The sequence below is a fragment of the Stenotrophomonas sp. GW821-FHT09E08 genome, from assembly GCF_059416125.1.
In genome coordinates this window covers 1-105,028 of sequence record NZ_JBWKOO010000017.1, presented here as the reverse complement: position 1 = coordinate 105,028, position 105,028 = coordinate 1, and the positions used below count along the sequence as shown (strand labels likewise).

General features: G+C 65.8%; 109 protein-coding genes and 2 tRNA genes. 62 read left to right on the top strand and 49 right to left on the bottom strand.

Annotation, left to right across the window (positions count from 1 at the left end; all coding sequences use genetic code 11):
- The first annotated feature begins 304 nt into the window (after positions 1 to 304).
- From AC07M7_RS18410 to AC07M7_RS18390, 5 genes are all read left to right on the top strand, one after another.
- Complete coding sequence (locus tag AC07M7_RS18410; protein ID WP_012510282.1) at positions 305 to 697, top strand: PTS sugar transporter subunit IIA; 393 nt, start codon at positions 305 to 307, stop codon at positions 695 to 697.
- Positions 690 to 959, top strand: a complete 270-nt coding sequence (locus AC07M7_RS18405) for an HPr family phosphocarrier protein (protein ID WP_046983647.1) — start codon at positions 690 to 692, stop codon at positions 957 to 959. Before AC07M7_RS18410 ends, AC07M7_RS18405 begins: the two co-directional genes overlap by 8 nt.
- 2 nt (positions 960 to 961) lie before the next feature.
- A complete protein-coding gene (gene ptsP, locus AC07M7_RS18400) occupies positions 962 to 2,731 on the top strand; it encodes a phosphoenolpyruvate--protein phosphotransferase (protein ID WP_046983646.1) in 1,770 nt (589 codons plus the stop codon).
- Positions 2,732 to 2,918: 187 nt separating this feature from the next.
- Positions 2,919 to 4,280, top strand: a complete 1,362-nt coding sequence (gene mgtE / locus AC07M7_RS18395; RefSeq protein WP_046983645.1) for a magnesium transporter — start codon at positions 2,919 to 2,921, stop codon at positions 4,278 to 4,280.
- A gap of 61 nt (positions 4,281 to 4,341) precedes the next feature.
- On the top strand, positions 4,342 to 4,608 hold the full coding sequence (locus AC07M7_RS18390) for a hypothetical protein (protein WP_495208008.1): 267 nt from the start codon (positions 4,342 to 4,344) through the stop codon (positions 4,606 to 4,608).
- Between the two features lie 15 nt (positions 4,609 to 4,623).
- On the opposite strand, the gene AC07M7_RS18385 is transcribed toward AC07M7_RS18390, so the two are convergent.
- Positions 4,624 to 5,493, bottom strand: a complete 870-nt coding sequence (locus AC07M7_RS18385) for a hypothetical protein (protein WP_253078939.1) — start codon at positions 5,491 to 5,493, stop codon at positions 4,624 to 4,626.
- A gap of 182 nt (positions 5,494 to 5,675) precedes the next feature.
- On the opposite strand from AC07M7_RS18385, the gene AC07M7_RS18380 reads away from it, so the two are divergent.
- Positions 5,676 to 6,473, top strand: coding sequence for a carboxylesterase family protein (locus tag AC07M7_RS18380; protein ID WP_495208007.1), 798 nt, complete (start codon positions 5,676 to 5,678; stop codon positions 6,471 to 6,473).
- Positions 6,474 to 6,575: 102 nt separating this feature from the next.
- Here the strand turns inward: AC07M7_RS18380 and AC07M7_RS18375 are convergent, their stop codons facing one another.
- The 4 genes from AC07M7_RS18375 to AC07M7_RS18360 form a co-directional block, all read right to left on the bottom strand.
- The gene (locus AC07M7_RS18375) at positions 6,576 to 7,067 is read right to left on the bottom strand and encodes an REP-associated tyrosine transposase (RefSeq protein ID WP_495208006.1); all 492 of its coding nucleotides are present in this window, start codon (positions 7,065 to 7,067) and stop codon (positions 6,576 to 6,578) included.
- A gap of 169 nt (positions 7,068 to 7,236) precedes the next feature.
- The gene (locus tag AC07M7_RS18370; protein ID WP_004147181.1) at positions 7,237 to 8,187 is read right to left on the bottom strand and encodes an aspartate carbamoyltransferase catalytic subunit; all 951 of its coding nucleotides are present in this window, start codon (positions 8,185 to 8,187) and stop codon (positions 7,237 to 7,239) included.
- Between the two features lie 15 nt (positions 8,188 to 8,202).
- Complete coding sequence (gene ruvX, locus AC07M7_RS18365) at positions 8,203 to 8,697, bottom strand: Holliday junction resolvase RuvX (RefSeq protein ID WP_046983641.1); 495 nt, start codon at positions 8,695 to 8,697, stop codon at positions 8,203 to 8,205.
- On the bottom strand, positions 8,690 to 9,256 hold the full coding sequence (locus AC07M7_RS18360) for a YqgE/AlgH family protein (RefSeq protein ID WP_046983640.1): 567 nt from the start codon (positions 9,254 to 9,256) through the stop codon (positions 8,690 to 8,692). Before AC07M7_RS18360 ends, ruvX begins: the two co-directional genes overlap by 8 nt.
- Before the next feature lie 91 nt (positions 9,257 to 9,347).
- Here AC07M7_RS18360 and AC07M7_RS18355 point away from each other — a divergent pair, with 91 nt between their 5' ends.
- A complete protein-coding gene (locus AC07M7_RS18355; RefSeq protein WP_495208005.1) occupies positions 9,348 to 11,135 on the top strand; it encodes a DUF4153 domain-containing protein in 1,788 nt (595 codons plus the stop codon).
- Entirely contained in the window at positions 11,132 to 11,674 is a 543-nt protein-coding gene (locus AC07M7_RS18350; protein WP_426354163.1) for a DNA-3-methyladenine glycosylase I, read from the top strand. The genes AC07M7_RS18355 and AC07M7_RS18350 overlap by 4 nt, the downstream gene beginning before the upstream one ends.
- A gap of 73 nt (positions 11,675 to 11,747) precedes the next feature.
- On the opposite strand, the gene AC07M7_RS18345 is transcribed toward AC07M7_RS18350, so the two are convergent.
- The 3 genes from AC07M7_RS18345 to AC07M7_RS18335 form a co-directional block, all read right to left on the bottom strand.
- Positions 11,748 to 12,455, bottom strand: coding sequence for a YitT family protein (locus tag AC07M7_RS18345; protein WP_012510275.1), 708 nt, complete (start codon positions 12,453 to 12,455; stop codon positions 11,748 to 11,750).
- Between the two features lie 93 nt (positions 12,456 to 12,548).
- Positions 12,549 to 12,998: a GNAT family N-acetyltransferase gene (locus AC07M7_RS18340; RefSeq protein ID WP_253078944.1), complete on the bottom strand. Its 450-nt coding sequence runs from the start codon at positions 12,996 to 12,998 to the stop codon at positions 12,549 to 12,551.
- 96 nt (positions 12,999 to 13,094) lie between these two features.
- Positions 13,095 to 13,304 (bottom strand): DUF4287 domain-containing protein, encoded by a 210-nt coding sequence (locus tag AC07M7_RS18335; RefSeq protein WP_088481050.1) that lies wholly within the window; start codon positions 13,302 to 13,304, stop codon positions 13,095 to 13,097.
- Between the two features lie 93 nt (positions 13,305 to 13,397).
- Here AC07M7_RS18335 and AC07M7_RS18330 point away from each other — a divergent pair, with 93 nt between their 5' ends.
- A complete protein-coding gene (locus tag AC07M7_RS18330; protein ID WP_495208004.1) occupies positions 13,398 to 14,297 on the top strand; it encodes a LysR family transcriptional regulator in 900 nt (299 codons plus the stop codon).
- Between the two features lie 71 nt (positions 14,298 to 14,368).
- Here AC07M7_RS18330 and AC07M7_RS18325 read toward each other — a convergent pair whose 3' ends face one another.
- The 4 genes from AC07M7_RS18325 to AC07M7_RS18310 all read right to left on the bottom strand — a co-directional run bounded on the left by AC07M7_RS18325 (position 14,369) and on the right by AC07M7_RS18310 (position 18,491).
- The gene (locus AC07M7_RS18325) at positions 14,369 to 15,352 is read right to left on the bottom strand and encodes an aldo/keto reductase (protein ID WP_495208003.1); all 984 of its coding nucleotides are present in this window, start codon (positions 15,350 to 15,352) and stop codon (positions 14,369 to 14,371) included.
- 110 nt (positions 15,353 to 15,462) lie between these two features.
- Entirely contained in the window at positions 15,463 to 16,140 is a 678-nt protein-coding gene (locus AC07M7_RS18320) for a hypothetical protein (protein ID WP_169050812.1), read from the bottom strand.
- A gap of 86 nt (positions 16,141 to 16,226) precedes the next feature.
- Entirely contained in the window at positions 16,227 to 17,369 is a 1,143-nt protein-coding gene (locus tag AC07M7_RS18315; RefSeq protein WP_005408369.1) for a PilT/PilU family type 4a pilus ATPase, read from the bottom strand.
- A gap of 84 nt (positions 17,370 to 17,453) precedes the next feature.
- The gene (locus tag AC07M7_RS18310) at positions 17,454 to 18,491 is read right to left on the bottom strand and encodes a type IV pilus twitching motility protein PilT (protein ID WP_004147099.1); all 1,038 of its coding nucleotides are present in this window, start codon (positions 18,489 to 18,491) and stop codon (positions 17,454 to 17,456) included.
- A gap of 87 nt (positions 18,492 to 18,578) precedes the next feature.
- On the opposite strand from AC07M7_RS18310, the gene AC07M7_RS18305 reads away from it, so the two are divergent.
- Together AC07M7_RS18305 and proC are read left to right on the top strand one after the other, a co-directional pair.
- A complete protein-coding gene (locus AC07M7_RS18305; protein WP_495208002.1) occupies positions 18,579 to 19,256 on the top strand; it encodes a YggS family pyridoxal phosphate-dependent enzyme in 678 nt (225 codons plus the stop codon).
- Between the two features lie 18 nt (positions 19,257 to 19,274).
- Positions 19,275 to 20,096: a pyrroline-5-carboxylate reductase gene (gene proC, locus AC07M7_RS18300; RefSeq protein WP_426354178.1), complete on the top strand. Its 822-nt coding sequence runs from the start codon at positions 19,275 to 19,277 to the stop codon at positions 20,094 to 20,096.
- 46 nt (positions 20,097 to 20,142) lie between these two features.
- Here proC and AC07M7_RS18295 read toward each other — a convergent pair whose 3' ends face one another.
- Positions 20,143 to 21,018, bottom strand: a complete 876-nt coding sequence (locus AC07M7_RS18295) for a LysR family transcriptional regulator (RefSeq protein WP_046982745.1) — start codon at positions 21,016 to 21,018, stop codon at positions 20,143 to 20,145.
- A gap of 99 nt (positions 21,019 to 21,117) precedes the next feature.
- Here AC07M7_RS18295 and AC07M7_RS18290 point away from each other — a divergent pair, with 99 nt between their 5' ends.
- Entirely contained in the window at positions 21,118 to 21,720 is a 603-nt protein-coding gene (locus AC07M7_RS18290) for a short chain dehydrogenase (protein WP_337302106.1), read from the top strand.
- 50 nt (positions 21,721 to 21,770) lie between these two features.
- Here the strand turns inward: AC07M7_RS18290 and soxR are convergent, their stop codons facing one another.
- Complete coding sequence (gene soxR, locus AC07M7_RS18285) at positions 21,771 to 22,205, bottom strand: redox-sensitive transcriptional activator SoxR (protein WP_046982747.1); 435 nt, start codon at positions 22,203 to 22,205, stop codon at positions 21,771 to 21,773.
- Positions 22,206 to 22,234: 29 nt separating this feature from the next.
- On the opposite strand from soxR, the gene AC07M7_RS18280 reads away from it, so the two are divergent.
- Entirely contained in the window at positions 22,235 to 23,656 is a 1,422-nt protein-coding gene (locus tag AC07M7_RS18280) for an MFS transporter (RefSeq protein ID WP_495208001.1), read from the top strand.
- A 46-nt stretch (positions 23,657 to 23,702) separates the two neighbouring features.
- Here the strand turns inward: AC07M7_RS18280 and AC07M7_RS18275 are convergent, their stop codons facing one another.
- Both AC07M7_RS18275 and AC07M7_RS18270 read right to left on the bottom strand, forming a co-directional pair.
- A complete protein-coding gene (locus AC07M7_RS18275; RefSeq protein ID WP_046982749.1) occupies positions 23,703 to 25,736 on the bottom strand; it encodes a hypothetical protein in 2,034 nt (677 codons plus the stop codon).
- Positions 25,736 to 26,710, bottom strand: a complete 975-nt coding sequence (locus AC07M7_RS18270) for an Lnb N-terminal periplasmic domain-containing protein (protein ID WP_495208010.1) — start codon at positions 26,708 to 26,710, stop codon at positions 25,736 to 25,738. Before AC07M7_RS18270 ends, AC07M7_RS18275 begins: the two co-directional genes overlap by 1 nt.
- A gap of 171 nt (positions 26,711 to 26,881) precedes the next feature.
- On the opposite strand from AC07M7_RS18270, the gene AC07M7_RS18265 reads away from it, so the two are divergent.
- Positions 26,882 to 27,286, top strand: coding sequence for a GFA family protein (locus AC07M7_RS18265; RefSeq protein WP_495208000.1), 405 nt, complete (start codon positions 26,882 to 26,884; stop codon positions 27,284 to 27,286).
- 270 nt (positions 27,287 to 27,556) lie between these two features.
- Here the strand turns inward: AC07M7_RS18265 and AC07M7_RS18260 are convergent, their stop codons facing one another.
- Together AC07M7_RS18260 and AC07M7_RS18255 are read right to left on the bottom strand one after the other, a co-directional pair.
- The gene (locus tag AC07M7_RS18260; protein WP_495207999.1) at positions 27,557 to 30,658 is read right to left on the bottom strand and encodes an efflux RND transporter permease subunit; all 3,102 of its coding nucleotides are present in this window, start codon (positions 30,656 to 30,658) and stop codon (positions 27,557 to 27,559) included.
- A gap of 4 nt (positions 30,659 to 30,662) precedes the next feature.
- A complete protein-coding gene (locus tag AC07M7_RS18255) occupies positions 30,663 to 31,841 on the bottom strand; it encodes an efflux RND transporter periplasmic adaptor subunit (protein WP_495207998.1) in 1,179 nt (392 codons plus the stop codon).
- Positions 31,842 to 31,993: 152 nt separating this feature from the next.
- On the opposite strand from AC07M7_RS18255, the gene AC07M7_RS18250 reads away from it, so the two are divergent.
- From AC07M7_RS18250 to AC07M7_RS18240, 3 genes are all read left to right on the top strand, one after another.
- Entirely contained in the window at positions 31,994 to 32,677 is a 684-nt protein-coding gene (locus AC07M7_RS18250; RefSeq protein WP_046982754.1) for a response regulator transcription factor, read from the top strand.
- Entirely contained in the window at positions 32,655 to 34,043 is a 1,389-nt protein-coding gene (locus tag AC07M7_RS18245) for a sensor histidine kinase (RefSeq protein WP_495207997.1), read from the top strand. Before AC07M7_RS18250 ends, AC07M7_RS18245 begins: the two co-directional genes overlap by 23 nt.
- 98 nt (positions 34,044 to 34,141) lie before the next feature.
- Entirely contained in the window at positions 34,142 to 36,232 is a 2,091-nt protein-coding gene (locus AC07M7_RS18240) for a TonB-dependent siderophore receptor (protein ID WP_495207996.1), read from the top strand.
- Positions 36,233 to 36,374: 142 nt separating this feature from the next.
- On the opposite strand, the gene AC07M7_RS18235 is transcribed toward AC07M7_RS18240, so the two are convergent.
- The 3 genes from AC07M7_RS18235 to AC07M7_RS18225 all read right to left on the bottom strand — a co-directional run bounded on the left by AC07M7_RS18235 (position 36,375) and on the right by AC07M7_RS18225 (position 39,195).
- A complete protein-coding gene (locus tag AC07M7_RS18235; RefSeq protein ID WP_495207995.1) occupies positions 36,375 to 37,253 on the bottom strand; it encodes a LysR family transcriptional regulator in 879 nt (292 codons plus the stop codon).
- 38 nt (positions 37,254 to 37,291) lie between these two features.
- Positions 37,292 to 38,173 carry an SDR family NAD(P)-dependent oxidoreductase gene (locus AC07M7_RS18230; RefSeq protein ID WP_495207994.1) on the bottom strand — a complete coding sequence of 294 codons (882 nt, stop codon included), beginning with the start codon at positions 38,171 to 38,173 and terminating at the stop codon, positions 37,292 to 37,294.
- Between the two features lie 158 nt (positions 38,174 to 38,331).
- Positions 38,332 to 39,195, bottom strand: coding sequence for an EamA family transporter (locus AC07M7_RS18225; protein ID WP_046982759.1), 864 nt, complete (start codon positions 39,193 to 39,195; stop codon positions 38,332 to 38,334).
- A gap of 131 nt (positions 39,196 to 39,326) precedes the next feature.
- On the opposite strand from AC07M7_RS18225, the gene AC07M7_RS18220 reads away from it, so the two are divergent.
- Both AC07M7_RS18220 and AC07M7_RS18215 read left to right on the top strand, forming a co-directional pair.
- Positions 39,327 to 40,706, top strand: a complete 1,380-nt coding sequence (locus tag AC07M7_RS18220; RefSeq protein WP_495207993.1) for an aminotransferase-like domain-containing protein — start codon at positions 39,327 to 39,329, stop codon at positions 40,704 to 40,706.
- Between the two features lie 98 nt (positions 40,707 to 40,804).
- The gene (locus tag AC07M7_RS18215) at positions 40,805 to 41,479 is read left to right on the top strand and encodes a class I SAM-dependent methyltransferase (protein WP_495207992.1); all 675 of its coding nucleotides are present in this window, start codon (positions 40,805 to 40,807) and stop codon (positions 41,477 to 41,479) included.
- A 3-nt stretch (positions 41,480 to 41,482) separates the two neighbouring features.
- On the opposite strand, the gene smqnr is transcribed toward AC07M7_RS18215, so the two are convergent.
- A complete protein-coding gene (smqnr, locus tag AC07M7_RS18210) occupies positions 41,483 to 42,130 on the bottom strand; it encodes a SmQnr family pentapeptide repeat protein (RefSeq protein ID WP_136638911.1) in 648 nt (215 codons plus the stop codon).
- Between the two features lie 160 nt (positions 42,131 to 42,290).
- Here smqnr and AC07M7_RS18205 point away from each other — a divergent pair, with 160 nt between their 5' ends.
- A complete protein-coding gene (locus AC07M7_RS18205; RefSeq protein WP_428709570.1) occupies positions 42,291 to 43,067 on the top strand; it encodes a DeoR/GlpR family DNA-binding transcription regulator in 777 nt (258 codons plus the stop codon).
- 11 nt (positions 43,068 to 43,078) lie between these two features.
- Positions 43,079 to 44,212: an MFS transporter gene (locus AC07M7_RS18200; protein WP_495207991.1), complete on the top strand. Its 1,134-nt coding sequence runs from the start codon at positions 43,079 to 43,081 to the stop codon at positions 44,210 to 44,212.
- Positions 44,213 to 44,221: 9 nt separating this feature from the next.
- Here AC07M7_RS18200 and AC07M7_RS18195 read toward each other — a convergent pair whose 3' ends face one another.
- From AC07M7_RS18195 to AC07M7_RS18175, 5 genes are all read right to left on the bottom strand, one after another.
- Complete coding sequence (locus tag AC07M7_RS18195) at positions 44,222 to 45,718, bottom strand: PepSY domain-containing protein (protein ID WP_495207990.1); 1,497 nt, start codon at positions 45,716 to 45,718, stop codon at positions 44,222 to 44,224.
- An 11-nt stretch (positions 45,719 to 45,729) separates the two neighbouring features.
- Positions 45,730 to 47,868 (bottom strand): TonB-dependent receptor, encoded by a 2,139-nt coding sequence (locus AC07M7_RS18190; RefSeq protein ID WP_495207989.1) that lies wholly within the window; start codon positions 47,866 to 47,868, stop codon positions 45,730 to 45,732.
- 119 nt (positions 47,869 to 47,987) lie between these two features.
- On the bottom strand, positions 47,988 to 48,383 hold the full coding sequence (locus AC07M7_RS18185) for a DUF2946 family protein (protein WP_046982766.1): 396 nt from the start codon (positions 48,381 to 48,383) through the stop codon (positions 47,988 to 47,990).
- Between the two features lie 216 nt (positions 48,384 to 48,599).
- Positions 48,600 to 48,854, bottom strand: coding sequence for a hypothetical protein (locus AC07M7_RS18180; protein ID WP_046982767.1), 255 nt, complete (start codon positions 48,852 to 48,854; stop codon positions 48,600 to 48,602).
- 11 nt (positions 48,855 to 48,865) lie between these two features.
- Positions 48,866 to 49,090: a hypothetical protein gene (locus AC07M7_RS18175; RefSeq protein ID WP_495207988.1), complete on the bottom strand. Its 225-nt coding sequence runs from the start codon at positions 49,088 to 49,090 to the stop codon at positions 48,866 to 48,868.
- Between the two features lie 490 nt (positions 49,091 to 49,580).
- On the opposite strand from AC07M7_RS18175, the gene AC07M7_RS18170 reads away from it, so the two are divergent.
- The 25 genes from AC07M7_RS18170 (at position 49,581) to AC07M7_RS18050 (ending at position 68,377) form a co-directional block, all read left to right on the top strand.
- The gene (locus AC07M7_RS18170) at positions 49,581 to 51,917 is read left to right on the top strand and encodes a VapE domain-containing protein (RefSeq protein ID WP_495207987.1); all 2,337 of its coding nucleotides are present in this window, start codon (positions 49,581 to 49,583) and stop codon (positions 51,915 to 51,917) included.
- Positions 51,917 to 52,192: a hypothetical protein gene (locus tag AC07M7_RS18165; RefSeq protein ID WP_253078969.1), complete on the top strand. Its 276-nt coding sequence runs from the start codon at positions 51,917 to 51,919 to the stop codon at positions 52,190 to 52,192. Before AC07M7_RS18170 ends, AC07M7_RS18165 begins: the two co-directional genes overlap by 1 nt.
- Positions 52,193 to 52,265: 73 nt before the next feature.
- Positions 52,266 to 52,493, top strand: coding sequence for a hypothetical protein (locus AC07M7_RS18160; protein WP_046982771.1), 228 nt, complete (start codon positions 52,266 to 52,268; stop codon positions 52,491 to 52,493).
- A gap of 42 nt (positions 52,494 to 52,535) precedes the next feature.
- Positions 52,536 to 53,174, top strand: a complete 639-nt coding sequence (locus AC07M7_RS18155; protein WP_495207986.1) for a deoxynucleotide monophosphate kinase family protein — start codon at positions 52,536 to 52,538, stop codon at positions 53,172 to 53,174.
- A 168-nt stretch (positions 53,175 to 53,342) separates the two neighbouring features.
- Positions 53,343 to 53,726, top strand: a complete 384-nt coding sequence (locus AC07M7_RS18150) for a hypothetical protein (RefSeq protein WP_253078972.1) — start codon at positions 53,343 to 53,345, stop codon at positions 53,724 to 53,726.
- A gap of 92 nt (positions 53,727 to 53,818) precedes the next feature.
- Positions 53,819 to 53,986 carry a hypothetical protein gene (locus AC07M7_RS18145; RefSeq protein WP_495207985.1) on the top strand — a complete coding sequence of 56 codons (168 nt, stop codon included), beginning with the start codon at positions 53,819 to 53,821 and terminating at the stop codon, positions 53,984 to 53,986.
- A gap of 96 nt (positions 53,987 to 54,082) precedes the next feature.
- Positions 54,083 to 54,511, top strand: coding sequence for a Mor transcription activator family protein (locus tag AC07M7_RS18140; protein WP_478474841.1), 429 nt, complete (start codon positions 54,083 to 54,085; stop codon positions 54,509 to 54,511).
- Positions 54,508 to 54,858, top strand: a complete 351-nt coding sequence (locus AC07M7_RS18135) for a hypothetical protein (protein ID WP_046982774.1) — start codon at positions 54,508 to 54,510, stop codon at positions 54,856 to 54,858. Before AC07M7_RS18140 ends, AC07M7_RS18135 begins: the two co-directional genes overlap by 4 nt.
- The gene (locus AC07M7_RS18130; RefSeq protein WP_253078975.1) at positions 54,855 to 55,340 is read left to right on the top strand and encodes a glycoside hydrolase family 24 protein; all 486 of its coding nucleotides are present in this window, start codon (positions 54,855 to 54,857) and stop codon (positions 55,338 to 55,340) included. Before AC07M7_RS18135 ends, AC07M7_RS18130 begins: the two co-directional genes overlap by 4 nt.
- Entirely contained in the window at positions 55,340 to 55,711 is a 372-nt protein-coding gene (locus AC07M7_RS18125; RefSeq protein ID WP_337302113.1) for a hypothetical protein, read from the top strand. The genes AC07M7_RS18130 and AC07M7_RS18125 overlap by 1 nt, the downstream gene beginning before the upstream one ends.
- A complete protein-coding gene (locus tag AC07M7_RS18120) occupies positions 55,656 to 55,976 on the top strand; it encodes a hypothetical protein (RefSeq protein ID WP_495207984.1) in 321 nt (106 codons plus the stop codon). Before AC07M7_RS18125 ends, AC07M7_RS18120 begins: the two co-directional genes overlap by 56 nt.
- A gap of 73 nt (positions 55,977 to 56,049) precedes the next feature.
- Positions 56,050 to 56,604: a hypothetical protein gene (locus tag AC07M7_RS18115; RefSeq protein ID WP_495207983.1), complete on the top strand. Its 555-nt coding sequence runs from the start codon at positions 56,050 to 56,052 to the stop codon at positions 56,602 to 56,604.
- Positions 56,601 to 57,191 (top strand): phage baseplate assembly protein V, encoded by a 591-nt coding sequence (locus AC07M7_RS18110; RefSeq protein ID WP_337302115.1) that lies wholly within the window; start codon positions 56,601 to 56,603, stop codon positions 57,189 to 57,191. The genes AC07M7_RS18115 and AC07M7_RS18110 overlap by 4 nt, the downstream gene beginning before the upstream one ends.
- Positions 57,192 to 57,243: 52 nt before the next feature.
- The gene (locus tag AC07M7_RS18105) at positions 57,244 to 57,582 is read left to right on the top strand and encodes a GPW/gp25 family protein (RefSeq protein WP_046982780.1); all 339 of its coding nucleotides are present in this window, start codon (positions 57,244 to 57,246) and stop codon (positions 57,580 to 57,582) included.
- A 2-nt stretch (positions 57,583 to 57,584) separates the two neighbouring features.
- Entirely contained in the window at positions 57,585 to 58,481 is an 897-nt protein-coding gene (locus AC07M7_RS18100; RefSeq protein ID WP_046982781.1) for a baseplate assembly protein, read from the top strand.
- On the top strand, positions 58,474 to 59,775 hold the full coding sequence (locus tag AC07M7_RS18095; RefSeq protein ID WP_495207982.1) for a phage tail protein I: 1,302 nt from the start codon (positions 58,474 to 58,476) through the stop codon (positions 59,773 to 59,775). The genes AC07M7_RS18100 and AC07M7_RS18095 overlap by 8 nt, the downstream gene beginning before the upstream one ends.
- Positions 59,776 to 59,782: 7 nt before the next feature.
- A complete protein-coding gene (locus tag AC07M7_RS18090; protein WP_495207981.1) occupies positions 59,783 to 61,300 on the top strand; it encodes a tail fiber protein in 1,518 nt (505 codons plus the stop codon).
- Positions 61,301 to 61,304: 4 nt separating this feature from the next.
- Positions 61,305 to 61,889, top strand: coding sequence for a hypothetical protein (locus tag AC07M7_RS18085; RefSeq protein WP_495207980.1), 585 nt, complete (start codon positions 61,305 to 61,307; stop codon positions 61,887 to 61,889).
- Positions 61,890 to 61,996: 107 nt separating this feature from the next.
- Positions 61,997 to 63,196 carry a phage tail sheath C-terminal domain-containing protein gene (locus tag AC07M7_RS18080; RefSeq protein ID WP_046982785.1) on the top strand — a complete coding sequence of 400 codons (1,200 nt, stop codon included), beginning with the start codon at positions 61,997 to 61,999 and terminating at the stop codon, positions 63,194 to 63,196.
- Between the two features lie 2 nt (positions 63,197 to 63,198).
- Positions 63,199 to 63,702: a phage major tail tube protein gene (locus tag AC07M7_RS18075; RefSeq protein ID WP_046982786.1), complete on the top strand. Its 504-nt coding sequence runs from the start codon at positions 63,199 to 63,201 to the stop codon at positions 63,700 to 63,702.
- An 80-nt stretch (positions 63,703 to 63,782) separates the two neighbouring features.
- Positions 63,783 to 64,073: a phage tail assembly protein gene (locus tag AC07M7_RS18070; protein WP_106467222.1), complete on the top strand. Its 291-nt coding sequence runs from the start codon at positions 63,783 to 63,785 to the stop codon at positions 64,071 to 64,073.
- 120 nt (positions 64,074 to 64,193) lie between these two features.
- Positions 64,194 to 66,644: a phage tail tape measure protein gene (locus tag AC07M7_RS18065; protein WP_046982788.1), complete on the top strand. Its 2,451-nt coding sequence runs from the start codon at positions 64,194 to 64,196 to the stop codon at positions 66,642 to 66,644.
- 2 nt (positions 66,645 to 66,646) lie between these two features.
- The gene (locus tag AC07M7_RS18060) at positions 66,647 to 67,114 is read left to right on the top strand and encodes a phage tail protein (protein WP_046982789.1); all 468 of its coding nucleotides are present in this window, start codon (positions 66,647 to 66,649) and stop codon (positions 67,112 to 67,114) included.
- Positions 67,098 to 67,313: a tail protein X gene (locus tag AC07M7_RS18055; protein ID WP_046982790.1), complete on the top strand. Its 216-nt coding sequence runs from the start codon at positions 67,098 to 67,100 to the stop codon at positions 67,311 to 67,313. The genes AC07M7_RS18060 and AC07M7_RS18055 overlap by 17 nt, the downstream gene beginning before the upstream one ends.
- On the top strand, positions 67,304 to 68,377 hold the full coding sequence (locus AC07M7_RS18050; RefSeq protein ID WP_136638928.1) for a phage late control D family protein: 1,074 nt from the start codon (positions 67,304 to 67,306) through the stop codon (positions 68,375 to 68,377). The genes AC07M7_RS18055 and AC07M7_RS18050 overlap by 10 nt, the downstream gene beginning before the upstream one ends.
- 29 nt (positions 68,378 to 68,406) lie before the next feature.
- Here AC07M7_RS18050 and AC07M7_RS18045 read toward each other — a convergent pair whose 3' ends face one another.
- The gene (locus AC07M7_RS18045; RefSeq protein WP_495207979.1) at positions 68,407 to 68,787 is read right to left on the bottom strand and encodes a tautomerase family protein; all 381 of its coding nucleotides are present in this window, start codon (positions 68,785 to 68,787) and stop codon (positions 68,407 to 68,409) included.
- Between the two features lie 139 nt (positions 68,788 to 68,926).
- On the opposite strand from AC07M7_RS18045, the gene AC07M7_RS18040 reads away from it, so the two are divergent.
- The gene (locus tag AC07M7_RS18040; RefSeq protein WP_495207978.1) at positions 68,927 to 69,361 is read left to right on the top strand and encodes a hypothetical protein; all 435 of its coding nucleotides are present in this window, start codon (positions 68,927 to 68,929) and stop codon (positions 69,359 to 69,361) included.
- 40 nt (positions 69,362 to 69,401) lie between these two features.
- On the top strand, positions 69,402 to 69,644 hold the full coding sequence (locus tag AC07M7_RS18035) for a hypothetical protein (RefSeq protein WP_495207977.1): 243 nt from the start codon (positions 69,402 to 69,404) through the stop codon (positions 69,642 to 69,644).
- 136 nt (positions 69,645 to 69,780) lie between these two features.
- On the opposite strand, the gene AC07M7_RS18030 is transcribed toward AC07M7_RS18035, so the two are convergent.
- The 15 genes from AC07M7_RS18030 to AC07M7_RS17960 form a co-directional block, all read right to left on the bottom strand.
- Complete coding sequence (locus AC07M7_RS18030) at positions 69,781 to 70,779, bottom strand: YecA family protein (RefSeq protein WP_495207976.1); 999 nt, start codon at positions 70,777 to 70,779, stop codon at positions 69,781 to 69,783.
- A gap of 114 nt (positions 70,780 to 70,893) precedes the next feature.
- A tRNA-Val gene (locus AC07M7_RS18025) sits at positions 70,894 to 70,968 on the bottom strand.
- Positions 70,969 to 71,080: 112 nt separating this feature from the next.
- On the bottom strand, positions 71,081 to 71,434 hold the full coding sequence (locus AC07M7_RS18020) for a PilZ domain-containing protein (protein ID WP_046982794.1): 354 nt from the start codon (positions 71,432 to 71,434) through the stop codon (positions 71,081 to 71,083).
- Positions 71,431 to 72,387, bottom strand: coding sequence for a DNA polymerase III subunit delta' (locus AC07M7_RS18015; protein ID WP_136638931.1), 957 nt, complete (start codon positions 72,385 to 72,387; stop codon positions 71,431 to 71,433). The genes AC07M7_RS18020 and AC07M7_RS18015 overlap by 4 nt, the downstream gene beginning before the upstream one ends.
- The gene (gene tmk / locus AC07M7_RS18010) at positions 72,384 to 73,049 is read right to left on the bottom strand and encodes a dTMP kinase (protein ID WP_005408317.1); all 666 of its coding nucleotides are present in this window, start codon (positions 73,047 to 73,049) and stop codon (positions 72,384 to 72,386) included. Before tmk ends, AC07M7_RS18015 begins: the two co-directional genes overlap by 4 nt.
- Positions 73,046 to 74,107, bottom strand: a complete 1,062-nt coding sequence (gene mltG, locus AC07M7_RS18005; RefSeq protein ID WP_495207975.1) for an endolytic transglycosylase MltG — start codon at positions 74,105 to 74,107, stop codon at positions 73,046 to 73,048. Before mltG ends, tmk begins: the two co-directional genes overlap by 4 nt.
- A gap of 159 nt (positions 74,108 to 74,266) precedes the next feature.
- A complete protein-coding gene (locus AC07M7_RS18000; protein WP_337302122.1) occupies positions 74,267 to 75,631 on the bottom strand; it encodes an aminodeoxychorismate synthase component I in 1,365 nt (454 codons plus the stop codon).
- A 92-nt stretch (positions 75,632 to 75,723) separates the two neighbouring features.
- The gene (fabF, locus tag AC07M7_RS17995) at positions 75,724 to 76,986 is read right to left on the bottom strand and encodes a beta-ketoacyl-ACP synthase II (RefSeq protein WP_495207974.1); all 1,263 of its coding nucleotides are present in this window, start codon (positions 76,984 to 76,986) and stop codon (positions 75,724 to 75,726) included.
- A gap of 143 nt (positions 76,987 to 77,129) precedes the next feature.
- Entirely contained in the window at positions 77,130 to 77,369 is a 240-nt protein-coding gene (gene acpP / locus AC07M7_RS17990) for an acyl carrier protein (protein ID WP_012510218.1), read from the bottom strand.
- 152 nt (positions 77,370 to 77,521) lie between these two features.
- Positions 77,522 to 78,265 (bottom strand): 3-oxoacyl-ACP reductase FabG, encoded by a 744-nt coding sequence (fabG, locus tag AC07M7_RS17985; protein WP_004146899.1) that lies wholly within the window; start codon positions 78,263 to 78,265, stop codon positions 77,522 to 77,524.
- 82 nt (positions 78,266 to 78,347) lie between these two features.
- Entirely contained in the window at positions 78,348 to 79,292 is a 945-nt protein-coding gene (gene fabD / locus AC07M7_RS17980) for an ACP S-malonyltransferase (protein ID WP_136638933.1), read from the bottom strand.
- 168 nt (positions 79,293 to 79,460) lie between these two features.
- On the bottom strand, positions 79,461 to 80,243 hold the full coding sequence (locus tag AC07M7_RS17975; protein ID WP_495207973.1) for a BUD32 family EKC/KEOPS complex subunit: 783 nt from the start codon (positions 80,241 to 80,243) through the stop codon (positions 79,461 to 79,463).
- A 76-nt stretch (positions 80,244 to 80,319) separates the two neighbouring features.
- The gene (locus AC07M7_RS17970; protein ID WP_046982800.1) at positions 80,320 to 81,297 is read right to left on the bottom strand and encodes a beta-ketoacyl-ACP synthase III; all 978 of its coding nucleotides are present in this window, start codon (positions 81,295 to 81,297) and stop codon (positions 80,320 to 80,322) included.
- 91 nt (positions 81,298 to 81,388) lie between these two features.
- Positions 81,389 to 81,583: a 50S ribosomal protein L32 gene (rpmF, locus tag AC07M7_RS17965; RefSeq protein ID WP_004154640.1), complete on the bottom strand. Its 195-nt coding sequence runs from the start codon at positions 81,581 to 81,583 to the stop codon at positions 81,389 to 81,391.
- 108 nt (positions 81,584 to 81,691) lie between these two features.
- Complete coding sequence (locus tag AC07M7_RS17960) at positions 81,692 to 82,201, bottom strand: YceD family protein (protein WP_046982801.1); 510 nt, start codon at positions 82,199 to 82,201, stop codon at positions 81,692 to 81,694.
- Positions 82,202 to 82,314: 113 nt separating this feature from the next.
- On the opposite strand from AC07M7_RS17960, the gene AC07M7_RS17955 reads away from it, so the two are divergent.
- Positions 82,315 to 82,884, top strand: coding sequence for a Maf family protein (locus AC07M7_RS17955; RefSeq protein ID WP_495207972.1), 570 nt, complete (start codon positions 82,315 to 82,317; stop codon positions 82,882 to 82,884).
- Positions 82,885 to 82,980: 96 nt separating this feature from the next.
- On the opposite strand, the gene AC07M7_RS17950 is transcribed toward AC07M7_RS17955, so the two are convergent.
- Positions 82,981 to 84,816, bottom strand: a complete 1,836-nt coding sequence (locus AC07M7_RS17950) for a glycosyltransferase family 39 protein (protein WP_136638934.1) — start codon at positions 84,814 to 84,816, stop codon at positions 82,981 to 82,983.
- A 42-nt stretch (positions 84,817 to 84,858) separates the two neighbouring features.
- On the opposite strand from AC07M7_RS17950, the gene AC07M7_RS17945 reads away from it, so the two are divergent.
- Genes AC07M7_RS17945 through AC07M7_RS17930 form a run of 4 tightly spaced genes read left to right on the top strand, consistent with a single transcriptional unit; the run spans position 84,859 to position 89,225 of the window.
- On the top strand, positions 84,859 to 85,812 hold the full coding sequence (locus AC07M7_RS17945; protein WP_046982804.1) for an AAA family ATPase: 954 nt from the start codon (positions 84,859 to 84,861) through the stop codon (positions 85,810 to 85,812).
- Between the two features lie 32 nt (positions 85,813 to 85,844).
- The gene (locus AC07M7_RS17940; RefSeq protein WP_046982845.1) at positions 85,845 to 86,759 is read left to right on the top strand and encodes a DUF58 domain-containing protein; all 915 of its coding nucleotides are present in this window, start codon (positions 85,845 to 85,847) and stop codon (positions 86,757 to 86,759) included.
- Positions 86,752 to 88,701: a transglutaminase TgpA family protein gene (locus AC07M7_RS17935; RefSeq protein WP_495207971.1), complete on the top strand. Its 1,950-nt coding sequence runs from the start codon at positions 86,752 to 86,754 to the stop codon at positions 88,699 to 88,701. Before AC07M7_RS17940 ends, AC07M7_RS17935 begins: the two co-directional genes overlap by 8 nt.
- Positions 88,698 to 89,225, top strand: a complete 528-nt coding sequence (locus AC07M7_RS17930; protein WP_004154632.1) for a Slp family lipoprotein — start codon at positions 88,698 to 88,700, stop codon at positions 89,223 to 89,225. The genes AC07M7_RS17935 and AC07M7_RS17930 overlap by 4 nt, the downstream gene beginning before the upstream one ends.
- An 80-nt stretch (positions 89,226 to 89,305) precedes the next feature.
- Here the strand turns inward: AC07M7_RS17930 and AC07M7_RS17925 are convergent, their stop codons facing one another.
- The 4 genes from AC07M7_RS17925 to dnaX form a co-directional block, all read right to left on the bottom strand.
- Positions 89,306 to 89,665: a histidine triad nucleotide-binding protein gene (locus tag AC07M7_RS17925; protein ID WP_046982806.1), complete on the bottom strand. Its 360-nt coding sequence runs from the start codon at positions 89,663 to 89,665 to the stop codon at positions 89,306 to 89,308.
- 67 nt (positions 89,666 to 89,732) lie between these two features.
- A complete protein-coding gene (gene recR / locus AC07M7_RS17920) occupies positions 89,733 to 90,332 on the bottom strand; it encodes a recombination mediator RecR (RefSeq protein ID WP_046982807.1) in 600 nt (199 codons plus the stop codon).
- A gap of 130 nt (positions 90,333 to 90,462) precedes the next feature.
- Positions 90,463 to 90,783 carry a YbaB/EbfC family nucleoid-associated protein gene (locus AC07M7_RS17915; RefSeq protein ID WP_004154630.1) on the bottom strand — a complete coding sequence of 107 codons (321 nt, stop codon included), beginning with the start codon at positions 90,781 to 90,783 and terminating at the stop codon, positions 90,463 to 90,465.
- 6 nt (positions 90,784 to 90,789) lie between these two features.
- Positions 90,790 to 92,847, bottom strand: a complete 2,058-nt coding sequence (gene dnaX / locus AC07M7_RS17910; protein ID WP_495208009.1) for a DNA polymerase III subunit gamma/tau — start codon at positions 92,845 to 92,847, stop codon at positions 90,790 to 90,792.
- Between the two features lie 144 nt (positions 92,848 to 92,991).
- On the opposite strand from dnaX, the gene AC07M7_RS17905 reads away from it, so the two are divergent.
- From AC07M7_RS17905 to AC07M7_RS17875, 7 genes are all read left to right on the top strand, one after another.
- Positions 92,992 to 93,084: transfer RNA gene (locus AC07M7_RS17905), tRNA-Ser, on the top strand.
- 84 nt (positions 93,085 to 93,168) lie between these two features.
- Positions 93,169 to 94,671: a DUF6538 domain-containing protein gene (locus AC07M7_RS17900; protein ID WP_495207970.1), complete on the top strand. Its 1,503-nt coding sequence runs from the start codon at positions 93,169 to 93,171 to the stop codon at positions 94,669 to 94,671.
- Positions 94,672 to 94,832: 161 nt separating this feature from the next.
- Positions 94,833 to 96,329 (top strand): restriction endonuclease, encoded by a 1,497-nt coding sequence (locus AC07M7_RS17895; RefSeq protein ID WP_495207969.1) that lies wholly within the window; start codon positions 94,833 to 94,835, stop codon positions 96,327 to 96,329.
- 10 nt (positions 96,330 to 96,339) lie between these two features.
- Positions 96,340 to 97,128, top strand: coding sequence for an NYN domain-containing protein (locus AC07M7_RS17890; protein ID WP_427783793.1), 789 nt, complete (start codon positions 96,340 to 96,342; stop codon positions 97,126 to 97,128).
- A 165-nt stretch (positions 97,129 to 97,293) separates the two neighbouring features.
- Complete coding sequence (locus AC07M7_RS17885; protein WP_495207968.1) at positions 97,294 to 98,862, top strand: recombinase family protein; 1,569 nt, start codon at positions 97,294 to 97,296, stop codon at positions 98,860 to 98,862.
- Entirely contained in the window at positions 98,859 to 99,755 is an 897-nt protein-coding gene (locus AC07M7_RS17880) for a plasmid partitioning protein RepB C-terminal domain-containing protein (RefSeq protein WP_312661326.1), read from the top strand. The genes AC07M7_RS17885 and AC07M7_RS17880 overlap by 4 nt, the downstream gene beginning before the upstream one ends.
- Positions 99,752 to 100,654 (top strand): plasmid partitioning protein RepB C-terminal domain-containing protein, encoded by a 903-nt coding sequence (locus tag AC07M7_RS17875; RefSeq protein ID WP_495207967.1) that lies wholly within the window; start codon positions 99,752 to 99,754, stop codon positions 100,652 to 100,654. The genes AC07M7_RS17880 and AC07M7_RS17875 overlap by 4 nt, the downstream gene beginning before the upstream one ends.
- Before the next feature lie 865 nt (positions 100,655 to 101,519).
- On the opposite strand, the gene mobQ is transcribed toward AC07M7_RS17875, so the two are convergent.
- A complete protein-coding gene (gene mobQ / locus AC07M7_RS17870) occupies positions 101,520 to 103,058 on the bottom strand; it encodes a MobQ family relaxase (protein ID WP_495207966.1) in 1,539 nt (512 codons plus the stop codon).
- A 340-nt stretch (positions 103,059 to 103,398) separates the two neighbouring features.
- On the opposite strand from mobQ, the gene AC07M7_RS17865 reads away from it, so the two are divergent.
- Positions 103,399 to 104,004 carry a hypothetical protein gene (locus AC07M7_RS17865; protein ID WP_495207965.1) on the top strand — a complete coding sequence of 202 codons (606 nt, stop codon included), beginning with the start codon at positions 103,399 to 103,401 and terminating at the stop codon, positions 104,002 to 104,004.
- Between the two features lie 3 nt (positions 104,005 to 104,007).
- Positions 104,008 to 105,003 (top strand): hypothetical protein, encoded by a 996-nt coding sequence (locus tag AC07M7_RS17860; RefSeq protein WP_495207964.1) that lies wholly within the window; start codon positions 104,008 to 104,010, stop codon positions 105,001 to 105,003.
- The last annotated feature ends 25 nt before the right edge of the window (positions 105,004 to 105,028 follow it).

Here is a 105,028-nt window from a genome sequence, read left to right as displayed (position 1 = left end):
TGCGGGGGACGCCGTAAACCCATCCATGGGGGCTTGGCCGCGGCATCCATGCCGCGGACACCCCCGCAACCGGACCCGCCCCGCCTCTGACAGATTCCGTGTGCTGTTGGTGGGTGTCGACCTTGGTCGACACGGTAGATCCACGCCATGCGTGGATGAATCTCTGTCAGGCATCGAAAAAACGGATGGAGTCGGATCCCTTTTCAACGGAAAAGGGCTCTGACCCGAGCAACACTGAATACGGGACACTGTGCCCCTCTCCTGCTGCTATCGCCAATTCACCTTGACCTGTTAACGTGCAGTAATGACCTGTGGCATTCTCCTCGTAACACATCCCGGGGTCGGGACCGCCCTGCTTGACGTGGCGACCCGGCTCCTGCGGCAGTTGCCGCTGAAAACAGAAGCTTTCGAAGTACCGTTCGACGCAGACCTGGACGCCCTGCTTCCGCTCGCCTCGGCCGCCCTGCGGCGGGTCGATGGGGGAAATGGCGTGCTGATCCTGACCGACCTGTACGGTGCCAGCCCCGCCAACCTTGCCGGGCAGCTGGCCCGGCTGGGGACCCCGGTTCGCCGGGTGTCGGCGCTGAGCCTGCCGATGTTGCTGCGGGTGATGAATTATCCGGAACAGGGACTGGATCAACTGCCCGCCACAGCCGCGGCGGGTACCCGTAATGGAGCGATAGTCGACGATGCTTGAACGAGAACTCACCGTCAGCAACCGCCTGGGCCTGCATGCCCGGGCCACCGCCAAGCTGGTGCAGACCCTGGCGCCGTTCCGCTGCAACGTGACCATGGCCGCCAAGGGCCGTGAGATCAACGCCAAGAGCATCATGGGCGTGATGCTGCTGGCCGCCGGCCAGGGCACCCCAGTCACCGTGCGGATCAACGGCGAGGACGAAGCCGCCGCGATGGAGGCGGTGGTAGGCCTGTTCGAGCGCCGCTTCGACGAGGACAACTGAGCGTGCCACGCGCACGCGCCGGTCAGGTCAGTTCCGGCCAACGGCCGGTACAGCTGCTGGCCGGCCATGGTGCGGCCCGTGGCACCGCGATGGGCCGCGCCCGGGTGCGCCTGCCGCATGCACTGGAGGTTGCCGAGCAACGGGTCGCCGTCCACCAGGTCGAGGCCGAACTGGCCCGCCTGCACCGTGCCGTGGATGCCGCACGCACGGAAATGCACGAGCTGCGACAGCGCCTGCAGGGTGCACTGAACCAGGAAGTGGGTGAGTTCCTCGACCTGCATGCACTGCTGCTGGACGACCCCGAGCTGCTGTTCGGGCTGGACGAGCTGATCCGCAGCGGCCCCTACAGCGCCGGCTATGCGCTGCGCCTGCAGCGTGACCGCCTGGCCAAGGTCTTCGATGGCATGGACGATGCCTATCTGAAGAGCCGCATGGACGACCTCGACCATGTGATCGGCCGCATCCACGCCTTCCTGCAGCCCGAGCGGCCGCCAGCGATGAAAGGCCTGGCCGGTGAAATCCTGGTCTGCGACAACATCGCGCCCTCCGAGCTTGCCCAGTTGCAGGCGCAGGGCGTGGTCGGCATCGTCACCGCCGCCGGCAGCGCGCTGTCGCACAGTGCGATCCTGGCGCGCAGCCTGCACCTGCCCTTGATCGTCAACGTGCCGCAGCTGCTCAGCCGCATCGCCGATGGCGACGTGCTGATCATCGACGGCGCCGATGGCAGCATCACCGCCAACCCGCAGGCCGACAACCTGCGCGATTACCGTGCACGGCTGAAAGAGCACGCACGCGAGCAGCGCGAACTTGGCCGCCTGCGCAGCAAGCCCAGCCGCACCCGCGACCAGGTCGACATTGCTCTGCTGGCAAATGCCGAATCGCTGGAGGACGTGACCCAGGCGCATGCGCTGGGCGCACACGGGCTGGGCCTGTACCGCACCGAATTCCTGTTCCTGCAGCGCAACGAGCTGCCGGACGAAGAAGAACAGTTCCAGACCTACCGTGATGCCGCACTGGGCATGAGCGGGCGACCGGTGACCATCCGCACCCTCGACCTCGGTGCGGACAAGGCCGATCGCACCGGCCTGACCCTGAGCAACGAGGAAAACCCGGCACTGGGCCTGCGCGGCGTACGCCTGTCGTTGGCGCGGCCGAAGGTGGCCGATACCCAGCTGCGCGCGATCCTGCGCGCCTCGGCCTACGGCAAGCTGCGCGTGCTGGTGCCGATGGTCAGTACCCGCGAGGAACTGCTGGCGGTGCGCCGGCGCATGCTCAAGCTGACCGAACAGCTGCGCGGCGAAGGCCACATGGTGTCCGACCATGTGCCGTTGGGGGCAATGATCGAGGTACCGGCCGCTGCGCTGGCGCTGGAGAGCTTCATCGATCTGGTCGACTTCCTGTCGATCGGCACCAACGACCTGGTGCAGTACCTGCTGGCGGCCGATCGCAACAACGAAGCGTTGGGCGAACTGTACTCGCCGCTGCATCCGGCGGTGCTGCGGCTGCTGCAGATGGTGATCGAGACCGGCGTGCGCCATCGCATCCCGGTGGCGGTGTGTGGCGAGATCGCCGGCGATGCACGGATGACCCCACTGCTGCTGGCGCTGGGCCTGACCGAATTCAGCCTGCACCCCGGCACCCTGCTGGAAGTACGCCGCGCGATCCGCGACGCCGACCTGGGCGCACTGCGCGCACGAGCTCCCAAGCTGCTTGCAGCCCGCGACCGCCGTGCCATCGAGCGCTGGCTGGCGCTGGTGGCGGATACGGCCTGACACCACCCGCTCGCCGGGCATGCACGCCTGGGGTCAGATCCCTTTTCCGTGGGAAAAGGGATCTGACCCCGTCTCGTCGCCGCCGGGGTATCCGGTGAAACATCCCCTTGCGATAATGACGCGCTGAACACCCCTGTTGCCGCATCCTTGCCGGGATCGCGGCTTTTCTTATCCCGCGGGAGCTGCGATGGCTGAGGCTGTACGCCACGACAAGACTGCGCGCCAGTTGCGGATGCTGTCCGATGCACTGGACAGCGGCCGACTGGGCCCGGTGCGCCGCCTGGTCAATACCCTGGCGCCGGCCGAGATCGGCAACCTGCTCGAATCGCTGCCGCCCGGCAAACGCGAGATCGTCTGGGGCCTGGTCGATCCGGAAGATGACGGCGAGGTGCTGGTCCACGTCGGCGACGACGTGCGCGAAAGCCTGCTCGCCGACATGGACCCGGACGAGATCATCGCCGCGGTCGAAGACCTGGACATCGACGATCTGGCCGATCTGGTCGAGGATCTGCCGGACACGGTCATCGACGAAGTCCTCAAGTCGATGGACCGCGAGAACCGCGAGCGCCTGGAGCAGGTGCTGTCCTACCCCGAGGACAGCGCCGGCCGCCTGATGAACCCGGACGTGGTGACCGTGCGCGCCGACGTCAACGTCGACGTGGTGCTGCGCTACCTGCGCCTGCGCGGCGAACTGCCCGACCACACCGATCACCTGTTCGTGGTCAGCCGTCGCCACCAGTACCTGGGCCGGGTTTCACTGGCCTCGCTGGTGACCCATGAGGACACCACGCCGATCAACCGCCTGATCGACGACGAGCAGCCGGCGATCGACGTCGGCGAGAGCGACCAGGAAGTGGCGCGGCAGTTCTCCGACCACGACTGGATCTCCGCGCCGGTGGTGGATGACAACAACATCCTGATCGGCCGCATCACCATCGATGACGTGGTCGACATCATCCGTGGCCAGGCCGAGCACCAGGCGCTGGGCGCCGCCGGCCTGGACGAGGACGAGGATCTGTTCAGCCCGGTCTGGCGCGCGATGCGCCGACGCCTGATGTGGCTGTCGGTGAACCTGTGCACCGCCTTCCTCGCCTCCAGCGTGGTCGGCCATTTCGAAGGCACCATCGACAAGCTGGTGGCGCTGGCGGTACTGATGCCGATCGTTGCCGGCCTCGGCGGCAACGCCGGCACCCAGGTACTGGCGCTGATGGTGCGTGGCCTGGCGTTGGGCCAGGTCGGCAGTTCCAACGCACGCACGCTGTTGTGGAAGGAAGTACGGGTGGCCCTGCTCAACGGCGTGGTGCTCGGCTCGATACTGGGCCTGATCGTACTCGCCTGGTTCCATTCGCCTGGCCTGTCGGCGGTGATCGCCATCGCGCTGACCTGCAACCTGCTGTTCGCCGCGTTGGCCGGCGTGCTGGTGCCACTGACGCTGAAACGCTTCGGCTTCGACCCGGCGCTGGCCAGCGGCATCTTCCTGACCGCCGTGACCGACTCGATGGGCTTCTTCACCTTCCTCGGCCTGGCCACCCTGGTGCTGCTGCACTGACCGTATCAAGGGTCGGATCCCCGCCGCACGGGGCGCTGACCCGATCCCCACTGGAACACCCATGGCAACGACGATCGAAAATTACTTCCAGCCCGGCTGGCGTGACCAGCAGTACACCTGCACGGCCTGCGAATGGAAGGGCAGCTCGCGCGCCATGGTGATGGAGTTGGACGAAGACGCCACCGAGTACGACTGCCCGGTCTGCGAGAACCCGCTGCTGGTGGTGCTGCATCCGGACATGGCGCAGGTGCAGGCGGCCGCCGCCGAAGGCAATGCTGAAGCGAAGGAACAGCTGGACATCATCGCCAGCTTCCCGCGCCCGGAGTGAACGAACACGCGGGCGTCAGCGCCCGTACCTGATCCGGCGCGAGAGCTCCATCACCTCGTTGGCACGTTCGCGCGCCTGCACCATCTCCTCGACGGTCAGCGTCATGGCCAGCGCCTCCTGCACCGAATCGGCTCCGCAGAGCAATCCGGTACCACACAGCTGGTGCAGCAGCGGCGACGATGGGCCGCAGGCGACCCCGACATTGCAGGCGGCCAGCATCCATGCACCCGAGTCTGCCGGGGTGCCTGTGGGATAAGGGGCAAGCGCGTTTGTACGTTCTGCCCCGTACCCCAACGCTCTGGACAGCACCAGATAGGCTTCACCATCGCTACGAGCGAGTGCAGCCTCGATGAGGGTACGTTGGTCATCTACACGCGTTGCGTCGACCGGCGTCAATGCACCATTGAAGAGTTCTTCGATCTGCGCAGGCAGACTGCCCTGGTCAGCCGCGACGCGCCGGAAGCGTGCATATCCCAGCGCAGCTTCACGCCCATCGATCCCATCACAGCGCGTTGCCAGCCAGACAGCGCTGCGTCTCAGCGCAGGCCGCTGGGCGGATGGAACCCCCGTCGGCTCCACCAGTGAGGGATCGAAGAACCAGATGCATTCGCTGTAAACGCGGCTGAGCGCAAAGCTGGCCTCGGCGTCTCCGGCATCGGAACGTTGCGTCAGGTCGGCGATCAACGGCTGCAGCCATCGGGCCGATACGTAGCTGGAAAGCGCTGGGCCCGGCCGATGCCGATCTCTGGCCCCCACATCTGCGGTCTCCAGCGGCAGCGGTGAGGTCGTGGCGGCGCCCCTCTCGAGGTGCTGCAAGGGAAACGGGCTCGTGCGCCATGCCCAGCCAAGCACGAGCAGCAGCGCCAACGCCGCACCGGCCAGCATTCGCCTGCTTCGTCCCATGGGGTGCTGCACTGCTCCCGAGCATCCGTTGCCTGCCCACATTCTGCGGCGCCACTGCGTGGACAGCAATCACCTGGGGTGCGGTGCGACGATACTGCGCTGCAGAAAGCCATCGAACAACGCAGGGGCTAGCATGGGGTCATTTCCAGATCCTGGTCAGCCCCATGCTTGGTTCACATGCACGTTGGTTGCCGTTGCTGATGGTGCTGATGGTAGGCGCGTGTGCCAGCGTGCCGGATCGCGCGCGCGGGCGCTTCGAAGCCCGCGCGGTGAAGGTGGATGGCGAGACCGCCTATTACCAGGTGTTCATTCCGGCCGGCGTGCAGGCCGCCGCTCCCACCAACCTTCCGGTCATCCTGTTCCTGCACGGCTCCGGCGAACGCGGCAGCGATGGTGTCAAACAGACCTACTCGGGACTGGGCCCCTATCTGCGCGAGCACCCCGACTTCCCTGCGCTGGTGGTGTTCCCGCAGGTGCCAGGACACGAGGAATGGAGCAGCCACAACAACCGTGTCGCGCTGGCGGCACTCGATGCAGCGATCGCCGAATTCGGCGCCGACCCGGCACGGCAATACCTGACCGGCATGTCGATGGGCGGCTACGGCAGCTGGAACATCGCCCTGGACGACCCACGCCGTTTTGCTGCGATCGTGCCGGTGTGCGGCGCCGTGCTGGCACCGCGCGCGAAGCGGCCGACCCTGTTCGTCGAGCAGGTCGCGCAGGAGTCCGATCCGTATGCGGTGATCGCCAAGCGCCTTCAGCACACTCCGATCTGGATCTTCCACGGCGCGCTGGACGACGTGGTGCCACCGGACGACGACCGCAGGCTGCACGTCGCATTCCAAAGCGCCAACGCACGCGATGTGCGCTACACCGAATACCCCGAAGGCAACCACAACGCCTGGGACGCCACGTATGCGGATCCCTCGATGTGGGCATGGTTGTTCGCGCAGAAGCGCTGAACCCCAACTCGTGGTAGCTGCCAACCTTGGTTGGAGCCTGGTTTTGGTAGGTACCCACTAAGGTTGGAACCTGCTTTCGGTGGGTGCCAACCTTGGTTGGCACTATCTGTCCGCCCCCATAAACTCCGCCTTGGCACAGGAACCTTCGAGTTCCCACTCACACCACGCATGCGGGTACTCGCCAAGCTGCGTTGCCAGCCCCGCCCTGATCGGATTCGCCATCAAATACATTGCATGCCGGAACAGCGATTCATCAGAGCGGATCGCGTGATCGTGATAGCAGGACTGCCAGAAGCGCCCCACCCTGCCCGGTACCCTGTTTGCGTGCACGGCCGTACGCGACTTGAAGCGCCTCATGACAACGTCGGGCGATGCCGCGCGCAGCTGCATCAACCAGTGGACGTGATCCGGCATGACAACGTAGGCGATCGAATGGGTCAGACCTTCCAGATCCAGACGCTGGAACTCCTGCATGGCGGTAACCGCAACGGCGTCATTGGCGAACAGAGCCGCCCGGCCATCCACGTTCGTGGTGAGGATGTAGCTCTGGCCGATACGGGAATGACGGCCTAGCAGGAGGCAGGTGCTGTTCATGCAGAAGAGCATGGGCGGGCGCATGTTCCTTGAACATCGGGAAATCACCTTCGCCCGGGTAGGCCAATGCCAACCAAGGTTGGCACCCACCACACCAGCAGTACCGACCAAGGTTGGCACCCACCACACCAGCAGTACCAACCAAGGTTGACACCTACCAGAGCGGGGGTCAGCCCAGCAGGGTTTCCAGCACGGCCATGCGCACGGCGACGCCGTTGGCGACCTGGCGCAGCACCCACGACTGCGGGCCGTCGGCCACTTCGTCGGTCACTTCCACGCCGCGGTTGATCGGGCCCGGGTGCAGCACCGCTGCGTCCTTACCGGCGCGGGCCAGGCGTTCGTTGGTCAGGCCGTACTGCGCGTGGTATTGCTCCAGCGACGGCACCAAGCCTTCTTCCATGCGCTCGCGCTGCAGGCGCAGCATCATCAGCGCGTCGACGCCTTCCAGCATCGCGTCGAAATCATCACCGACCACGCAGCCCTTCAGGGTCTCGTCATCCGGCAGCAGCGACTGCGGGCCGCACACGCGGATCTCGCCCACGCCCAGCGTACGCAGCGCATGCAGGTCGGTGCGGGCCACGCGCGAATGCTTCACGTCGCCGACGATCACCACCTTCATCTTCGAGAAATCCGGGCCCTTGGCCTGGCGCAGGGTCAGCATGTCGAGCAGGCCCTGGGTCGGGTGCGCGCTGCGCCCGTCACCGGCGTTGATCAGTGCAGTGCCCTCGCCCGCCGCTTCGGCCAGTGCGGCCACGGCGCCGTCATCCGGGTGGCGCACCACGAAGCCGCGCACGCCCATCGCTTCCAGGTTGCGCAGCGTGTCGCAGGCGGTTTCGCCCTTGCGCGTGGACGAGGTCGAGGCATCGAAGTTGAGCACATCGGCGCCCAGTCGCTGCGCCGCCAGCTGGAACGAGCTGCGGGTGCGCGTGGACGGTTCGAAGAACAGCGTGCACACCGCTGAGCCGGCCAGCACCTGGCGCTTGTTGCCGACACGACCGACCGCGGCATCGCGGATCTGCCCTGCGCGGTCAAGCAGCTGCAGCAGGGTCTCGCGCGGCAGGCCCTCCAGGGTCAACAGGTGGCGCAGGCGTCCGGAGGCATCGAGTTGCTGGGCGGTCATGGCGGTGTCGGGCAGTCAGGGAATGGGGGTGGCGTCGTCGGGGGACGACAGCCAACGGTCGATGATCACCGCCGCGGCCACGGCATCGAGGGCGGCCGCATCACGGCGGCGCTTGCGCCCTTCGGCGCGCTCGACAGCGAAGCGGCGTGCGGCCTCGACCGAGCTGGAACGCTCGTCGATCATCACCACCGGCAGCTTGAAACGTTCCCGCAGCTGGCGGGCGAAGCCCTGCGCGCGCTTGCGGTTGGGCTGGTCCTGGCCGTCCAGCGTGAGCGGATCGCCCACCACCAGGCCATCGGGCTTCCATTCCTTGATCAGGCGTTCGATCGCGGTCCAGTCCGGGCCGTTGCCGTGCACATCGACCACGGCCACCGCGCGCGCATGCGCAGCGAAGGCACTGCCGATGGCTACGCCGATACGCCGCGAGCCGACATCGAAACCCAGAACGGTGCCGTCACGGCGGATGGCCGGAGCAGGAGAAACCGGTGCGGGCGCCGCCGGCTCAGACATGGCCGCTGTAGTCGGTCAGGCGGAACAGGTCCACGCCGATGCGCGAGGCCGCGCCCTGCCAGCGCTGCTCCAGCGGCAGCTGGAACACCAGCTCGGCGTCGGCCGGTACGGTCAGCCAGCTGTTCTCGGACAGTTCGCTTTCCAGCTGCCCTGCGCCCCAACCGGCACAGCCGAGGGTGACCACAGCATTGGCCGGGCCTTCGCCACGTGCCATCGCTTCGAGGATGTCGCGCGAGGTGGTCAGGTACAGGCCTTCACCCACGATCAGGCTGGAATCCCATGCGCGCGCGTCGTCATGGATGACGAAGCCGCGTTCGGGATGCACCGGGCCGCCGTTGAGCACCATGCGCGCCTGCAGGTCGCCATCAACGGTGGTGATGTCCATCTGTGCCAGCACTTCGCCCAGCGTGTACTCGGAAGGCTGGTTGACCAGCACGCCCATCGCACCGTTCTCGTCGTGCTGGCAGATCAGCGCGACGCTGCGGGCGAAGGTCGCGTCGAGCAGCGACGGCAGCGCGACGAGCAGGTGATCGGCAAGGGAAGTCGGCGTAACAGGCATGCCCCCATTCTACCTGCTGGGGGCGGGATGGTCGCGCGATGGACGCGTGCGGCGATCGGCTAGGATGGTGCTTTGCCATGGAAGGTCGTCGATGCAGTCTTCATCGCCCCTGACCCTGCCGGCACGCAGCGCCATCGTTCTGATCGCGCTGCTGCAGGGCCTGATGCTGTATGCCGCGCAGGAGCTGTCCGATGCGTGGCCGTTCCGCGATATCGGCTGGCGCTACTGCTGGTACGCCTGGGTGCTGGCCATTCCCAGCGCGGTGGCGCTGAGCCTGGTCGAGCTGGGCCAGCGCCGCCTGTGGCTGCAGGCCGCGCTCGGCTCGGCGGTGGTGCTGGCGCTGGCCGCCTGGATCGGCTGGAACCTCAACGGCGAGACCGCGCTGGATTCGGGCGCGCTGCAGTTCCCGCTGACCCTGGGCATGGCCGTGGCGGTGTTCGTGGCTCTGCCCTGGTGGCAGTTCCAGCTGCAGCACGGGCATTGGCGCGCCAGCTATCCGGAGCTGTTCGAGCGTGCTTGGCAGAACGGCCTGACCCTGGCCCTGGCGGCGCTGTTCACCGGGCTGACCTGGCTGCTGCTGTGGCTGTGGGCGGCCCTGTTCCAGCTGCTGGACGTGACCTTCTTCCGCGACCTGTTCCGGCAGGACGCGTTCATCGCGCTGGCCACCGGCAGCCTGGCCGGGTTCGGTGTGCTGATCGGGCGCACCCAGCACCGCGCGATCCAGATCACCCGCCAGGTGCTGTTCGCGATCTGTCGCGGGCTGCTGCCGCTGCTCTCGTTCATCGCCGTGCTGTTCGTGCTGAGCCTGCCGCTGACCGGGCTGGAACCGCTGTGGAAGACCCGTTCGGCCGCCAGCCTGCTGCTGGTGCTGTCGCTGCTGCTGGTGTCGTTCACCAATGCGGTCTACCAGCAGGGAGACGACACCGCGCCCTACCCCATCGTGCTGCGCCGGCTGGTCGAGGCCAGCCTGCTGGCGCTGCCGGTCTATGCGGTGCTGGCGCTGTATGCACTGGGCCTGCGCGTGGTGCAGTACGGCTGGACCCTGGACCGCTTCTGGGCGGTGCTGATCGCGTTGGCCGTGGCCGGCTATGCGCTGGGCTACGCGCTGGCGGTAGTGCGCCGGCAGGGCCGCTGGCTGCAGACGCTGGAGCCGATCAACCGTTGGATGTGCTGGGCCGTGCTGGCACTGGCATTGCTGGGCAACTCGCCGCTGCTGGACCCGGTGCGGCTGACCCTGTCCAGCCAGTTGGCACGGCTGCGTGCAGACCCGCCGGCGATCACCAGCAGCGACGTCAACGTGCTGCGCTTCGACCTCGGCCGCCGCGGCGTGCAGGCGCTGCGCGGACTGCAGGACGATCCGGCGATCCGCGCCGATGCCAACGCGCCGCAGGTGATCGCCGATGCGCTGGCACGCACCTCACGCTGGGACGGCGGCACCCGCCTGGACAAGGGCCCGCAGGATGTCGCCGCCCTGCAACGCGCGCTGAAGCTGGCCAAGGGATCCACCTCGCCGCCCGCCGACTGGTGGCAGGCGCTGGCCACGCGCGCGATCAACGGCGAATCCTGTGCCGAGAGCGAGCGTGACTGCCTGATCGTGCATCGCGACCTGGATGGCGACGGCAGCACCGAGGTGCTGCTGTGCGAGCTGTACACCCACCGTGGGCCGGACTGCGTGCTGTACGCACGTGGCAGGGATGCCCAGTGGTACCGGGCCGGTTCGCTGTTCGGCACCGTCAGCGGCCAAGGCGAGACGATCAACCAAGCCCTGCGTGACGGCAAACTCACTCTTGTGCCACCGCGCTGGCCGATGCTGTCCATCGGCGGGCGCCCCGCGCTGGCCATCGATCCCGAACCCGAATCCAACGAGTCTTCCCCATGAGCGGCTACTGCCTCATCGCCCCGGGTCATCCGGTGCACGACTACTACCACGCCAACGAGTACGGCTTTCCGCAGCGTGAGGAGCGCGAGCTGTTCGAGCGGCTGGTGCTGGAAATCAACCAGGCCGGCCTGAGCTGGGAGACGATCCTGAAGAAGCGCGAGGGCTTCCGCTCGGCCTATGACGGCTTCGATGTGGATCGGGTTGCAGCCTACGCCGAGCAGGACATCGAGCGGCTGCTGTCGGACGCGGGCATCATCCGCAACCGGCTGAAGGTGCTGGCGGCGATCCACAACGCGCAGGTGATCCAGCAGCTGCGGGCCAGCCACGGCAGCTTCGCGGGCTGGCTGGACGCGCACCATCCGCGCAGCAAGGCCGACTGGGTGAAGCTGTTCAAGAAGACGTTCCGCTTCACCGGCGGTGAGATCACCGGCGAGTTCCTGATGAGCCTGGGCTACCTGCCCGGTGCGCACGCCGAGGACTGCCCGGTGCACGCGCGGCTGCTGAAGCTGTCGCCGCCGTGGTTGCAGGCCTCCCGGTAGTGCCGGCCGCTGGCCGGCAGCCTCGGAATGCTGCAGGTGTTGCCGGCCAGCGGCCGGCACTACCGTCGAATCGTCACACGCCCATGTAACGGCCCGGGCGGTGGTTGAACATCAGCACCAGGCTGAGCACCACCGCGCCGATGGCCGAGTACAACACCTTCGACGGCGACAGCACGAAGAACGCAGCCACCATCAGGCAGGCGTCGTAGGACATCTGCACCTTGCCGGCGCTCCAGCCACGGGTGCGCTGCAGGTACACGGCAAGAATGCCGATGCCGCCGAGGCTGGCGCGGTGGCGGATGAAGAACAGGATGCCCAGGCCAGACAACGCACCACCGACGATCGCCGAATACAGCGGGTTGATGTGCGAGAAATCGATCCAGCGCGGCAGCAGGTCGGTCAGCACGCCACAGGCGGTGACCGCGGCGAAGGTCTTCAGGGTGAATTCCCAGCCCATGCGCCGCAGCGCCACCCAGTAGAACGGCAGGTTGACCAGCACGAACACCAGGCCGAAGTTCCAGCCCATCGAGTAGTGCAGCAGGAAGGCCATGCCGGCCATGCCGCCGATCATCAGCCCACCTTTGGCGAAGATGGCCAGGCCCAGCGAGGCCACCATCGTGGCCAGCACCATGCCCTGCACGTCCTCGGCAATCGAGTGGCGCAGCGCTTTTTCGTCGGCGGTGGTGCCGGCGCTGTCGGGCGGTGGGGTCAGCGGACCAGCGGTGACCAGGTGGCCGTCAGCGTCGTCGCACGGCGCGGAGCCATGGGCGGGAAGGGACATACGGGCGGGGGAACAGCAGGTGGGGAGCGTTATTAGACACGATCTGCATGACAGTTGCAGATGAAATCGTTCAGCTGCGCTCGCCCATTCAGGTTATTTCGGAGGCGTCACCGGCAGCACGGCCAGCATGTCCTCGCCATCATCGTCCATGCCGGTCTCTACGAAACCGAAGCTGCCATAGAAAGCTCCCGCCACCGGATTGTGCGGGTTGTAGCAGATCTCGATCTCGACCAGGCCGGGCGTATCCCGGATCTGCTCCAGCGCCAGTTCCAGCGCGCGGCGCCCGATGCCACGCCCCTGCCAGCGCTGATCGACCATGAAGCGCCATATCGAGATGCGCTGCGGCGTCTCCGGCACCCACATGAAAAATCCGACCAGCTCGCCGTCGGCCTGGATGGCACGGGTCTGGTAGCCAGGATGGAACGCGGCCTGCACCAGCGACCAGGTGTTGCCGGCGACGAAATCCTGCTGCGCCTCACTGACGTCGAGATCGCACACGGCTTCGTAGTTGTCGACGGTGATCGCGTCCAGCGTGACCTGCATATGGGCGTCCTGCCTCGGGATGAACGCCCAGTCTGCCTGACTCTGGATGCCGTGTGGCCTGACCCCACACGACCGTTCAGCGCAGCGTTGCCTGCCTCATCCCTTCCCGGCCAGATGGTGCGCCACCAGCGCGTTGGCATGGCCATGGCCCAGCCCATGCTCGCTTTTCAGGAAACTGACCAGCTCCATGTGTTTCAGGCCAGGCTGCTTCGCCAGCAGCCCGAACCAGTGCGCCACCGGCTGCCCGTAGGTCTTCTCGATGGAGGGAAAGTACGAGGCCGGGCCCTTGGGCTTTTCAGTGCTCATGCGGAAGCTCCTTGCGATGGATGTACCGGTACGACGAACCGGGGAGCCGGAAATCGACAGATCCGTTCAATCCGGGAGCCGTATCATCCCGTCATGCCCCGTGAAAACCTCAATGACCTGCAGGCCTTCGTCCACGTCGCCCGCGAGGGCAGCTTCACCAGGGCCGCCGCCCAGCTGGGCGTTTCACAGTCCGCACTCAGCCATGCCATGCGCGGCCTGGAAGAGCGACTCGGCGTGCGCCTGCTGACCCGTACCACCCGCAGCGTGTCCACCACCGAGGCTGGAGCCCGCCTGCTCGAGACCCTCGCTCCGCGCCTGGCCGAGATCGAGGACGAACTGGCCGCGTTGGCCGAGTACCGCGACCGACCAGCCGGCACCATCCGCATCAATGCCACCGGCCATGCCGCCGAGTACATCGCCTGGCCGCGGCTGGCGCCATTGCTGCAGCAGTATCCGGACCTGAAGGTGGAACTGGCTGCCGACTACGGGTTGGCCGACATCGTCGCCGAGCGCTACGACATCGGCATCCGCCTCGGCGAACGGCTGGCGCGCGACATGGTCGCCGTGCCGGTCAGCCCGCCGCTGCGCATGCGCGTGGTTGGTGCGCCCAGCTACTTCCGCCAGCACGCGGTGCCGCGGCATCCGCACGACCTGGCCGAGCACAACTGCGTGACCCTGCGCCTGCCCACGCATGGCGGGCTTATGCCGTGGGATTTCGGCCAGGACGGCAACGAACTGAGCGTGCGCGTGAGCGGACAGTGGATCTTCAACAGCATGGGCATGACCCGTGCTGCCGCATTGGCCGGCAGCGGCCTGGCCTGGCTGCCGGAAGACCAGGTGCAGCCGATGCTGGACGATGGCCGCCTGCAGTCGGTGCTGGACGATTGGTGCCCGCACTTCGATGGCTATTACGCGTATTACCCGTCGCGCCGCCACGTCACCGTGGCGATGCGGACGGTGCTTGATGCGCTGCGTGGGTCGATGGCTGGATGAGCTGAGGAGTGCGGACCAACGGCCCGCACCCACGTCCGTCCGCACCCACCAGAGGCAAGATGGCCCGGCGGTCAGCCCTTGGCCTGCGCGGCGCGCTGCGCGTTGTAGCGCTCGCCGACGATGGAGATTTCCTCCAACGTCTGCGCGATGCGCTGCAGCTCTTCCGGTGCCAGCTGCAGGTCGGCCGCACCCAGGTTCTCTTCCAGGCGATGGATCTTGGTGGTGCCCGGAATCGGCACGATCCACGGCGCCTGCGCCAGCAGCCAGGCCAACGCCACCTGCGCCGGGGTGGCACCTCGGGCAGCGGCGATTGTGCTGATACGGTCGACCAGCGCCTGGTTGGCACGACGCGCCTCCACTTCGAAACGCGGCACGGTGTTGCGGAAGTCGTTGGCGTCGAAGGTGGTGTCAGCATTGATCGCGCCGGTCAGGAAGCCACGGCCGAGCGGGCTGAACGGCACGAAGCCGATGCCCAGTTCCTGCAGCGTCGGCAGCAGCTCGCGCTCCGGCTCACGCCACCACAGCGAGTACTCGCTCTGCACGGCGGCGACCGGCTGCACCGCATGCGCACGGCGCACGGTGGCGGCACTGGCCTCGGACAGGCCGAAGTGGCCGACCTTGCCTTCGGCGATCAGGTCGCGCACGGTGCCGGCCACATCTTCGATCGGCACGTTCGGGTCCACGCGGTGCTGGTAGAACAGGTCGATATGGTCGGTGCGCAGGCGCTTGAGGCTGGCTTCAGCCACCGCACGGATGTTCTCGGGACGGCTGTTCAACCCGGTATCGACGCGCGCATCCTTGAAGCCGAACTTGGTGGCGATCACCAGCCTGTCGCGGTATGGCGCCAGCGCCTCGCCGAGCAGATCTTCGTTGGTGTAGGGGCCGTACACTTCGGCGGTGTCGAAGAAGGTCACGCCGCGCTCGACGGCGGCGTGCAGCAGGGCGATGCCCTGGCTGCGCTCCACCGGTTGGCCGTAACCATGGCTCAGGCCCATGCAGCCCAGGCCGAGGGCGGAAACCTTCAGGCCACTGCGGCCGAGTTCACGTGTCTGCATCGTCGTGCTCCAGAGGGGGAGCGCTGACGATACGCCTGCAGCAGGTGAGGATTGAACCGACTGGATGGCAGTCGGTCATGACTGGAATTCATCAATCGGCAGCACGCCGGTCATTCCATGGCCTGCAGCGTGTCAGTGCAACCCGCCAGTTCCACCATCATCCTGCCAGTGTTGCGGAACGCCGGATCCCGCGGCACCCATCGCGCGAACCAGCGTTGTTGGCCGTCCACCACGGACTCGAAAATCCACGATGAGCCATCAAGCCCAGCGCTCGAGTCTTCGCCCTGCAACAGCGCAAACGCGGCGGCGATGGCCTTCCATTCCTCCGCACTCAGCGCGCGCGGTGGAGAGCACGTACCGCCCTTGATGACGGTGGATGGACGCCCGGGTGACGATCCGGGAATCTCGAAATCGCGCACACTGCGCCCGACGATCCACGCCTGGCCCGCTGCATTGCGCTGGGCGCGTACTACCACGCCCGGGAAGAATGGGGTATGCCAGACGAAGCGATACGCCTGGACCGGTACGCTGCCACAGCGGAACGACGGCTCCGGCAAGCCATCGAGATCCCGCAACGCGTCTCTGTAGGATGCCCTCGCAAACCCGGTGAAATCGAGGAACGGAAGCGGGTCCCTGCTACGCCTCTGTGCAGGCGGTGGCAGCAGATACCAGGCATGCGCCTGCGGATCGTCGCAGTCCTCGGCCGGGGCAGCCGGTTCGGGGGTACGGGCACAGCCGGCCTGCAGCAGCACGGCGATGGCCAGTATCACGCTCACAGTCGCACGCATGCAGGCCTCCCTGGCAGGTTCACGCCGGCGTGCATCCGGCGCTGTAGTCATCCCGGAGCAGAGGGCGCCCGCAGGCGCCCGTCCGGTCATCGGATCTCGGAAATCTCCACGCCATCCAGCCCCTGCGACAGGGTGCGGGCATCGCCGCCCTGGCTGAGCTTGATGCGCAGGCGCACTTCGTTCTGCGAATCGGCGTAGCGCAGTGCGTCCTCGTAGCTGATCTCGCCAGCCTGGTACAGCTCGAACAGGCTCTGGTCGAAGGTCTTCATGCCCAGCTGGACCGAATCCTTCATCACTTCCTTCAGCTTGTGGATCTCGCCGTCGCGGATGTAGTCCTGCACCAGCGGCGTGCCCAGCAGGATCTCCATCGCCACCTTGCGCGAACGGCCATCGGGCGACGGCACCAGCTGCTGCGCAACCACACCCTTGAGGTTCAACGACAGGTCCATCAGCAACTGGTTGCGACGGTCTTCCGGGAAGAAGTTGACGATGCGGTCCATCGCCTGGTTGGCGTTGTTGGCATGCAGGGTGCACAGCACCAGGTGGCCGGTTTCCGCGAACGCGATGGCGTGGTCCATGCCCTCGCGGGTACGCACCTCGCCGATCATGATCACATCCGGCGCCTGGCGCAGGGTGTTCTTCAGCGCGGCTTCCCAGCTGTCGGTATCGATGCCGACTTCGCGCTGGGTGATGATGCAGCCCTCGTGCTTGTGCACGAATTCGATCGGGTCTTCGATGGTGATGATGTGCCCGGTCGAATTCTGGTTGCGGTAACCGATCATCGCTGCCAGCGAGGTTGATTTACCGGTACCGGTCGCGCCGACGAACAGGATGATGCCGCGCTTGGTCATCGCCAGCGTCTTGATGATCGGCGGCAGGCTCAGCTCTTCCACGGTCGGGATGCGCGTCTCGATGCGACGCAGCACCATGCCGACCTGGTTGCGCTGGTAGAAGCAGCTCACACGGAAGCGGCCGACACCGGACAGGCCGATGGCGAAGTTGCACTCGTGGGTCTTCTCGAATTCCTCGCGCTGCGCCGGGGTCATCACGTTCAGCACCAGATCGCGGCTCTGCTGCGGGGTCAGTGGTGTCTGCGTGATCGGCGAGATCTTGCCGTTGACCTTCATCGCCGGCGGCATGCCTGCGGTGATGAACAGGTCCGAGGCGCGCTGGTGCGCCATCAGCTTGAGGAACGATGTGAAATCGATGGTGGTGGCAGTGGTGTTCACGAAAGGCTCCAGGAATCGGTCGGTGGAGGGAACATCGCGGGGACAGCCGCGCCTTGCTGCGCGCTGCCCCGCCATTGCCTCGCCTTACTCGAACAGACGCTTGTCCTTGGCGTACTCGCGGGCCTGGTTGCGGGTGATCAGGCTGCGCTTGACCAGGTCCTGCAGGTGCTGGTCCAGGGTCATCATGCCGTACTGCTGGCCGGTCTGGATGGCCGAATACATCTGCGCCACCTTGTCCTCGCGGATCAGGTTGCGGATGGCCGGGGTGCCGACCATGATTTCCCACGCAGCGGTACGACCGCCGCCGACCTTCTTCAGCAGCGCCTGCGAGATCACTGCACGCAGCGACTCGGACAGCATCGAACGCACCATCGGCTTTTCGCCGGCCGGGAACACGTCGATGATGCGGTCGATGGTCTTGGCGGCCGAACTGGTGTGCAGGGTGCCGAACACCAGGTGGCCGGTTTCCGCCGCGGTCAGCGCCAGACGGATGGTTTCCAGGTCACGAAGTTCGCCGACCAGGATGATGTCCGGATCCTCACGCAGTGCCGAGCGCAGCGCTTCGTTGAAGCCATGCGTGTCGCGGTGCACTTCGCGCTGGTTGATCAGGCACTTCTGCGAGGTGTGCACGAATTCGATCGGATCCTCGACGGTGAGGATGTGGCCGTATTCGTTCTTGTTGATGTAGTCGATCATCGCCGCCAGCGTGGTCGACTTGCCCGAACCGGTCGGGCCGGTGACCAGGATCAGGCCCTGCGGCTGCTGGATCACTTCGCGGAACAACGGCGGGCAGGCCAGGTCCTCGAGGGTGAGCACTTCGGACGGAATGGTACGGAACACCGCACCAGCGCCGCGGTTCTGGTTGAACGCATTGACACGGAAGCGCGCCAGCGACGGGATCTCGAAGGAGAAGTCCACTTCGAGGAATTCCTCGTAATCGCGGCGCTGCTTGTCGGACATGATGTCGTACACCAGCGCATGGACCTGCTTGTGATCCAGGGCTGGGATGTTGATCCGGCGAACGTCGCCATCCACGCGGATCATCGGCGGCAGGCCTGCAGACAGATGCAGGTCGGACGCTTTGTTCTTTACGGAAAACGCCAACAGCTCGGCGATATCCATGAGCGGCTACTCCCCAATAACGGCTTCGACTGGAAGGATCTTTCCCCGGGCGGCAGTATAGCCTCCTGATTGAACGGAACGCGTTACGTGGCCACTCCCCTGCCCCAGATCCTGAGCAACCTGCATGCCGCCGCCGAGGCCGCTGGCAGGCCCGATCCACGCCTGCTGGCGGTGTCCAAGACCCAGCCGGCCGAGGCCGTGGCCGCGCTGGCCGCACAGGGCCAGCACGCCTTCGGCGAGAACTACGTGCAGGAAGCACTGGCCAAGATGCAGGTGCTGCAGCACCTGGAACTGGAATGGCACCTGATCGGCCACCTGCAGTCGAACAAGGCCGAGGCCGTGGCCAGCCACTTCGACTGGGTACAGAGCGTGGACCGGCCCAAGCTGGTGACCGCACTGGCACGCCATCGCCCGGCCGCGCGCGGCCCGCTGAACGTGCTGGTCCAGGTCAACATCGACGACGAATCCAGCAAGCATGGCTGTGCACCAGAGGATGTGGACGCGCTGGCCGCCGCAATTGCCGCCGAGCCCCAGCTGCGCCTGCGCGGTCTGATGGCGATTCCCGCACCGTGGCCACAGGCCGAGCGCCGTCGTGACGCGTTCGTGCGCATGCGCACACTTTTCCAGTCGCTGGCTGCCCAGCACGCGCATGTCGACACGCTGTCGATGGGCATGAGCAGCGACTACGCCGAGGCCATCGCCGAGGGCGCCACCCTGGTGCGCATCGGCACCGCTCTGTTCGGCGCGCGCCCGCGCCCGACCTGATATTCCAAGGAGACTTCCATGGCAGTTGATTCCATCACCTTCATCGGCGGCGGCAACATGGCCCGCAGCCTGATCGCCGGCCTGATCCACCAGGGCGTACCCGCCGCGCACATCCACGTGGCCGAACCGGTGGCCGCATTGCGCGAGTCACTGGCCACCGATTTCGGCGTGCAGGTGCACGACAACGCCGCAGATGCTGCCACACAGGGCAATACCTGGCTGCTGGCGGTGAAGCCGCAGGTACTGCGCGATGTGTGCCAGTCGCTGCAGGCGCTGGCGCAGGCGAACCGGCCGCTGGTGGTGTCCATTGCCGCCGGCATCACCAGCGCCCAGCTGGAACGCTGGCTGGGCGGCAACCTGCCGGTGGTGCGCGCGATGCCAAACACCCCGGCCCTGCTCGGCGCCGGTGTGACCGGGCTGTACGCCACGCCATCAGTGGATGCGCAGCAGCACGCGCGCGCCGAACAGGTACTGGCCAGTGCCGGGCGCACGGTGTGGATCGATAGTGAGGCGCTGATGGATTCGGTGACTGCTGTATCCGGCAGCGGGCCGGCCTATGTGTTCCTGCTGGCCGAAGCGATGGAAGCAGCGGGTATCGCCCAGGGCCTGCCTGCAGAAGCAGCGCGCACGCTGGTGGTGCAGACACTGCTGGGTGCTTCGCGCATGCTCGATGAAGCCGGCGAAAGCCCGGCCGAACTGCGCCGCCGAGTGACCTCGCCGAACGGCACCACCCAGGCGGCGATCCAGAGCTTCCAGGCCGGTGGTTTCGAGGCGCTGGTGGACACGGCGCTGCGCGCCGCGCAGGTGCGTGGGCAGGAGCTGTCTGCGGCGAATGATTGATCCAGGTCGGTGCCGACCAACGGTCGGCAACCACCCACGCTTGTGATCAGTCCGCCAATGTGGCCATGACGAAATCGACGAAGCACTGCAGGCGCGGACGCGGCCGTCGATCCGGCAGGTAGATCAGGTGCATCGGCCGCGGTTCCGGCAGGTAGTCGCGCAGCAGGGGCTTCAACCGCCCGGCCGCGATCTCGCCGGCCAGCAGCGCGGTCGGTTGCAGCACCAGCCCTGCGCCGGCCACGGCGGCCTCGCGCAGTGCAACACCATCGTTGCAGGTCAGCCGCGCCTCCCAATCAACCTGTTCACCGTTGGCCAGCTGCCAACCATGGCCGCCGCGCCAGGCCAGATGGCTCAGGCAGTCATGCCCGACCAGATCCCCAGGGGTGTGCGGCGTACCACGCCGACGCAGGTAGGACGGTGCCGCGCACAGGCTCATCGCGTACGGCGGCAACGGCCGCGCCACCACTTCCTGTGACGGCAGCGGCCCAACGCGGATTGCCACGTCGAAGCCGTCCTCGATCAGGTCCACGCGGCGGTTGCTCAGGTCCAGCTCGATGTTCAACTGCGGCTGCGCGCGCAGCAGGCCGGCAAGCTGCGGCGCCAGCACGCAGCTGCCCCAGGTAGTCGGCGCGCTGACCCGCAGCAGGCCACGTGGCTGCACCTGCAGGCCGGCGACATCGGCCTCGGCCTGCTGCACCTGCTCCAGCACCTGCCGGCACCCGGCCAGGTAGGCGCTGCCGGCTTCGGTCAGGCGCTGGCGGCGGGTGTTCCGTTGCAGCAGCGCGGCCCCCAGGTGCGCCTCCAGCTGCTGGATGTACTTGCCCACCATCACCGCCGAAACCTGCAGCTGATTGGCGGCGCCAGTGAAGCTGCCGCGCTCGGCCACCGCGACGAAGGCCTGCATGCAGCGAAGCGTATCCATTGCTAACCCTTAGTTAGGAATCTTCGAAGCATACGCCCCTTACCGAACCCATATGTGAGGGCGCAGACTGCGCTCATCCCCCTCTCGCAAGGAACCGCCATGAAGATTCTCCTTGTGGGTGCCAGCGGCACCCTCGGCCAGGCAGTCGCGCGCCAGCTTGGCCAGCAGCACCAGATCCTGGCCGCCGGCCGCAACAGCGGCGATCTGCGCGTCGACCTGACCGACGACGCCAGCGTCGCCGAACTGTTCGCGCGCACCGGCCCGGTCGATGCGGTGATCTCCACCGCCGGCAAGCTGCACTTCGGCCCCCTGCAGGACATGACGCCCGAGCAGTTCAACGTCGGCCTGCAGGACAAACTGCTGGGCCAGGTCCGGCTGGCACTGACCGCGCAGCACCATCTCAGCGCCGGGGGCTCGATCACCCTGACCAGCGGCATCGTCAGCGCACAGCCGATCAGAGATGGCGCCAACGCCACCTCGGTGAATGCCGCGCTGGAAGGCTTCGTGCGTGCCGCTGCGCTGGAACTGCTGCCGCGCGGCCTGCGCATCAACGTGGTCAGCCCGAACGTGCTGATCGAATCGATGGCCGCCTACGGGCCCTACTTCCCCGGCTTTGAAGCGGTGAGCGCACAGCGCGCGGCACTGGCCTTCCAGCGCGCGGTGGAAGGCATCCAGAGCGGCGAGACGATCACGGTCTGGTGATCCGCCGGGCATGGCCCGGCGCTACCCGGAGCCGGGCCCTTTCCCGTGCGTCATTCCCAGCGCATCGGGCCGTCGCCGCGTTCGCCGAGGACGTCCCCCGGGTTGGCCAGGCGGCAGTGCTGCAGCGACAGGCAGCCACAGCCGATGCAGCCGGTGAGTTCGTCGCGCAGCAGCTGCAGCATGTGGATGCGCTCCTCCAGTTCGGTGCGCCAGCGTGCGGACAGCTTGGCCCAGTCGGACTTGGTCGGTGCGCGGCCCTCGGGCAGGCTTTCAAAAGCGCGGCCAACGGCTTCCAGTGGCATGCCCACCCGCTGCGCCACGCGGATCACGGCCAGCCGGCGCAGCACGTCACGGCTGTAGCGGCGCTGGTTGCCCGAGGTGCGCAGGCTGCTGATCAGCCCCTTGCGCTCATAGAAATGCAGCGCGGAAATGGCCACGCCACTGCGCTGGGATACCTCGCCAACGCTCAGATCCTGGGACACCATTGCTTGACCTCAACTGCAGTTGAGGTGTCATGCTGCTATCTTCGCCGCCAGTTGACAAGCACGGCCCGCACCTGACCCGTATGACCCCCACTGCCTCTTCCGTCGACGCCAGCACGTCGGCCGACACTTCGATCCTGTCAGCACGCTACCGCGCCACCACCGTCGGCATGGTCGCGCTGGTCGCGCTGCACGCCTTCGAGGCGTTGGCGGTAGCAGCAGCCATGCCAACCGTAGCCGAGGCGCTGGATGGCCTGCGCCTGTATGCACTTGCGTTCGGTGGAACGCTGGCCACCAGCGTGATCGGCATGACCCTGGCCGGGCGCTGGGCCGACCGCCAGGGGCCGGCGCGGCCGCTGTGGTATGGGCTGGCCTGCTTCGTGCTGGGCCTGCTGCTGGCCGGCTTCGCGATGCGCATGGGCATGCTGGTGGCGGGCCGACTGCTGCAGGGCCTGGGTGCAGGGGCGATCTCGGTGTCGCTGTATGTGATGGTCGGGCGCAGCTACCCCGAGCACCTGCGGCCAAAGGTATTTGCCGCGTTCTCCGCAGGCTGGGTAGTGCCGTCGATGATCGGCCCGGCACTGAGCGGCCTGATCGTGCAGCACCTCGGCTGGCGTTGGGTGTTCCTGGCGGTGCCGCTGCTGGCGGTCCCGGCCGCGCTGCTGCTGCGCCCGGCACTGGCACGCATGCAATCCACTGATGCTGTCAGCAGCGACGATGGACGCGGCAACGTGGTGCGCTGGGCCGGCGGTGCCTCGCTGGCGGCCCTGCTGCTGTACTTCGGTGGCCAGCAACGCGGCGTGCCGGCCCTGCTCTGCATCGGCGTGGCGCTGCTGGCGCTGCTGTTCTGCGTGCACCGCCTGTTGCCAGCCGGCACGTTGCTGCTGCGCCGCGGCCTGCCCAGCGTGATCGCCCTGCGCGGCATCGCTGCAGCAGCATTCTTCGCCTGCGAGGCCTACCTGCCACTGCTGTTGCAGCGCGAGCGCGGACTCTCGCCCAGCTGGGCCGGTGCCGTGCTCAGCCTCGGTGCGCTGGGCTGGTTCGCGGGCTCCTGGCTGCAGGGCCATCAACAGCGCGGATGGTCGCGCCAGCAGCTGCTCCGCGTGGGCTCGCCGCTGATGACGATCGGTATCGCCGCCACCCTGGCGGTGCTGTTCAATGCGGTGCCGTTGCCGGTCGCACTGGTCGGCTGGGCGTTGACCGGCTTCGGCATGGGCATGATCTACGCCAGCCTGTCGGTGCTGACGCTTTCGCTGTCGGCGCCGCATGAGCAGGGCGCCAACACCTCGGCGCTGCAGCTGAGCGAAGCGTTGTCGGTGACCACCGCACTGGCGGTGTCCGGTGCGCTGTTCGCGTTGTTCGTGGAAACCGCACCACACACCGGCTACTTCCTGTGCCTGGTGATTACCTTCGGCCTGGCACTGCTGGCCACGGTGATCGCGCGGCGGGTGTAGCGCCGCCGGACGGATTCCGCCGGGCATGGCCCGGCGACCGCAGCGGTCAGGGTCTCGCGCCGGTCCCCACATCATCGACGTCGCGATGCAGGATGCGCCGCACCTCCAGCACCGCCTGCGGGGTTTCCTGCACGCTGTGGCCGGAAATGATCACCTTCTCGGACAATGCACCCGGCAGGTGCGCGCTCCAGTACGGCACCAGCCCATCATCGGACTTCTCCACCGGCAGCTCCGGCTTGCGCTGGGCGATGATCGAGTGGTACTTCAGGCCGGCTTCAATCGGCAGCTGCGCGGCGGCCTTCACGAACGGGTCGCTGGCCTTGAGGTTGTCGATGCTGTTGGGAATCTTCGGCTTGGCGGTACCGTCGACCTGCTGCTCGGCCTGCGCCAGCGCCAGGAACACATCCTCGAACTTGCCGAGGATGGTCAGCGGCAGCCGCACCAGGCGACCGATCAGGCGCCCGACCTTGTTGCCTGCGATGTCGGTGCCCTGGTGCGGGGCAGCGATGAAGATCGCACGCTCCACGTTCGGCTGTGCCTTGAAATGCAGCAGCGGCCCCAGCTTGTTCTGCACCCGCTTCAACCGTTCACCCTTCAGATCGTAGTTGGCCAGCAGGTCGTTCCACAGTACATCGCCGGAATCGCTCACCAGCAGCCGCGCTAGTACGCCACCCATGCTGTGGCCGATGTAGACCATGTCCTTCGATGCACGCGTGCTGCCGTTGGGATCAAAATGCTTCAGCGTGTCGTTGAACGCGTTGGCGATCTCGTACCGGTTCAACGCGATCGGCGCATTGGTCGGGTAGTAGACCTGCCACACCTGGAACTGCTGGCGCAGCTCGGGATCACCCATGATTTCGTTGGCCAGGTTCACCCACGCTTCCGGGCTGCTGGCCAGGCCGTGCAGCATGAAGATGATGCGGCGGTTCGGATCCCACGGCTGCATCAGGTAGATGTGCGGCTCGCCGATGCCCTCGCTCATGCCGAACAGGGTGCGCAGCGACTGCCGGGCGAAGCCACTCTGCGCCAGCCACAGGCCGTAGGCGGCAGTGAAGTTGCCGGCCAGCGGCACCTGCTCGCCGTGCAGGGTGATGCGCTCGGTGGCTTCCGGCGAATAGGCATCGAGCTCGACCCGGCGCGTGCGCATCACGTCTTCCAGGCTGCTGCCTTCGAACCGCAGCAGCGCAGTGACGTTGATTGAGGACATCTCACTGAACTCGGGCACCGAATCGTCATGGCGATGGCGGCGGCCACGACGCTCGTCGTTCTCGTCGTTCTCGTCGTCCTGCGTGGTTTCGGCCTTCGGGCCATCCGGCGCGATCACCGGCGCGACCAGCTTGGGCGGATCCATCACCATCACCAGCTCGGCACCGAAGCCATCGCGGCGATAGGTGCTGCGCAGGCCGACAAAGCTGACGGTGCCGGCCGGAACCAGCTGCGCGGGAATGCTCTTCAGACCCAGCTGCTGGTAGTTGGACGCCAGCGACCAGCTGCCAACCGTGATCGGCTTCGTATAGTCCTCGCCGGCCAGTGCAGCGGCACGCGCGCGCACGAACAACACCACTGCCGCCTTTTCGGCAGCGTAGTTGTAGTAGTCACGCACCTGTGTCTGCCGGTCCTCGAAGGCACGATCGGACGGCGAGCGGCCGCTGTAGAACAGGTACGCGTACGCATAGCGCGCGGCCTCCAGCCACGCATCCAGCGCCGCATCGCTCATCGGCGGATCACCGGCAGCGGTCTTCTTCGGCGTCAGCGCCAGCGCGGCCTTCACCCACAACTCGGACAATGCCGACAGGCGCTGTTCGACGTTGAGGTCGTCGGTCATCAGCAGTGTGCTGCGGCAGACCAGGAAGTCCTTCTCGCACTGCGATTCGTCCAGGCCCGCTGCGCTGAGCGTTTCACGCGCGGCCGGGCTGAGCTTGCCGGTGTTGAGCACATCCGCGCGCTTGTTGACCAGCGAATCGCTGGACTTGACCTGCTTGACGGTGACCATCGCGCAGCCGCTGCTTCCCAGCAGCAGGAAGGCGGCGAACAACACCGGCAGCAGGCGCTGCCAGCGGGTCAGAAAGAGTTGGGTCATTACTGCGGGTCCTGCTCGGTGCCGGGCACGCCCTGGCGGATTACGGTGGAGAAATTGGCGCCATCACCGAGATCCAGCGCGCGCTGGGTGATGCGGCCCTTGGCATGCAGTTCGGTGTACGGCACACCCGGCGTGAGCGCACCGACCTCCTGCGCGTACTCGGCCAGGTAACCGGACAGCAGCAGGCGGTAATCCAGCGGCAGGCGCGGTGCGATATGCCGGGCCAGGTCGAAGACGATGGTCGTGCAGTTGCTGGTCAGCGTGTTGTAGAAGCCCGGCTTCGCATCCAGCTCGCGCGCCTGCGCGATATACGCGGCGAACAATTCCTCCAGCTGCGCGCGGTCCATGCCGTGCAGGCGGTACAGGTAGACATCTTCGCCACGGGCGTTGGTGCGGGTGCGGATGATGTCGGTCTCCTCCGAAGCCACCAGGGTCATCTCGAACTTGCGGAAGAAGCCGCCAAGCGCCGAGAACGACTCACCGCGCTCCTTGCGGATCTCCAGCGAAAACACCACGTGGCGTCCATCCTCGAAGCCGAACGAGATCAGGGTGTGGGCGATCGCCGGGCCCATCCAGTACGACAGCACCAGGTCGGCCGAGCGCAGCTGGTCCAGGTCGTATTCGCGGCGCACCCAATGCGCGTCGTAGTCGGTTTCGCTGCGCCAGGTGAAGTCACGCACGTTGTCCAGCACCACGTGGCGCCCGTCGAAGGACACCACGTGCAGGCGTTGGGCCACGTCATCGGCCCACACGCGGTCCTGTCGCGGGGTCAGCAGCAGCCACCACAGGCCGGCCAGTGCCAGCGATGCCCCGAAGGCCAGGCCCAGTCGGCGCGAGGCACGGCCCCGCGCGACCCGCCACGATGCCCACAGCGCAACCAGCAGCCACAGCACGGCCACGCCGTTGGCCAGCCAACCCGGCCCCGGCAACTGGTAGGCCAGCAGCCCGCTCACCCACAGCGCCAGCAGCACCATGGCACTTCCTGTCATCCAACGTCCTGCGGCTTTCACTGGCATCCTGTCGCGGTCTCGAAGCCGCATAGTTAGCCACAAGCGGGTTCACCGTGGCATCTACGGTCCGTTCAGGCAGGCTGGCGCAGCGTCGGCAGCGGCCCTGCGGTCGCGTTCCATCCCCGAGGAGAAACCATGGGCATCACTTCCGTGGCCGGCGTTCCGGTCCAACCCCGGCACCGCGCCAGCTGTCATTGCGGCACGATCGAACTGCTGCTGGACCTGCCGGACGGTATTGTCGAACCTCGCCGCTGCGACTGCTCGATGTGCCGGCGCCGCGGCGCCATTGCCGCCAGCGTCACCCGCCAGGGCCTGCAGGTGGTACGTGGGCGGGACCAGCTGCAGCTGTACCAGTTCAACACCCATGTGGCCGAGCACTATTTCTGCGGTATCTGCGGCATCTACACCCACCACCGGCGGCGCTCCAACCCCGACCAGTACGGCTACAACGTGGCCTGCCTGGAGGGCATCGACCCGTTCGCGCTGGGCGTGATACCGGTCAACGACGGGGTCAACCACCCGGCCGACCGCCGCACCTAGTGGCGGGTGCGCCGAGGCGGTGCGGCGACCTTCTGCCACGGTGCCATGCCACTGCGCCCGGCGCGCACCGGGCGCTTCAGCCAGGGCCGTCGCGGCGCGGCCTGGGGCTGCGCTTCAACCGGGGCAGGTGACGGCCTGCGGCCAGGCCAGAGATGGTCGAGCAGCCACATGGCGGGTCTCCGTGGGGGACGGGGACCTGTACGCTAGCGATGCTTGGGCAAAGAACCGGTGAGGGCCCTGCGGCAGTCAGATGACAACCGCGGCCCACTCTCAGTGCTGCAGCCGTGATCGTCCCAGACGGCGTACCAGCACGAAGAACAACGGCACCAGCACCACCGCCAGCACAGTGCCGGAGAGCATGCCGCCGATCACGCTCATGCCGATTTCACGGCGGCTGACCGCACCGGCACCGGTGGCCAGCGCCAGCGGGATCACGCCGGCCACGAAGGCCAGTGAGGTCATCACGATCGGCCGCAGGCGCAGGCGCGCGCCCTGCAGTGCCGCTTCCACCGCCGAACTGCCGGCGCGGTAGCGCGCTTCGGCGAACTCCACGATCAGGATCGCGTTCTTTGCCGACAATCCAATCGTGGTCAGCAACCCCACCTGGAAGTAGATGTCATTGACGAAGCCCGCAGCCGTGGTCGCCAGCACCGTACCGATCACGCCCAGCGGAATCACCAGCACCACCGCCACCGGCACCGTCCAGCTCTCGTAGAGTGCGGCCAGGCACAGGAAGATAAAGGCAATCGAAGCGGCGTACAGGTACAGCGTCTGGTTGCTGGCCAGTTGCTCCTGATAGGACAGCCCGCTCCATTGCAGATCGAACCCGGGTTGATCGGCCACCAGCGCCTGCATGCGCTGCATCGCTTCACCCGAGCTGCGCCCCTCGGCTGCGCTGCCCTGGATCTGCATCGCCGGCAGGCCGTTGAAACGCTGCTGCAGCTGCGGCCCACGCGCCCAGTGGCTGCTGGCAAAGCTGGCGAACGAAGCCATCTGGCCGTTGCCGCCGCGCACGTACCACTGGCCAATGTCGTCGGGCACGCTGCGGTAGGGCTGGTCGCCCTGCATGTAGACACGCTTGACCCGGCCGCGGTCGAGGAAGTCGTTGATGTAGCTGCCACCCCAGGCGGCAGACAGCGTGGAATTGATGTCGGCCTGTGCCAGGCCCAGCGCACTGGCCTGGGCGTGGTCGATGTCCAACCGCAGCTCGGCCTTGTCACCCAGCCCGTTCAAGCGCACGGAGGTCAGCCCGTCGTCTTCGCCGGCCGCGCGCACCACCTGCTCCTGCGCAGCCTGCAACGCCACGCGTCCGGCCGCGCTGGTGTCCTGCAGCCACAGTTCGAAACCACTGGACTGGCCCAGGCCGCGCACTGCCGGTGGCGCCAGCACGTTGACCTTGGCATCGGGCAGCTTGCGGAAATAGGCATTGGCGCGCGCGATGATCGCCGCCGCGGTGTTGTCGCCCTTGCGCTCGTCCCATGGCTTGAGTGCCAGGAAGCCCTGCCCCGCATTCTGGCCGGTACCGGCGTTGTTGCGACCGACCACCACGAACACCACGTCCAGGTTCTGCTTCTCGTGCTCCATGAAATAGCGGCTGATCTGCTCGCCCAGCGCTTCGGTGCGCGCCATCGGCGTGCCTTCCGGCGTGGAGAACTGGAAGGTCACCTGGCCCTGGTCCTCCACCGGCAGGAAGCCGGTCGGCATGCGCGCGTACAGCGCGACCATGGCGACCGCCAGCAGCAGGTAGAACGCCATCCATCGCCGCGGCCGGGAGACGACGCCGCCGAGTCTGCCCTGGTAGGCAGACTGGCTGCGTTCGACGCCACGGTTGAACGCGGCGAAGAAGCGCCCCGGTGGCTTCTGCGCCGACGAGGGCTTGAGCAGGGTCGCGCACAACGCCGGTGTCAGGGTCAGCGCGACCAGCGCCGACAGCGCCATGGCCGATGCAATCGTGATCGAGAACTGCCGGTAGATGATGCCGGTGGAGCCACCGAACAGCGCCATCGGCAGGAACACCGCACCGAGCACCACGGTGATCCCGATCAGTGCACCGGTGATCTCGCCCATCGACTTCTCGGTTGCCTCGCGTGGCGGCAGGTGCTCTTCGTGGATGATGCGTTCCACGTTCTCCACCACCACGATCGCGTCATCGACCAGCAGGCCGATCGCCAGCACCATCGCGAACAGGGTCAGTGTGTTGATGGTGAATCCGGCAACGGCCAGCACGCCGAAGGTGCCCAGCAGCACCACCGGCACGGTGATCGCCGGGATCAGCGTGGCACGCAGGTTCTGCAGGAACAGGAACATCACCACCACCACCAGCACGATGGCTTCGATGAGGGTATGGATGACTCCCTCGATCGAGACCCGCACGAACGGTGTGCTGTCACGCGGGTAGGCCACCTGCAGGCCGGGCGGGAAAGTTGGCCGCAACCGTTCAATCTCCGCGCGCACCGCGTCGGCAGTGGCCAATGCGTTCGCGCCGGAGGCCAGGGTCACCGAGAAGCCAGCCGCCGGATAACCGTTGAGATAGCTGCTGGTCTGGTAGTTCTCCGCGCCGATCTCGACCCGCGCGACGTCGCCCAGCAGAACCGCCGCACCATTGGGCAACGTGCGCAGGATGATCGCGCGGAACTGCTCGGGGGTCTGCAGGCGCGACTGCGCGGTCACCGTAGCGTTGAGACTCTGCGTCGGGCTGGACGGCATCGCCCCGAGTTCGCCGGCCGTCACCTGGGTGTTCTGCGCCTGGATCGCGCTGCGCACGTCCGATGGCATCAGGTCGTAGGCGCGCAGCTTGTGCGGGTCCAGCCACACGCGCATCGCGTAGGCCGAGCCGAACACGTTGATTTCGCCGACACCGGGAATGCGGCTGATCGGGTCCTGCACGTTGCTGACCAGGAAATCGGAAACATCCACCCGCTCCATGCGCCGGCTGGTGTCGTACAGCGAGACCACCATCAGCGAATCGCCCTGCGACTTCGCGACCGTCACACCCTGCTGCTGCACTTCCTGCGGTAGCCGGTTGATCGCCTGGTTGACGCTGTTCTGTACCTGCACCTGGGCGATATCCGGGTTGGCGCTCTGGTCGAAGGTGACCGTGATGCGCGCCTGCCCGGACGAGGAACTGGTGGACGAGAAATACAGCAGATGGTCGATACCCTTGATCTGCTGCTCGATCACCTGGGTGACGCTGTCTTCCACCGTCTGCGCCGAGGCCCCGGTGTAATTGGCGGTGATGTTGACCTGCGGCGGTGCGATGTCCGGGTACTGCTCCACCGGCAGCTGGGTCACCGCGATGGTGCCGAAGGCCATGATGCAGATCGCCAGGACCCAGGCGAATACCGGGCGATGGATGAAGAAGCGCGGCAGCATGCGCTCAGTCCTTCGCGGTGGAAGCTGGCGCAGGCTTCACCCGCACCGTCATGCCATCGGCCAGGCCCTGCGCGCCGGCTACCACCACCTGCTCGCCGGCAGTCAGGCCATCGAGCACCAGCCACTGGTCGCCGATCGCACGCGCGGTGCGGAACAGCCGCAGCCGTGCCTTGCCGTCCTTGTCCACCAGCCATGCCTGCGCCTCACCCTTGGGGCTGCGATCCACCGCAGCCTGTGGCACCAGCAGCGCCTGCTGGCGGGTCCCCTGCCCCACCAGCGCGCGCACGTACATGCCTGGCAGCAGTTGCCCATCGGGGTTGGGGAAACGCGCACGCAGGGTGATGCTGCCGGTTTCCTGCTGCACGTCGATGTCGGCGAACTCCAGCGTCCCCGGCAACGGGTAGTCGGTGCCATCGGACAGGCGCAGCCGTACCGGCGCAGTATCGGCCTGCACGCCACCGTCGGCGATGGCGCGGCGTAGTGCCAGATACTCATTGCTGGACTGGGTGATGTCCACGTTCATCGGGTCCATCTGCTGCACCCGTGCCAGTGGATCGGCCTGGCCGGAGGTAACCAGCGCACCCGGCGTGAACAGCGCGCGGCCGATGCGGCCTGCGATCGGCGAGGTCACCGTGGCAAACCCCAGCCGTGTGCTGGCCGTGTCACGCGCGGCCTGTGCGGCCTGCGCGGCGGCGGCGGCCTGCTGGTCGCCGGCCACCGCATCATCCACGTCCTGGCGCGCGGCCAGCTGGTCCTTGCCCAGTGCCTGCATGCGCTGCGCCCGCAGGCGCGCGGTGACCGCAGCGGCCTCGGCAGTTTTCAGGTTGGCCCGCGCCTCGTTCAGCGCAGCCTGGTACAGCGCGGGCTCGATCTGGAACAGCGGCTGCCCGGCCTTCACCCACTGGCCCTGCTCGAACAGGCGCTTCACCAGCACGCCATCGACCTGCGGGCGCACATCCGATTCCTGCGAGGCGACGCTGCGCCCGGGCAGTTCCTGCTGCAGTGCCAGCGGCTGACTGCGCAGGGTCAGCACGGTCACCTCCGGTGCCGTGGCGCCCGGCTTGGGCGCGTCCTTGCCGCAGGCGCTGAGCAGGCCGGCCAGGGCAAGCGCCAGCAGCGGCAGGCCCGCGGTTCGCGACAGCCGCCAAGCGCGGTACGGACGGGAGGGGTTCGGAGGGATCATCGGCTGCAGGTTCCACGCGTGGGGGAGCGTTCGGCGCCGAATATAGAAGACGCGGCGGCACGATCCTGCTAAATCACGCATGAAACATTTTTCATTTGCAGTCGCTGCCCACGATTGCGAGGATGCCCCTGTCCCACTCTGCATACTGGCCCATGCCGCGCGTACTCACCATCGAGGACGATCTTGTCACCGCAGAGGAAATCGCCACTGAACTGCGCAGCCACGGCTTCGACGTGGACCTGGCCAGCGACGGCGGCCGTGGCCTGGCGCTGGCACGTGCAGGCGACTACGCGGTGATCACCCTGGACCGCATGCTGCCCGGCATCGACGGGCTGGCCCTGGTCACCACGCTGCGCCGCGAAGGCATCACCACGCCGGTGCTGATGATCAGCGCGCTGTCGGACGTGGATGAACGCGTGCGTGGCCTGCGCGCCGGTGGCGACGACTACCTGACCAAGCCCTTCGCCTCCGATGAGATGGCTGCACGCGTGGAAGTGCTGATCCGGCGCCAGGGCCCGACTGGCGCCATCGACAACGTACTGCGCGCCGGTGACCTGGAACTGGACCTGATGACCCGTTCGGCGCGACGCGGCGGGCATGAAATCGCGCTGCTGCCGACCGAGTTCAAGCTGCTCGAATTCCTGGTGCGCAACGCCGGCCAGGTGGTCACCCGCACCATGTTGTTCCAGGAAGTCTGGGGCTACCACTTCGATCCGGGCACCAACCTGATCGACGTGCATATCGGCCGCGTGCGCAAACGCATCGAACAACCCGGCCGGCCGCAGCCGATCCTGACCGTACGTGGAACCGGCTATGTCTTCGACGCGCAATCCTGACCATTGGCGCTCATCCAGCAGCCGTCTGCTGGGCCTGTACTGCATCCTGTTCGTGGCCTGGTCCAGCCTGCTGCTGGGGGTGATGTACTGGCGCATCTCGGACTACCTGAACGACCTGACCGAATCGGGCCTGCAGCAGCGCGCCCATCTGTTCATGAGCTTCGACGGGCCGGCGCTGGATGACGCGCTGCGCGACAGCCAGCGCTTCGACCTGCACCAGGTGTATACGTACGGGCTGTTCGACAAGGCCGGCGTGGCGATGGCGGGCCCGCTGACGGCCATCCCCGAAGGACTGCCGCTGGATGGCAACTCGCATCAGGTAGCGGGTTGGACGCTGGTCGATGGCCGCCACGAGAGCGGTGGCAGCGCGCTCGGCGTGGTGACCCGGGATGGCCGGACACTGGTGTTCGTGCGCCAGAACGGCAAGCTGATGGCGGTCAACAGCATCATCCTCGATGCACTGCTGTGGGGCGTGTCACTGACTGTCATCCCCGGGCTTGTGGGCTGGCATCTGCTGCGCCGGCGCCCATTGAAGCGGATCCAACAGATCGAAGCGGCCACCAACCGCATCATTGCCGGCGACCTCGGCCAGCGCCTGCCGGTGTCCAACCGCCGCGATGAAATCGACCGGCTGTCGAGCATCGTCAACGCGATGCTGGAACGCATCGAACAGCTGATGACCGAGGTCAAAGGCGTGTGCGACAGCATCGCGCATGACCTGCGTACACCGCTCACGCGCCTGCGTGCACACCTCTACCGCATGCGCGTGGGCCTGGACGAACACGACCCGCATGCGGACCCGCTGGACAAGGCGCTGGCGGAGACCGACATGCTGATGGCGCGCTTCGCCGCCCTGCTGCGCGTGTCCGAGCTGGAAAGCCACCAGCGCCGTTCGGCCTTCGACGAGGTCGACATCGCCGACCTGCTGCAGGAGCTGCACCAGTTCTACCTGCCGTTGGCCGAAGAGAAGCAACAGGATCTGCAGCTGCAGGTGGCGCCGCAGATCGGCATGCTGCGCGGTGATCGCGAACTGCTGTTCGAAGCGGTCGCCAACCTGCTGTCCAACGCCCTGCAGTTCACGCCTGCGCACGGGCGCATCCTGCTGCGCGCGGTGGAGGACCACGGCGCGCCCCGGATCGATGTGATCGACAACGGGCCGGGCATCCCGCCGCAGGACCGCACCTTGATCTACCAGCGCTTCTTCCGCGGCAGCAGCAGCAGTGCCGGGCAAGGGCCCGGCTTTGGCCTGGGGCTGTCGATCGTGGCCGCCATTGCCGGTCTGCACGGCTTCCGTGTCCGCGCCGGCAGCGCCCCCGACGGCGGCGCCTGGATGAGCATCCGCGGCGCCGCAGACGGCCTGCCCTGAAGCGGGCTCGTCACCGGCAATTGCATTTGGGAATCATTTGTAATTGAGGACGAGCAGCCGGATAATCCGCCGTCACCGCCCTTCCCGGATCATTCCCGATGCCCGCCCTGCCGTCGCGTCCGCTGCTGTACACGCTCGCCCTGCCCACCCTGCTGGCCTCGGCCCTCGCCCAGGCCCAGGACAACCCGAAGGCGCGCACCCTGGACAAGGTAACGGTGGTGGCCGAGCGGGCCAGCACTGCGACCAAGACCGACACCGCCCTGACCGAGACGCCGCAGGCGATCAGCGTGGTCACCCAGCAGCTGTTCACCGATCGCGGCGCACACAACCTGCAGGAAGTGCTGCGCTACAGCGCCGGCGTCACCGCCGATGCCTGGGGCCTGGATACCCGCAACGATGCCACCTCGGTGCGCGGGCTGGACCCGGTGCAGTACCAGGATGGCCTGCGCCGCAGCTACGGTTTCAGTCCCCTCGCCCGCCCGGAGATCTACGGCCTGGAACGGGTGGAAGTGCTGCGCGGCCCGTCCTCGGTGCTGTACGGTGCCGGCGCCACAGGCGGCATCATCAATGCGATGAGCAAGCGCCCGACCTTCGGCGCCCTCAACGGCGAGGTCGGCGTGCAGCTCGGCAGTTTCGACCGCAGGCAGCTGCAGGGTGACATCAGCGGCGCATTGAACGATGCCGGCACGCTTGCCGGCCGCTTCGTCGGGCTGGTGCGCGAATCGAACATGCAGACCGATGTATTGAAGGATGACCGCGTCTACCTGGCACCGTCGATCAGCTGGCGCGGCGAACGCAGCACCTTGACCCTGCTGGCCAGCTACCAGCATGACAAGACCGGCTCCAGCCAGCAGTTCCTGCCGCTGGCCGCGACCCTGCTGGCCCCGCCCGGACGCCGCCTCGACCCGTCCACCTTCATCGGCGATCCCGGCTTCGACCGCATCGACTCGCGTGTGTACAGCCTGACCGCGCTGTTCGACCACAGCTTCAACGACATGCTCAGCCTGCGCTCGGCAGTGCGTTACATCGATGGCAGGACCACCCTGCAGCAGATGTACGTGGACAGCTACAGCAATCCGACCAACCCCTTCATCGACGCCGAGCGGCGCGTGGTCAACCGCACCGCCTACGGCACCCGCCCCGACGTGCAGATCTTCAGCGCCGACAATGCACTGCAGTTCGACTTCGCCACCGGTGCCTTCCAGCACCTGCTGCTGGCCGGCGTGGACTACAGCCAGTACAAGGAGCAGCTGCAGCGGCTGGACGCCACCGGCACACCGATCGACATCTACACCCCGGTATCGGTCGCACCGATCGTGCGTGGCTGGGATCGTCAGCCGGACCAGACCTCCACCCAGCTGGGTGTCTATGTGCAGGACCAGATCCGTTGGGCCGACCGTGTCTCGCTGGTGCTGGGCGCGCGCCGCGACCATGCGCGCTCGAAGACGGAAGGCCAGTCCAGCCAGACCGACAACGCCACCACCTATCGCGCCGGGCTGATCGGCGAACTGGGTGCGGGCGTTTCGCCCTACCTGAGCTACAGCGAATCGTTCCTGCCGGTGTCGGGGCAGGATCTGTTCGGCAGCGCCTTCAAGCCGATGCGCGGCCGCCAGTCCGAGGCCGGCATCAAGTGGCAACCCGCGCGCAACCTGCTGCTGACGCTGGCGGCGTACCGCATCACCGAAACCAATCGCCAGACCAACGATCCGGACAATGTGTTGAATGTGGTGCAGACCGGCCAGATCCGCTCCAAGGGCGTGGAGCTGGAAGGCCAGTTCCAGTTTTCCAACGACCTGACGGTTACCGCCGCCGTTGCGCGCAACGAGGCTGAGGTCAGCCGCAGCAACTTCGCATTGGAAGTGGGCCAGCGCCTCAACGACACCCCGCAGGACCTGGCCTCGGCCTGGGTGTCGAAGGGTTTCCAGCTGGATGATGCCGCACGCCTCCGGCTGGGACTGGGCGTGCGCCATGTGGGCAATACGGTGTCGCTGGGCAATGGCGGGCGCATCATCACTCCGAGCTACACGCTGGCCGATGCATTGATGGAAGTGCAGGTGACCGACTGGACGATGGCGTTGAACATCACCAACCTCACCGGCAAGCGCTACTACGCGCCGTGCCGCACCTTTGGCGACTGCTTCGCCGGCTACCCGCGCGTGGTGAGCGGCACCATCAGCTATCGGTTCTGATGGCGACCAGCGCGGGCCGCCGCAGCAGCAGGTGCAACAGCACAGCGCAGGCGGCGGTCAGGTCCCGGCACGTTGGCCTGGCGCACGCCTGCAGCCGTTGCGCATCTGCTCCGCAGCGCTCAGGACCAGCTGATCCACCGGATCAGCGCGCGGCCGCGGCATCCAGGAAATTGCGCAGCACCGGCGACGGTGCTTCCGGCCGCGTGCAGAACTGCAGCGCGAAGCGCGCTGCTTCATCGGCCAACAGCCGATAGACGATTTCCTGCGAACGGAAACTGGCCATGCTGGCCGGCACGATCGCCACGCCGGCGTCCACCGCCACCAGCGACAGCACCGCGTGCATGCCATGCGCTTCCTGCACCACGCGCGGGGTGAATCCTGCCGCGGTGCACAGGCCCAGCACCTGCGCATGAAAGCCGATGCCCTCGCCCGCCGGCCATGAAACGAACAGCTCATCGGCGAGCATCGCCACACTGACCTCTGGTGCGTCGGCCAGCGCATGTGCACGCGGCAGCGCAATCGCGAGGCGGTCGTGGTCGAAGTCGTGAAGTACCAGCTCGGCCGCGGGAATCGGTGGAATCAGCACGCCGACATCGATGCGCTGCTCACGCAGCCACAGCTGCTGCTGGCGCGAGGTCGCTTCCTGCAGATGCAGCTGCACCTGCGGGTACTGCTGGCGGAAGCGGCGGATCAGGCCTGGCAGGCGGCCATACAGCGCACTACCCACATGGCCCACGCGCAGGCTGCCAGACTGCCCGGCGGCGGCTTCGCGCGTGCGCTGCAATGCCTGCTCGGCCTGCTGCAGCGTTGCCCGCGCCTCAACCAGCAAGGTCTGCCCGGCCGCGGTCAGGCCCAGGGTACGATTGCCGCGCACGATCAGTTCACTGCCCAGTTCGTCTTCCAGCCGCCGGATCGCCGCCGTCAGCGGTGGCTGCGACATGTGCAGGCGGGCCGCGGCGCGGTGGAAGTGCAGCTCTTCGGCCACGGCCACGAACTGGCGAAGCAGGCGCAGGTCGATCATCTCGATGCAGGCAGTGGGAACCCGCCTAGGGTACGCCTTCAGCCGCGCACGTCGACGCTGGCGCGGGCGATGGCCGGCCACTGCAGGGCCACCGACTCGATGCTGTCGGCACTGACCGCGCGCAGATCCCGCGGATACGCCACATGCTCGGCCTCCTGCAGGCGCAGTGCGTGGAACTGGCCATTGCTTGCGCGCAGCACCCATCCGCCGTCCTGGCAGCGCGTGGACGCCAGATAGGCCACGCCCTGTGCGACCGCATCCGGATGCAGCTCGTCGGGCTCGCCGTCGACGCCCCACATGCGGGTCTTCGCCACCGGCGAAACGGCGTTGGCCACGATGCCGTGCTCGGCGCCTTCCAGTGCCAGCACATTGACCAGGCCAAGCGCGGCCAGCTTGCCCATCGCGTAAGCGGACAGCCCGCGCTGTGCGTACTGCGGATACAGCGCGCGATCGGACGTGGTGATGACGATGCGCCCACCGCCCGCCGCGCGCATCGCCGGCCACGCCGTCTGCGCCAGCCACAGCGGCGTCTTCGCGGCCAGGCACAGCATCTGCTCCAGCGCCTCGTCCTCGATCGCTTCCAGCGTCTGGTACTCGACCCAGCCGGCGTTGTGGATCAGGAAATCGATACGGCCGTGCTGCTGCAGCAGATCCTGCACCAGCCCGTGGCAACCCGCGCGATGGTCGATGGGATCACTGACGGCCTGCACCGATAGCCCCCGCGCCTGCAACGCTTCGGCACTGTGCTGGATGCGCAGCGGATCGGTACCACGGCCTTCGGTGCCGGTACCGACGTCATGCATCACCACATGCGCGCCACGCTCGGCCAGCAGGCGACTGTAGGCCAGGCCCAGTCCACCGGCGGCGCCGGTCACCAGGCCCACCTGGCCTTCGAAGGAAATACGCGAAATCGGCTTCATCCGCACAGCTTCAACCAAACACGCGGGCCGCAGCCAATACCGTTCGCCGCCCTCCACGATACGCGCACGCTATCGTCGAAAAGGGGACGGAGAGGATTAAGGCGTTTCAGGCACAGTGTGGCAAGTTACGGCTTAATCCCCTCCGCCCCCTTTTTCGCTCAGCGGCTGAAGCGGCGCGCGCCTGCCACGCAGATCACCGCGACCACGGTCACCAGCACCATGCTGAGGCTGACCGATTCGTGCAGCAGCAGCGCAGCCAGAGCCAGCCCGAAGAACGGTTGCAGCAGCTGCAGTTGGCCAACCGCGGCAATCCCGCCCTGGGCCAGCCCGCGATACCAGAACAGGAAACCGATCAGCATGCTGAACACCGCCACGTAGCCCAGTGCCCACCACGCCGAAGCACCGACTGCCGCGAACGAGGCCGGGCGCATCAGCACCGCCAACGGCAGCATCACCGGCAGTGCCAGCAGCAGCGCCCAACTGATCACCTGCCAACCCCCAAGGTGACGGGCAAGCCGACCACCTTCGGCATAGCCGAGCCCACACACCACGATTGCCGCCAGCATCAGCAGGTCAGCCTGAAGCGAGGCCTCGATGCCGTTGCGTACCGCATAGCCGACCACGCAGGCACTGCCCAGCAGCGAGAACAACCAGAATGCGGGACGCGGCCGATCGCCACCGCGCAGTACACCGAACACAGCAGTACTCAGCGGCAGCAGACCGAGGAACACGATGGTGTGTGCCGATGAAGCGTGGCGAAGGGCCAGTGCGGTCAGCAGTGGAAAGCCGACCACCACGCCGAAACTGACCACGGCCAGGCCCGCCAGATCGGTGCGCTGCGGACGCGGCTGGCGCAGCAGCAACAACAGGCTGACGCCAAGCACGGCGGCGATGGTGGCACGCGCAGCGGTGACGAATCCGGCGTCCAGCTGCAGCACTGCCAGGCGGGTAGCCGGCAACGAGCCCGCGAAAATCACCACGCCGATGAAGCCATTGATCCAACCACTCGCCGACCGTTCCACGCCTGTACTCCTGTCGTGCCGGGCAGCACCCGGCGGGATCTCCATGGAAGCACCCGAGACGGCGCGGCCCCAGCTACAATCCAGTACAGTCGCAAGTAACTGTACTGCCCACACTTCCACTACAGTCCGCCATGCCACGCCCCCTCACCCGCATCGAATCCGTCATCCAGGCGGTGCGCACCCGCATCAGCGCGCGCATCGATGGCCCCGGCTCGCGCCTGCCCTCGGTCCGTGCACAGGCCAGCGCCATGGGGGTTTCCGTCTCCACCGTGGTCGAGGCCTATGAGCGCCTGGCCGCCGAGGGTGTGATCAGCGCGCGCGCGGGCTCGGGCTTCTACGTCAGCGGGCCTGCTGCACCACTCGCCCTTGCCGAAATGGAGCCCCGGCTGGATCGCGCGGTGGACCCGCTGTGGGTGTCGCGGCAATCGCTGGAAACACCGGCCGGCCATCTCAAACCGGGCTGTGGCTGGATGCCCAGCGATTGGCTGTACCACGACGGCATGCGTCGTGGCCTGCGCCGGCTGGCACGCGCCGATGCGTCACAGCTGGTCGACTACGCCGGCCCGCTCGGCCTGCCCGCGCTGCGCCAGCTGCTGCAGCGGCGTTCGGCCGCCGTGGGCATCGATGCGTCCATGGAACAGATCCTGTTGACCGAATCGGGCACCCATGCGGTCGAGCTGATCTGCCGTTTCCTGCTCAAACCCGGCGACTGCGTGCTGGTCGATGACCCCAGCTACTTCAACTACCACGCGTTGCTGAAGGCACACCAGGTGCAGGCGATCGGCGTGCCCTACACTGCCACCGGCCCGGACCTTGAAGCATTCGCACACGCATTGCAGGCGCATTCGCCGCGGCTGTACATCACCAACTCGGGGCTGCACAACCCAACCGGCGCCGTATTGTCGGCCAGCACCGCCCATCGTCTGCTTGGCCTGGCCGAACGCAGCGAGCTGATCATCGTCGAAGACGACATCTTCGCCGACTTCGAGCTGAGCCCCGCGCCACGGCTGGCCGCACTCGATGGGCTGTCACGGGTGATCCACGTCGGCAGCTTCTCCAAAACACTGTCGGCATCGTCGCGATGCGGCTACATCGCCGCACGCCATGACTGGATCGAAGCGCTGACCGACCTGAAGCTGGCCACCAGTTTCGGCGGTGGACACCTCGCGGCACAATTGATGCACATCGCGCTGACCGACAGCGGCTACCGCCGCCACATGCAGTCGGTGCGTTCGCGGCTGGCCGATGCGCGCCGGCAAACGCAGCGGAAACTGCAGACTCTGGGCATCACGCCGTGGCTGCAGCCGGAAGCCGGCCTGTTCCTGTGGTGCCAGCTGCCAGACGGTCGCGATGCCGCCGCACTGGCCCGGCGATGCCTGCGCGCAGGCATCGTGCTGGCCCCGGGCAATGCCTTCAGCCAGTCGCAGCGCGCGGCCGACTATGTACGTTTCAACGTCTCGCAGTGCCAGGACCCGCGGATCTGGCAGGTGCTGACGCGGGAACTGCGCTGAGCTGGTTGCGAACCGGCCAGCGCAGGCGGGAGCGTCCAGCCGCAAAGGCACTTGCACGGCGCGCTACAGTGGTATGTCCCCTCCGCAGGAATCCGCGCATGTCCACGTTCTCCGACCCGCAGGCGGTGGCCCGCTATGCCGAAGCGCCGCAGCGCCAGGTGCCGGGCTTCCTCGCGTTGCAGCAGATGAGCCGCCTGCTGCTGGCCGAACGCGTCCCGACGGAGGGCCGCGTGCTGGTGCTGGGTGCGGGTGGGGGGCTGGAGCTGAAGGCCTTTGCCGTGGCGCAGCCGGGCTGGCAGTTGCTGGGCGTGGACCCGGCTGCGCCGATGCTGGCCCTGGCCGAGCAGACACTGGGCCCGTTGAACGCACGCGTTGAGCTGCTGGAAGGCTACATCGACGATGCCCCGGACGTGCGCTTCGATGGTGCCAGCTGCCTGCTGACCCTGCACTTCCCAGACGCCACGCAACGCCTGCATACGTTGCGCGAGCTACACAAGCGACTTCGCCAGGGTGCCCCTCTGGTTGTCGCCCACCACAGCGTGCCGCAGGATCCGGTCGGCAAGCTGCGCTGGTTGCAGCGCTACGCGGCGTTCGCGGAAGCCTCGGGGGTTGCCCACGCCGATGCGCAGCGCGCGATCGAAGCGATTGCCGAGCGGCTGCCGCTGCTGGCGCCCGAGCAGGAAGTCGCGCTGCTGCAGGAGGCCGGCTTCGACGACGTGGAGCTGTTCTATGCCGGCTTCAGCTTCAAGGGCTGGGTGGCGTACGCCGGATGAAGCCTACGGCACCACGGTGATACCGATGCGCTGCATCAACAGCGCCACCTGCTGCACGTCCAGCGTGGCGCCACGCAGGTTGGTGCTGCGCAGGTCCAGCTCGCCCAGCTCGGAGTTGGTCAGGTCGCAGTCGGTGAAGTTGGCACTGTTCCAGTCGATACCCTCGAACTGGCCGCCGGACAGGTCCGATCCTGCGAAGCTGGCACCGTTCACGTTGGCGCCGTCCCAGCGGTTCTCCCACAGTTCGCACTTCTCCAGAGTCACCCGCGAGAAATTGGCGTAGCGCAGGTTCGACTTCTTGATGAAGGCGCTGCAGAACCAGCTGCGCGTGGTTATCTGGTTCATGAAGCTGGCGTTGCTGAAATCCGCACCCTGTGCGCGGCACTCGCTGATCTCCAGCCCCAACGCCTTGATGAAACTGAAATGGCACATGCTGATGTCACAGCTGCGGAAACTGGCTTCCTTCAGCGTGGCACCATTGAAGCGGCAGCCGGCGCGGCTGTCGGCATCGTAGAAACTGCAGTTGATGAATTCGGTGGCGGTGAGGTCCGCGCCGGAAAAGTCGCATTCGTGGAACTGCTGGTCGACCACTTTCTGGCCGGTGTACTGGTCCGCGCCGATGCGCAGCTTGCGGTGAACGGTGGGGGACATCGGGGATTCCATGCCGGTGGCCCCGTCATGATGCCGGGCCACGAAGGTGATCCATAGACCCGGACGTGGGCGGGTTCACCGGCAGTCCAGCCGGCGTGCGTCCACCTATCCCGGATCACACGTTGTTGCACGTTAATGCACGAACATGCACACTCCCAGCATGAGTTCCGATCCCAGCCCCCTTCCCGCCCAGCGGACCCAGCTGATCCTCGACGAACTGCACCAACAGGGCCGTGTGGTGGCCGCTGAACTGGCGCGCCGTTATGCGGTTTCCGAGGATTCGATCCGCCGCGACCTGCGCGAGCTGGCTGCCCAGGGGCTGTGCCAACGCGTCTACGGTGGCGCCGTGCTGCCGCCGCCCAAGGAGCGCCCGCTGCGCGAGCGCCTGACCCGCGACCGTGGCGACAAGGCCGAACTGGCCGCCCGCGTCTGTGCCCTGCTGCAGCCCGGCCAGGTAGTGCTGCTCGATGCAGGCTCGACCAATCTGGCCATCGCCCAGCAGCTGCCAGCCGCCCTCGGTCTGACGGTGATCACCAACGCCCCGCAGATCGCCACCGCCGCCAGCCTGCACGAGGGCGCCTCGGTACAGCTGATCGGCGGCCGCCTCGCCCGCGGCGGCGGCGCGGTCGGTGCCGAAGCACTGGCCCAGGTGCAGCGCCTGCGCGCCGACGTTTACCTGCCCGGCCCATGCGCGGTGGATGGCGACACCGGCGTGTGGGCGATGGATGCGGAAGAAGCCACACTGAAGCGCGCGATGGTGGCCTGCAGCAGCCGCGTCATCGTCGCCGCCACCACCGAAAAACTCGGTGCCCGGGGCAACTGGCAGATCGCCAGCCTCGACGAGATCGACGATCTGGTGTTGACCACCTCGGCACCGCCCGCACTGGCCGCGCGCTTCCGCGCCGCCGGTATCGCGGTACACCCCACCCCGCCCTGACCGTACCGCTCATGTCCCTCGCCAACCGCGCGCGTGCCGAACAGCACGCGACCCGCGCTGCATTCTTCATTCCCGGTTTCGCCACCGCATTGTGGGCAACACTGGTGCCGTTCGCCAAGGCGCGCACCGAAATCAACGACGCTACGCTGGGCCTGGTGCTGCTCTGCCTCGGTGCCGGTTCGCTGCTGGCCATGCCGTTGTCCGGCGTGCTGGCCGCACGCCTGGGCTGCCGCCGGGTGATGGTGGCCAGCAGCCTGCTGATCTGCCTGACGGTACCCGGCCTGGCACTCGCCGGTTCGGCCTGGGCGCTGGGAATGGTGCTGTTCGTGTTCGGCGCAGCTGTCGGCGCGATGGACTGCACGATGAACGTGCAGGCCGTCATCGTCGAGCGCGAAGCGCGGCGGGTGATGATGTCCGGCTTCCACGCGTTCTTCAGCATCGGCGGCTTCCTCGGCGCGGCAACGATGACCGTGCTGCTCTCCGCACAGTTGCCGCCACTGGCATCGGTGCTGATCGGTGTCGGCGCCATGCTGCTGGTGATGCTGCTGTCGGCGGCGTACTGGCACAGCGAGCGCATGCCGCACGACGCACCGATGCTCGCCATTCCGCACGGCATCGTGCTGTTCATCGGCGTACTCGCCTTCGTCGCCTTCCTTGGCGAAGGCGCCATGCTGGACTGGAGTGCGGTCTTCCTCAGCGATGTGCGCCGCGTCGATGCCAGCATTGCCGGTATCGGCTATGTGACCTTCACTCTGACCATGACCGTCGCACGCCTGTTCGGCGATGCGCTGGTAGCGCGTGTGGGCCGTGAGCGCGCGATCGTGTTTGGCGCCCTGCTCGCCGCCGCGGGCGTGCTGGTGTTGACCCTGGTCACGCCGTGGCAGGCGTCGTTGGTGGGCTATGTGCTGGTCGGCCTCGGCTGCGCCAACATCGCCCCGGCCCTGTTCTCGCTGGCTGGGCACCAGACCCGCATGCCGGGTGCGCTGGCGATTACTGCCGTGTCCACGCTGGGTTTTGCCGGCATCCTTGCTGGCCCGGCACTGATCGGCTTTGCTGCCAACCACTTCGGCCTGATCGCCGCCTTCATCGGCGTCGCCGTGGCACTGTTGATGGTCGCGGTGTCGACCCGCTGGCTGCGGGTCTGACTGGCAGCATCAGCGCCACCGCAGCTTCATTCGCAGACGGCGACAGCCGATCACCGTGGCCGTCGCGCACAGCGCAGTACCCGCCAGGCTCAGCAGCAGCAACACAGCCAGGCGGGCGGTGCCCTGACGCAGCAACGCAGGCAGGTCCCAGCTGTGCAGGAAGTAGAACAGCCAGCGCCCCACCCGTTCGCGATGCCCCATCGTCAGCAACGGGTCACCGGTGGCCAGATCGAGATAGACGCGCGTCGCCTCGGCATCGCCGAAGTCCACCACTGCTACCGGGAAGCGGCGCACCGCCGCACCATTCATGGCCTCCGGTGCACGCGGATAGAAGTACGCATCCGGCGCCTGCCGGATCACGAATCCCTGCACCGGTGCATCGGACATGGCTCGCACCTTCTGCAGCAGCCATGCCGCTGGCAGCTGGCGCGCAACCTGCAGCTGGCCTTCAACCTGGGACACGATGCGGGTATCGCCTTGTCCATCCAGCAGCACCGCAAACAGTTCACCTCCGATGCGCCGCCACTGGACCTCCACCGGCTTGAACCGCGTAGCATCGACCGTCGCCAGCAGCGCCGCCGGGGCACCCAATGCGCCATCCACCGCCGCCGCACCGCGATAGCGGCCGCTGTCGATCGCCTCGCGTGTGCTGCTGAAAACCCCCAACGGGTTCATCGACATCAGCCCGCTGAAGATCCAGGTGAACACGAAGGCGGATACCACCAATCCGATCAGGTGGTGCCAGCGCATCCAAGGCTCGACGTACGGTGTCTTCGCGCCGGAACGGTAGTGACCACGGAAACGCCAACGCCACAGCCCGACCACGATGCCGCTGACCGCCGCCACCGTGCACAGCGCGGACAACACGATCACCACCCACGTCCACACCGGGTCCACCGACTGCATGCGCAGGAAGTACAACCAGTGCAGCCACGCGCCCACGTAGTTCCAGCGCTGCTGCACCCGTGGTGCATCCAGTACCACTTCGCCAGTGTGCGAGGACACGTACAGGTCTCCCGGCTGTGTACCTCCCACTTCCACCCGGTACAGCGGCCGATGTACGTCCAGTGCACGCGAATGCGTCCAGCGGTCCTCGTCCACCCGCATCGCGCCCACGAACGCCTGGCCGCCGGCGAACTGTGCAGCTGATGCTTCGGCACGCTGTGCCGACACCGGCAGCAGGGCCTGGCCAGTGACGGCTGACCACGCCCCAACGTTGCTTCCCGTGCGCACCACATATGCAGGCGCGCCTCGCAACGTGGTCAGGGCCACGGCCTCCGGCTCGGCCTGCACCGCGGCAGGCAGTACCGACAGCCCCTGCAGGTCGCGGGCGTCCCCCAGCACGGGCAAGGCTGCCAAGCGCTCCCCCGGCGTCAGCTTCGGGTAGCCGATGAACAGCATCACCATGCCGCTGACAAACCACAGCAGCATCAGCAGGCATCCGCCGATGCCGAGCCAGCGATGCACCAGATAGGTCCAGCGCTTGGCCTTCGATCGCAGCGACATGGTGCGCGTCCTCAGAAGCGATGATCGACGGTGAACTCGACGCGGCGATCCGCGCCCAGCAGCCACTGCGTGCTGGTGTAGTACGCGGTTGCGTAGTACGCCTTGTCGAACACGTTGAACATGCGAGCGGTCAGGCGCGTGCGCGGTGCTGCCTGCCAGGTCAGCGCCAGATCGGTGGTGCTGTAGCCGGGCAACTCCAGCGTGTTGGCATTGTCGGCGTAGCGCTTGCCGACATAGCGCACGCCAGCGCCTGCGCTCCAGTCCGGCAGGAACTGCCAGCTCAGCCATGCGTTCGCCAGCCGCTCGGCCACGTTCGGCGGCACGTTGCCATCACGCGACACCAGTACCGCCGGCGAGCCGGTGGTTTCCAGGAAATCCTCGAACTCGGCCTTCAGCACGGTGGCATTGGCATCGAGCGACCACTTCGGCGCGAAGTTCCAGTTCAACGACGCCTCGATGCCCCGGGAAGTCTGTGCTCCCACCTGCACCCGGCGATCCGGCACCAGCGGGTCGCGGCTGAGCAGGCCAGTCTTGCGGATGCGATACGCGGCCAGCGTCCACTCCCCGCCCTCGAAGGCCTGCTTCAGGCCGACCTCGATCTGCCGCCCCTTGGCCAGGTCGAATGCTCCGTTGGCCGGGCTGATCATCAGCAGGCCGCTGACCGGATCCGCCGCCTGCGAGTACTGCGCATACAGGCTCAGCGTCGGCCGAAGCGCGAATACCGTACCTGCACGCCAGCCGGTGCTGCTGTAGGTCTTCGAAAACGCGTTCTGGCCGCTGATCAGATCAGTACGATCGATACGTGCACGGTCGTGGCGCAGCCCACCCAGCACCGACCAGCGCTCGCTCAGCGCCAACCGGTCTTCCACGAACAGCGCGAACTGCTCGGCACTGTTGCGGTAGCGCGGCAGGTTCGGCGCATCGCTGGCGAACTGGCCCGGCACCGGATCGAACGGATCGACCGGGCCCGAGCTGCCGGCATAGGTGTTGTTGGTGTGCTTGAAGTGCGCGCGGTTGGTGTCCAGGCCCACCGCGAAGCTGTTCTGCAGGCCACCCGCCGTTCCCTGCACGCGCAGCGTGGAGGTCAGCCCGGTCTGGTCCTGGTTGTGAGTGATCTCGGTATTGCCCGATCGATCGATCAAGCCAGTGGCGCGGTTGTAGACATAGGCCTCGGCATTGCGCCAATCGCGCTGGCTGTCGATCTGGTAGAGGCGCGTGCGCCATTCCACATTCGCGTTCGGCGTCCACAGCGCATCGAGCTGGGTCCAGCGATCGCGGTAGCGGATGTCGCTGTCTTCCACGTTGTAGTTGCGGTGGCGCAGCGCCTCCAGCTGTCGCCCCTCGACCAGCGGCGTGCCGAAGTAGCGCATCGGTTTCTGGTAACCCTGCGCGTGGGTAAGGGTCAGCTGCAGGTCCTGGCTCGCCTGCCACAGCAATGCACCGGAGAAAGTGGCATCGCTGTTGCGGCCGCGGTCGACCCAGCCACCGCCGTAGTTCCCGCTCACATCCAGCCGGTAGGCCAGCTCCGGGGTCAGCGCGCCACCGCTGCCGAAGCCCAGGCGCGCGGTGTCTTCGCTGCCCATGGTCACGCTGATCTCGTTCTCGATGGCACCGCGCGAAGGCTTCTTCGGCACGATGTTGATCACGCCGCCAATCGCCCCATCGCCATGGATCACCGAAGCCGGTCCACGCAGCACTTCGATGCGCTCGATCGACCAGGTGTCGAACGGGAAGGTGATGCCCACGCCGCCGTACTGGCGTAGCCCGTCATACAACCGCATCACCGAGGCGCCGTCGGTGAAGCCACGGCTGGACAGTGCACTCAGGCCGTTGCCGGGGTGCGGCATGGCACTGATCGCGCCGGCGCGGCTGATCGCCTCGCTGAGGTTGCTGTCACCACGTTGCTCCAGTTGATCGCGCGAAACGATGGTCAGGCTGGCCGGCGTCTGCAGCACGCTCAGGCCCAGCGCAGAGCCGGCGCTGGCGGCAGAAGACAGTTCACCGCTGCGGGTGTCGACCACGCGCACCGTATCCAACGTGGTGGGGGGAGCCGTGTCGGCGGCAAGCAGGGGAGCGGTGTGCAGCAGCAACGCGCACAGGACAGGCAACGCCGCCCTGCGCAGGCGCACGGAGTTGGGGCTCGTTTTCATTTGTTCACGGCATGCAGGGCCGCCCGGTCGGCCGGGCAGCAGAAAGAAATGTGCACGCGGTAGCGCCGGGCCATGCCCGGCGACTTCAATCGAATCGAATGAATGACCGCGTGTTCGGCTCAGACAGCCGCAGCCACCGGCGGTCCCCGTGCACCCAACGTTCCTGCAATCCGCTGCGGCAACGTCCGCACCGCACCACGCAGCGCGCGGCACACCGGTGCCATCGGCGCCAACAGCAACAGCGCTGCCACCAGCAGGGTGATCAGCCGGCCGGCGATCAGGCAGTAATCGCAGTCCACGCCCATCTCGTGATCAGCATGTGGATCGACACGTGCCTTTGGCGCGGCCTCACCGTGCTGCATTGCCGTCGCGTGATGGTCGTGGTGCCCTTCCATCGCCTGCTGCGCATGCTCTGCGTGCATCGCGTGATTCATGGCTGCCACCGGTGCGGTGGCCGCAACGTGACCACTCGCCAGCCAGCGGCTCACCAGCGGGGCGAGCAGCACCAGCAGCATGGCAAGCCATGCCAGGGCCTGGAACCGGCGGTGGAAAGCAGAACGTCGCACGCCGCCATTCTACGGGGCTGCAGCCAACCTTGGACCACGTTCAGGGTTGCTCCGCAGGTGGTGCGACGTTATGACGCAGCCTCGCTCGCGAGGCGCACTGATCACCCCGGAGGGGACGGAAGGGCGCCCAGCCTGGCCGGCCCCTTCCGCCCCCGATCGGCAACGCTAGAACCGCACCGGCTGCTGCACTGCGCGCTCCAGGAACATGACACCCGCCTGCAGGCTGTTGCGGGCGTTCTCCAACCAGCGCTCCGGGTCGGCCATCGCGAATCGCTCCTGTGCATCCACGTCCCCCGCATCCGCCAGATCGGCCAGCTGCAGATGGATGTGGTTCTCAACCAGGCTCACCAGCATGGCGAGCTCGGCCGACAATCCGGCGATGCGTTCGGTGAAGCCAGCGTCGTTGCTGTTCAGAGACATGTCCCCTGTTCCTATGCGTTGCGGTGTTGATGGATGGCTTCGAAACGCTCGGCACAGGCAGGCCCACAGAACAGCCTGGCCGGATCGTTGTCGAAGTCTTCGCTGCAGTCCGGGTTGTGGCATTCCCCAATGGGCGTGAGAGGGGCAACGCTGCTGGCCCGCGTTGCGTGCTGGGCCAATGCGCGTTGCAGGTGGCGCGCTTCCAGTTCCTGCGATTCGTCGATGGTGTCCGTCATGCCAGTCGTATTTTATCGAGGGGTGGTCGCACCGAATGAGAACGCTGCGGCGGCAATGCACGACGCGCGCGTTTCATCGGATCGGTGTGCTTCGGCGAGGTCGGTTTCAGGCATGCAGGCTCCTTGTGCATGGACGCCCGGACAGGGCGATTGAGAGAGGAAAAGCGGCCGTGCGGCACGGCGACGCCATCATCGGGAAACCGGTTCTCGCCAACTGCGACGGAACACGCTGATGAAGGCGATCTGCGACCGCCATCGCATCTCCCAAGCGAGCTTCCACACCACGCAAGCAACAGGGATGAAAGGTACTGAAAGGGATTGCAAAAGGCAGGGTGATCCGACACCATGATCGCCTCAGCACCTCCCACCACCTACTGACCACCTCGCGTCGGGCAGCCGCCGCATGGCCTGCGCACGGCAGGCAACACACAGCACCCTTGCTGCCACCGGTCGCTGTGAATCGAACCATGTTTCAAGGGGATCCCGCCGAATGCACACACCGCACCCAGCACAGAACGTCGTTCCCGCGTTCCTGCAGGCCATGCATGCACACGGCATCGTGCCGGACGCGCGCGGACGCGATGCACTCAATGCCGACGGCACGCTGGTGCGCTTCCATGTGGAGGGCGATCGCCGCGGCACCCGCAACGGCTGGGCCGTCCTGTTCGGTGACAACGTCCCCGCAGGTGAGTTCGGCAGCTGGCGTACCGGAACCCGCCATGCCTGGTGCGCGAAATCACCGACCACACTGAGCGCAACCGAACAGCGTGCGATCCGCCAGCGCCAGGAACGGGCCCGCGTCGAGCGCGAACAGCAGCAGCGCGAGCGCGAGGATGCAGCAGCCAAGGCCGCCAACGTACTGTGGAACCGTGCCGTGCCTGCCGATGGCAGCCATCCCTATCTCGTGCGCAAGGGCATCCAGGCGCATGGCCTGCGCGTGGCAGCATGGCCGGTACGCAACAGTGACGGGCTGGTGTTCCGTCACATCGACAACGCGCTGCTGGTGCCGGTGATGAACACAGCGGGCCGGATCGTCTCGCTGCAGGCGATCTTTCCTCGCGTGGACCCCGCACTCGCACGCGACAAGGACTTCCTGCCGGGCGGCCGCAAGCAAGGCTGCTTCCACGTCATCGGCAAGCCACAGCCGGGCCACCCCATCGCCATCGCCGAGGGCTATGCCACCGCAGAATCGATCCACCAGGCCACCGGCTGGTGCGTAGTGGTCGCCTGGGACGCAGGCAACCTTGCATCGGTGGCTCGCGCCTGGCGCAACGCCGTGGCCGACGCCAGCTTCGTACTCTGCGCCGACAACGACCAATGGACCCGACAGCCACTGGACAACCCCGGCGTCACCCAGGCCTCCCATGCTGCGGCGGAGATCGACGCACGCGTGGTGTGGCCGGAGTTCGCCGTTGTGCTTGGCGATGATGACCGCCCCACCGATTTCAACGACCTGCATCTGCGCGAAGGCCTGGAGGTACTACGCGCCCAGCTGCTGCCCCTGCCACCGACGGCACCGGAGGCATGCCCGGCAGAGGATGAGCCGCAGCCAGCGCATGCCGCGCGCTACCTGGTGCCCGGCAACCTGTCCGCGTTCGACACCTTTACTCCGTTCCCGGACAGCAACGCGCGTGGCCGTCCGCTGCCGACGGCACGCAACCTGGCCGAACTGTGCCGGCGCACCGGGGTGACCGTGCGCTACAACGTCATCCGCAAGGACCTGGAGATCCTGGTACCGGGTCTGCAGACCACGGTGGACAATGCCAAGGAGGTCGCCGCCGGCGAAGTGATGGACTGCATGCACCGTGCCGGCATGGCCACGGCCAGTTTCGAGACCAACCTGTGCCAGGTGGCCGAGGCCAATCCCTACAACCCGGTCGCCAGCTGGATCACCTCGCAGCCATGGGATGGCCGGTCGCGCCTGCAGGACTTCTTCGATACCGTGCAGGAAGCCCAACCCACCCGCATGGCCGATGGCCGCATCCTGAAAGAGGTGTTGATGCGGCGCTGGTTGATTTCCGGCGTGGCCGCGGCGTTCGAACCGGACGGCGTGGTGGCCCGTGGGGTGCTTACTTTCGTGTCGAAACAGAACTTGGGCAAGACGCGCTGGGCGCGGCAGCTGGCGCCCGCCGGGCTGCATCTGATCGCCGACGGCGTGGTGCTTGATCCGGCCAACAAGGACAGCGTCAAGCAGGTCATCTCCAAGTGGATCGTCGAACTGGGTGAGGTCGACGCGACCTTCCGCCGCACCGACATCGCGGCGTTGAAGTCGTTCATCTCGCGCAGCCACGACGAGCTCCGCCGTCCCTATGCGCGCACGGAATCGCGCTATGCGCGGCGCACCATCCTGTTCGCCAGTGTCAACGATGAGCGCTTCCTGCGTGATGCCACCGGCAACAGCCGCTGGTGGACCGTGCATGCCGTGGCACTGGGCGAACCGGCGCGGATCGACATGCAGCAGGTCTGGGCCGAGGCCCACGCGCTGTACTGCAACGGTGAGACCTGGCACCTGTCCAGCGAGGAGCTGGATGCGCTCAATGCCACCAACAGCGAGCACGAACCGATCTCGCCGATCGCCGAGCTGATCGACCGTCACTTCGACTGGTCCCTCCCTGCAGAGCACTGGGGCGCGCAGTACCGCGCCACCGAGATCGCCCTCGCGGTGGGCATCGACAAACCGAATCGCCGCGAGGTCAACGAGGCTGCTGCCTACGTGGTCAAGCGCCATGGCGTGCATACCAAAGTGGTGGGCAAGGAGCGCGCCAAGGTCTGGCTGATGCCGGCACGCAAGCTCACCCTCGCCGAATACGCGGCGGGCCCGTTCTGATGCCACGCACCCACGATGGTCGCGAGGCCGGCACCGACACCACGGACTGGCGACTCGCCTGCGAAGCACGCCGCCTGCTGCAGCTTGGGGGCTACCGCTACATTGATGCCTGTGGCCGCTGGAGGATGGTCAGCCCGCGCCGGCATCGTCAGCAGTATCTGGAACGTGTGCAGGCAATCCGTGGCCATGCCGAGCGCGACCGTCTTGCGGCGCTGGCACTGCGGATATGGGCCTCCGCCCATCCGGACAATGCACACAAGGATGCAAGTAGATGAAAGGTGTTGACTAAAGCTATCCCGGCGGGCAAGATGCATGCACCGGCTACGCCACCTTCCAGGAGCACACGCCATGCCTCGCGCCCACCTGCATGCCTTCGAAGGCGAACAGCTGACCGTGCAGCAGATCCATCAACGCGTCCCCATCCTGTCCGAGCGCACCATCCGCGACCACCTGGCGGCTGGCCGTCGCACCCGCTCCGCCATGCTGTGCTTCGATCCGATCGCCGCTGCCGCACGTGGCGGACGCATCACCCAGCGCATGCTTCGCGCCCGCAGTGTGGCCAGCCGCGATTCCTGATCGCCGCCGCGCCTGTCGCATCCTCCCAGGAGTAGATACCGCATGATCCCCACCTCGCTCGACAACGGTCACCGCATGATCGCCGCCACACTGGCCGCATTCCGCGCCGGCCCCGCACTCGGCCGCGTGCCGCTGCGCAGCGCATCACTGGCGCGGCCACCGCTCTATATCGGTGTTGCAGGCGGCAAGCGTGCCGGCAAGGACACCCTTGCCAATGGCCTCGCTTCGGCGCTGGCCCTGCCATGCGACAGCTTCGCCGCACCGCTGCGGCAGTTCGTCGCCTCCATCCTCGGGATGTCCCTGCGCGAACTGGACAGCCGCAAGGAGGATGCCATCGACTGGCTGGCCGACCTCACGCCTCGCCACATGATGCAGAGTGCCGGCACTGAATGCGGGCGCGACCGCGTCCACCCGGAGCTGTGGGTGCGCTCGCTGTTCTCGCGACTGCCAGAAGGTGGCCTGGTTCCCGATGTCCGTTTCGCCAGCGAGGCCCAGGCCATTCGTCGCCGCGGGGGCGTCGTGATCCGCGTCGTCCGCCCCGGCCAGCACAGCAGCGACCTGCACGCCAGTGAGCAACCACTGCCGGACGAACTGATCGACATCGAGGTATGCAACGACCGTACGCCAGCCGACCTGGTACGCAATACGCTGGACCAGCTGATGCGCCGCGGGTGGATCTGAACGCATGGCGCAGATGCCTGCATGATGAAGCGCGCAGCGCCTCTTGATCCCGGCCTGATGCCGGCCTGTGGCCCATCATCGGCGAAAATGCGGTAAGGTCGTCCCCCAACACCGACGGCACCTGCCGTCACCCTGCATCCCCAACCGCTTTAGAAAAGAGGAAATGTCATGGAGGTCGAACAGTTCACGTCGACGCGCCAGAAGGCCATCGAATTGTTCAAGTCGCAGCCCAAGGGTGGCAAGGACATCGTGAGCCTGGATGCGATCTTCATTTCGCTGTGCTCGCTGGCCAATGCCCAAACCGGGACCGGCAATGCCCTGCAGCCGCGTACCGCCGCCCGTCCGGGCAGCCAGCAGCCGCCTGCGCCATGGTTCACCGAAACCCTGGCTGCTCTCAAGGGCAAGGGCGAGTCGATCACCGTTGCACGCTTCCTGATGTTCGCCAACCGCTTCCCGGTCAAGCGCATGGACCAGGTCAACGCGGCGCGCTGGCTGCGCGATGCCGGCTACATACCGCGCAAGACCGGCGGCAACCTGGTGTTCGATCTTTGATCCAGCCTGACCTGCAGTCCTGAAGCCCCGGCATCGTCCGGGGCTTTTTCGTTTCAGGGGTCACGCACCATGAGGATGGGCCGTCCTGCGTCATGCTCACCCTGTACCTGCCGCCTGCCCTTGCCCTGCCGTTGTTTTCTCGCGGTGAGGACAAGGAGTACTGCAAAGCGGCAGAAGTCCGGACACAGCGGGACAACCTGAAAAAGCGCTTCAGAAACCTGCACCTGGAGGCACTCACCGATCCTCACCGCCGGCCCTGAACGCCTTCAGCACGCCGCGCTGAAAGTAGATGAAAGGTGTTGACCAAGAGCTCGGGATGGCAACAGTGGATATCCATGCCACTGAACAGTCTTCCCATGAACGCCCTGCCCGACAGCATCCAGACCCTGGCCGAGGTCATCGGCGAATCCGCAGCCCTCACGCTTGTGCGTGCGTGGCCGCCTTCCACCTCCAGTACCACCGGACGCCATCGCGTCATCGTCTACGTCCCCTCCAGGCTGCCCGACCAGCACCGGCTGATCGACATCCTTGGCCTTGAGGTCGCGCAGCGACTGGTTGCTCACTTCGGTGGCGAGCTGCTGTTCCTGGCATCGTGCTTCGCCGCCAGTGCACATGAGCGCCGCGAGCAGATCGCACGCGCGGTGGCCAGCGGCACGCCCCGCGAGCATGTCGCGCGCGAGTTCGGCGTCTCGCAGACCACCATCAAGCGCGCGCTGCGCGGTGCCCGTTCCACGCCGCCACCACCGGTCCACCCGGCCCTGCTCAAGGGGTACGCACGCGCATGAACGAGAGCGACCTGCTGGCCGGCGTGCCGGACTGGGCCAAGTACCTGGGCGGTACCTCCGGCGTGGTGATCGCGGTATCGCTGTGGCTTCGACAATGGCTGTCCTCGGCCAAGGTCGACCGTACCGCCGACGAGGCCACCAGCAACACCCTGCGCACCCTGCAGGAGCAGCTGGCGGCCGAGCGCACGCGTGCCGATGAGCTGATGCACGAACGCGAAGCGATGGCCCAGGAGATCGGCCAGCTGCGCGGTGAAGTCAGCGCCCTGCGTGCCCAGGTCACCCAGCAGAGCGTGCAGATAGCTGCGCTGCTGGACCTGGTGCGCAAGCAGCCGGGAGCAGCCGCATGACCGCCGCTGCAGCCAGCGCCCTCGGCGGCACCAACGTCGCCGCGTTCCTGGACATGCTGGCCGTGTCCGAAGGCACCGATATTCCGCGCCAGCGTTCGCGTGACCGTGGCTACGACGTGATCGTCGGTGGCCAGCTGCTCAGCGACTACCGCGATCATCCGCGCGTGCTGGTATCGCTGCCGCGTTACGGCATCAAGTCCAGTGCGGCCGGCCGCTACCAGTTCCTGCGCAGTACCTGGGACGACCTGCGCGCTCGCCTGGCCCTGCCCGATTTCGGGCCGGTGTCCCAGGACCGTGCTGCGGTGGCCCTGCTCAAGCAATGCGGTGCCTACGAACTGGTCCGCCTCGGCCGCTTCGACGCCGCCGTCAGCGCGGCACGGGGGATCTGGGCCTCGCTGCCGGGCGCCGGATATGGGCAGAAGGAGCATGCGCTGGAGACGCTGCGCGCGGCCTATCGCGCCGCCGGTGGGAGCCTTTCCTGATGCCGATCCTGCTCCGGATGCGCATCGCCCTGCTTGCACTGGTCGCCAGCCATGTGGTCTGCGCCTGGCTGGGCTGGACACTGCGCGACCGCAGTGCCGACCGTGCCGTCGCCATGGCGCAGGCGGCGCAGCAGGCCCTGCGCGCCGGCATCGCCCAGGCCGCCCACCAGCAGGACCAGGCCAACGCACGTGCCGGAGCACAGGCCGAATCACAGCACGTCGCCGCACAGGCCGCGCGCAGCCAGCAATTCAACGCACTGCAACAGGACATCGAGACCCATGCCAAGACCCCTCGCCGTGATCGCGGCAATGCTGATGCTGAGTTCGTGCGCATCTGGCGCGAAGCCAACGCCGGCGCCTCTCAGCATTGATCTGCACATCGCGCCAGCCCAGCTGCGCGCACCGCGTGCGCTGCCGGACCTGCAGGCCGCCGACGACGATGCGCTGCTGCGCAACCACGTCGCCGTGGCGCGGTACTACCACGAACTGGCCGACCAGCTGCGCGCCCTGCTGTGCAGCCTCGGCAGCCAGCAGGGCTTCACCCTCAATGGCGCGCCACCGGTGAAACCGACGGTGGGCACGGCCCGAACTGAGCCGGCCCACGGCCACGCCTGCAATGCCGCCCACCCCGGGTGATGGCAACACTACATGCAGACAGCGCGCGTCGCCCCTGATCGCGCGCGTCCTCCCATTCAACGTACGAGCTGACATGGCGAACGACTCCCAACCTTCCACTCTCGACGCGCTGCATGCCGCTATCGAAGCCGCGATCCGCGCGCGCTTTCCGGGCTTCGCAACCGTCGAGTTCTATCGCGACGCGAGCGCCGAAGGACCGGCCACGCCGGCCTGCCTGCTGGCACTGACCCGCTGTGATCGCGGCAAGGACAACGACGACGGCAGCGGTCAGCTGCAGGCCGTGCTGCGTTTCGAAGCGCGCATCGTCGTGGCTTCCGCCAATGCAGGCGCAGCGCTGCAGCTGCGTAACGCCGCTGTTGGCCTGGCGACCTGGCTGCATCAGCTCGGCCGATTCCCAGGCGCACCCAGTGGAGCGATCGAAGTGATCGCCGCACTGCCCGAGGATGCCGCAACGGCACAGCCGGGGCTTCGCACCTGGGTGGTCGAGTGGTCGTTGCCGGTCGCCCTGGGCAGCAACAGCTGGGAAGAAACCGGTGGCGTGGTGCCGCAGGCCTTCTACAGCTTCGTGCCGGAGATCGGTAGCGATCACCAGGCCCGCTACCAGTCCATCGAGGGAGCGGCACCATGAGCGCCGAACACGCCAGGCTGATCGCCAACCTGTTGATGATCGGCGTCGTGCGCGAGCTGGATGAGGCCAATGGCCGCGTGCGCATTGATGCCGACGGCATGCTCACCGACTGGATTCCCTGGCTGGAACGGCGTGCCGGGCCCGGCGTGCGCAGCTGGTGTGCACCGGAGCCGGGCGAGCAGGTGGTGCTGGCCTGCCCCTACGGTGATCCAGGCCAGGCGCTGGTGCTGGGCAGCCTGTACCAGGATCGTTTCCCGGCGCCGGCCGATTCGCGCCTGCGGCAGCGCACTGAATTCGCCGACGGCAGCTTTGTCGAGTACGACCAGGAAACCACCACGCTGACCGTCCACGCCGGCAGTGGCAACGTCATTGTCCACTGCAGCAATGCGCAGGTGATGGCCACGCAATCGGTGCTGCTCGATACGCCGTCGATCAAGGCCACCGGCGACCTCGAGGTTGCCGGCACGATCACCGCTGGCAAGGACATCAGCACCCCGGCGGAGATCAGGGCCGGCGCCATCGGCCTCAAGGCCCATACGCACACCGCGCAGGGACCGACTGCACCGACCACGCCCGCGCAGCCCTGAACGGCCACGCGTGCAATGCCCTGAAAACCCGCACTCCACGACGATAGAGGCCATGCGAGGAATCGACGCCAACACCGGCAAACCACTGGATGGGCTGGCCCATCTGCATCAATCCGTGCGTGACGTTCTCACCACGCCCCTGGGCTCCCGCGTACTGCGTCGCGAGTATGGCTCGCGCGTATTCGAACTGATCGATGCGCCGACCAACCGCTCGCTGCGCATGGACCTGATCGCGGCCACCGTCGACGCACTCGCGCGATGGGAACCGCGGCTCCACGTCGAGAACGTCGACGTCTCCCTCCCCGCCCCCGGCGTGATGATCCTGGCAGTGACCGGAATCCATCTGCCCGACGGCGAGGCCATCACCATCGAAGGAATCGAGGTTCGCTAACCGTGGCATCCGGCTCGTTCACCAGTGTCAATCTCTCCCAGCTGCCCGCACCGGCGGTCATCGAAGTGCTCGATTTCGAGACGTTGTTCGATGAATCACTGACCGCGCTGCAGGCGTTGGATCCCACCTTCGATGCGCTGCTGCCGTCGGACCCGGCCTTCAAGATCCTGGAGGTCTGCACCTACCTGCGCCTGCTCGACCGCCAGCGCGTCAACGATGCGGCGCGCGGCGTGATGCTGGCCTACGCGGTCGGCAGTGACCTGGACCAGCTGGCCGCGATCTTCGGCATCGGCCGCCAGATGCTGGACCCTGGCAAGCCGCAGGAGGGCATCCCGCCGCGTTACGAGAACGATGAGGATTTCCGTCGCCGCATCCAGCTGGGTCCGGAAGGCTTCAGTGTGGCTGGACCGGAAGGCGCCTACATCTTCCACGCGTTGAGCGCGGACCCGCGCGTGCTTGATGCCAGCGCGACCAGCTCCTCGCCCGGCGAGGTGGTGGTATCGGTGCTGTCGCGCGAAGCCGATGGCACTGCCACCCAGGGCCTGCTCGACGCGGTCGAAGCCAAGCTGGGCGCAGCCGATGTGCGTCCGCTGACCGACCACGTGCTGGTGCGTACCGCTGCCATCGTCAACTACATGGTCAGTGCCACGCTCTACACCTTCGCAGGTCCGGATTCGCAGGTCGTGCTGGCGGAAGCGCGCACGCGGCTGGACCGCTACATCGCCGAATCGCACCGTCTCGGTCGCGACGTCACCCGCTCGGGCCTGTTCGCCGCATTGCATGCTGAGGGCGTGCAGCGCGTGGAGATTGCCAGCCCGGCAGCCGACGTGGTGGTGGACCGTACCCAGGCCACCTACTGCACCGCCGTGACCCTGACCCATGGCGGCAACGATGAGTGATACCACCACGCGACTGGTCAATGCGCGCCTGCGCGGCGCGGTCGATGGGCACAACCTGCAGTTCCGCCATCCCGGTGGCTCGCTGGCCACCCTGCAATCGGTGTACCGCACCGACTGGCAAGGTCGGATTAAGTTGTCGGATACGCTGCGGCGCAACCTGCAGCGGTTCTCGGGTGCCTTCAGTCACACCTGGTGGAAAGGCTTCCACGTCAAGCCGGCGAACCTGTCGTTCTATCATCCCGCTCCAGATGGCAGCCCCACTGCCTGGTCCTTCCCCGTTTCCGACGCGACCGGGGGTCCGGAACAGAACTTCGCCGGCCTGGTGGACGAGGACAGCAGCGTGTTTCCCAATGGTGCCGTGCGCACCATCAGCGTCTGGCTGCGTGCAACCGAGCCATGCGTCATCGACTTCGGCATGCGCACGACCGGCCCAGGCAGGACACGTCTGCGGGTGGGCACCGAGTGGAAGCGCTACAGCTACACCTATGCCGCAACCGCGGATGACGCACCACGGGGCGTGAGCATCGTGCTGGATCGACGGGCAACCGGGAACACCGACCTGAAGCCGGACAGCCGCATCCATCTGTGGGGCGTGCAAGTGGAGGAAGGTCGTGAGGCAACCAGCTACATCCGCACCATGCCAGTGCCGGTGGGTGTGACTGATTACAGCGTCACCAACAACGTGATCACACTCAGCCAGCTGCCCGTGCCCGGCGCGATCATCGACGGCGATGCACTGGTCAGGGTACCGACCACAGCCAACCTGTTGCCGCCCAACGCCACCCAGGCGGAGCGGGCGCTGGCACGTGCTGCGGTGACTCGTCCCCTGCCGGTGGACATCACCGCACTCTGGGATGCCGATCGCTGCCCCGCCGCGCTGCTGCCGTGGCTGGCCTGGGCGCTGTCCGTCGACGAATGGAAGGCCTACTGGCCGGAGGCAGTGAAGCGTGCACGCGTTCGCGCCGCGATCGCGATCCAGCGCCGCAAAGGCACCTGGGGCAGCGTGCGCGACGTGGTCGCCGCCTTCGGTGGCTCGATCCTGATCCGCGAATGGTGGGAGATGCAGCCGCCCGGCGCGCCACACACCTTCGAAGCGGTGATGACCATTGCCAACCAGGGCGGCGAGACCGCCACCGCCAAGTTCGTCGACGACGTGATCGGCGAGATCACCCGCACCAAGCCGGTGCGTTCGCACTTCACCTTCACCCAGGGCATGCAGGCCAGCGCCGGTATCGGTGCGCTTGCCGGCGCCCATGGCACCACCTTCCGCCGCATCCAACTGATCGGAGAGTAAACCCCGCATGCGCTTGAAAATCACCGAAGCCGGCTTCGCCAAGCTGGTCAATCCACCCAATACCGGCACCAGCGCCGTACTGGTCACCGAGATCGGCCTGACTTCCACCGCGTTCACGCCGTCGGCCGGGCAGACCATGCTGCCCGGCGAGATCAAGCGCGTCTCGACCTTCGGCGGCAAGGCCGTGGGCGATGACACGTTGCACGTGACCATCCGCGACGACAGCGCAACGGCCTACAGCCTGCGGGGCTTCGGCCTGTACCTGGGCGACGGCACGCTGTTCGCAACCTTCGGCCAGGCCGATCCGATCATGGAGAAGACCGCGGCCTCGATGCTGCTGCTCTCTACCGACATCCGCTTCAGCGAAGTGGATACCGCGCTGATCGAGTTCGGCAATGCCGAATTCATCTACCCGCCCTCCACCACCGAGGTACAGGGCGTGGTCGAGCTGGCCACCTCCACCGAAACCGAGGACGGTGCCGATGCACAACGCGCTGTCACCCCGCGTGGCCTGCGCGCTTTCATCGACAAGCGCTTCGGCGCCAGCGCACCGACCCAGTTCGTGCGCACGCTGTTGTCGATCGCCACCGATGCCGCGTTCCGTTCCGCTCTGGGCCTGAGATCGGCGGCGCTGAAGGACGAGGGAGCCGACAAGGGCCTGGACGCCGACCTGCTTGATGGCCGGCACGGCACCCACTACCTGGACTGGCGCAACATGACCGGCGTGCCGTCCAGCGTGCACGTGCCCGGCCAGGTGATCCTGTTCGCCGGTGCCACCGCACCGAGCGGCATGCTGCTGTGCAACGGTGCCGCCGTGCTGCGTGCCAGCTATCCGGCACTGTTTGCCGCCATCGGTACCCGCTACGGCGCCGGTGATGGTGCGACCACCTTCAACCTGCCTGCAATGCAGGAAGGTACGGTGGTCACCCACACGCTGAATCCGGACGCTGTCGGCAGCTTCACCCAGGGTGAGGTGATCCGCCACGCCCACAGTGCAAGCACGGCAGCGGCAGGCAACCACAGCCATGCCATTTCGGTAGGTGCAGGCGGTGCTCATTCCCATGGTGCCAGCGCAAGCGCCGTCGGTGACCACGCGCACGGCGCATGGACCGATTCGCAGGGTCACCATGGACATACCGGTGGCACCTCGTGGGTGGGTGATCACCAGCATCTCACCGCATTCGCCGAATCCGGCACCACCTATCCGTGGGGCGCCGACTACAACAATCACGCCGGTTCGCGCGGCAACCTGGACTACGACAACCCCTGGCCGTACACCAGCCCGGCCGGTGGCCACGCGCACAGTTTCACCACCGACGGTGCAGGCGCGCACGGCCACAACATCGGCATGAACGGCGCCGGCGCCCACTCGCACACCATCTCCATCGCCCAGGTCGGTGACCACGGCCATGCCGCTTCGGCCGCCGACGCCGGTTCACACACCCACACCATCGTGGTGGAGAACGCCGGTGGTGACCGCAACCTGCCGGCCGGCCTGCGGATGATCTATTGCATCGCGTACTGAGGACATGAGCTTGCCTACCGAACCGCGCTTCGCGCACTCCTACGATCCCGCCACCCGCGCCTACATGGGCAAGGTCCGCCTGCAGCCATCGCCCGATGGTGCATGGAACCTGCCCGACTTCACCGTGAATGTCGCCCCCCGCCAACCTGCAGGCGAGTACCAGGCATTGCGCCTGGCCGACGACGGCACACGCTGGGAAACGGTGGCCGATTTCCGCAACTGCATGCTGTGGGACACGCGCACGGCGATGGCGGTGCCCAATCGCCTCGCGCTCGGCCAGCCATTGCCCCAGGACGTGACCCTTTCGGAACCGTTCAAGCTGGATGGCACCACTGCGCAGTACAACGCCTGGAATGCCAGCCGCCGCGAATGGACCCTGCTGCCGGATTACAGCACGCGGCCGCTGTGGAACAAGCGTGATGCGAGTTTCGCCACCGCCGTACCCCGCGGCGTTGCGCTGCCGTCCACGGTCACCGACCTTGCACCGCCCCGCGACCGCAGCTACCCGGTCACCTTCGACGAAGCCAGCACCGCGTGGGTGATGGTGGCTGCACCCGAACCCGAAGTGGCGCCGCTGCCGCAACCGTGATGCCGGACCACGGCTGCAATTAATCCAGCCGCGGCCAGATACGAACATGTACCCATGCGGCGCAGATCGCGACCGCAGCACCCACCCAACCAAGGAAAAAACAACGCATGGCCGAATTTCTGCATGGCGTGCAGGTCGTCAACATCGATGGTGGTTCCCGCTCGATCGCTGTTGCCTCGACCAGCGTCATCGGCATCGTGGGCACCGCGCCCCGCGCCGACAAGAACGCCTTCCCGTACAACACCCCGGTCCTGGTGACCTCGCGTTCGCAGGCCGCAAAGCTGCTCGCAAACGCGGCTACCGAAGTCGATGAAGGTACCCTTCCGGGCCAGCTCGACGCCATCTTCGACCAGTCCAACGCCGTCGTCGTCGTCATTCGCGTCGAGAAGGGCGCCACCGAGAACGACACCCTGGCCAACGTGCTGGGCGGCGTGAACGCGCAGACCGGTGCCTACACCGGCGTACACGCGCTGCTGGCTGCCAAGTCGGTGGTCGGCATCAAGCCGCGCATCCTGGCGGTACCGGGCTTCACCCATACCCACGAAAAGCGCGACACGGAACTGCTGGCCAACCCGGTCGTGGCCGAACTGCTGGGCATCGCCGACAAGCTGCGCGCGGTGATCATCAAGGACGGCCCGAACAGCAACGACGACGCGGCCAAGAGCACCACCACCCTGACCGGCTCCAAGCGTGTCTACGTGGTCGACCCGGCACTGCTGGTGCAGTCCGGTGATGCCATCGTCACCCGCTACGCCTCCGGTGCCGTGGCCGGCGCCATCGCCCGCAGCGACAACGAACGTGGCTGGTGGGCATCGCCGTCGAACCTGGAGCTCAACGGTGTGGTCGGTACCGCACGTGCGATCGACTTCGGGCTGTCCGATGCGAGCAGCCGCGCCAACCTGCTGAACCAGTCGAACGTGGCGACCATCATCCGCGAAGGTGGCTTCCGCCTGTGGGGCAACCGCACCGCCAGCATCGACGCCAAGTGGCAGTTCCTGTGCGTGGTGCGCACCGCCGACATCATCGCCGACAGCCTCGAGGCCGCCCATCTGTGGGCCGTCGACCGCGGCATCAGCAAGACCTACGTCGATGACGTGCGCGAAGGCGTCAATGCCTTCCTGCGCGGCCTGAAGACCCAGGGCGCGATCCTCGGCGGCAACTGCTGGATCGACCCGGAACTGAACGCAGCGGACAGCGTGGCCCAGGGCCGCTTCTACTGGGACTTCGATTTCACTCCGACCTACCCGGGTGAGCAGCTGACCTTCCGCATGCACATGAACAACAACTACGTCTCGGAGATCTTCTAAGCATGGCGCGCAAGATCCGCAAGAACTTCAACTTCTACGTCGACGGCAAGGGTTATGCCGGCAGCGTGATGTCCTTCACCGCTCCCAAGCTGACGCTGAAGACCGAGGACTTCCAGGCCGGCGGCATGCTCGCACCGACCGAAATCGTCCTCGGCCACGAAAAGCTGACTGCCGAAGTGACTTTCGCCTCCGATGACGCGGAGATCATGTCCAAGTTCCACGTCATCGAAAGCAAGGAGTACGGCTTCACCGCCCGCGAGGCGCTGGAAGCCGACGACGGTACGGTCTCCCAGGTCGTGCACAACATGCGCGGCAAGGTGAAGTCGCTGGACCGCGGCGAGACCAAGGTCGGCGAGAAGGGCACGGTCAAGGTCGGCCTGGCACTGAGCTACTACAAGCTGACCCATGGCGCGCAGGTAGTGCAGGAGATCGACGTGACCAACATGATCGCCCGCCAGGGCGGCGTGGACGCACTGGCCGGCATCCGCGGTGCACTGGGCATCTGAGCCCACCCCGCACTGAAGTACACGGGGGCGCATCGCGCCCCCGCATCCACCGCACTCCATCGATACCCAGGAACACATCCATGTCCAGCAAGACCAAGACCACCGCCGACACCGTCATCGAGCGCGACGGCTATGCCGAAATCACCCTCTCCCGCCCGCGCCAGGTCAATGGCATGGACACCGCAGTGCTGCGCATGCGCGAGCCGACCGTGGAAGACATGGAGCGCTACCAGGACGACAAGGGCACCGATGCCCAGCGCGAAGTGCGGATGATCGCCAACCTGTGCGAGATCGCACCCGACGACGTGCGCAGGATGCCGCTGCGCGACTACGCCCGCCTGCAGGCCGGTGTCGCGCTTTTTACCACCTGACCCTGCCGCAGATCAGGCAGGGAGCACTCGCCCTGGCCGGGCATACCGGCTGGGGCCTGGGCGAGATCATGACGCTGCGGGTGTCGAAGTTCATCTGGTGGATACAGGGATTGCCGGTACATGGCGAGTAACGTTCAAACGACAACGATCACGATCGGCGGCTCGGTCTCCAAGTCGCTGCAGGACGCGCTGTCCTTCAGCAGGGATGGCCTGAAGCGCCTTGGCGATGAAGCGGACAAGCTCGAGCGCAAGCTCAATGTCATGGGCAGGTCGAGCAGCCAGTTCGCCCGCATGCGCATCGAAGCTGATGCGCTGCGAGCGTCGCAGGAAGCACTGCAGCGCATCGAAGACAAGCGCACGGCGAATCTCGAGAAGCGCGAGAAACTCGGATCGGCGTTCGGCGATGCACGTGGCATGCTCGGCAATGCCATCACCACGCTGGCCAAGCCGGTGGAGAACGCCGCCGGCTTCGTGCGCGAGAACCAGGCCATCGGCAATGCCGCCAACCTGACCCGCGCCCAGGTCAAGGCACTGGGCGAGACCATCCTGGCCGAGTCCGGGCGCACCTATCAGGGCGCCGGCGAGCTGCAGCGCGCGATCGGCCAGCTGGTCGGCGCCGGCATCGACGCGCAGGCCGCACAGGCCAGCCTCGGTGCAATCGGCCGCACCACCACCGCCACCGGCGAAAGCATCGACGATGTCACCCTTGCTGCGTCCGGCCTGCAGCAGGCGTTGAAGATCGATCCCAGCGGGCTGCAATCGGCGTTGGACGTACTGGTCGTGGCGGGCAAGGATGGCGGTGTCGGCCTGAAGGACATGGCGGGCGCGCTGCCGGTGCTGGGCAGCGCGTTCCAGTCACTGCAGATGCATGGCAATGCGGCCGCAGCCACCATGGGCGCGGCGCTGGATGTCGCCCGCCAGGGTGCCGGTGGCGCCGACGAAGCCGCCGGCAACATGCAGCGCTTCATGGCCAGCATCCTCTCGCCGGACCTGCAGGCCAAGGCCAAGAAGGGCTTCAAGCTGGACCTGCGCAGGATCATCAATGAGGCGCAGAGCACCGGCGGCAATCCGTTCGATGCAGCGATGCAGGGCATCATCCAGGCCACCTCGGGTGACCAGGCGAAGATCGGCAAGCTGTTCGGCGATGCGCAGGCGCAGAACTTCGTGCGCCCGATGATCCAGAACTGGGACGAATACACCCGCATCCGCGACAAGGCCCTCTACGCATCGGCAGGCACCACCGATGCCGGTTTCGCGGCAAAGATCCAGAGCGATCCGGAAAAGATCGAAGGCGCGAAGATCGCCGTCGACAATCTGTCCAAGGCCTTCGGCAGCGCGCTGCTGCCGGCGGTGGGCGAAGCAGCGGTGAAGCTGACCGAGCTGTTGAACGGGGTGACCTCGTTCGTGCAGGAGAACCCGAAGCTGATTGCCAACACCACCCAGGTAGTGGTCGGCATGATGGGCATGCGCACCGCCGTGCTCGGCGTGCGCTATGCCTGGACCTTCCTGCAGGGCCCGATCCTGGCCGTGCAGAAGGCGTTCGAACTGTTCCGCGGCGGCAGCCTGCTGGCCCAGCTGGGGCAGTTCGGACCGACCGCCATGCGCCTGGCGTCCGGCTTCCGCGTGGTGGCCACCGCCGTGGGTGCCATCGGCGGTGGGCCGATCACGCTGGCCATCGCCGCCATCACCGCCGGCGCGTTGCTGGTACGCAAGTACTGGGAACCCATCAAGGCCTTCCTCGGTGGCGTCTGGGACGGTCTCAGTGGCGCGGGCACTGCCGCCATGGGCGAACTGATGCGCGCCGTCGAACCGCTGCGCCCGGCATGGGAAGTCATGAGCGGGTTGATCGGGCAGGCCTGGGATTGGCTGTCGAAGATGCTGGAGCCGGCGCAGTACACCGGCAACGAGCTTTCGCGTGTGGCCGAGATCGGCTCGCTGGTGGGTGAGGCCCTGCTGGCCAACTTCCGCATGGTCATCCAGGTCATCGGTGGCGTGGTGCAGACCGTTGTCTGGCTGGGCGAAACGCTGGGCATCGCTGCCGGCTGGATCACCGTCACGCTCGGCGGTGCCTGGGACGCGATCATGGCGTCGGCAGGCGCGGCCATCGACTGGATCATGGGCAAGCTGCAGCCGTTGCTGGATGGCATCAGCTGGGTGGCAGGCAAAGTGGGCGGTGGCCTGGGTTTCCTCAAGGACAAGGCCGTCGAAGGCGCCGGTATCGCCCTTGACCGCGCAAACGTGGGCAAGGCGGCCTATGGCGCGATGGCAGCCAACGGCGGCGGCGGCATTGGTGACATGGCACGTGTCGCGTACGCGGTCGGCACCAACGACGGCGATGGCCTCAAGCGGCGCATGGCAGACCTCGGCAGCGCGCAGCAGGGGCGACAGGCACCGTCGATGCCCTCGGGCACTCCACGCATGCCCACCACCGTGCAGCAGCAACAGACCAACAACATCACCATCCACCAGCAACCGGGGGAATCCAGCGAGGCACTGGCGCGGCGTACCGCCAATGCATTGCAGCACCAGCAGGCCGTACAGGCCCGCGCCACCCTCGGAGACAGGAACTAAGCATGAAGCGCGAGTTCGTAACCGCAACCCTCGACAAGCTGCTGTCCGGTTTCCAGAGCAACGACTCAGGCAACGCACCCGTGCTGCTGATGCTGGGCGGCTTCAAGTTCAGCCTCAACACTGCGGTGTTCCAGGAGATCCAGCAATCCAACGAGTTCCGTTGGCAGGCACAGGAACGCGTCGGCCAGCTGGCCGCGTTGCAGTACACCGGTCCGGGCCAGGCCACCATGACACTGCCGGGCGTGCTGAACCACGAGTTCCGTGGCAAGGGCAACCAGATGTCGGAGCTGCGCAGGCTGGCCGCACAGGGCAAGCCACAGCGGCTGCTGACCGGCCGTGGTGGCAACCTCGGCCTGTGGGTGATCGACAAGATCGAAGCCACCAGCAAGCACTTCACGCCCGATGGCGACATCCGCCAGCAGACCTTCACCCTCTCCCTGCGGAAGCACAGCCATGGCACGAACGTATAACACCCGCGACGGCGACGTCGTCGACCGCATCGCCTACGTGCTCTACGGCGAGCAATCACCGGCCATCCTGCGCGCGGTGTTCGATGCCAACCCCGGCCTGGCCGCACGCGGCGCGGTACTGCCTGCGGGCCTGGTGATCACCCTGCCGGATGTACAGCGTCCAGCCAATGAACGCTCGGGAGTATCGCTGTGGGATTGAACGTCGAACCGGCCTTCCGTGTGGTGGCCAACAGCGAAGACATCACCGACAAGATCATGTCGCGTTTCAAGTCGCTGCGCATCACGGACGAAACCGGCAACACCGCCGACACGCTGGAGCTCCAGCTGGCTGACCACGATCCGTCCGATCCGATCCAGCTGCCTCCCGTGGGTGCCGAGCTGGAGGCCTTCATCGGCTATGACGGCGAGGTGCGGCGCATGGGCCTGTACATCTGCGATGAAGTGGAAATCTCCGGCTATCCAGGCAGCATGACCCTGCGCGCACGCGCGGCGCCCTTCGAGGCCAGCAAGGGTGGCAAGAACGATCTTCAGACGCAGAAGACGCGCACCTGGAAAAAGGGCACGACGATCGGCGGCATGGTGCAGCGCATGGCGGGCGAGCACGGACTGAGCGCAGCAGTGAGTGAATCGCTGGCGTCGATCGTGCTGCCGCTCACCGTGCAGTCGCAGGAGTCGGACATGAACCTGCTGCTGCGGTTGGGCAAACAGCATGACGCCATCGCCAAGCCGGGCGGCGGACGCCTGATGTTCGTCACCCGCGGCGAATCCACCACGGCCAGTGGCGAGCGCATTCCCGACGTCACCCTTACCCCCGCCGATGGCAGTGCCTACAAGGTCACCATCGCCTCACGCGAGAAGGCCGGGACCACCATCGCCTATTACCGCGATGTACGCGGCGCAAACCGCCAGGAGGTGAAGGTGGGCAGCGGTGAACCGATCGTGCGCCTGCGCATGGCCTACGCCGACCGCGCGACCGCCGAAGCAGCAGCCCGCGCCAAGCAACGCGAACAGGCGCGGCAGACGCGCAAGCTGAGCTACACCCTGCCCGGCCGCCAGACGTTGATGGCCGAAGCCACGGTGGTGATGCAGGGCTTCCGCGACGGCGTGGATGGGCGGTGGCTGGTCAAGCATGCCGAGCACAGCATCGGCAGCGAGGGTTACGTCACCAGCATCCAATGCGAACAGCCCAACAGTGCCGACGCAGTGAAAGCGGCCAGCAGCGCCGCAGCGACCGAGGACGAGCAGGTGGGCAGCGAGGTGTAGATCCACGCCATGCGTGGATGCTCTCCGCATCAAGTCACATACTGCGCCTGCCCATTGCCGAACGACCAGTTCTCTCTCTTCACTTCCACCAGGTTGATGAACACGTCCTCGCGGCGGATGCCCACCGCCGCGTGCAGGCCATCGGCGATGCCGGCGTACAGCGCCTTCTTCTGCTCCAGCGTACGTCCTTCGTTCCAGGTGATCTGGATGCAGATGAAGTCGTCGGTGCGGTCCACGCCCAGGTAACTCGGGTCGTAGATCAGCGTGCCGGGCTCGTGTTCCTGGAAGATCTGGAAGCGATCGTTTTCCGGCACGCCCACCGCGCGCATGGCCTGGTAGATGGTTTCGCCGACGCGTTGCAGGTAGTCGGCGGATTTACCTTTGCGAAGATCGATGCGGGCGAGCGGCATGGTGGCACTCCAGAGTGGATGGGCACGGCAATGCGCTGAGACTACGCCTGCCCGGGGCGGTGGGACAGCGCAGGGATGGAACCCTCTGCCTTCATCCGCGATACATTCCCGCCCGCGTGCGCCGGGTGACGGAATTGCCATGGCGGCGCCGCTCTGGAGTCGTCATATGCACGGTCGGAGTGGGCGGCGTTGTGCGCCATCAGTGACGGACCGCACAACGGGCAGGTGCCGGAGGGCACATAACCCGCTGGACCACTTCGACTTCTCGTCCGAGCGCGCCGCTGATGGCCAGTACGTTGCCGGCGGCTGGAGCCGTCCGACCAACAGCCCGATCTACAACCTGCCCCCGATCCAGATCATGGCCGTGCCGGTCGGCCACCGCATCCTGCTGCGCCAAGTCTGCATTCTTGCGGCCAAGATGGAGGCGGGGGAAGATTTGAGCGTGTCCGCGACTCACGCGCTGAGCGCCATGCTCTCCAAACTGGGGGCAACTCCCGCCGACGAATCGAAGGTGAATCACGGCTCTGAAGACGATGAGAGCGGCAGCGAGTTCTTTGGCGGCCGTCTCAACTGAGCCAGCCAATCCCGACCGCATAGGCACCGCCTACAAGAGCATGACCGTGGCTCAGGTGCGCGTCTGGAAGGAATGCGCCACCAACATGCCCTGGCTTAACGCGGCACACCGCCGCCAGGTGTACATCCTGGCCGCTCGCATGGAGACAGGCCAGGATCTCAGCGTGTCACCCACTCACGCGCTCAGCGCGATGCTCTCCAAGCTCGGGGCCACGCCGACGGATGAGTCAAAGGTCAGCCACCCGCAAGATGAACATGACCACGATGAGCGCTTCTTTCACTGAACCAACAATGGCAGCTCAGAAAGGAGGAGCCCTGTGCTTGATGTCCCCCACACCTTGGAACTTGATGTCCCCCACACCTTGGAACAAGTTGAGAATATTTACTCGTTGAGGAGCGACCGACAATAATGGAAAAATCTCAAGGCCTTCCAAGACAACACTTCTTGTACTTATCTCCGCTACCGCATGGGCAAAGGTCATTGCGTCCAATTTTGCCTGATCCTCTCGCTTGGCCAACTCTTCGAGCTACGAAGTGCGCAGCCAATTCCGCCGTATCTTGATCGCTTTCCAGTTCTTCAGGCAATTCATCAACAAAGCTCCACCGAGCTTCGAGAAGGGCAGACTCTGCCGAGTACCGCAAGCACAAGCACAATCTGCCACGGCTTCTCCCAATTAGGGAATTGGCACGTGCAACCAAAAGAGCCTGGTGTAGATCCGCTTCGGTCCAGTCGTGCTTCCACACGCTGAGGGTAATGCACCCATCGCCGCCTATCGAGAACGGTCGGGCTCGCGACCAATCCTCTAGCGCCATATCAACGTATTCGAGCAGTTGCTGCCTAGCCTCTCCGGATAGGTCTAGCAATGCCGCCACCATGCGAGCCACACCTGGCAATTCATTCGGCGAAACATGATCTATCAGCTCACGCAGTCGATCCGGCATCTTCTGGCGAAGCGGATTCGGGGCGTCAGGGTCCCAAAGCAGCGCATTGAAGTACTTATCGACGTTGTGCCTGTAACCGCTGAACATGAGGCTAGCCCCGCCCGCTGCCATTCGGCTGAGGGCGCGCAGGAGAACCAAGACCGGATTCGCCAAATACTGATCCTTCAGGCGATTAGATTCGAGGTATTTCCATACGGCATCGTGTGTATCGATGATTGCTTGACGAGCTGTATACCTCACCACCTCCTGAGCGCGCTCGGGTAGCCGCTCGGGGTGCACAGTGTATCGCCAGTCAATTGCTAGACCTGGAAACGGCTTGGACACAATCATGTCCCCGAAGATCGTCAGCTCGAAATGCTCGCCCTTGTCATGAACATCGGTCATGTAGCGGTAGCCGGCGATGGCCTGCCAAACGGCTGCGTGAGCAGCGGTCACCGCGTGCAGCGCCTCTTCCAGAGAAACTCTTGCTTTGCCCATGCGAGTCTCTCCCAAGAGAGTTAGACATCCGGTCCAATGCACTTATCACGCACTTACGAAAAAGCCGGCTCAAGGCCGGCTTCTTCATAACACCTGATAAATCAGGGTCTTAATTGGTGGGCGGTACAGGGATCGAACCTGTGACCCTTGCCGTGTGAAGGCAATGCTCTACCGCTGAGCTAACCGCCCGGTGTTGCTGAGCCGCTCATTATAGGGGCTTTTCAGAGGCCGTCAACACATTTTCACATGGATGTTCACAGGCGTTTTCGGTGTGCGCAGCCGGGCGTGGCCCAGCGCCACCTCACATCGTATGCGTCGGCTTGTCCGAGCCGGTCAGGCCGGCCAGCAGGGTCTCGATCTTGTGGCGCACGCCCTCGCCTTCGGCACCCTCGGCCAGCTGCACGCCGATACCGGCGGTGCGGTTGCCCTGGGCGCCGGCCGGGGTCACCCAGATCACCTTGCCGGCCACCGGCAGGCGTTCGCTGGAATCGGGCAGGGTCAGCAGCAGGAACACCTCGTCGCCCAGGAAGTAACGCTTGGGCGTGGGCACGAAGATGCCGCCGTTCTTCACGAACGGCATGTACGCGCTGTACAGCGCGGCTTTGTCCTTCACGGCCAGGGACAGGATGCCCTGGCGGGCGTTGCTGGCACTCATCGATTTCCCCTTGCGGCAGGCCGCTCGTTCACCTTGTTCCAGGCCAGCAGCAACTCGACCACCGCAAGGTCTGCACGCACCGTGGTGCGCAGCAGGTCGCGGGTGCGGTTGGCCGCATCGAACCAGGCTGCAAGCTTGTGCAATCGCTCCGGCGTGGTCAAGGCATCGGTGCTGGCCTGGGCCAGCGCCAGGTCGGCAGCGAAGCGCAGGCGCAGCGCCGCGTTGTCATCGGCGCACCACTTCTGCGCTAGCTCTACCGCGCCGGTCTTGCCGGCGGCCAGCTGTTCCAGCTCGCGGCCCACTTCGCGGCGCAGGCTCAGGCCATCTTCGCGCAGCCAGTTGTCGGCCTGGCCGGGATGGCCGCGCGCGGCGTCCAGCGCTTCTCGCGCCGACGCTTCGCTGTGGCCCTGCTGCTGCAGCCACGCCAGCGCTTCATCGCGCGGCGGCAGCTTGAATTCCAGGCGTTGGCAGCGGCTGCGCACGGTCTGCGGCAGGCGCGCCGGGTCACTGCTGATCAGCCATAGATAGCGGCCGGACTGTGGCTCTTCCAGCGTCTTCAGCAGTGCGTTGGCGGCGGAACGATTGATGGCATCGGCCGGGTCGACGATCACCACCTGCGCCACCCCGTACTGCGGGGTCAACGCCAGTTTGTTGGTGATCTCGCGCACCTGCTCGATGACGATCTCGGTGCGCAGCTTGTCGCCACTCTTGTTCGGGATGAAGCTGACCAGCTGCAGGTCAGGGTGCGTGCCTGCGGCGATCAGCTGGCGGGTGCGGGTGGCGTGCGCGGCATCGCCGCGCGCCAGCACGTGGTCGGCCAGGGCCAACGCCACCTCGCGCTTGCCCAGCCCGGCCGGGCCACAGATCAGCAGGCCATGGCCGAGCCGATCAGCATCGAGCGCGGCAACCGTCTGTTCGAACGCGCGTTGCTGCCAGGGCGAGAACGTGCTCATGCGCCCTCCCCGTCCTGCAGCCAACGCTCGACACGCGCCACCACATCCGCGGCCACGCGCGCCTGCACCTGGCCAGCGTCGATCAGCGCGAAGCGCTGCGGGTCCTGCTGCGCACGGCTGCGGAACACTTCGCGCACGCGCTGGAAGAAGTCGTCCTGTTCGCTTTCGATGCGGTCCGGCCACAGGTCGCGGCCGTTGGCACGCGCGCGGCCTACCGCCACGTCCACATCCAGCAGCAGGGTCAGTCCCGGCAGCAGGCCCACCGCGCGGCGTTCCAGGTCGGCAATCCACTGCGGGTCGAGGCCACGGCCACCGCCCTGGTAGGCATAGCTGGAATCGGTGAAGCGATCACTCAGCACATAGGCGCCGCGCTGCAGTGCAGGCTGGATCACCTGGCGCACATGCTGCGCGCGTGCAGCGAACACCAGCAGCAGCTCGGCTTCGGCGCTGAGCGGCTCGGCAGCGATTTCGGCATCGGGCTTCAGCACCAGGCCACGGATGCGCTCGGCCAACGGCGTACCGCCCGGTTCGCGGGTCAGTACCACTTCGTGGCCGTGGCTGCGCAGGCAGTCACGGATGGCGTTGATGGCGGTTGTCTTGCCCGCGCCCTCGCCACCTTCCAGGCTGACGAAACGGGGATGGCGAAGCAGCGCGGGACTCATTGCGCCGGGGTCTCCTTGGTGCGTTGCTGGCGCAGCTGCTGCAGGTAGCGGGCTACGGCGGCGTTGTGCTGGTCCAGGCTGGGCGAGAACACGTGCGCGCCACTGCCATCGCCTACGGCGACGAAGTACAGCGCGTCACCTGCGGCCGGCTGTGCAGCCGCCATCAGCGCATCGCGGCTGGGCATGGCGATCGGGGTCGGGGTCAGGCCCGCACGGGTATAGGTGTTGTAAGGCGTATCGGTAGTCAGGTCGCGGCGGCGGATGTTGCCGTCGTACGCAGCACCGATGCCGTAGATCACGGTCGGGTCGGTCTGCAGGCGCATGCCGATCTTCAGGCGACGCATGAACACCCCGGCAATCTGCGGGCGCTCGCTGGCCAGCGCGGTTTCCTTCTCGATGATCGACGCCATGATCAGAAGTTCATACGGCGTGTTGATCGACAGGTCCGGCGCACGGCTTTCCCAGGCTTCGTCCAGCGCCTTCTCCATCGCACCGTGGGCGCGCTTGAGCACGTCCAGGTCACTGTCGCCGCGCTGATAGACATAGGTCTCCGGCAGGAAGCGGCCTTCCGGATGCTGGCCGGCGAAACCGAGGCGGTCCATCAGCGCTGCGTCATCAAGGGTGTCGGTGGTGTGCAGCAGCGGTTCGGCACGCTTCAGTGCCGCACGCAGCTGGCGGATATTCCAGCCTTCAATGATCGTGACGCGATGCTGCAGCACCTTGCCGGCGCGCATGCGCAGCAGCAGCTCACGCGGGGTCAGGTCGCCGCTGAGCGCGTACTCACCCACCTTCAGTTTGCCGGCAGCATCGAGCTGGCGCGCCAGCAGCTGCCACTGCGCGTCCTGGCCCTCGTCCACGCCGGCGTCGCGCAGCTTGCGCAGCACCGTGTTCATGCCGTCGCCACTGGCGATGACCACGCTCTCGGCGGAGGGGGTGATCCGGGTGTCGGCGAACCGGGTCTGCTGGTAGAAGAACCACGCGCCCGCGCCGGCCACGACGGCGGCCAGCACCACCACCAGCGTTACCACGAACAGACACCCGCGCTTGGCTCCCGCCATGGACTACCTCTGAACTCGATTCCGTCGTGCAGGATACCGTGCCGGTGGTGTGGGGTCATGACCGGGGTGGCAGACACCCGCATCCGTGCCGACCAAGGTCGGCACCCATCAAAACCGGAATCGGTAGCGCCGGGCCATGCCCGGCGGGAGGCCCTGCCCTCAGCCCTGCTGGCCCAGCGCGCGCAGCAGGCCACGGGCCTTGGCGCGGGTCTCGTCCAGTTCCTTGTCCGGATCCGAATCGACCACGATGCCGGCGCCGGTACGGAAGCTGACCTCGTGGCCGTCCACTTCGGCGGTGCGGATCAGGATGTTCAGGTCCAGGTCGCCATCGCGGTTCAGCCAGCCGAACGCCCCGGTGTAGGCGCCGCGCGGCACCTGCTCCAGCTCGCCGATGATCTGCATGCAACGCACCTTCGGGCAGCCGGTGATGGTACCGCCAGGGAAGGTGGCGGCGATCACTTCACCCGGGGTCACGTCCGGACGCAGATGGCCGCTGACGTTGCTGACGATGTGGTGCACGTGCGCGTAACTCTCCACGGTCATCAGTTCATCGACCACCACGGTACCAGGCAGGCAGATGCGCCCAAGGTCGTTGCGCTCGAGGTCGATCAGCATCACGTGCTCGGCACGCTCCTTCGGGTGGCCGACCAGCTCCTGGATGCGCGCGGCATCGTCGTCGCCCTCGAAACGTGGACGCGTCCCGGCAATCGGCCGGGTCTGCGCATGGCCGGCGTGCACCGACACCAGCCGTTCCGGCGAGGAACTGACCACGTGCCGGCCGTGCGCACTGAACAGGCCGGCGAACGGTGCGGGGTTGGCACGGCGCAGCTGCGCGTACAACGCCTGCGGGCTGACCGGTGCGGCGAACTGCGCGCTCCAGCGTCGCGACAGGTTCACCTGGAACACGTCGCCGGCACGCAGGTATTCGATCACCCGGCGCACGCCGTCGGTGAAGCGCTGCGGCGCGTCCTCGCCGACCGACTGCGGCGGCAGCCAGCCCTGCCCTGCATCGGGCAGTGCGGCCGAGGCCAGTTCCACCAGCGCATCCAGCAGCGCGTGCTCACCGGCTTCGGCGATGACGAAGCTGGCGTCGTTGTGGTGATCGTGCAGCACCGCCGCCGGGCAACGCAGCGCCAACGCGGTCGGGCGGCCGTCATCGCGTGCACGCGCCGGCAGCACGGTTTCGATCTGGCTGGCCACTTCGTAGTCCAGCATCAACGCCCAGCCGCCGCGGAACGGCAGGCTGTGGCTGCCATCATGCGGCAGGCGTTCGTGCTGCCAGGCACGGTCCAGTGCCTGCAGGAAGCTGCCGGCCTGCACCACGTCGCGCTGATCACGCACCCGGCCATCGGCATCCAGCCGCAGGCAATCGCCCTGCGCGGCCAGCAGAAGGCTCCAGCGGCCCTGGGCGGTGCCCGAGGCAGTGGATTCCATCAGCAGCGGGAAGCGCACCGGGTCGTGCTGCTGCAGGGCCAGCAGGTCGATCGGATGCGGCAGCGGGTGGATCATTGGTGCGTGGGTCATGGCAGCCAGTTCGGGGGTTCAGATGCACGGAAGCCGCCTTGCGGCGGCTCCGTAGAACGTGGAGTCGAGCATGGCTCGACTCTACAACTCGGTCAGACGCGCTTGAAGATCAGCGTGCCGTTGGTGCCGCCGAAGCCGAAGCCATTGGACATCGCCACATCGACCTTGGCCTGGCGCGCTTCGTTGGGCACGTAGTCCAGGTCGCAGCCTTCGCCCGGCTGCTGCAGGTTGATGGTCGGCGGAATGACGTTGTCCTGCAGCGCCATCACCGAGAAGATCGCTTCCACGCCGCCGGCAGCGCCCAGCAGGTGGCCGGTCATCGATTTGGTGGAGCTGACCATCATCTTGTAGGCGTGGTCGCCGAAGGCGGTCTTCATCGCCATGGTCTCGCCCAGGTCGCCCAGCGGCGTGGAGGTGCCGTGCGCATTGAGGTAGCCCACCTGCTCCGGGGTCACGCCCGCGTCCTTCATGGCCATGACCATGCAGCGCGCGGCACCTTCGCCGTTCTCGCTTGGCGCGGTCATGTGGTACGCATCGGAGCTGGCGCCGAAGCCGGCCAGTTCGCAATAGATCTTCGCGCCACGCGCCTTGGCGTGCTCATACTCTTCCAGGATCAGGATGCCGGCGCCGTCGCCCAGCACGAAGCCGTCGCGGTCCTTGTCCCACGGGCGCGAGGCCTGTTCCGGGGCGTCATTGCGGGTGCTCATGGCCTTCATCGCGCAGAAGCCGCCCACCGCGGTCGGCGAGGAGCCGCGCTCGGCACCACCGACCACCATCACGTCGGCATCGCCGTACTGGATCATGCGCATCGCGGTACCAATCGAATGGTTCGAGGTCGCGCACGCCGACACCGCCGAGAACGACGGGCCCTTCAGGCCGGTGATGATGCTCAGCTGGCCCGGCAGCATGTTGATGATGGTCTTGGGCACGTAGAAGGGCGAGATCTTCTTGCCCTCGTGGAACTCGATGGTCTGCTCTTCAATGCCGAGCAGGCCGCCGATGCCGGCGCCAACGATGGCACCCATGCGATCGGCATTGGCTTCGGTGATCTCCAGGCCCGAATCATGCAGGGCCATGAACGAGGCACCGAGGCCGTAATGGATGAACGGGTCCATCTTCTTGGCATCCTTGCCGCTGACCCGGAATTTGCCGAACAGTTCGTTGTCGGCGGTGATGTCGAATCCTTTGACCTCACCTGCAATCTTGGTGGTGAACCGATCCAGATAGGCATCAGAAACGTTGGTCAGCGGACCGATGCCCGAACGACCATGGGTGATGCCTTCCCAGCTGCTGGCCAGATCATTGCCCAACGGCGAGACGATACCCAGGCCGGTTACGACGACGCGACGCTTCATTGCTGTTTCTCCTGACCCGGATGGTTTCTACGGGTAACTCGGTTTGCTTCGATGTAATGCCCAAACACACGGGGCCGCAACAGCGGCCCCATGGGGTGCGGTGCGCGGCGAGCCTGAGCCCGCGCGCGCACTGCCGTCTGACATCAGGCCTTGACGTGGGCCTTGACGTAGTCGATGGCGGCCTGGACGGTGCTGATCTTCTCGGCTTCTTCGTCCGGGATCTCGCACTCGAATTCTTCTTCCAGCGCCATCACCAGCTCGACGGTGTCCAGCGAGTCAGCGCCCAGGTCATCGACGAACGATGCGCTGGTGGTGACTTCTTCTTCCTTGACGCCAAGCTGTTCGACGACGATTTTCTTGACGCGTTCTTCGATGGTGCTCATGGGATCTCGCTCCAGATGGAGTTGTGGTTCAAAAGTGGTCGCCATCAAAGGCGATGGCCGTGGGATAGTGTAGTGGAAACCAGCGCGGCCTTGCATCGCAGCAAAAACCTCAGCAGATCAACCACTTGCGGCGCAATCCCTGCGCCCCTTGCTTACGGCATGTACATGCCACCGTTCACATGGAGGGTTTCGCCGGTGATGTAACCGGCAGCCGGGCCGGCCAGGAAGGCCACCGCATGGGCGATGTCCTCCGGCGAACCCAGGCGTTCGAGGGCGATGTCGTTGATCAGCGCGGTACGCGCTTCCTCCGGCAACGCCTTGGTCATGTCGGTGTCGATGAAGCCGGGAGCGACCACATTGACGGTGACACCGCGTGAACCGATTTCCTTGGCCAGCGACTTGCTGAAGCCGATGATGCCGGCCTTGGCAGCCGCGTAGTTGGCCTGGCCGGCATTGCCGGTCACACCCACCACCGATGCGATGTTGATGATGCGGCCCTTGCGTGCCTTCATCATGCCGCGCATGACCGCCTTGCTGGTGCGGAACACGCTGGTCAGGTTGGTGTCGATGATCGACGCCCAGTCCTCGTCCTTCATGCGCATCAGCAGGTTGTCGCGGGTGATGCCGGCATTGTTGACCAGGATCGAGATCGGGCCGAATTCCTTGGCGATGCCGTCCAGCACGCTGTCCAGTGCGGCAGCGTCGGTCACGTTCAGGGCACGGCCGTGACCACCGTGGGCAGCCAGGCGCTCACCGATCGCGGCAGCGCCGGACTCGGTGGTGGCGGTACCGATGACGGTGGCGCCCTGGGCGGCCAGCAGATCGGCGATGGCGGCACCAATGCCGCGGCTGGCACCGGTGACCAGTGCGATTTCACCCTGCAGGGGCTTGCTCATGATGTTTTCCTCAGGCTGGGACGGCCGCCGCGCCAATGCCGCTTGCAGCGGCGACCGGCACGGTCGGCAGGAACAGGGGCAATCAGGCCGACCACGCCTCGCGGGCGCCTTCGAAGTCGCCCGGAGTGGCCAGCGAGCGGCCGTCAATGGCCTTGTCGATGCGCTTGACCAGGCCGGTCAGCACTTTGCCCGGACCGCACTCGGCAATCTGGGTGATACCGCGGGCGGCAAGCGCCTGCACGCAACCGGTCCACTGCACCGGCTGGTACAGCTGCTGCACCAGCGCGGTACGGACCGCGTCCACGCCGTCGTGCACCTTGGCATCGACGTTCTGCACCACTGGCAGCTGCGGCGCCTGCCAGGACAGGCCGGCCATCACTTCGGCCAGGCGGTTGGCAGCTTCACGCATCAACGGGGTATGCGACGGCACGCTGACCGCCAGCTTGACCGCCTTGCGCACGCCCTTCTCGGCCAGCAGCGCCAGCGCACGATCGACCGCATCGGCGTCGCCGCCGATCACGATCTGGCCCGGCGAATTGAAATTGGCCGGCACCACCACCTGGCTGCCCGCGGCTTCGGCACAGACGTCCAGTACCAGCTGGTCCTCGGCGCCGAGCACCGCGGCCATGGCACCGACGCCGGCCGGCGCGGCTTCCTGCATCAGCTGGCCGCGCAGGCGCACCAGGTGCGCACCGTCGTGCAGGCTCAGCGCGCCAGCGGCGACAAGCGCGCTGTACTCACCCAGGCTGTGACCGGCCAGCACCGACGGGCGCGGACCGCCCACGGCATTCCAGACGCGCCACACGCCGATGCTTGCGGCCAGCAGGGCCGGCTGGGTGTATTCGGTACGGTTGAGCATTTCCTCCGGGCCGCCCTGGGACAGTGCCCACAGGTCGACGCCGGCACCATCGGATGCCTCGGTGAAGGCTTCACGCACCTGCGGGTGCAGTTCAGCCAGCTCGGCCAGCATGCCCACAGACTGCGAGCCCTGGCCGGGGAAGACAAAAGCGAGGGTGGATACGGTCACGCGGTCATCCGCTTGTTGCAATCGAAGCGGGCCATGATAAGGGGGAACATGCCGTGTCGTCTGTACGTGCGCGTATGCACGCGTATGGTCCATGGTGGTCGCAGGGCGCTGGAGATCCGGGGTCAGATCCCTTTCCCCATGGAAAAGGGATCTGACCCCAGCCGACGATCAGCAGAACAGCTGCAGGACGTCCAGATCGCCGTCGGCGAGGAAATCCACGCACAGGCCCACCAGCATCAGCACGCCAGCGGTACTGGCGCCATGGGCGATGAAGATCGAATGCGCCAGCGCGCGCGCTGAACGACCCAGCTTCATGCAGACCCTGGCCAGATTGCGAAGGCGGCCACTGACCGCATGCACATGTTCGCGCACCGGTGCCTGAACGTCGCCCATCGCCTCGGCCATCATCGCCTGCAGGCGCTCGGGGCGGTCAGCGTAATACTTGGCGACGCCATAGCCGAACATCAGCCAGTCACGGGCCTGCGCTTCGGACAGATCCATCACTTCCAGCGGATCTTCCTCGAAGTCGATGAAGCCCACGTTCTGGCCGTCCCAGGTGAGATTGCGCGGCAGCGGCTGGCCGAAATAGGCCCCGCGCGCATGCGCCTCGGCAATGGCCAGCATCGCCGCCATCACCAACCGGTCGCGACCAGCCTCGTCGGCTTCGCGCAGGCAGGTATTGAACGAACTGCCGTTGTCGCCGATCACCAGCGCGGCATGACCGGCACCCAGCACATCCGGCACGTTTACTCCCTGCGCCTGCAGTTCAGCCAAGCGACGGGCTTCGGTTTCGCGTGCAGCATCACCGCCGCGATGCGGTGGCGGGCGCAGGGCATCGAGATGGAAACGGCGGGCAACAAAATTGAGCAGGCCCAGAGCCAGCGCCCGGCTTCCCTTGCCGTACTGCTTCAGCCAGGCACGCTGCCCTTCGATGACGATGGGCTCAACCATGACAGGTCCTCCTTAAACGCGTTACGGCCCCAGAGGGGCCGTAACGACAGACTTCACGTTGTCGTAACTTGCACTATCAATAGCGCAGCAGGGCCGAACCCCAGGTGAAGCCGCCACCGAAGGCTTCCAGCAGCAGCAGCTGGCCGCGCTCGACCTTGCCCGAACGCACTGCAGCGTCCAGCGCCAGCGGCACTGAGCCGGACGAGGTATTTCCGTGCTGGTCAACCGTGACCACGACCTGCTCCATCGACATGTCCAGGCGCTTGGCCGTGGCTTCGATGATGCGCAGGTTGGCCTGGTGCGGAATCAGCCAATCCAGGTCGGACTTGTCCAGGCCGTTGGCAGCCAGGGTCTCGTCCACGACCGAGTCCAGCGCCTTGACGGCGTACTTGAACACGTCGTTGCCCTTCATGTTGATGGTGCCACCACCGTTGGTGCCGTCCTTGAACCCGGTCGAGACACCCACCGGGTTCCACAACAGCTCCTTCTTGCTGCCATCGGAATGCAGGTGGGTGCTGAGGATGCCGGTCTCTTCGTCGGCCTTGAGCACGACGGCGCCGGCACCATCACCGAACAGCACGCAGGTGGTGCGATCGTTCCAGTCGACCATGCGGGTCAGTGTTTCGGCGCCGATCACCAGCACGTACCGGCAGTCGCCGGAACGGATGAATTTGTCGGCCACGCCCAGCGCGAACACGAAACCCGAACAGGCCGCGTTGACGTCGAAGGCGGGGCATCCGGCCACACCGAGCTTTGCCTGGATCAGGCACGCGGTGGACGGGAAAATAAGGTCAGGGGTGGTCGTACCGACCACGATCATGTCGAGCTGCGAAGCGTCGATGCCGGCCGCTTCAAGCGCGCGCAGCGCGGCGTTGTAGCCGAGATCGCTGGTGGTTTCGCCTTCGGCCGCGATGTGCCGTTCACGAATGCCGGTGCGCGACTGGATCCACTCATCCGAGGTTTCGACCATTTTTTCCAGGTCGGCGTTGGTCAGGACTTTTTCCGGCAAATAGCTGCCGGTGCCCGCGATCCTCGAATAGATCCGCTTGCTCATCATGTTTCCTGTTGCGCAGGCCGCCGATCACCGGCAAGCCCGGGAAAGAAGGCAAAGGCCGCTGCCCGGAGGCAGCGGCCTTCCCGGCACATCAATCTTCTTCGACGGCCGAGGTCTTGGTCTGGATGACCTTCTTGCCGCGGTAGAAACCATCGGCAGTGATGTGGTGACGCAGATGCACTTCGCCGGTGGTCGGGTCGGTCGACAGCTGCTTGGCGCTCAGGGCGTCATGCGCACGGCGCATACCGCGGCGGGACGGGGTGACACGGGATTTCTGGACAGCCATGGGATTGCTCCAAACTCGGTTCGTTTTTGCTTCGTCGTATCGTCGCGCAGGACGCCAGCGCCCAGCACACTTTCGCTTTCGCCGCAGCCGCCGACGACAATCCGGCTGCTATTGTTTCTTCAAGGCCGCCAACGCCGCAAACGGGTTGGCCTTCTTTGTTTCTTCTTCGCTCGGTGCCCAGTCCTTGTCGACTGCTTCACCATCGGGCGACAGCGGTACCACCGGCACCGCCAGCACCAACTCGTCTTCGACCAGGTCCAGCGGACGCAGCTGGCCATCTTCCGGCACCAGCAACGCCTCGTATTCCTCCGGCAAAGACGATTCCTCGTCCTCGTCGCGGATCAGGCCAAGCCTCTGGGTCACCTTCACCGGCAACAGGAATCGCTGCATGCTGCGCTGACAGGTCAGCGGCAACGCGGTGTCGATGGTCAGTTCCACATAGGATACCCGCAAGATGTCGTCGCGACCGAATTCAAGCGAGTAGGCACACTCACCGTCGGTATCGGCGACCAACCCCTGCAGGCGGGTCAATTCAGCCAGAGAGACCTGGCCGTCGAAGCGCCTTCGCGCTACAACCATCCGCCAGGCATCCAGCGTTTCGGGCACGTTCGCGGACATAAGCCGCTGAATACTAAGGATCGGGGCGGCGGCTGTCAAATGCCCGCCATACAGGACTTGCCGCTGGCGTTGCGGACGGGCCAGACTGCCGCGCCCTGCCCCGGTATTGTCGCATGCCGCTGATCCTGGCCTCCACCTCCCGCTACCGCCGTGAACTGCTGCAACGGCTGGGCCTGCCCTTCGACTGCGCACGCCCGGACGTGGATGAAACCCCGCTGGACGGTGAGCCCCCGCTGGCCCTGGCCATGCGACTGGCGGCCGCCAAGGCCGCCGAGGTGGCTGCCCGTCATCCGGGCGCCTGGGTGATCGGCTCCGACCAGGTGGCCGACCTGAACGGCCAGCCGCTGGGCAAGCCTGGCACGGTCGAGGCGGCCCGCGCGCAATTGAAGGCAATGTCCGGACACACCGTGCGCTTCCATACCGGCATCAGTCTCACGCGAGACGGAGAATCCTTCACGGCGATCGACCTGACCGAAGTGCGTTTCCGCGCGCTGGGCGAGGACGAGATCGCCCGCTACGTAGCCGCAGAACAGCCACTGGACTGTGCCGGCAGTTTCAAGTGCGAGGGCCTGGGCATCAGCCTGTTCGAGGCGATCGACAACCGCGACCCGACGGCACTGGTGGGCCTGCCGCTGATCGCGCTGTGCGGGCTGCTGCGCAGAGCGGGATTCGCGGTGCCCTGAACTGTAGAGCCGAGCCATGCTCGACTGCATTTCCCTGGCCACCTGCACTCTGGAACAGAAGCAGTCGAACATGGCTTGACTCTGCAAAAGCCGGACTCAACGAACCTCGAACGGCTGCTCCTGCCACTCTTCCACACTGCCATCGTTGCCATGCAGGCGCAGGCCCAGCCAATGCCGGCCCGGTGCCAGAGTGGCGGTATCCAGCGACGCATCGAAGCCCACCGCCGGATGCCGCGGGTCGGTGCTGTCCGGCCAGGTGTGACGTACGTCGAACACACGCCCGTACTGCGCACTACCGATAGAGCGGCCATCGACCAGCACCTCGACACGCGCCAGGCCGACGCCGTCCTTGAACGCCCAGCCCTTGATGGCAAGCGTGCCCGAAACCTTTTCACCGTTGGATGGCGCATCCAGCCACGCCATCGCCGGGGTCACGCACGGACCCGCCGCGCGCTGTGCCGGCAGGCGGAACAGCAGGAAACGCTGGAAGCCGTGGTCGCTGCTGACCACCCGCGGCGCGGGCAACGGCCCGACCTGCCCGCAGATGGCGTGATAGCGCGCCAGCAGATCGCGGTAACGCTGGTCACTGGGCGACAGCACCAACAGCATCGGCGCCGCACGCTCGCCCTCGTGCAGCAACCCCCACTGCGCCAGCTGCGCGGTGCGGCCGTGCTTGTCGTTGAGCGGATGCGGCAGCACCTCGATATCGCCATTGCCGAGCTGGAAGCCCAGTTCGGCCCCGACCTTGAAGTTGCCGGCCAGCACGCGCGTGCCGGCCGGCATCTGCTGCAGCTCATCGCGCACCGCCACCGCCAGCGGCTGCCAACCGGCGAAGTTGCGCGGGTAGTACTTGCTGCCCGCCAGTTGCTCACGCAGCGAAGGCGTGGATGCCATCAGGTAATAACCGAATGCCAGCACCATGCCGGCGCCAGCCAGCCACCAGCCGGTACGGCGCAGCCAGCGCGGCCAGCCGTTGAGCACCACCGGCACCGCCACCAGCAGCGCGAGATAGCCCGGCAGTGGCCAGTGGAAGCTGATCCGCTCGACATCGGTGAAGAACCCCAGCAGGAAGATGCCAAGCGTCGAAACACCACCGACCAGGCCGAAATAACGCCATTGCACGCGCGCGCCGCCACCACTGCGGGTGCCCGCCAACGCCACCTTCCACATCGCGATGCACAGGATCGGCGTGACCAGCATCGGCTGGATCAGCAGGAACCACAGCCCGGCCCATTCGAAAGTCCAGGGATGGCGCTCAACCACCTGGAACTTCAGCCCGGCATCGTGATTGTCCGCATTCCACGCCAGCAGCGGCAGCCAGGCCAGCACGCCCACTGCAAGCGCCACCCATACGCGTGGATCAGCCAGCATGCGCCGTCCCTGCGGCAGCGCCAGCAAGGCAACAAAGCCCACGCCGATGACGCCGATGAAGCGATAGTGGCTGAGCGCACCGATCATCAGGCCCAGCGCCAGCTTCATCGCCGAAGACGCATCGACGTTGTGCAGCAGGCGCGCACCGGCGTGCAGGCAGATCACGGCCGCCAGTGCCATCGGCACGTCCGGCACCGCCAGCAGCCCCAGCGTGGCCGACAACGGCATCAACAGTGTCAGGCTGCCGGCCTGCCATCCGGCAACGTTGCCGAACCAACGCGTGGCGATGCGCGCCACCAGCAGCGGCAGCAATGCACCAATGGCCAGGAACGGCAGGCGCAACGCCAGGACGTGGTGGCCACCGATCTCCACGCCCAGTCGTGCCAGCCATGCAGTCAACCCGGGCAGATCGGAATAGGCGGCCGCCAGATGCTGGCCTTCCTGCCAGTAGAACGCCTCATCGACAAACAGTGGCAGGCGCGCGGCCACCACCAGCTTGGCCGCTGTGACCAGCGTCCATAACCAGAGAAATATCGTTCGTGCGCGCTGTTCGCCTTGCATCGCTCTATGGATAATCGAGTGGATTCCAGAACTGAGACGATCATGCCAGCTTCGTCCCCCAACCCCAGCATGCTAACCGATCAATTGAGACAGGCCCTGCGGGAGGCACAGGATCAGGTGAATGCACTGGTGCTGGGCAAGGTGCCGGAAGTCAGGCTGGCTTTCGTCGCGCTGTTGTCCGGTGGGCACCTGCTGATCGAGGATCTGCCTGGCCTGGGCAAGACCACGCTGGCACATGCACTGGCCAGCAGCCTCGGCCTCAGCTTCCAGCGCGTGCAGTTCACCTCCGACCTGTTGCCCGCCGATGTACTGGGCGTCTCGGTGTATGAAGCGGGCAGCCGCCAGTTCCAGTTCCATCCCGGCCCGGTGTTCACCCACGTGCTGCTGGCCGACGAGATCAACCGCGCGCCACCGCGCACGCAGAGCGCACTGCTGGAGGCAATGGCCGAGCAGCAGGTCACTCTGGATGGACAGACCCATCCGCTGCCCGATCCGTTCTTCGTGATCGCCACGCAGAATCCGGTGGACCTGTCCGGCACCTTCCCGCTGCCGGATTCGCAACTGGATCGCTTCCTGCTGCGGCTGGCGATGGGTTACCCCAGTGCACAGGCCGAACGCGAGCTGCTGCGTGGCACCGACCGCCGCGACCTGATCGCACGCGCCGTACCGAAGCTGGACGATACCCAGGTGCGTGCGCTGCGCGATGCGGTCGGCCAGGTGCATGCCAGCGACGCACTCATCGACTACGTGCAGGCGCTGCTGACCCGCAGCCGCCAGCACGCTGGTGTACGCGTCGGCCTGTCACCGCGTGCAGGCCTGGCCCTGCTACGTGCGGCCAAGGCGCATGCGCTGATGCTTGGCCGCAGCCATGTAGTGCCCGAAGACGTGCAGACCCTGTTCGTGGCAGTGGCCGGCCACCGGCTGGTGGCGGAGGCGGAATCCAGCTCGGGGCCGGCACTGGCGCGTGCGATCCTGCAGACCGTCGCGGTGGATTGAACGTGGCCACACGCTGGGCACGACTGCAGCTGATGGCCCGGCCGCGCAGGCCAGAAGCCTTGCCGAAGCGACTGGATCGCCATCGCATCTATGTGTTGCCCACCCGCTTCGGCCTGTTCGTTGCCACCTTGCTGGCCGCCATGCTCCTCGGCGCGCTGAACTACAACAACAATCCAGCGCTGCTGCTGGCCCTGCTGCTGGCGGCAGCGGCCATCGCCAGTGCCATTGCCGCGCACCTGCAGCTGTCCGGCGTGCAGATCGATGCGATCTCCGCCGAGCCGGTGCCGGCCGGGCAACCGCTGCGCCTGCGCGTGGACCTGTCGCTGCGCGATCCGCGCGCGCGCCATGGCCTGCACCTGCAGCTGGGCGACAGCGAAACCTGGACCTCACTGCCGGCACACGGTCGCGGTGAGGTGGAACTGGAGGTACCGAGCGAACGCCGCGGCTGGCTGGAGCTGCCGCGCATCCGCCTGTCCACCACCCAGCCACTGGGCCTGGTGCGGGCGTGGTCGTGGGTGTGGCCGGAACAACCGCTGCTGGTCTATCCACTGGCCGAGACAACCGCACCTGCACTTCCGGAGAGTGGCAACGATCCCCTGCACACGCGTGCCCATGCCAGTGGTGAGGAACTGCATCAGCTGCGCCCCTACCGCGCCGGCGACGCGCCACGCAGCATTTCCTGGAAGCACTCGGCACGCCGCGACAGTCTGCTGGTGCGCGAATACGAAAAGCCGGCCGGCATCGAAGTGGTGCTGGACTGGCGCATGCTGGCACCGCTGGGCCACGAAGCACGCATCGCGCGGCTGGCGCGCTGGGTCGGCATGGCCGAACGCGAGGGCCGCCGCTACACCCTGCTGCTGCCGGCGCACCCGCCGTTCGGGCCCGGCCAGGGCGCGAACCATCACCACCTGTGCCTGCGCGCGCTGGCGCTGATGCCATATGGCTGATCCCCTCGATCAACTGGATCGCAGCACACGTGCCTGGACGTTGGCCTGTGCGGCGCTGGCCCTGCTGCCACTGCTGCTGCAGTTGCCACCGCTGCTGGCGGTGGTGATCGCGATCGCTGCGATATTGACCGCTGCCCTGTCCTGGCGACGCGTGCTGCCGATGCCGATACGCCTGCTGCTGGTGCTGGGCATGCTCGCCGCCATCGTCTGGCAGATGGGCATGGTGCGCCCGGGGCGCGATACCGGCTGCGCCCTGCTGGCGGCGATGCTGGCGATCAAATCCAGCGAACTGCGCAGCCTGCGTGACGCGCGCAGCCTGCTCGGCTTTGCGCTGTTTGCTCCGTTTGCCGCATTCCTGCTCGACCAGGGACCACTGACCACGACCCTGGCCGCCCTGGCCGGTGTCGGCGCCCTGCTTGCACTGCAACGCCTGGCCCAGGATGAAGGCCATGCTGGCCGCCTGCCGTTGCGTGGGCAGCTGCGCAGTGTCGGTCGTCTGCTGGCGATCGGCCTGCCGCTGGCACTGGCCAGCTTCTGGCTGTTCCCGCGCCTGGCAACGCCGCTGTGGGGTGTTCCCGAACGTGCCGTCGGCACGCCGGGGCTGTCCGACAGCATGGAACCCGGCCAATGGCTGGACCTGATGGCCGACGACACCCCGGCGCTGCGTGTGCAGTTCTTCGGTGCCGTACCCGAGCCGACGCAACGCTACTGGCGTGGCCCGGTGCTGACTGCCTTCGATGGCCGGCGCTGGACGCGCGACCGCGCCAGCGCACGGCGGCCTGCGGCAGTCGTCGTTGCCGGTGTGCAGGGCTGGGACTACCAGATCGACTACGAGCCCACCGACCGCCGTCAGCTGGTGGCGCTGGACCTGCCCAGCCGCGCCCCTGCCGGCAGCACGCTGGACGCGGACATGAGCCTGAGCAGCGAGCGCTCGCTGGCCTCGCTGAGCCGCTGGCGACTGCATTCGGCACCACCACAGCACTTCGACAGCACGCTCTCGCCCTACCTCCGGCGCGCGACGCTGCAGCTGCCCGCCGGCTTCAATCCACGCACGGCAACCCTCGCCCAGCAATGGCGGCAGGACGCCGGTGGCGATGACGAAGCCATCGTCCGCCGCGCGCTGCAATGGATCACCACCGATTTCTCCTACACGCTGGAAACGCCCCCGGCAGGACGCGATCCGGTCGACGAGTTCCTGTTCGGCTACAAAGCCGGGTTCTGTGAACACTTCAGCGCCGCCTTCGTGGTGCTGATGCGCGGCGCCGGCGTTCCGGCACGCGTGGTGACCGGCTTCGCCGGCGGCACCCGCAACCGCCTTGGCGACTACTGGATCGTACGGCGGATGGACGCCCACGCCTGGGCCGAAGTGTGGCTGCCGCAACGTGGCTGGGTGCGCGTCGACCCCACCGCTGCCGTCGCCCCCGAACGTATTCTCGACACCCTCGACGACCGCCTGCAGGCCGGCACGGACAGCCCGCTGCAACAGCGTTGGCTGCAACTGGGGCAGATGGGCGACTGGCTGCGCCGCGGCTGGAACGATCTGGTGCTGTCCTTCGATGCCCGCCGCCAGCAGCAGCTGCTCAAGCCGCTCGGGCTGGATGACCTGGGGCCGGCACAACTGATAGCCGGCTTCGTGACGGCTGCGTTGATGGCGCTGGCGTGGATGGCCTGGCTGCTGGCCCGCGGCGAACGCGAACGTGATCCGCTGTTGCGCGCCTGGCACCGGCTGGGCCGCCGCTACGCCCGCCTCGGCCTGGCCCGCGAACCGCATGAAACCGCACAGGACTGGGCGCGTCGGGTACATGCCCGCCGCCCCGATCCTGCACTGCTGGCGCTCAGCCAGCGTTTCGACGACGCGCGCTACGCTGGAACTTGCACCGACCTCGCTTCATTATTGCGGGACCTGCGCAGGCATCGCCCGACTTCCGGAGCCTCCCCATGAACACCAAGTTCTTCCTCACCGCTGTGGCCACGCTGGCCCTGTCGGCCTGCGCCACGGCCCCCAAGCCGCTGCAGGGACAGTTCAGCCTGGTCTCCCCGCGCGACTCGGTCGCCACCCAGCAGGTCGGCACGCCCGTCCGTTGGGGCGGCCGCATCATCGAAACCAAGCCCGGCCAGGGCGAGACCTGCTTCCAGATGATCTCGCGCCCGCTCAACGCCAGTGGCCGCCCGAACACCACCTCGTCCGACGCCAGCGACGGCCGCTTCATCGCCTGCCGCGCCGGCTTCTACGACCCGGCCGTGTTCGAAGCCGGCCGTGACGTGACCTTCATCGGCAAGATCGACGGCTACCAGAACACCCGCATCGGCGACTATGACTACCGCCTGCCGAAGCTGTCGGCCGATGTGATCTACCTGTGGCCGGAACAGCGCCAGGTCGATGTGGTGCCCTATCCCTACGGCCCGTGGGGCCCGGGCCCGTATGGCCCGTACTGGGGTGGCTATGGACGCTGGGGCTGGTGGTGATCGTCACCGCACAGGCATGACGGAAAAGGCCGCCCTCGGGCGGCCTTTTTTCATCCACGCATGGCATGGATGCCCTGCGCTCAACGCCCCGGCGTACCGAAATGCCCCAGCTGCCCACCGGCCAGCAGGTGCATGTGGATATGGAACACGGTCTGCCCGGCGTCCTCACGGCAGTTCATCACGATGCGGTAGCCGTCCCGTGCGAAGCCTTCGCGGCGCGCATACTCGGCAGCGGCCAGCGCCAGTTTGCCGATCAGGTGCGCCTGCGACGGCTGCAGGTCGTCCAGGGTCGGGATGATCTCGTTCTTCGGAATGAACAGCACGTGCACCGGCGCCTGCGGTGCGATGTCCTTGAAGCCCAGCACCTCGTCATCCTCGTAGACGATGGTGGCCGGGATCTCGCGACGGATGATCTTGCTGAAGAGGGTTTCGTTGCTCATGGTCAGCCTCGGCGGGAATGTCTCCCGCATTGTAGGCCGGCCGCGCCGGACGATGCCCGGCCAGCGCTCAATCGCGGAACTCGCTGCGCGTCCCGAACGCGTGCGACAGCGTGCCGCGATCGACGTATTCCAGTTCACCACCCAGCGGCAGCCCCTGCGCCAAACGGCTCGGCTGAACCTTTCGTGCGCGCGCCAGCTGCGCCAGGTAATGCGCGGTGGCCTCGCCCTCGACGGTGGCACTGGTGGCGATGATCAGCTCCCGTACCTCGCCTTCGGCCAGCCGCCGCTCCAGCTGCTCCAGGCCCAGCTCGCGCGGGCCGATGCCATCCAGCGGCGAAAGCCGCCCCTGCAGCACGAAGTACACGCCACGGAAACCGGTAGCGTTCTCGATCGCCAGGCGGTCGGCCGGCGATTCCACCACGCACAGCTGGCTGCGCTCGCGGCTGCCGTTGGCGCAGGTCGGGCACAGCTCGGTTTCACTGAAATCTCGGCACTGTGCGCAATGGCCGATGCGCTCCACCGCCAGCGACAGCGCTTCAGCCAGGCGCTGGCCACCTTCGCGCTCGCGCTCGAGCAGGTGGTAGGCCATCCGCTGCGCGGTCTTCTGGCCAACGCCAGGCAGCACCCGCAGTGCGTCGATCAATTGTTCAAGCAGGGGTGCGGACACGGCAGGGTGCTTCGATCGTGCCGGGCATGCCCGACGGGTATGTGTAGAGTCGAGCTTGCTCGACTGCTGCAGACAGTCGAGCAAGCTCGACTGTGCGGGGTGCCCGCAACAACAGGCACCCCGCTGAAGATCAGAACGGCAGCTTCATGCCTGGCGGCAGCTGCATGCCGGCGGTGGCCGACCCCATCTTCGACTTCGACTCGGCATCGATCTTGTTCGAGGCGTCGTTGAAAGCGGCGGCGATCAGGTCTTCCAGCATCTCCGGGTCGCTGGCCAGCGACGGGTCGATACGCACCTTGCGGCATTCCTTGGCGCCGGTCAGGGTCACGCTGACCATGCCGCCACCGGCGCTGCCGGTCACTTCGATCTTGGCGATTTCTTCCTGGGCCTTCTGCAGGTTTTCCTGCATCTTCTGGGCCTGCTGCATCAGTTGGGCGATGTTGCCGCGCATAGTGTCTTACTCGTCAAAAGAACGGATGGAATCGGAAACAACCCGGGCACCGTGCTGTTGGATCAGCACCTGCACTTCCGGATCGTCCATGAAAACAGCCTCTGCCACCTGCTGCCGCTCGCCACGCTGGCGATCGGCACGCTGGTGCAGGGTCTCGGCCGGAACGTGTTCGGTTTCCACGGTCTCGACCACGATCTTCGGCGCCTGGCCGAGGGCCTTCTCCAGCATCTCGCCCAGCGCAGCCAGCGCGCGCTCCGAGCGCAGGTATTCAAATCCGGGCGAAAGGCCCAGTTTCAAGGTCCCGTGCTGGCAGCTGATGAACGCGGCATTGGCGGCCAACTGCCTCGATGGGCCACTGAGGCCACTGTTGGCGACCAGGTCCAGCCAGTCCTCGGCGCTGGCCAGATCGCTGACACCTTCCAGCGGCGGGGCATCACGCGCCGGCCCCGGCGGTTCGGCCGGCGCGATGGCAATGCCTTCGGCGCGGAACGGACGTTCGGGCTGCGCAGGCTCGCTGGGGACCGCGACGGGAGCCGGCGGCTCATGCCAGGGCGCGACCATCGCCGCATCCGGACCAGCCATCTCGGCCGCCAGCGCCTCGTCACGCGCCCCGGTTTCGTCGGTGGCCCACGGCGGCAGGTCATCACCCGCATCTGCTTCAGCGGACGGCGGCGCCGCTGCTTCGGCCTTTACCGGCGGCGGCGACACGGGCTCTTCCACTGGAACCGGCTCGGGTTCCGGCGTCGGATCCGGCTCCGGTTGCGGGGCCGGCTCAGGTTCGGGTTCAGGCTCGCGCGGCGCGGCCTGCGCCGGAGCGGCCAACTGCGCCACCACGGCCGGGCTTGCCGAAGCGGCGGCAGTCGCCGGCGTCGCTTCATGGGTACCCGCACCGGTGCCGCCACCGGCAGCATTGCCGCCCGACGCATTGCCTGCACCGTCCACCGACTTCGGCACCGGCGGGACCGCCGCGGCCGGGCGGAACGCCAGCATGCGCAGCACGGCCATTTCGAAGCCGGCGCGCGGGCTCGGCGCCAGCGGCAGGTCGCGACGACCATTCAAGGCCATCTGGTACCAGAGCTGCACCACTTCCGGGCGTAGGCGTTCGGCAAAGGCTGTCGCGTCCAGGCCTTCGGCGGCAGCCGCAGCGCCCGGCACCAGCTGCTGCACCTGGATGCGATGCAGGCCTTCGGCCAGCGCTTCCAGCACGCCGCTCCAATCCGGCGAGAATTCGGCCAGCGCAGCCACCACCTGCAACAGGCGCGGACCATCGCCTTCGGCCAGCGCATCGAGCATCGCTGCCACCTGTGTGCGGTCGACCGTGCCCAGCATGGTGCGCACCACATCCTCGCGCAGCGCGCCGCCGGCGTAGGCGATCGCCTGGTCCAGCAGCGACAGGCCGTCACGCAGGCTGCCGTCGGCGGCCTTGGCCAGCTGCACGATGGCGCTGCCGTCAGCCTCGATCTCTTCGGCGGCAAGGATGCGGGTCATCTGGCCCTGGATCTGGTCCTCATCCAGGCGCTTGAGATTGAACTGCAGGCAGCGGCTGAGCACGGTGACCGGCAGCTTCTGCGGATCGGTGGTGGCCAACAGGAACTTCACGTGTTCCGGCGGCTCTTCCAGCGTCTTCAGCAGCGCGTTGAACGCCGCCTTGGACAGCATGTGCACTTCGTCGATCAGGTAGACCTTGTACTTGCCGCGCGAGGGCATGTACTGCGCGTTCTCGATCACCTCGCGCACGTCATCCACGCCGGTGTTGGAGGCGGCGTCGATTTCCAGCAGGTCGATGTAGCGGCCGGCGTCGATGTCCAGGCAGGCCGCGCACTGGCCGCACGGATCGGCGCTGGTGCCCTGCTCGCAGTTCAGCGACTTGGCGAAGATGCGCGCGATGGTGGTCTTGCCCACGCCGCGGGTGCCGGTGAACAGGAACGCGTGGTGGACCCGGCCGCTGTCCAGCGCGTTGCTGAGCGCACGGACCACGTGTTCCTGGCCCACCAGCTCGGCAAAACGCTTCGGACGCCACTTGCGGGCAAGGACGAGATAGGACATCAGGCCACCGTTTTCCATCGGATGTTCCATTGTGCCATGCCTGTCCAGCCCCCTCGCCTCCGGCGCGTCCTTCGCAGGTTCCTGACTGGGGTGCTTGTGAAGTGCCGCGCAGCCCGCTAGAATCTGCGCCCCTGCTGAGGCGTTTGCCGATGGCAGGGATCTGGAGAGGTGTCCGAGTGGTTGAAGGAGCACGCCTGGAAAGTGTGTAAGCGTCTAAACCGCGCTTCGGGGGTTCGAATCCCCCTCTCTCCGCCAGATTACGCAAACCCCTGTTTACGCAGGGGTTTTTGCTTTTCTGGAGTGACCTTCGGCGGGACACAAATCGGGACACATCTCTCGATGCGCATCCCCCATCACCTCACCCGCTCTCCCACCGGCCTTTGGGCTTTCCGGCAACGCGTCCCTACCGACCTTCAAGGCGTGGTTGGCCGACGCGTCTTCAAGCGCACGTTGCGCACCCGCGACCTGCCCACGGCTAGGCTGCGCGCACTGGCCCTGGCTGCGGGCTATGCTCAGGCCTTCGATGTGTTGAGGGACCAACGCGTGGACAAGCTGAGCAAGCGCGAGGCCGATGAACTGATCGCCCGCCTGACCCAATCCGACAACCTGAAGGAATTGATCCTTCACCGGTCCCGCGCCGCCGATGGCACGGTCACCGAGCGCTGGCAGATCGACAACGAGGAAGACCTGCGGCTTTTCCAGAAGATGCAACACCAGGGCGCAGACCCGTTGCTGGACGCCGTCAATGGCGCCCCCTCCCCCGCCCCGGCGCCAGTCCCGAAGTCCAAACTGACCCCCATCACCCTCGAAGACGCCTGCGATGCTTGGCTGGCCACGCTCAAGGGCAACACGCTGCCCAAGACCTGGACGATCAAGCGCACGGCCATCGTTTCCTTGGTCGGCTTCCTCGGGAGCAAGACCAAGCTCCACACGCTGACGCGCACGGACTTGGCCCGCTGGTATCAGCACATGCGCGAAGAGGGCTCGTCCACCCCCACCCTGACCAACAAGCAGTCTTACATTGGGGGCAAGGGCGGCTTCTTCGAGTGGTCCATGGCCTCGGGCTACTACCCCAGGGGTGACAATGTTGCCGCTGGGCATGTCACCTACTCCATCCGAGAGAAGCGAGCCCGGCGGAAATTTGGCTTCAAGCCCTACGACGCCCACCAAGTCCAAGCCCTCTTTGCGCCAGCCGCCTTCGAGCAATTGGCGCTTTCTGCCCGCTGGGCGGCGGTCATTGGTCTTTACACCGGCGCTCGCGCCGCTGAGGTGGGCCAACTGCTTCCCAGCGATGTCACCGAGCAGGCGGGATTGCTCTGCATCCACATGTCCGACGAAGGGGAGCACCAGAAGCTCAAATCCGATGCCAGCATCCGAACCGTGCCGGTTCACCCTGATCTGCTGGCGCTTGGATTTAAGGAATGGGTTGAGGGATTAAGGGCGGCAGATGCAAAACGGTTGTTCCCGGCCGCCAAACCGGATGCCAAGAACGGCGCCGGCAATTGGATCACCAAGGCGCTCGGCCGCCACCTGGAAGCCGTGGGCAAGAACTGGACGCCCGGCAAGCGCGGCTTCCATTCGCTCCGGAAAACCGTCATTCAGTCGCTCCAAGGGGCGGGCGTACCGTCCGAGCTCCGGGCCCAGGTGGTGGGACACGAGTTGGACGACGAGCACCACGCCACGTATAGCCGCGAGTTCACCGCCGACGAGAAGCTGCATGGGCCTGGAAAGAACACCCCGGGCCTGGCGGTCCTAGATTTTGGCTTGAACCTGCCTGCGCTGCGCGCCCTTTTGAACGACCAAACGCCCAGAAGGCGCGTTAGAAGGACGTCGACAGGTTAGTCTTTAGATATTCGACATCAGGGGGATGTATGGGACGACGGAGCGGCCTAGAAGGGTTTCTGCGGGCAGCCGGCCGGGCAGCGGCGGCAGCGCAGCGCGAAAGCAAGCGCCAGCAGCGAATGCAAGCGACACAACTGAGGCAGCTGGAGCGCCATGAACGCATGGCCGCTGCACAGCAGATGCGGGAGCTGCGCGCCCTGGAGAAGCAGGAGAAGGAAGCTGCGCGCTTGGCCAAAGCCGAATACCTCCAAGACCGCCAGGCTGAAGCGGACGACCTCAACGCCGAGCTCAAAGACCGGCTGGAGGAGCTGGAAGGCTTGCTTCTACACACCCTGTCGGTGAACGACACCATCAGCTTCGACAGCCTGCGTCACACCGATCCCTATCCCGGCTTCAAGGTGCCCAAGGACTTGGTTCCGGGGTTGGCGCCGGTCGAGGTCGAGGTTCCGGGCCCCACCGGCTTCTCACGCTTTTGGCCCGGCGCCGCAAAGCGGCACTTGGCAGCCCAGGCGGCGGCCCATCATGCCCACCAGCAGGCTCTCGAACAGTTCCATCGCGCAGAAGCGCAAAAGAAGCAACGGCTGGCCGATCTACGGGCCCAACACGAGACCGAACGAGCGCTCTATGAGGCTGACGTTGGTCGCCGAAACGCTGAAGTGGATGAGTTTCAGAGCGCCTACCTGGCTAACGAACCTGATGCCGTCGTGGCCTACAACGACATGGTGCTCACGCGCTCCGAATACCCCTCCGAGGGTTTCCCTCAGGCGTTCAGGCTGGCCTATGCCGAGGCATCCAAGGAATTGGTCATTGAGTATGACCTGCCCGAGGTGGGCGTCGTCCCCACCGAAGCCGATTATCGCTACGTCAAAACACGCGATGCGATCGACTCCAAGGCGCGCAAGGCCAGCGACATCAAAACGCTCTACCAAGACATCATTGCGTCAATCGCGCTGAGGACCTTGCACGAAGCCTTTGAGGCCGATCAAGCAAACGCATTGGCGCTGGTCACCTTCAATGGTGTGGTGGACACCCACGATCCCACCACCGGTCAAGAGGTTCGGGTGCCGGTGGTGTCCGTCCGGGCAACAAAGGCCGCCTTTCTTCAGCTGCGCCTTGAACGCGTGGAAAAGGTTGCATGCCTGCGCAGCCTGGGTGCTCAGGTCTCAAACAGGCCCGATGAATTGCAGGCCATCAAACCAATCGTCGAATTCAACATGGTCGACAAGCGCTTCATCGCGCAATCGGACGTGCTCTCAGGCCTTGAATCGCGCCCCAACCTTCTGGATCTGACCCCCAGCGAGTTCGAAGCACTCGTCTCCAACCTGTTCAGTCGGATGGGGCTGGACACGAAACTGACCCGGAGCTCCCGCGATGGTGGAGTGGATGCGGTGGCCTTTGACACCCGGCCCGTCTTGGGCGGGAAGGTCGTCATACAGGCCAAGCGCTATCGGGACACCGTAGGGGTCAGCGCGGTCCGCGACCTTTACGGGACCATGCTCAACGAAGGCGCCAGCAAGGGTATCTTGGTTTGCACCAGCGGCTACGGCACCGAAGCCTTCAACTTTGCCAAAGACAAGCCCATTGAGCTGATCGACGGGGGTGGTCTGCTCTATTTGCTGAGGGAACACGCCGGCTTGGATGCACGCATCGCAGCTTAAGGACAAGAAAATGGCTAACGGATCAGTCCCTCACGACACCAAAGTGGCCGTTTTGGTCGATTGCGACAACGTCAGTCCCGAGATCGTGGAGCACGCCCTGCTGATGGTGGCCCAGTTCGGGCGCGTGGTGCTGCGGCGCGGGTATGGAAACCACGCCACGTTGGCGAACCGCTGGCAGGAGGTGCTCGTCCAACAGGCGTTTACCCCTTGCCTCCAATACCAATACGCCTCTGGAAAAAACACTTCCGACATTGCCCTGGCTCTTGATGCTCAAGAGGCGTTGTTCGATCATCGCGCCGACACCTTCTGCCTGGTGACCAGTGACTCCGACTTCGCTTACCTGTGCCGGAAGCTGCGGGAGCGCGGAGCGACTGTCTGTATCGTCGGCGAGCCCAAGACGCCGGCGGCCCTGCGAAACGCTTGCGATCAGTTCTTCGAATGGGAGCGCAAAGCAATCACCGAACCATGCGAGGACCGGCCCAATGCATCACCGGCCAAAGCCGAGGGCAACAAAGCTGAGCCCACCGCGGCGGACACCAAGCCGCTTCCCAAGCGCCGTCCCAAGTTCGTGGTGGAAGCGGTAACGCTCCTGGCTGGAGACACCTCGGAAGGCGAGGTAGGACTGGGGCCGTTGGGCCAATACCTCAAACGAACAGACCCGTCCTTCTCTCCCAATGCATATGGGCATTCGGGCCTACTCAGCATGCTGAAGACCTATGACCTGCTGACCCTACGCCAGCAGGAAGGAGGCCAGTGGACCGTCAGTCTCGCGCGGCCTGAAACGAATGAGCACGCGTAGTCGTATCACCCGCGCTCCCAGAGCGCCTTGACCACCTCGATCGACTATCGACACCTATGCGTCACGAACTTGATTGGTTCAGCCACGAACTCCAAGCGTAACGAGACCGTCAAACTGCCCGCCTACGGTCGCTGAATACATAGTCTTAGATGGGAAGCGCTGGCCGTGTCCTCGCACCACGCAGTGACCGATGCTATTCAGTCTCCTGATCGGCTCCTTCCGGTTGCCCAGTATGTGCGCATGTCGACCGAGCATCAGCGCTACTCCACGGAGAACCAGGCTGCGGCAATTGCCGAATATGCCAAGGCGCACGGCATGGAGATCGTCCAAACCTACGAGGACTCCGGCAAGAGTGGACTAAACCTCAAAGGTCGGAGCGCTCTTCAAGCCCTTCTCCGGGATGTGAAGCTCCCCACCCCTGGCTTCAACGCCATTTTGGTTTACGACGTCAGCCGTTGGGGACGGTTCCCCGACCCCGACGAGGCCGCCGCCTACGTTCACACCTGTAAGAGCCATGGTGTGCCGGTCATCTATTGCGCGGAAGCGTTCAACAACGATGGCTCGTTGCCATCCACCATCATGATTGGCCTCAAGCGCAGCATGGCCGCCGAATACAGCCGTGAGCTATCTGACAAGGTGTTCAAAGGGGCCTGCAACATCGTGCGGCACGGGTTCCGACAAGGGGGCACCCCGGGGTATGGCTTGCGCCGCCAACTCGTCGACGAGCATCTCCAGCCCAAGGCTGTGCTCGCTCGAGGAGAACAAAAGAGCATCCAGACCGATCGGGTGATCCTGGTGCCCGGGCCTGCGCATGAAATCGCAATCGTCTTGCGCATCTATCGGCTGTTTCTGACGGACGGCATGCCCGAACGGGTCATCGCCTCCGTCCTGAACCGAGAAGGCATCCCCAATGAGGTGGGTGGCCTCTGGAGCCGAGGGACCATCCATCAAATACTGACGAATGAGAAATACGTCGGCCACAACGTCTACAACCGGACTTCGTTCAAGCTGAAGCTGCAACACGTTCAGAACCCGCCAGAGGCGTGGGTGCGAAAGGAACATGCGTTTGAAGCCATTGTTCCGCTTGATCTGTTCGAGCGCGTTCAAGCAGTCATCGCGGCACGTTCGGTCCACTTAGACGACCGCCAGATGCTGGAAGCTCTGCGCTCACTGCTCGAGCGGCATGGCGCGCTGTCAGGGATGCTGATCGACGAAGAAGAGGGCGTCCCCTCCAGCAGCGCCTTTCGTCATCGGTTTGGTAGCCTGCTCCGGGCGTATAGCTTGGTTGGCTACTCCCCCAAACGCGACTACGCCTACTTGGAGATCAACCGCGCCCTTCGGCAGCGGCATCCCGAGATGGTCCAGCTGGTGGTGGATGGCATCGCCCAACACGGTGGGTGGGTCGAGCCATGCCGGGATACCGGCCTGCTGCGGGTGAACGGTGAGCTCCTCACGTCCGTCGTCATCGCACGGTGCAAGCCCACACCCGCTGGCTCTAACCGCTGGCGCATCCGACTGGATGCGAGCCTGACGCCGCATCTGACCGTAGTGATCCGGATGGATCCCGGTAACCGTCATGCCCACGATTACTACGTGCTTCCCTCCATCGACTTCACTCCCGATGGCATGCCCTCCATGGAGGACAACGGCTTTTCCTTGGACGCCTACCGCATGGACACGCTGGAGGAGTTCTTCGCCTTGGCCGGTCGGGCCGCATTGCTGGAGGCCGCATGACGAACAAAAGCACAAGCGTTCAGATGATCCCCATTGCCGACATCCATGTCGCCAATCCGCGTGTCAGAAACCAACGCATCCACCGTGGCATCACTCGAAGCATCGAAACGGTGGGGCTCAAACGCCCCGTTAGCGTTCGTAAGGCATCTCCCGATGAAACGTCGCTCCCATATGCACTGATCTGTGGCCAAGGCCGCCTTGAGGCCTGCAAGCTATTGGGCCACCGCGAGATTCCCGCCCTGATACTGGACGTGGACGAGCATACAGGCCACGTCATGAGCATCGTGGAGAATGTGGCTCGCCGCACGCCCAGGGCGGCCGAGACCATGGAACAGGTCCAGGTCCTTAGAGAGCGCGGTTACTCAGACCCGGAGATAGCCACCAAGCTGGGCTGCACTCCGTCCTGGGTGAACAGCGTGGCTAACCTCATGGAGCGAGGAGAGCGACGTCTGCTCGCCGCCGCCGAAGCGGGTCACATTTCCTTGGCGCTTGCCGTGAACATCTCCCGGGCAAATGATCGCGATGCGCAACAGTTGCTGATGGACGCCTACGAGGCCGGTGAGCTCAAGGGAAAGAAGGTGACCGTCGTCCGACAGATCCTTGCCCATCGAGCCAGAAGCGGCAAAAAGGGAACCAGCACTTACGCGCACGGCACGCCGCGGAAGAAGCTTACCCCCGAGGACCTTGCCAAGCTCTACAAGCGCGACGTGGAGATGCACCAACGCATCCAGAAGAAGGCCGAGTTCACGCAACAATCGCTCCTCCTGGCCCGCCAGATCTTCAAAGAACTGTTTGCCTCCAAAGAGTTCTGCGGACTTCTCCAATCGGAAGGGCTGACCAGCGTCCCGCAACCACTGGCTGACCTGCTGCCGCGCAGAGGGTTGGCCCGATGAGCAAGAAGCAATCTTCGGGCGTACGCCTGGGCTTTGAAAAGGACTGCGTGGACATTCAGCTGGCCCAGTTGCACTACAGCGTGGCCATGCCCACGGGGACCAAGGCCTCCGTCAAGTATCAGCAGATCGTGAGCTCGGTCAGGACGGTAGGATTGGTCGAACCCATCGTGGTTACCCTGGACCGGGGCACTGCCGGGCGGTTCTTGGTCCTGGATGGACGAATGCGCCTGGAAGCCCTGAGGGAACTGGGCGCATCCGTGGCCCCCTGCCTCATCTCGACGGACGACGAAGGCTACACCTACAACAAGCAGGTAAACCGTCTTTCGGTAGTCCAAGAGCATCGGATGATCCTCAGAGCAGCAGAGCGAGGGGTTTCCGTGGAACAGCTGTCGGAGGTGCTCAACATCTCGGCCAGCTCCATCCGGGACAAATTCCGGCTTCTGGATGGCGTTTGCGACGAAGCGACCGCCATCCTGGCCGACAAACCCGCCGCCGCAGGCGTCTTTCGGTTGCTGCGGAAAATGAAGCCCTTCCGACAGATCGATGCTGCCCAGACCATGGTCAACCTGGGGGATTACTCGATCAAGCTTGCAACGGCGCTTCTCCAAAACACGCCGGCGGAACAATTGACAGAGCCTTCTGCGGTAAAGCTGGCCAACGGCGCCCCTATCGAGGCTCTCCAACGCCTAGAGAGGGAGCTGGCAGCACTACAAGCCGATACGAAGCTGCTGGAGGAAAACTACGGTCCCGCCAGCCTCCAGCTCGAAATCGTCAAAACCCACATTGGGTCGGCCCTGCTGGAAAATGCAGCGGTGGTGCGATGGCTGGCCAAGAACAAGCCAGACCATCTTCAACAGCTCCAGCGCATTGCAGATATCAAGCTTCTCAAAGCAGGGTAATCTCTTGAGCTCCCAAACCCAGTCTCTAAAGTGTTGCCCGGTGGTGACGCGAGCCATTCGCCGGCCATCCATTCAAACGAACACGCCCCCACACCGCTAACCATGCGTTCAGCTGTGGAGAGCCGGTTTGATGCACCGATTGTTAGGCAATTAACCGAACAGTACAGCCTGCTGATGGTGACCCAGTTTGGCTGCGTGGTGCTGCGGCGCGAGCATGGAAACCACGCCACGTTGGCCAACCGCTGGCAGGAGGTGCTCGTCCAACAGGCGTTTACTCCTTGCGTCCAATACCAATACGCCTCTGGAAGAAACCACTTCCGACATTGCCCCGGCTCTCGATGCTCAAGAGGCGTTGACGCAGCAACTCTCGACGCTTAAGGCAAGGCATCCAAACGGCAAATGTGTGACGCGCTGCGTCATCATAGGCTTGCGCATTTCCGCCTGGGTGCTTCGATGTGAAGACCCTTCATCAGATGACTTACAAATGCCAGCAAACGTCGAACTTCGTATCGCCAGCCAGGTTCTTCAAGCCTTGCTGCCTGAAAATAACACCCGCAACGCTGCTGAGCGTGAGTTGGATGTTCAACATGCACTGGATGTCGCAAGACTACTGTTGCGTCGATTCGCGGAATCGCAGGGAGGCCAAGGTGGTCAGCCCCTCGCCTACGCTCCCACGAGCCGCAATGCATCGCAAGCGGCGAGCGTGGACCGAAGCCAAGCGCCGATACGCTTCCCTTCACCCGATGCTTGGCGTGCGTCTCGCGGCCTTCCGCCAGCGAAACCACAGCCGGCTCGAAAACCATCGGTGGCCACCGGCCCCCATTGAACAACAGCCCCGCATTCGCGGGGCTTGTTCTTTGTAGGGTCAGTGAAACGTTGGCCCTCGGGGGACAGACGGGGCGGAACCCAGGACACCAGGCGGCACAGGCTTGGGCTCAGCGATCTTGGGAGTTGCGGCTGAGGGATGAGGCAAGCCAGCAAGCAGCTCAGCTTTCGCAAGGATTTCGGCATCGATAGCGCTCAGTTCCCCCTCTGACGCCCTCTCCTGAGCCACCTTCAACTCCGCTGTATGTTTCTCAAGAACCGAAAGCCGCCGCCCTCGGCGCAGAGTCCACTCCGACCTCGAGTATCTGGTTGACCCCGGCGGACAATCGGAGTTGAACCGCTCCCACTCCTGCTCGGCCATGTGACGCAGCCTGGTTGCACTCTTCACGTTAAGTAGCCTGCGAGCCCGCCCAATGATGAGGTGCTTGAGGGCACGGATCTGAACCACAGCCACCGTGATCCACTGTCGAAGCTCGCTGGTTTCTCCTTGAGAGGAAAGCTGACGCTGAGCCCACCTCAAGGCATCGCGAATCTTTTCCATGGCCAAGTCTGCCCTAGCCCGGGAAATCTCTTCCACGTCGCGCAATGCATCGAGAATCTTTTCGGCAAGGCTGATCGGCGCCTGCTCCGGCGTATGCCCGTGAGACGAAAGGAGCAGGTTCTGCAGCCGGACCCCGGATACGCCTCGCATCTCCAGCCCCCCAGGTAGTCCTGCGGTTTCCGCATTGAACACTCGCCCACCTCGCTTTACGGGCTCGTGACCAGGCACTGGGGCGGGCTTTCCTTCCAGCCCGGCTTTGCGCACGAGGAAGTCATAGTGCTCCCGATTGTCTTCGGCGATCTGGTCGTTCGTGCTTGCCTTGTCGGTCGTCACACCCTTCCCAGCTAGGGCCGCAGCATGCTTGCCTAGGTGCTGGGTCCGTTCGCGCGAAAGCGCCGCTGCCGCCAAGTCGTCGCCTCGCTCCATCGCAGATCGTGCCTGTTCGGCCAGACTTCGGTGGTCGATGGTGCTGGTCAGGCCGGCCGCCTCCAAGTGGGCATTTGTAGTCGCCGCGACCATCTCCCGAATCCACTGCACCTGGACCTTGCCAGACGGCCCCACGTCCAGCTCCCGGGTTTTGTCCCCAAAGCCCTCAGGTCCGAGGCGGCGCGTGGTGGCCAGGATATGGACATGGTGGTTGAGCCCATCAGGCGTGCCAGGCGAATGGATGCTGGCCTGGACAGCGAACCCATAACGATCGACCAGCGCGTCGGCGATGACAAACGCCAAGTGCGCCCGCTGCTCTTCGGATAGCTCATGGGGTAAGGAGACTTCAAACTCCCTCGCCACAGTCGAGTCTTTCCGCCGCTCCGCAGCCTCTGCGACTGCCCAGAGCTCCCGAGGGTCCAAGGCCCACGCGGGAGCATCAGGCGGGGCGAGGCAGAAGCTCTCAACGACGCCACTACGGCGGCGGTAGTCGTGCTGCTGCCCGGTGAGCAAGTCCATGAGCAGCAGCCCGCCCCGGTAGGCCGCCGCAGCGACGGCCGACTGCCCGCGGCCGCGGCTGAAAGTTTTGATTGAGGTGTGGAAGATGGCCATAAAGATTCCTGTGAAGACAGGTTCTTTATGAACCAGCTTTTGCCGTTGGCAAGCCTCGCAGAGGCTTGGGGTTCCAGGGGCGGAGTCCTTGGCGCACGCATCCGTCAGGATGCCTAAGTGCGCTCTTGCTTCCTCTCCGGCTCAATAAATCTCCCCAAGCAGCACCATAGATCATTTAACATCCTCTACCTCTGGAGAAGAACCGAGGGAGTGATAGGCACATGGACTGGCTCAACTTTAAGAGGCCAAAGGACGCCGCCAGATTTGAACTTAGAAAATCGCAACTAGCGCCACAATCTCCTTTAACGCGAATGCGGGACACCGGGGAGGAGGCTATTCGATGATACTCAGAATCGTCTTCTTTGCCTCAGGCTTCGCGGCGATAGCCTTTCCGATCTACAGCATTGTGACTTCATTGGTCGACGGCAAACCATTTAACCCTTCCGACGGGTCAAGCATTGCCGCAGGCATCGTGGCTATCGTTTCAACATCTCTAGGCGTCTCGAAGGAAAAAGCGAGCGTCCGCCATGACCGTGATATCTACTCCAGGTTCCTAAGCAACTTCCCTCACAACCCTAGCATCCAACTACTGAAGCACCATGACTTCGGCGGAGACTACTACGCCTCGGATTTGAAACACTTGCTCGACTTCGTTCGCGACTGGGATCGGCCGGAGCTTGAGTTTCTGGACAAGAGGATCGAACGGAAGCGGAAGGCGCTTTACGAAGCCGCCCACGGGCTATACGAGGATTTCATGCGCGAAACCATTCCTAATGATGGAAATCCAGAGCTAAGAACGGTTTATCCTTGGAAGCAACGAGGCGGGGAACGGCCAGATTCGGTCAAGCAAAGCGCAATCATCTTGAACAACAGCGCTCGAAAATTTGCTCCGCAATACGATGATTTCGTCCGCTACGCACGCAAGCGCCTATCCATGGAGCCATGACCTATGCCGATCTCTGCCTACTCCAAGAGCATGAAGGGCGAATACGATGTTGTACAGTTGCTTGGCTGGCTGCATCCCGGCAGCGCCACAAAGCTTGACCCGACTCACATAGCGCAAACGGATAGAGACTTCATCGCTCGCGACGTGGTTTGTCCTGGCTGCGGCCTAGGCGGCCCAGCAGTGGTTGTCTCTGGCCGCTCAAAGTCCAACCCAAGACGCCTTACAAGCCAGCCTCATTTCCGCTTCCCGGAACATCTAGAGCTGTGCGAGTTCGAGACCGATAGCACCACTTCGTCCTTGGATGACCATCTTGTCACGTTTACCTCGACCAACTCAGCTTTAACAAGACTGATTGGGGACTGGGTTTCCAAGGGTATCGAGCTTGGAATATTTGACCAACAAACCATGCGTGAGATGCGCCAATGGTTCCTTAAGCGTAGACAAGACCACTCCTATCGCTGCGACGTGGACGAAGCGTTCATCAAGGAGGTCCTGAAGCTCCCTTATGACTACCTATCACGGTCACCCACGTTCACGCCATCAATGGCAAAGCTCCCCAATTTCAATCCGAACGAGTTCGGGAACCAGCGATTTATCGAAGAGAACCAAGACATCTACGCAGCCATCAATCGCGATCGCCATGCTCTCCACTCTATGCGCCAGAATCACAGCACCATAGTGGCGCGCATCAAAAGGAGTGCTGGCGCATTGATTTTCGACCCCTCCTCCGCCGGGCGAGAATATAAGCAAGTAAGACAACTGGCTCATTTCATAGTAGATCAAGACAGGTCATCCAGATGGCCCCCCAAGTTACTCCAGGATGAGCGTAAGGCTTCCTACAGCCTAGTATCCGCTTTTTGCGCCCTGCTGCTCTTCAGCAATAGCGGAGAGATGGACGGAGCAATCGACGCCTATGCAAGAATCCGCGCTGGCGGAGAGCCAGCCGACGGGTTCTACCCCGATATCACGGACGGTTCTAAAAGAGCCGCAACCTTCTGATCCTGCCTGGCGACCCTTCGCCGCA

Bases quoted from the DNA above. Each gene is read 5' to 3' on its own strand.
- AC07M7_RS18410 (WP_012510282.1), top strand. From the start codon at position 305: ATGACCTGTGGCATTCTCCTCGTAACACATCCCGGGGTCGGGACCGCC.
- AC07M7_RS18405 (WP_046983647.1), top strand. From the start codon at position 690: ATGCTTGAACGAGAACTCACCGTCAGCAACCGCCTGGGCCTGCATGCC.
- mgtE (WP_046983645.1), top strand. From the start codon at position 2,919: ATGGCTGAGGCTGTACGCCACGACAAGACTGCGCGCCAGTTGCGGATG.
- AC07M7_RS18390 (WP_495208008.1), top strand. From the start codon at position 4,342: ATGGCAACGACGATCGAAAATTACTTCCAGCCCGGCTGGCGTGACCAG.
- AC07M7_RS18385 (WP_253078939.1), bottom strand. From the start codon at position 5,493: ATGCTGGCCGGTGCGGCGTTGGCGCTGCTGCTCGTGCTTGGCTGGGCA.
- AC07M7_RS18380 (WP_495208007.1), top strand. From the start codon at position 5,676: ATGCTTGGTTCACATGCACGTTGGTTGCCGTTGCTGATGGTGCTGATG.
- AC07M7_RS18375 (WP_495208006.1), bottom strand. From the start codon at position 7,067: ATGAACAGCACCTGCCTCCTGCTAGGCCGTCATTCCCGTATCGGCCAG.
- AC07M7_RS18370 (WP_004147181.1), bottom strand. From the start codon at position 8,187: ATGACCGCCCAGCAACTCGATGCCTCCGGACGCCTGCGCCACCTGTTG.
- ruvX (WP_046983641.1), bottom strand. From the start codon at position 8,697: ATGTCTGAGCCGGCGGCGCCCGCACCGGTTTCTCCTGCTCCGGCCATC.
- AC07M7_RS18360 (WP_046983640.1), bottom strand. From the start codon at position 9,256: ATGCCTGTTACGCCGACTTCCCTTGCCGATCACCTGCTCGTCGCGCTG.
- AC07M7_RS18355 (WP_495208005.1), top strand. From the start codon at position 9,348: ATGCAGTCTTCATCGCCCCTGACCCTGCCGGCACGCAGCGCCATCGTT.
- AC07M7_RS18350 (WP_426354163.1), top strand. From the start codon at position 11,132: ATGAGCGGCTACTGCCTCATCGCCCCGGGTCATCCGGTGCACGACTAC.
- AC07M7_RS18345 (WP_012510275.1), bottom strand. From the start codon at position 12,455: ATGTCCCTTCCCGCCCATGGCTCCGCGCCGTGCGACGACGCTGACGGC.
- AC07M7_RS18340 (WP_253078944.1), bottom strand. From the start codon at position 12,998: ATGCAGGTCACGCTGGACGCGATCACCGTCGACAACTACGAAGCCGTG.
- AC07M7_RS18335 (WP_088481050.1), bottom strand. From the start codon at position 13,304: ATGAGCACTGAAAAGCCCAAGGGCCCGGCCTCGTACTTTCCCTCCATC.
- AC07M7_RS18330 (WP_495208004.1), top strand. From the start codon at position 13,398: ATGCCCCGTGAAAACCTCAATGACCTGCAGGCCTTCGTCCACGTCGCC.
- AC07M7_RS18325 (WP_495208003.1), bottom strand. From the start codon at position 15,352: ATGCAGACACGTGAACTCGGCCGCAGTGGCCTGAAGGTTTCCGCCCTC.
- AC07M7_RS18320 (WP_169050812.1), bottom strand. From the start codon at position 16,140: ATGCGTGCGACTGTGAGCGTGATACTGGCCATCGCCGTGCTGCTGCAG.
- AC07M7_RS18310 (WP_004147099.1), bottom strand. From the start codon at position 18,491: ATGGATATCGCCGAGCTGTTGGCGTTTTCCGTAAAGAACAAAGCGTCC.
- proC (WP_426354178.1), top strand. From the start codon at position 19,275: ATGGCAGTTGATTCCATCACCTTCATCGGCGGCGGCAACATGGCCCGC.
- AC07M7_RS18295 (WP_046982745.1), bottom strand. From the start codon at position 21,018: ATGGATACGCTTCGCTGCATGCAGGCCTTCGTCGCGGTGGCCGAGCGC.
- AC07M7_RS18290 (WP_337302106.1), top strand. From the start codon at position 21,118: ATGAAGATTCTCCTTGTGGGTGCCAGCGGCACCCTCGGCCAGGCAGTC.
- soxR (WP_046982747.1), bottom strand. From the start codon at position 22,205: ATGGTGTCCCAGGATCTGAGCGTTGGCGAGGTATCCCAGCGCAGTGGC.
- AC07M7_RS18280 (WP_495208001.1), top strand. From the start codon at position 22,235: ATGCTGCTATCTTCGCCGCCAGTTGACAAGCACGGCCCGCACCTGACC.
- AC07M7_RS18275 (WP_046982749.1), bottom strand. From the start codon at position 25,736: ATGACCCAACTCTTTCTGACCCGCTGGCAGCGCCTGCTGCCGGTGTTG.
- AC07M7_RS18270 (WP_495208010.1), bottom strand. From the start codon at position 26,710: ATGGTGCTGCTGGCGCTGTGGGTGAGCGGGCTGCTGGCCTACCAGTTG.
- AC07M7_RS18265 (WP_495208000.1), top strand. From the start codon at position 26,882: ATGGGCATCACTTCCGTGGCCGGCGTTCCGGTCCAACCCCGGCACCGC.
- AC07M7_RS18260 (WP_495207999.1), bottom strand. From the start codon at position 30,658: ATGCTGCCGCGCTTCTTCATCCATCGCCCGGTATTCGCCTGGGTCCTG.
- AC07M7_RS18255 (WP_495207998.1), bottom strand. From the start codon at position 31,841: ATGATCCCTCCGAACCCCTCCCGTCCGTACCGCGCTTGGCGGCTGTCG.
- AC07M7_RS18250 (WP_046982754.1), top strand. From the start codon at position 31,994: ATGCCGCGCGTACTCACCATCGAGGACGATCTTGTCACCGCAGAGGAA.
- AC07M7_RS18245 (WP_495207997.1), top strand. From the start codon at position 32,655: ATGTCTTCGACGCGCAATCCTGACCATTGGCGCTCATCCAGCAGCCGT.
- AC07M7_RS18240 (WP_495207996.1), top strand. From the start codon at position 34,142: ATGCCCGCCCTGCCGTCGCGTCCGCTGCTGTACACGCTCGCCCTGCCC.
- AC07M7_RS18235 (WP_495207995.1), bottom strand. From the start codon at position 37,253: ATGATCGACCTGCGCCTGCTTCGCCAGTTCGTGGCCGTGGCCGAAGAG.
- AC07M7_RS18230 (WP_495207994.1), bottom strand. From the start codon at position 38,173: ATGAAGCCGATTTCGCGTATTTCCTTCGAAGGCCAGGTGGGCCTGGTG.
- AC07M7_RS18220 (WP_495207993.1), top strand. From the start codon at position 39,327: ATGCCACGCCCCCTCACCCGCATCGAATCCGTCATCCAGGCGGTGCGC.
- AC07M7_RS18215 (WP_495207992.1), top strand. From the start codon at position 40,805: ATGTCCACGTTCTCCGACCCGCAGGCGGTGGCCCGCTATGCCGAAGCG.
- smqnr (WP_136638911.1), bottom strand. From the start codon at position 42,130: ATGTCCCCCACCGTTCACCGCAAGCTGCGCATCGGCGCGGACCAGTAC.
- AC07M7_RS18205 (WP_428709570.1), top strand. From the start codon at position 42,291: ATGAGTTCCGATCCCAGCCCCCTTCCCGCCCAGCGGACCCAGCTGATC.
- AC07M7_RS18200 (WP_495207991.1), top strand. From the start codon at position 43,079: ATGTCCCTCGCCAACCGCGCGCGTGCCGAACAGCACGCGACCCGCGCT.
- AC07M7_RS18195 (WP_495207990.1), bottom strand. From the start codon at position 45,718: ATGTCGCTGCGATCGAAGGCCAAGCGCTGGACCTATCTGGTGCATCGC.
- AC07M7_RS18190 (WP_495207989.1), bottom strand. From the start codon at position 47,868: ATGAAAACGAGCCCCAACTCCGTGCGCCTGCGCAGGGCGGCGTTGCCT.
- AC07M7_RS18185 (WP_046982766.1), bottom strand. From the start codon at position 48,383: ATGCTGCTGGTGCTGCTCGCCCCGCTGGTGAGCCGCTGGCTGGCGAGT.
- AC07M7_RS18180 (WP_046982767.1), bottom strand. From the start codon at position 48,854: ATGTCTCTGAACAGCAACGACGCTGGCTTCACCGAACGCATCGCCGGA.
- AC07M7_RS18175 (WP_495207988.1), bottom strand. From the start codon at position 49,090: ATGACGGACACCATCGACGAATCGCAGGAACTGGAAGCGCGCCACCTG.
- AC07M7_RS18170 (WP_495207987.1), top strand. From the start codon at position 49,581: ATGCACACACCGCACCCAGCACAGAACGTCGTTCCCGCGTTCCTGCAG.
- AC07M7_RS18165 (WP_253078969.1), top strand. From the start codon at position 51,917: ATGCCACGCACCCACGATGGTCGCGAGGCCGGCACCGACACCACGGAC.
- AC07M7_RS18160 (WP_046982771.1), top strand. From the start codon at position 52,266: ATGCCTCGCGCCCACCTGCATGCCTTCGAAGGCGAACAGCTGACCGTG.
- AC07M7_RS18155 (WP_495207986.1), top strand. From the start codon at position 52,536: ATGATCCCCACCTCGCTCGACAACGGTCACCGCATGATCGCCGCCACA.
- AC07M7_RS18150 (WP_253078972.1), top strand. From the start codon at position 53,343: ATGGAGGTCGAACAGTTCACGTCGACGCGCCAGAAGGCCATCGAATTG.
- AC07M7_RS18145 (WP_495207985.1), top strand. From the start codon at position 53,819: ATGCTCACCCTGTACCTGCCGCCTGCCCTTGCCCTGCCGTTGTTTTCT.
- AC07M7_RS18140 (WP_478474841.1), top strand. From the start codon at position 54,083: ATGAACGCCCTGCCCGACAGCATCCAGACCCTGGCCGAGGTCATCGGC.
- AC07M7_RS18135 (WP_046982774.1), top strand. From the start codon at position 54,508: ATGAACGAGAGCGACCTGCTGGCCGGCGTGCCGGACTGGGCCAAGTAC.
- AC07M7_RS18130 (WP_253078975.1), top strand. From the start codon at position 54,855: ATGACCGCCGCTGCAGCCAGCGCCCTCGGCGGCACCAACGTCGCCGCG.
- AC07M7_RS18125 (WP_337302113.1), top strand. From the start codon at position 55,340: ATGCCGATCCTGCTCCGGATGCGCATCGCCCTGCTTGCACTGGTCGCC.
- AC07M7_RS18120 (WP_495207984.1), top strand. From the start codon at position 55,656: ATGCTGAGTTCGTGCGCATCTGGCGCGAAGCCAACGCCGGCGCCTCTC.
- AC07M7_RS18115 (WP_495207983.1), top strand. From the start codon at position 56,050: ATGGCGAACGACTCCCAACCTTCCACTCTCGACGCGCTGCATGCCGCT.
- AC07M7_RS18110 (WP_337302115.1), top strand. From the start codon at position 56,601: ATGAGCGCCGAACACGCCAGGCTGATCGCCAACCTGTTGATGATCGGC.
- AC07M7_RS18105 (WP_046982780.1), top strand. From the start codon at position 57,244: ATGCGAGGAATCGACGCCAACACCGGCAAACCACTGGATGGGCTGGCC.
- AC07M7_RS18095 (WP_495207982.1), top strand. From the start codon at position 58,474: ATGAGTGATACCACCACGCGACTGGTCAATGCGCGCCTGCGCGGCGCG.
- AC07M7_RS18090 (WP_495207981.1), top strand. From the start codon at position 59,783: ATGCGCTTGAAAATCACCGAAGCCGGCTTCGCCAAGCTGGTCAATCCA.
- AC07M7_RS18085 (WP_495207980.1), top strand. From the start codon at position 61,305: ATGAGCTTGCCTACCGAACCGCGCTTCGCGCACTCCTACGATCCCGCC.
- AC07M7_RS18080 (WP_046982785.1), top strand. From the start codon at position 61,997: ATGGCCGAATTTCTGCATGGCGTGCAGGTCGTCAACATCGATGGTGGT.
- AC07M7_RS18075 (WP_046982786.1), top strand. From the start codon at position 63,199: ATGGCGCGCAAGATCCGCAAGAACTTCAACTTCTACGTCGACGGCAAG.
- AC07M7_RS18070 (WP_106467222.1), top strand. From the start codon at position 63,783: ATGTCCAGCAAGACCAAGACCACCGCCGACACCGTCATCGAGCGCGAC.
- AC07M7_RS18065 (WP_046982788.1), top strand. From the start codon at position 64,194: ATGGCGAGTAACGTTCAAACGACAACGATCACGATCGGCGGCTCGGTC.
- AC07M7_RS18060 (WP_046982789.1), top strand. From the start codon at position 66,647: ATGAAGCGCGAGTTCGTAACCGCAACCCTCGACAAGCTGCTGTCCGGT.
- AC07M7_RS18055 (WP_046982790.1), top strand. From the start codon at position 67,098: ATGGCACGAACGTATAACACCCGCGACGGCGACGTCGTCGACCGCATC.
- AC07M7_RS18045 (WP_495207979.1), bottom strand. From the start codon at position 68,787: ATGCCGCTCGCCCGCATCGATCTTCGCAAAGGTAAATCCGCCGACTAC.
- AC07M7_RS18040 (WP_495207978.1), top strand. From the start codon at position 68,927: ATGGCGGCGCCGCTCTGGAGTCGTCATATGCACGGTCGGAGTGGGCGG.
- AC07M7_RS18035 (WP_495207977.1), top strand. From the start codon at position 69,402: ATGACCGTGGCTCAGGTGCGCGTCTGGAAGGAATGCGCCACCAACATG.
- AC07M7_RS18030 (WP_495207976.1), bottom strand. From the start codon at position 70,779: ATGGGCAAAGCAAGAGTTTCTCTGGAAGAGGCGCTGCACGCGGTGACC.
- AC07M7_RS18020 (WP_046982794.1), bottom strand. From the start codon at position 71,434: ATGAGTGCCAGCAACGCCCGCCAGGGCATCCTGTCCCTGGCCGTGAAG.
- AC07M7_RS18015 (WP_136638931.1), bottom strand. From the start codon at position 72,387: ATGAGCACGTTCTCGCCCTGGCAGCAACGCGCGTTCGAACAGACGGTT.
- tmk (WP_005408317.1), bottom strand. From the start codon at position 73,049: ATGAGTCCCGCGCTGCTTCGCCATCCCCGTTTCGTCAGCCTGGAAGGT.
- mltG (WP_495207975.1), bottom strand. From the start codon at position 74,107: ATGGCGGGAGCCAAGCGCGGGTGTCTGTTCGTGGTAACGCTGGTGGTG.
- AC07M7_RS18000 (WP_337302122.1), bottom strand. From the start codon at position 75,631: ATGACCCACGCACCAATGATCCACCCGCTGCCGCATCCGATCGACCTG.
- fabF (WP_495207974.1), bottom strand. From the start codon at position 76,986: ATGAAGCGTCGCGTCGTCGTAACCGGCCTGGGTATCGTCTCGCCGTTG.
- acpP (WP_012510218.1), bottom strand. From the start codon at position 77,369: ATGAGCACCATCGAAGAACGCGTCAAGAAAATCGTCGTCGAACAGCTT.
- fabG (WP_004146899.1), bottom strand. From the start codon at position 78,265: ATGAGCAAGCCCCTGCAGGGTGAAATCGCACTGGTCACCGGTGCCAGC.
- AC07M7_RS17975 (WP_495207973.1), bottom strand. From the start codon at position 80,243: ATGGTTGAGCCCATCGTCATCGAAGGGCAGCGTGCCTGGCTGAAGCAG.
- AC07M7_RS17970 (WP_046982800.1), bottom strand. From the start codon at position 81,297: ATGAGCAAGCGGATCTATTCGAGGATCGCGGGCACCGGCAGCTATTTG.
- rpmF (WP_004154640.1), bottom strand. From the start codon at position 81,583: ATGGCTGTCCAGAAATCCCGTGTCACCCCGTCCCGCCGCGGTATGCGC.
- AC07M7_RS17960 (WP_046982801.1), bottom strand. From the start codon at position 82,201: ATGTCCGCGAACGTGCCCGAAACGCTGGATGCCTGGCGGATGGTTGTA.
- AC07M7_RS17955 (WP_495207972.1), top strand. From the start codon at position 82,315: ATGCCGCTGATCCTGGCCTCCACCTCCCGCTACCGCCGTGAACTGCTG.
- AC07M7_RS17950 (WP_136638934.1), bottom strand. From the start codon at position 84,816: ATGCAAGGCGAACAGCGCGCACGAACGATATTTCTCTGGTTATGGACG.
- AC07M7_RS17945 (WP_046982804.1), top strand. From the start codon at position 84,859: ATGCCAGCTTCGTCCCCCAACCCCAGCATGCTAACCGATCAATTGAGA.
- AC07M7_RS17940 (WP_046982845.1), top strand. From the start codon at position 85,845: ATGGCCCGGCCGCGCAGGCCAGAAGCCTTGCCGAAGCGACTGGATCGC.
- AC07M7_RS17935 (WP_495207971.1), top strand. From the start codon at position 86,752: ATGGCTGATCCCCTCGATCAACTGGATCGCAGCACACGTGCCTGGACG.
- AC07M7_RS17930 (WP_004154632.1), top strand. From the start codon at position 88,698: ATGAACACCAAGTTCTTCCTCACCGCTGTGGCCACGCTGGCCCTGTCG.
- AC07M7_RS17925 (WP_046982806.1), bottom strand. From the start codon at position 89,665: ATGAGCAACGAAACCCTCTTCAGCAAGATCATCCGTCGCGAGATCCCG.
- AC07M7_RS17915 (WP_004154630.1), bottom strand. From the start codon at position 90,783: ATGCGCGGCAACATCGCCCAACTGATGCAGCAGGCCCAGAAGATGCAG.
- dnaX (WP_495208009.1), bottom strand. From the start codon at position 92,847: ATGGAAAACGGTGGCCTGATGTCCTATCTCGTCCTTGCCCGCAAGTGG.
- AC07M7_RS17900 (WP_495207970.1), top strand. From the start codon at position 93,169: ATGCGCATCCCCCATCACCTCACCCGCTCTCCCACCGGCCTTTGGGCT.
- AC07M7_RS17895 (WP_495207969.1), top strand. From the start codon at position 94,833: ATGGCCGCTGCACAGCAGATGCGGGAGCTGCGCGCCCTGGAGAAGCAG.
- AC07M7_RS17890 (WP_427783793.1), top strand. From the start codon at position 96,340: ATGGCTAACGGATCAGTCCCTCACGACACCAAAGTGGCCGTTTTGGTC.
- AC07M7_RS17880 (WP_312661326.1), top strand. From the start codon at position 98,859: ATGACGAACAAAAGCACAAGCGTTCAGATGATCCCCATTGCCGACATC.
- AC07M7_RS17875 (WP_495207967.1), top strand. From the start codon at position 99,752: ATGAGCAAGAAGCAATCTTCGGGCGTACGCCTGGGCTTTGAAAAGGAC.
- mobQ (WP_495207966.1), bottom strand. From the start codon at position 103,058: ATGGCCATCTTCCACACCTCAATCAAAACTTTCAGCCGCGGCCGCGGG.
- AC07M7_RS17865 (WP_495207965.1), top strand. From the start codon at position 103,399: ATGATACTCAGAATCGTCTTCTTTGCCTCAGGCTTCGCGGCGATAGCC.
- AC07M7_RS17860 (WP_495207964.1), top strand. From the start codon at position 104,008: ATGCCGATCTCTGCCTACTCCAAGAGCATGAAGGGCGAATACGATGTT.